The 90,647-nt window shown below is 40.2% G+C and carries 77 protein-coding genes and 1 pseudogene; 21 read left to right on the top strand and 57 right to left on the bottom strand.

What is annotated here, in order from left to right:
• From C9J45_RS04275 to C9J45_RS04260, 4 genes are all read left to right on the top strand, one after another.
• Positions 1–909: glycosyltransferase family 4 protein (locus C9J45_RS04275; RefSeq protein ID WP_146144317.1), on the top strand; the 909-nt coding region annotated here is incomplete at its 5' end.
• Positions 906–2,132, top strand: a complete 1,227-nt coding sequence (locus C9J45_RS04270) for a glycosyltransferase family 4 protein (RefSeq protein WP_107292189.1) — start codon at positions 906–908, stop codon at positions 2,130–2,132. The genes C9J45_RS04275 and C9J45_RS04270, both read left to right, overlap by 4 nt.
• 5 nt (positions 2,133–2,137) lie before the next feature.
• Positions 2,138–3,544 (top strand): mannose-1-phosphate guanylyltransferase/mannose-6-phosphate isomerase, encoded by a 1,407-nt coding sequence (locus C9J45_RS04265; RefSeq protein WP_107292191.1) that lies wholly within the window; start codon positions 2,138–2,140, stop codon positions 3,542–3,544.
• Between the two features lie 7 nt (positions 3,545–3,551).
• Positions 3,552–4,976 (top strand): phosphomannomutase, encoded by a 1,425-nt coding sequence (locus tag C9J45_RS04260; RefSeq protein WP_304593132.1) that lies wholly within the window; start codon positions 3,552–3,554, stop codon positions 4,974–4,976.
• Between the two features lie 66 nt (positions 4,977–5,042).
• Here C9J45_RS04260 and C9J45_RS04255 read toward each other — a convergent pair whose 3' ends face one another.
• From C9J45_RS04255 to C9J45_RS04240, 4 genes are all read right to left on the bottom strand, one after another.
• Positions 5,043–6,038 carry a tyrosine-type recombinase/integrase gene (locus C9J45_RS04255; protein ID WP_233217625.1) on the bottom strand — a complete coding sequence of 332 codons (996 nt, stop codon included), beginning with the start codon at positions 6,036–6,038 and terminating at the stop codon, positions 5,043–5,045.
• Positions 6,039–6,115: 77 nt separating this feature from the next.
• On the bottom strand, positions 6,116–6,649 hold the full coding sequence (locus C9J45_RS04250) for a hypothetical protein (RefSeq protein ID WP_146144316.1): 534 nt from the start codon (positions 6,647–6,649) through the stop codon (positions 6,116–6,118).
• 276 nt (positions 6,650–6,925) lie between these two features.
• Positions 6,926–8,662: a hypothetical protein gene (locus C9J45_RS04245; protein WP_107292185.1), complete on the bottom strand. Its 1,737-nt coding sequence runs from the start codon at positions 8,660–8,662 to the stop codon at positions 6,926–6,928.
• A 14-nt stretch (positions 8,663–8,676) separates the two neighbouring features.
• The gene (locus tag C9J45_RS04240; protein WP_107262061.1) at positions 8,677–8,901 is read right to left on the bottom strand and encodes a hypothetical protein; all 225 of its coding nucleotides are present in this window, start codon (positions 8,899–8,901) and stop codon (positions 8,677–8,679) included.
• A gap of 614 nt (positions 8,902–9,515) precedes the next feature.
• Here C9J45_RS04240 and rfbB point away from each other — a divergent pair.
• Positions 9,516–10,526, top strand: coding sequence for a dTDP-glucose 4,6-dehydratase (gene rfbB / locus C9J45_RS04230; protein ID WP_107262057.1), 1,011 nt, complete (start codon positions 9,516–9,518; stop codon positions 10,524–10,526).
• Positions 10,527–10,760: 234 nt separating this feature from the next.
• On the top strand, positions 10,761–11,951 hold the full coding sequence (gene tsgA / locus C9J45_RS04225; RefSeq protein ID WP_107245837.1) for an MFS transporter TsgA: 1,191 nt from the start codon (positions 10,761–10,763) through the stop codon (positions 11,949–11,951).
• An 80-nt stretch (positions 11,952–12,031) separates the two neighbouring features.
• Here the strand turns inward: tsgA and C9J45_RS04220 are convergent, their stop codons facing one another.
• The 17 genes from C9J45_RS04220 to C9J45_RS04140 form a co-directional block, all read right to left on the bottom strand.
• A complete protein-coding gene (locus tag C9J45_RS04220; protein ID WP_107262055.1) occupies positions 12,032–12,322 on the bottom strand; it encodes a type II toxin-antitoxin system RelE/ParE family toxin in 291 nt (96 codons plus the stop codon).
• Positions 12,315–12,536: a hypothetical protein gene (locus C9J45_RS04215; RefSeq protein ID WP_107262053.1), complete on the bottom strand. Its 222-nt coding sequence runs from the start codon at positions 12,534–12,536 to the stop codon at positions 12,315–12,317. The genes C9J45_RS04220 and C9J45_RS04215 overlap by 8 nt, the downstream gene beginning before the upstream one ends.
• 504 nt (positions 12,537–13,040) lie before the next feature.
• A complete protein-coding gene (locus tag C9J45_RS04210) occupies positions 13,041–14,297 on the bottom strand; it encodes an aromatic amino acid transport family protein (RefSeq protein WP_107292184.1) in 1,257 nt (418 codons plus the stop codon).
• 276 nt (positions 14,298–14,573) lie between these two features.
• Entirely contained in the window at positions 14,574–15,689 is a 1,116-nt protein-coding gene (gene ald / locus C9J45_RS04205) for an alanine dehydrogenase (protein WP_107245843.1), read from the bottom strand.
• A 557-nt stretch (positions 15,690–16,246) separates the two neighbouring features.
• Positions 16,247–17,689 (bottom strand): NADH-quinone oxidoreductase subunit N, encoded by a 1,443-nt coding sequence (locus C9J45_RS04200; protein WP_107292183.1) that lies wholly within the window; start codon positions 17,687–17,689, stop codon positions 16,247–16,249.
• A complete protein-coding gene (locus tag C9J45_RS04195; RefSeq protein WP_107287163.1) occupies positions 17,676–19,178 on the bottom strand; it encodes a NuoM family protein in 1,503 nt (500 codons plus the stop codon). Before C9J45_RS04195 ends, C9J45_RS04200 begins: the two co-directional genes overlap by 14 nt.
• Before the next feature lie 18 nt (positions 19,179–19,196).
• Positions 19,197–21,077: an NADH-quinone oxidoreductase subunit L gene (gene nuoL / locus C9J45_RS04190; protein ID WP_107292182.1), complete on the bottom strand. Its 1,881-nt coding sequence runs from the start codon at positions 21,075–21,077 to the stop codon at positions 19,197–19,199.
• On the bottom strand, positions 21,077–21,400 hold the full coding sequence (gene nuoK / locus C9J45_RS04185; RefSeq protein WP_005368949.1) for an NADH-quinone oxidoreductase subunit NuoK: 324 nt from the start codon (positions 21,398–21,400) through the stop codon (positions 21,077–21,079). The genes nuoL and nuoK overlap by 1 nt, the downstream gene beginning before the upstream one ends.
• Positions 21,397–21,930 carry an NADH-quinone oxidoreductase subunit J gene (locus tag C9J45_RS04180; protein ID WP_107262041.1) on the bottom strand — a complete coding sequence of 178 codons (534 nt, stop codon included), beginning with the start codon at positions 21,928–21,930 and terminating at the stop codon, positions 21,397–21,399. Before C9J45_RS04180 ends, nuoK begins: the two co-directional genes overlap by 4 nt.
• Positions 21,931–21,944: 14 nt before the next feature.
• Positions 21,945–22,481, bottom strand: coding sequence for an NADH-quinone oxidoreductase subunit NuoI (gene nuoI, locus C9J45_RS04175; protein ID WP_369750685.1), 537 nt, complete (start codon positions 22,479–22,481; stop codon positions 21,945–21,947).
• Between the two features lie 22 nt (positions 22,482–22,503).
• A complete protein-coding gene (gene nuoH, locus C9J45_RS04170; RefSeq protein ID WP_045062688.1) occupies positions 22,504–23,481 on the bottom strand; it encodes an NADH-quinone oxidoreductase subunit NuoH in 978 nt (325 codons plus the stop codon).
• Entirely contained in the window at positions 23,481–25,847 is a 2,367-nt protein-coding gene (gene nuoG / locus C9J45_RS04165) for an NADH-quinone oxidoreductase subunit NuoG (RefSeq protein ID WP_107292181.1), read from the bottom strand. Before nuoG ends, nuoH begins: the two co-directional genes overlap by 1 nt.
• A gap of 2 nt (positions 25,848–25,849) precedes the next feature.
• Positions 25,850–27,133: an NADH-quinone oxidoreductase subunit NuoF gene (gene nuoF / locus C9J45_RS04160; protein WP_107292180.1), complete on the bottom strand. Its 1,284-nt coding sequence runs from the start codon at positions 27,131–27,133 to the stop codon at positions 25,850–25,852.
• Positions 27,133–27,699 (bottom strand): NADH-quinone oxidoreductase subunit NuoE, encoded by a 567-nt coding sequence (nuoE, locus tag C9J45_RS04155; protein WP_107262035.1) that lies wholly within the window; start codon positions 27,697–27,699, stop codon positions 27,133–27,135. The genes nuoF and nuoE overlap by 1 nt, the downstream gene beginning before the upstream one ends.
• A gap of 86 nt (positions 27,700–27,785) precedes the next feature.
• The gene (gene nuoD, locus C9J45_RS04150; RefSeq protein WP_107292179.1) at positions 27,786–29,483 is read right to left on the bottom strand and encodes an NADH dehydrogenase (quinone) subunit D; all 1,698 of its coding nucleotides are present in this window, start codon (positions 29,481–29,483) and stop codon (positions 27,786–27,788) included.
• Positions 29,483–30,034 carry an NADH-quinone oxidoreductase subunit B gene (locus tag C9J45_RS04145; protein ID WP_107290479.1) on the bottom strand — a complete coding sequence of 184 codons (552 nt, stop codon included), beginning with the start codon at positions 30,032–30,034 and terminating at the stop codon, positions 29,483–29,485. Before C9J45_RS04145 ends, nuoD begins: the two co-directional genes overlap by 1 nt.
• A complete protein-coding gene (locus C9J45_RS04140) occupies positions 30,031–30,405 on the bottom strand; it encodes an NADH-quinone oxidoreductase subunit A (protein ID WP_006646494.1) in 375 nt (124 codons plus the stop codon). Before C9J45_RS04140 ends, C9J45_RS04145 begins: the two co-directional genes overlap by 4 nt.
• A gap of 1,115 nt (positions 30,406–31,520) precedes the next feature.
• Here C9J45_RS04140 and C9J45_RS04135 point away from each other — a divergent pair.
• The 4 genes from C9J45_RS04135 to mnmH all read left to right on the top strand — a co-directional run bounded on the left by C9J45_RS04135 (position 31,521) and on the right by mnmH (position 36,175).
• Complete coding sequence (locus tag C9J45_RS04135; protein ID WP_107292178.1) at positions 31,521–33,170, top strand: APC family permease; 1,650 nt, start codon at positions 31,521–31,523, stop codon at positions 33,168–33,170.
• A gap of 116 nt (positions 33,171–33,286) precedes the next feature.
• The gene (locus C9J45_RS04130; RefSeq protein ID WP_107292177.1) at positions 33,287–33,835 is read left to right on the top strand and encodes an NAD(P)H nitroreductase; all 549 of its coding nucleotides are present in this window, start codon (positions 33,287–33,289) and stop codon (positions 33,833–33,835) included.
• A 214-nt stretch (positions 33,836–34,049) separates the two neighbouring features.
• The gene (gene selD / locus C9J45_RS04125; protein ID WP_107206122.1) at positions 34,050–35,084 is read left to right on the top strand and encodes a selenide, water dikinase SelD; all 1,035 of its coding nucleotides are present in this window, start codon (positions 34,050–34,052) and stop codon (positions 35,082–35,084) included.
• Positions 35,084–36,175 (top strand): tRNA 2-selenouridine(34) synthase MnmH, encoded by a 1,092-nt coding sequence (gene mnmH, locus C9J45_RS04120; RefSeq protein WP_107292176.1) that lies wholly within the window; start codon positions 35,084–35,086, stop codon positions 36,173–36,175. Before selD ends, mnmH begins: the two co-directional genes overlap by 1 nt.
• A gap of 68 nt (positions 36,176–36,243) precedes the next feature.
• Here the strand turns inward: mnmH and C9J45_RS04115 are convergent, their stop codons facing one another.
• Positions 36,244–37,023 (bottom strand): glucosaminidase domain-containing protein, encoded by a 780-nt coding sequence (locus C9J45_RS04115; protein ID WP_107206124.1) that lies wholly within the window; start codon positions 37,021–37,023, stop codon positions 36,244–36,246.
• Between the two features lie 166 nt (positions 37,024–37,189).
• Here C9J45_RS04115 and C9J45_RS04110 point away from each other — a divergent pair, with 166 nt between their 5' ends.
• Positions 37,190–39,175, top strand: coding sequence for a DNA topoisomerase III (locus tag C9J45_RS04110; RefSeq protein ID WP_107292175.1), 1,986 nt, complete (start codon positions 37,190–37,192; stop codon positions 39,173–39,175).
• Between the two features lie 55 nt (positions 39,176–39,230).
• On the opposite strand, the gene C9J45_RS04105 is transcribed toward C9J45_RS04110, so the two are convergent.
• Positions 39,231–40,850 carry a GGDEF domain-containing protein gene (locus tag C9J45_RS04105; protein ID WP_107292174.1) on the bottom strand — a complete coding sequence of 540 codons (1,620 nt, stop codon included), beginning with the start codon at positions 40,848–40,850 and terminating at the stop codon, positions 39,231–39,233.
• 292 nt (positions 40,851–41,142) lie between these two features.
• On the opposite strand from C9J45_RS04105, the gene C9J45_RS04100 reads away from it, so the two are divergent.
• The gene (locus C9J45_RS04100; protein ID WP_107206127.1) at positions 41,143–41,418 is read left to right on the top strand and encodes a hypothetical protein; all 276 of its coding nucleotides are present in this window, start codon (positions 41,143–41,145) and stop codon (positions 41,416–41,418) included.
• A 58-nt stretch (positions 41,419–41,476) separates the two neighbouring features.
• Here C9J45_RS04100 and C9J45_RS04095 read toward each other — a convergent pair whose 3' ends face one another.
• Together C9J45_RS04095 and C9J45_RS04090 are read right to left on the bottom strand one after the other, a co-directional pair.
• Positions 41,477–43,360: a DUF3413 domain-containing protein gene (locus C9J45_RS04095; RefSeq protein ID WP_107206128.1), complete on the bottom strand. Its 1,884-nt coding sequence runs from the start codon at positions 43,358–43,360 to the stop codon at positions 41,477–41,479.
• 51 nt (positions 43,361–43,411) lie between these two features.
• Entirely contained in the window at positions 43,412–43,630 is a 219-nt protein-coding gene (locus C9J45_RS04090) for a YejL family protein (RefSeq protein ID WP_045083319.1), read from the bottom strand.
• Positions 43,631–43,705: 75 nt separating this feature from the next.
• Here C9J45_RS04090 and yejK point away from each other — a divergent pair, with 75 nt between their 5' ends.
• Together yejK and C9J45_RS04080 are read left to right on the top strand one after the other, a co-directional pair.
• Positions 43,706–44,719, top strand: coding sequence for a nucleoid-associated protein YejK (yejK, locus tag C9J45_RS04085; protein ID WP_107206129.1), 1,014 nt, complete (start codon positions 43,706–43,708; stop codon positions 44,717–44,719).
• Between the two features lie 326 nt (positions 44,720–45,045).
• Positions 45,046–47,046 carry a methyl-accepting chemotaxis protein gene (locus C9J45_RS04080; RefSeq protein ID WP_107292173.1) on the top strand — a complete coding sequence of 667 codons (2,001 nt, stop codon included), beginning with the start codon at positions 45,046–45,048 and terminating at the stop codon, positions 47,044–47,046.
• Positions 47,047–47,097: 51 nt separating this feature from the next.
• Here C9J45_RS04080 and C9J45_RS04075 read toward each other — a convergent pair whose 3' ends face one another.
• Positions 47,098–47,709, bottom strand: coding sequence for an HAD family hydrolase (locus C9J45_RS04075; RefSeq protein WP_107206131.1), 612 nt, complete (start codon positions 47,707–47,709; stop codon positions 47,098–47,100).
• 302 nt (positions 47,710–48,011) lie between these two features.
• Here C9J45_RS04075 and C9J45_RS04070 point away from each other — a divergent pair, with 302 nt between their 5' ends.
• Positions 48,012–48,380, top strand: coding sequence for a nitrous oxide-stimulated promoter family protein (locus tag C9J45_RS04070; protein ID WP_107206467.1), 369 nt, complete (start codon positions 48,012–48,014; stop codon positions 48,378–48,380).
• 113 nt (positions 48,381–48,493) lie between these two features.
• Here C9J45_RS04070 and C9J45_RS04065 read toward each other — a convergent pair whose 3' ends face one another.
• The 3 genes from C9J45_RS04065 to nhaC form a co-directional block, all read right to left on the bottom strand.
• Positions 48,494–49,615: a M20 family metallopeptidase gene (locus C9J45_RS04065; RefSeq protein ID WP_107292172.1), complete on the bottom strand. Its 1,122-nt coding sequence runs from the start codon at positions 49,613–49,615 to the stop codon at positions 48,494–48,496.
• Positions 49,616–49,743: 128 nt separating this feature from the next.
• On the bottom strand, positions 49,744–49,995 hold the full coding sequence (locus C9J45_RS04060) for a hypothetical protein (protein WP_107245871.1): 252 nt from the start codon (positions 49,993–49,995) through the stop codon (positions 49,744–49,746).
• Positions 49,996–50,149: 154 nt separating this feature from the next.
• Positions 50,150–51,601: a Na+/H+ antiporter NhaC gene (nhaC, locus tag C9J45_RS04055; protein WP_107206133.1), complete on the bottom strand. Its 1,452-nt coding sequence runs from the start codon at positions 51,599–51,601 to the stop codon at positions 50,150–50,152.
• Positions 51,602–52,312: 711 nt separating this feature from the next.
• Here nhaC and asd point away from each other — a divergent pair.
• On the top strand, positions 52,313–53,431 hold the full coding sequence (gene asd, locus C9J45_RS04050) for an aspartate-semialdehyde dehydrogenase (RefSeq protein WP_158259666.1): 1,119 nt from the start codon (positions 52,313–52,315) through the stop codon (positions 53,429–53,431).
• A gap of 74 nt (positions 53,432–53,505) precedes the next feature.
• Here asd and C9J45_RS04045 read toward each other — a convergent pair whose 3' ends face one another.
• The 3 genes from C9J45_RS04045 to sodB all read right to left on the bottom strand — a co-directional run bounded on the left by C9J45_RS04045 (position 53,506) and on the right by sodB (position 58,559).
• Complete coding sequence (locus C9J45_RS04045; protein WP_107292171.1) at positions 53,506–56,598, bottom strand: efflux RND transporter permease subunit; 3,093 nt, start codon at positions 56,596–56,598, stop codon at positions 53,506–53,508.
• Positions 56,585–57,742, bottom strand: coding sequence for an efflux RND transporter periplasmic adaptor subunit (locus C9J45_RS04040; protein ID WP_107206135.1), 1,158 nt, complete (start codon positions 57,740–57,742; stop codon positions 56,585–56,587). The genes C9J45_RS04045 and C9J45_RS04040 overlap by 14 nt, the downstream gene beginning before the upstream one ends.
• Positions 57,743–57,974: 232 nt before the next feature.
• Complete coding sequence (gene sodB, locus C9J45_RS04035; RefSeq protein WP_107206136.1) at positions 57,975–58,559, bottom strand: superoxide dismutase [Fe]; 585 nt, start codon at positions 58,557–58,559, stop codon at positions 57,975–57,977.
• 329 nt (positions 58,560–58,888) lie between these two features.
• Between sodB and C9J45_RS04030 the strand changes: the two genes are divergently transcribed.
• Positions 58,889–59,227 carry a Grx4 family monothiol glutaredoxin gene (locus C9J45_RS04030; protein WP_107206138.1) on the top strand — a complete coding sequence of 113 codons (339 nt, stop codon included), beginning with the start codon at positions 58,889–58,891 and terminating at the stop codon, positions 59,225–59,227.
• Positions 59,228–59,333: 106 nt separating this feature from the next.
• On the opposite strand, the gene C9J45_RS04025 is transcribed toward C9J45_RS04030, so the two are convergent.
• The 4 genes from C9J45_RS04025 to rnt form a co-directional block, all read right to left on the bottom strand.
• Positions 59,334–60,656 carry a Na+/H+ antiporter family protein gene (locus C9J45_RS04025; RefSeq protein ID WP_107206139.1) on the bottom strand — a complete coding sequence of 441 codons (1,323 nt, stop codon included), beginning with the start codon at positions 60,654–60,656 and terminating at the stop codon, positions 59,334–59,336.
• 280 nt (positions 60,657–60,936) lie between these two features.
• Positions 60,937–63,342 carry a VolA/Pla-1 family phospholipase gene (locus C9J45_RS04020; protein WP_107292170.1) on the bottom strand — a complete coding sequence of 802 codons (2,406 nt, stop codon included), beginning with the start codon at positions 63,340–63,342 and terminating at the stop codon, positions 60,937–60,939.
• Between the two features lie 37 nt (positions 63,343–63,379).
• Positions 63,380–64,642 (bottom strand): outer membrane protein transport protein, encoded by a 1,263-nt coding sequence (locus C9J45_RS04015; RefSeq protein ID WP_107290488.1) that lies wholly within the window; start codon positions 64,640–64,642, stop codon positions 63,380–63,382.
• A 274-nt stretch (positions 64,643–64,916) separates the two neighbouring features.
• On the bottom strand, positions 64,917–65,582 hold the full coding sequence (gene rnt, locus C9J45_RS04010) for a ribonuclease T (protein WP_107245882.1): 666 nt from the start codon (positions 65,580–65,582) through the stop codon (positions 64,917–64,919).
• 228 nt (positions 65,583–65,810) lie between these two features.
• Between rnt and C9J45_RS04005 the strand changes: the two genes are divergently transcribed.
• On the top strand, positions 65,811–66,704 hold the full coding sequence (locus C9J45_RS04005) for an OmpA family protein (RefSeq protein WP_107206143.1): 894 nt from the start codon (positions 65,811–65,813) through the stop codon (positions 66,702–66,704).
• A 68-nt stretch (positions 66,705–66,772) separates the two neighbouring features.
• On the opposite strand, the gene C9J45_RS04000 is transcribed toward C9J45_RS04005, so the two are convergent.
• Positions 66,773–67,216: a DUF2753 family protein gene (locus tag C9J45_RS04000; protein ID WP_107292169.1), complete on the bottom strand. Its 444-nt coding sequence runs from the start codon at positions 67,214–67,216 to the stop codon at positions 66,773–66,775.
• Between the two features lie 34 nt (positions 67,217–67,250).
• On the bottom strand, positions 67,251–67,865 hold the full coding sequence (locus tag C9J45_RS03995) for a superoxide dismutase (RefSeq protein ID WP_107245884.1): 615 nt from the start codon (positions 67,863–67,865) through the stop codon (positions 67,251–67,253).
• A 180-nt stretch (positions 67,866–68,045) separates the two neighbouring features.
• On the opposite strand from C9J45_RS03995, the gene C9J45_RS03990 reads away from it, so the two are divergent.
• Together C9J45_RS03990 and C9J45_RS21870 are read left to right on the top strand one after the other, a co-directional pair.
• Positions 68,046–68,495: a hypothetical protein gene (locus C9J45_RS03990; protein ID WP_107245886.1), complete on the top strand. Its 450-nt coding sequence runs from the start codon at positions 68,046–68,048 to the stop codon at positions 68,493–68,495.
• A gap of 595 nt (positions 68,496–69,090) precedes the next feature.
• Positions 69,091–69,213, top strand: a pseudogene (locus C9J45_RS21870) (IS110 family transposase); the annotation flags it as partial.
• A 28-nt stretch (positions 69,214–69,241) separates the two neighbouring features.
• Here C9J45_RS21870 and C9J45_RS03985 read toward each other — a convergent pair.
• The 19 genes from C9J45_RS03985 to rsxA form a co-directional block, all read right to left on the bottom strand.
• Positions 69,242–70,837 carry a TIR domain-containing anti-phage reverse transcriptase gene (locus C9J45_RS03985; protein ID WP_107292168.1) on the bottom strand — a complete coding sequence of 532 codons (1,596 nt, stop codon included), beginning with the start codon at positions 70,835–70,837 and terminating at the stop codon, positions 69,242–69,244.
• A gap of 718 nt (positions 70,838–71,555) precedes the next feature.
• Positions 71,556–72,323, bottom strand: a complete 768-nt coding sequence (locus C9J45_RS03975) for a DUF1883 domain-containing protein (RefSeq protein ID WP_107292166.1) — start codon at positions 72,321–72,323, stop codon at positions 71,556–71,558.
• 45 nt (positions 72,324–72,368) lie between these two features.
• On the bottom strand, positions 72,369–73,043 hold the full coding sequence (locus tag C9J45_RS03970; protein WP_107292165.1) for a hypothetical protein: 675 nt from the start codon (positions 73,041–73,043) through the stop codon (positions 72,369–72,371).
• On the bottom strand, positions 73,043–73,645 hold the full coding sequence (locus tag C9J45_RS03965) for a TIR domain-containing protein (protein WP_107292164.1): 603 nt from the start codon (positions 73,643–73,645) through the stop codon (positions 73,043–73,045). Before C9J45_RS03965 ends, C9J45_RS03970 begins: the two co-directional genes overlap by 1 nt.
• 300 nt (positions 73,646–73,945) lie before the next feature.
• On the bottom strand, positions 73,946–74,542 hold the full coding sequence (locus C9J45_RS03960) for a tyrosine-type recombinase/integrase (RefSeq protein ID WP_087845147.1): 597 nt from the start codon (positions 74,540–74,542) through the stop codon (positions 73,946–73,948).
• A gap of 152 nt (positions 74,543–74,694) precedes the next feature.
• Positions 74,695–75,168 carry a hypothetical protein gene (locus C9J45_RS03955; RefSeq protein WP_107292163.1) on the bottom strand — a complete coding sequence of 158 codons (474 nt, stop codon included), beginning with the start codon at positions 75,166–75,168 and terminating at the stop codon, positions 74,695–74,697.
• A 90-nt stretch (positions 75,169–75,258) separates the two neighbouring features.
• The gene (locus C9J45_RS03950; protein ID WP_107292162.1) at positions 75,259–75,873 is read right to left on the bottom strand and encodes a hypothetical protein; all 615 of its coding nucleotides are present in this window, start codon (positions 75,871–75,873) and stop codon (positions 75,259–75,261) included.
• Between the two features lie 117 nt (positions 75,874–75,990).
• Positions 75,991–76,455, bottom strand: a complete 465-nt coding sequence (locus tag C9J45_RS03945) for a hypothetical protein (RefSeq protein ID WP_107292161.1) — start codon at positions 76,453–76,455, stop codon at positions 75,991–75,993.
• A 472-nt stretch (positions 76,456–76,927) separates the two neighbouring features.
• Complete coding sequence (locus tag C9J45_RS03935; RefSeq protein ID WP_107292160.1) at positions 76,928–77,347, bottom strand: hypothetical protein; 420 nt, start codon at positions 77,345–77,347, stop codon at positions 76,928–76,930.
• A 10-nt stretch (positions 77,348–77,357) separates the two neighbouring features.
• A complete protein-coding gene (locus C9J45_RS03930) occupies positions 77,358–79,679 on the bottom strand; it encodes a hypothetical protein (RefSeq protein WP_107292159.1) in 2,322 nt (773 codons plus the stop codon).
• Positions 79,676–81,322: a hypothetical protein gene (locus C9J45_RS21720; protein ID WP_107292158.1), complete on the bottom strand. Its 1,647-nt coding sequence runs from the start codon at positions 81,320–81,322 to the stop codon at positions 79,676–79,678. The genes C9J45_RS03930 and C9J45_RS21720 overlap by 4 nt, the downstream gene beginning before the upstream one ends.
• On the bottom strand, positions 81,312–82,637 hold the full coding sequence (locus tag C9J45_RS03920; protein ID WP_107292157.1) for a site-specific integrase: 1,326 nt from the start codon (positions 82,635–82,637) through the stop codon (positions 81,312–81,314). Before C9J45_RS03920 ends, C9J45_RS21720 begins: the two co-directional genes overlap by 11 nt.
• A gap of 106 nt (positions 82,638–82,743) precedes the next feature.
• On the bottom strand, positions 82,744–83,397 hold the full coding sequence (gene nth / locus C9J45_RS03915; protein ID WP_107292156.1) for an endonuclease III: 654 nt from the start codon (positions 83,395–83,397) through the stop codon (positions 82,744–82,746).
• Between the two features lie 152 nt (positions 83,398–83,549).
• Complete coding sequence (locus tag C9J45_RS03910; protein ID WP_107206148.1) at positions 83,550–84,248, bottom strand: electron transport complex subunit E; 699 nt, start codon at positions 84,246–84,248, stop codon at positions 83,550–83,552.
• Position 84,249: 1 nt separating this feature from the next.
• The gene (gene rsxG, locus C9J45_RS03905) at positions 84,250–84,882 is read right to left on the bottom strand and encodes an electron transport complex subunit RsxG (RefSeq protein ID WP_107206149.1); all 633 of its coding nucleotides are present in this window, start codon (positions 84,880–84,882) and stop codon (positions 84,250–84,252) included.
• 14 nt (positions 84,883–84,896) lie between these two features.
• Positions 84,897–85,943 (bottom strand): electron transport complex subunit RsxD, encoded by a 1,047-nt coding sequence (rsxD, locus tag C9J45_RS03900; protein ID WP_107206150.1) that lies wholly within the window; start codon positions 85,941–85,943, stop codon positions 84,897–84,899.
• Positions 85,944–85,945: 2 nt separating this feature from the next.
• A complete protein-coding gene (gene rsxC / locus C9J45_RS03895; protein WP_107206151.1) occupies positions 85,946–88,276 on the bottom strand; it encodes an electron transport complex subunit RsxC in 2,331 nt (776 codons plus the stop codon).
• Positions 88,277–88,278: 2 nt separating this feature from the next.
• Positions 88,279–88,863, bottom strand: coding sequence for an electron transport complex subunit RsxB (gene rsxB / locus C9J45_RS03890; RefSeq protein WP_105059814.1), 585 nt, complete (start codon positions 88,861–88,863; stop codon positions 88,279–88,281).
• Positions 88,863–89,444: an electron transport complex subunit RsxA gene (gene rsxA, locus C9J45_RS03885; protein WP_045083337.1), complete on the bottom strand. Its 582-nt coding sequence runs from the start codon at positions 89,442–89,444 to the stop codon at positions 88,863–88,865. The genes rsxB and rsxA overlap by 1 nt, the downstream gene beginning before the upstream one ends.
• Positions 89,445–89,839: 395 nt before the next feature.
• On the opposite strand from rsxA, the gene pepE reads away from it, so the two are divergent.
• Complete coding sequence (pepE, locus tag C9J45_RS03880; RefSeq protein ID WP_107206152.1) at positions 89,840–90,577, top strand: dipeptidase PepE; 738 nt, start codon at positions 89,840–89,842, stop codon at positions 90,575–90,577.
• Positions 90,578–90,647: the final 70 nt, after the last annotated feature.

Below are 90,647 nucleotides of genomic sequence, written 5' to 3'. Positions count from 1 at the left end.
ATAATATATTTTCAATATATTATTTATAAAGAGAAACCTGATTTAGTTTATACTTCCTTTCTATCATCTTACGGTATATTAACAAGTTTTCTTAAGTTTAAATGTAAGTCTATTCTTTCAGTATGGGGAACTGATGTAAATGGTAAAGTTCAAAACAATATTATATTACAAGTATTAGCAAAAAAAGCGTTAAAAAGTTTCTATAAAATAAACTCACCGGCAGAACATATTCGTAATAAATTGATTCTGTTAGGTGCTGAACCGGAAAAGATTGATATATTTCAATATGGTATTGAATTTGAAAAATACCAAAAGAAAGATAAGTTTGATATTGATGGAACAGTTAAAATAATTTCAATAAGAAATTGGGATGACTTATATAATATTGAAAATGTGATTCTTGCATTTGACTTATTTACTAAGGAAAATAAATTTGATTGTGAGTTGATTTTAGTGGGAAAGGGAAATCAATATAAAACTTCTAAAATTAAGAAATTATTGGAAAAAATAGATAATGATAGAATAATTCTTAAAGGTTTTTTGCCGCAAAAACAGTTAAGTTATGAGCTAAATACAAGCAATATTGTAATTAGTATACCTTCAATGGATGGTACTCCATTATCATTATTAGAAGCTTTATATGTAGGATTGTGCCCTATATTATCAAATATAGATGCTAATTTAGAGTGGGTTGACAAACAACATGGATTTTATGTTGATCCTAAACAGATAGCATCTATTAAAAGAGCTATTGAAAAATCAGTGTCCAGTATGATTGACGAAGAAAATGATAATCTTTTGATAGCTAATAGACACATTGTTGAAGCAAAAGCATCATATAAACAAAATACTAATCGGTTAGAAAACTTATTTATTGAAGCGATATATGGCGGTCAAAAAAGTTTATGAATATATTATTCTTAACGGATAACTTTCCTCCAGAAGGCAATGCACCTGCTACTCGAACTTATGAGCATGCTTTACGCTGGGTTAAGGCTGGTCATGATGTTACTGTTATTACTTGTGCGCCAAACTTTCCGGAAGGTAAGGTTTATGAAGGGTATTCTAACAGCTTTTATTCAGTCTCTAAACTTGATGGAATTAAAGTTGTTCGTGTTAAAACATATATAACAGCTAATGAAGGCTTTTTAAAACGTATATTAGATTATATGTCATTTATGGTAACAGGTTTTATAGCTGGCATTTTTCAAAAAAAAACGGATGTAGTTGTTGCCACATCACCTCAATTTTTCTGTGCTTGTTCTGGTTGGGCTTTATCAGCAGTAAGAAGGAAACCATTTATCTTTGAATTAAGAGATATTTGGCCAGCTTCTATAACTGCAGTTGGAGCAATGAAAGATAGCTTTATTATTAAATTACTAGAAAAATTAGAGTTGTTTCTTTATCATCGTGCTGATTCAATTGTTTCTGTAACTCATTCATTTAAAAGTGAATTGGTAAAGCGTGGAGTTGATGAGACGAAAATCGAAGTTGTTTTAAATGGTGTTGATTTAACAAAATATCAACCAGTAACATGTAAAGATCCTGAATTTGTTAAGCAATTCAATTTGGAAGACAAGTTTATAGTAGGTTATGTTGGAACACATGGTATGGCGCATGGCCTAGAAAATATAGTTTCTGTTGCAGAATCTTTAAAAGAAAATGACAATATTAGGTTTATATTTGCAGGCGGTGGTGCAGCAAGAAAGAAAGTTGTAGACCTTGTTAACCAAAAGCAATTGAAAAATATTATTTTAATTGATCGTCAACCTAAAGAAATGATGCCGAAACTATGGTCTTTATGTGATTTATCTTTAGTACCGCTTGTAAATAACGAATTATTTAGAACAGTAATACCATCTAAGATCTTCGAATGTATGGGTATGGGAATACCTACAATAATGAGTGTACCAGAAGGAGAAGCAACAGCTATTATTAATGAGACGGCTTCTGGTTTAGTGGTTGAAAGTGAGAATGTAGAAGAGATTAAAAACGCAATTTTAAAGTTATATAATGATATTGATTTGTATAATGAAATAAGGGTGTCGAGCACTAATTCTGCTCAATTATTTAGCCGAGATTTAATGGCTTCGAAGATGCTATCTATATTTTCAAAGGTACTTAATAAGTGAATAGTATGATAACTCCTATTATTATGGCTGGGGGGTCTGGCTCTCGCTTGTGGCCATTGTCTCGCACTCATTATCCAAAACAGTTTATTCCTTTAGTTAATGATAATTCAATGCTTCAAAACACCATTAATCGTCTTGACAAATTATCAAAAAATCACCCGATTGTTATTTGTAATAATGAGCATCGTTTTATGGTAGCGGAACAACTACGAGAATTAGATGTTAAAAATGCAAGTATTATTTTAGAGCCTATTGGTCGTAATACAGCTCCTGCAATTGCCTTAGCTGCATTGCAAGCGATTGGTGATGGTCGAGATCCTTTATTATTAGTACTAGCTGCTGATCATGTTATCACAAACGAAGAAGCTTTTATTGATTCTGTTAATAATGCAGTCGTAGCGGCTGAAAATGGAAAGTTAGTTACGTTTGGTATTATTCCTAAGCATCCAGAAACTGGTTATGGATATATTAAACAAGGTAAAGAAGTAGGATTGGGCTTATACAATGTTGATTCATTTATAGAGAAACCTAATTTAGAAAAAGCTCAAGAATATTTAAAGTCGGGTTTCTACTCATGGAACAGCGGTATGTTTCTATTTAAAGCATCTACTTATTTAGATGAATTAAAAAAATATAATGCTGAAATATATGAAACTTGTAAAAATGCAATGTTCTCCTCTTTTTCTGACTTAGATTTTATTCGTATATCAAAAGAGATATTTGAGAAATGTCCAGATGATTCGATCGATTATGCTGTAATGGAGAAAACTGATAAAGCGGTAGTATTACCAATGGATGCAGGTTGGAATGATATTGGTTCATGGTCGGCATTGTGGGATATTCATCAAAAAGATGATAAGGGTAATGCTTGTCGAGGCGACGTTATTCTTGATTCAACTTCTAATTGTTATATTTATGGTCAAAATAAGTTGGTAGCGACATTAGGTATCGATGATTTAGTTATTGTCGAAACTAAAGATGCTATTTTGGTTGCTAATAAAAACAAAGTTCAAGATGTAAAAAATATTGTTAATCGATTGAAAGTGCAGAACAGAACTGAATACCAAAAGCATCAAGAAATTTTTCGTCCTTGGGGTAAGCATGAGAAGATTGCTGATGGTGAACGCTATCATGTGAAAAAAGTAATTGTTCGTCCCGGTGAAAAAACGGCTACTCAAATTCATTATCATAGAGCAGAGCATTGGGTTGTTGTCTCTGGTACTGCCAAAGTAACTAATGGTGATAGGACTTATTTAATTACTGAAAATCAGTCAACATATATTCCTGTTGGCTCTGCTCATTCATTTGAGAATCCAGGAAAGGTTAACTTAGAGTTAATTGAAGTTAGAACTGGTAGTTATTTAGCAGAGGATGATATTGTTCGCATTGATAAAGATGGTGAAGGATATTAAAGTGAGTATTTTAGTTAGTTCTGAAGTAATTAAAGAATCTGGAATTCAGTTTGGTACTAGCGGTGCTCGAGGATTAGTAGAGCAGTTTTCAATTGATGCTTGTGCTGCTTTTACTCATGCATTTGTTACCTCAATCCAGTTTCATTTTAAGTTTAAACAAGTCGCTATTGCTATTGATAATCGACCAAGTAGTCCGGTAATGGCACAATCCTGTGCTAAAGCTATTGAGCAGTTAGGACTTGAAGTTGTTTATTATGGTGTTGTACCAACACCAGCTTTAGCTTATGTGTCAATGCAAGATAGTATTCCTTGTATTATGGTTACAGGTAGTCATATTCCTTTTGACCGTAATGGCTTAAAGTTTTACCGTCCAGATGGTGAAATTAGTAAAATGGACGAGCAGGCTATTTTGAATTCGTCAGCAGAGTTTGAAGCGTTTACGGAGTTAACTCCATTAACAGCAAATAATAAAGCGGCAAGTCAATACATTGAACGTTACACTTCTTTATTTGATAGTCAAATGCTTCTAGGCAAGCGTATCGGTATTTATGAGCATTCAAGTGCAGGGCGTGATTTATATTCGGCGATGTTTGAAGCATTAGGTGCTGAAGTCGTTTCACTTGAACGCAGTGATGAATTTATACCAATTGATACTGAGGCAGTATCAGACAAAGATAAACAAAAAGCTAAAGCATGGTCGAAAGAATATAACCTTGATTTTATTTTCTCTACTGATGGCGATGGAGATCGACCATTAGTTGCGGATGAAAATGGCGACTGGTTACGAGGTGATATTTTAGGCTTGCTGTGTGCTAACGCGATGAATATCGACGCATTAGTAGTACCTGTTAGTTGTAATACCGCGATTGAGAACTGTGATTGTTTTAGTCATGTTACTCGTACAAAAATAGGCTCGCCTTATGTGATTGCTGAATTTGATTGCCTTGCTGATAATTATCAATCCGTTGCAGGGTTTGAGGCAAATGGTGGTTTCTTATTAGGCTCTGATGCGTTAGTTAATCGAAAAAAAATTAAAGCACTTCCAACTCGTGATGCTGTACTACCTGCGTTAATGCTATTGGCTTTAGCAAAAGAAAAACCGATATATGAATTTGTTAATGCCTTGCCACAACGTTATACACACAGTGATCGCATTCAAAATTTTGCGACAGAAAAAAGTCTAGCAATTTTAAATAAAGCTCAAAAAGATGCTTCTCAGTTTCTGATTCAATTGAAATATGATGAAACTAAAGTTGATTCAATTGATACAACAGACGGATTAAGAATTAATCTCGATAGTGGAGATATTATCCACTTTCGCCCATCGGGTAATGCCCCTGAGCTTCGTTGCTATGCTGAATCTTCTACAGTTGATTATGCCATTTATTTAGTTAATCACGCACTAGAAAATATTCAACAGATATCTTGTTAAATTTTGATTTATAAATAAAACAGTCCGATATTATTAAGTAAGATCGGGCTGTTTTTGTTTTGGGCGCTAGTCAGGTTTAACCACGCCACCTGAGCGGATTAAAGCTGAAAAGGCACTGCCGTCAATGCGTGCAGCGTTAAATACATAGGGGGCGTAAATTTCAAATAGTAAGCGTGTATTACTATGCCCAAGTAGTTGCGACACATAGAGTGGATTTTCATGAGCTGCTAAATGCAGCACTGCTGCGGTATGGCGGGTTTCATAAGGGCGACGTGTCTTTAATCCTGCTCGTTTTAGTGTCGGGTGCCATACTTGTTTGCCAATATAGCGGGTATCCAGTGGCTCGCCAGCATCATTGGTAAAAAGAAAATCGTCAGGTTCAGTTAACGTTGTGGTAATACGTTCAAGAGAGGATGATAAAATATCATTGATGGGTAAATCGCGACGTGATTTCGGGGTTTTCACATCGGTGATTTCACCATTCACCATATTTTGACGGACTTTAATTAAGCGGTGATCAAAATCAAGATGCTTAAGTTGAAGGCCGTGCACTTCACAACTTCTCATTCCCGTCATAAAGCGCAGTAGAAAATAGTCATACCATGCAGGTTCGACATAGTCTAAAAAGCGTTTTACTTCCTGTAATGTCATCTGCGAACTATCGGCTTTTTGCTCTCGCAATGCGCGGTAACGTGAAAAGGGATAATCAAATTTAAATTCTTCTGCCGCCACAATCATGATCGAAATTAATAGCCACAAAATATTATTCACGCGCGCATTCGATAATGTGCGGCTGCCATCTTCTTTTTCCATCTCGGTTAATTGTTGGCGAAATTGATCTAATTGGTTTAGGCAAATTTCATTGATTAAAGTATTACCAAAAAACGGGATCAAATAATGATGCACGTTACGCTCAACGGTTTTACGGTAGCTGTTTTTCCATTTAGGTGCTTGTTGCGCTAACCACAAAGCAAGAAAATGATTATCATCTTTCGGTACTTCAAAACTGTCTTGTTTAAGCGAGACCTGTTTGAGCTGTTTAAATCCTTTTTTCTTTAACAAATAAGGGGTTAAATGAAGTCCACTGAGCTTTAATATTGAAGCAGTTCTCGTCTCTTGAGTGGCTGAGGACAGCGAACCTAAAAAGCGAAAAACATCGGTAGACTGTGGCCCGATGCCAAGTAAATAGCGCAATTCATTGTGTTCAAAACCATGCTCATTGATTGGAAACAGAGGGGGAAGCCTTCAATCCCATGTAAGTAACTCCAGCGAGTGGTGGCATAGTGGCTATGACCGAGTTGTTCGCCGATAACATCAAACAATAATAATCCATCATTTATATGTGAAAAGTCGTGACCTTCAAGCCAGAAATGAAATCGCTCTTGGCACGCTTGCTTTGTCAACATCGCTTGCGTTGCGTTTCCTATACAGAAAGGAGAGTCATCCCAACCCAATGAGAGTAACAGTCCTTGGTACATTAGCCAGTGAGCCCCGCTGTGGTGAAGATGATGAAAACGCACATTGTTGCCCCACAGTACCTTCAGCGCCTTCGTGAAGGGTAAGAGGTAATGTAATTGACGAGAAGTCATCGACTCATTTTCAAAGCCAAGCAAAGGCGTTGTGGGTGGAGCAATGGCGTTTGATATAGCGAACAACACGAACGAGTTTGGCAATAGCACCGGGGTAAACAAAACGTGTTGACTTATTTTTTGTGTTGCCCTCACTCGTATTACAGATTCGCAAAGTAAAACGGCAAGGATTATCAGGATTACAAACAATATCTTGGCAACGAAGCCGTAATACTTCCCTGCGTCGTAATGCGCCATAAAAGCCTAAAATCAAGGTGACAGCACAAAAAAGACGTTGTAGCGCACTGTCATTGGATTGAGATAATAACGCTTCAAGTGTGATGAAACATTGATCGACACTTAAACGAAAAGGATCAACGCTTAAAGAAAAAAAGGGGATGAAAATTGGGTGATATCAAAATGCTCTGTCACCGACAATTGTGGTAGAAAACGTAAAAAGTTATAGATGAGCCAACGATCCCCCTCACTGTCGATACTCTCGTAAAGCGTCGTTGCCCATTGCATTAAGCCATCATGATCACAGGCCTGAATATAGGTCAGTGGGTGGTTGCTGAGTATCGTATAGATATTGGTATATTTACTCAAGCTGCTCACACTCAGTGTGGCTGCTTTCACGCCACCATATTGGATTAAGTCATAAGTGAAGAAATATAAAATTGTCGGAACAATATTGTCGTGATGCCAAGCGGGAGGTGTTGAAAATTGCTCTCTTAACAGCGCTTTCCATTTCGAATAGGGCTGTTTTTTGATGGCGTTAAGTAAGTATCGGTGAGGCCAATGTTGCTGCATAAATTGGCGCATGATTTTGGCATTCAATACTTGGGCTTGATTATCCTTATCTAATAGAAACCATAAATAAGGCGATGTTGTTTTGATATTGAGCTGTGTGAGTAAACCTTTTTGAATTGACAAGTAATAGTGAATGGATTCTTGTAAATAATTACAAAGATAAATAACACGATAGCGACCTTTATCTGAATGTATGGCTTGTTTAATGCCATAACACCGACACTTTTCAAGTGAGAGTGCGTGTGTCGGTCTCACTCCTGTTAAAATCAAAAATTGAAACGCAAGTTGATACGTTGTAGTAATTAATTGATTAATTGTCCAATCTTGGAGGGGTATGCAACCCTTAACATGCTCATCAATCGCATCAAAAAAAAGTCGCAGCTGATCAAGGGGTAATGCTCGGCGTGAACCTATCTCGATAGAAGGTAATTGAATGTATTGATAGCCTTGATTATTCGCATTCTTCCGTCTCTCAAAAGCATCGATTTGCCCTTTTTTGTTCAAATAGGAAGGGAGAGTGAGATTTGCGTCAAATAACAACGCTATCTTGTGATGAGCATTGTTGATTGAAAGATTAATACCATATTGTTTACTGGCTGTGTCTAACCGTTCTAAATACTGATTGTGCGCACGAAATATTTTATAACGGATCTGATTGCTGTTTTCCTTTTGATAAGCTTTAGCGCTGAAATGATGCAGAACATGCTCTGGCAACACAATGGATTTTGCCGTTGTTGATAGATAAGGACAACGTTGAGCCATGATGGTGAAATAGCGGAAAAACACATCTTTTCTCAGGCGGCCATACTGGGCATATTCTTTAGGAGTCTTCCATGGTTTACTAATGAGAATCCAAAGTTGTTGTCTCTGTTGCGCACTCAGTAACGGTGTTACCGCTGTTGTTGAAAGGGTCTGAACATAGTGATAGAAAAAATTATTTAATATGATTGGGAGAGGTTGCCACTGCCAAAAAACGCCCTGTGGCGTAGAATAACATTGAGCATATTCAACCCAAGATTTGCCATCTACATGAATAATACGTAATCGGTGAGCATCGCATGTCTCACTGCCTGTCACACGCGTTAGCGAAGGGATATCGTCAGCGCTTTTTATATTTTCCAACGATTGCGTCAGCCACAAATAAATAAAAGTAATAAGGCATGCTTCTCTGTCTTTGGTGCACGTAAACATCGCTTTAAAACAATGAATGACTATAGACAATGTATTCACCGTATGGAGTGGGTCGGGCGCAATATCGTCACTGTTATTGCTTCGATTCTTTTTAGCTCTTGCTGTTTGAAATCCCATCGAAACCTCTCGACTTAGTGGCGAATTGCAGACGCTGAAGTATTGGCAATGGCAGCCAGTTTTCGTTTAGAAGGTACAGATTTCAGATGTAGATTCGCTAATTGATGACGTTTTGAAAGATTATGTAATGCTTTCGTTTGAAGCCTGTGATGCAGACTTGACGCAATAAAGCTCAATGTTTGGATGATGGATTCAGCTTCATCGAGAGGATAAATGTTCAGTTGGACTTGCTGTGTCATTGCATGAGAGCATTGTTTAAGAAATAAAAAATCAGTGGCAGGTGCGAGCAAATAATACTGAGACGGAAGAGTGGGATGGCAAATCACGGGTAGTGTTATTTACTCAAGTAGGTGTGTGACTTCTACGTTGGACAGATTGGATAATTGTGCTTGGTTGGTAAGCTGAAAATGATCATCCTCAGTGATGCGTGCGAGTAGTGGATGATAGGATACTTGTAATGCTCGAAGGGCGATCATTTTTCTTTTTGCCATGGCGTACCTTAACGTGTTTTTATTGGTCAAAATTTTGACAAGCATAGTTCTGCTTTTTGACCCGTTAATTTCTGATATTTGGTGTCTTTATAGGGTTGACTGTTTTGCGGATAATTCTCAATAGCGACAATGGCTAAATTATGCATCTATATGTATGTTTGTGAATATTGATCTAGAGAACTTATTAGGTGAATGTAATTCTCATATAAAAACGTGAAGTGTAATCAGAAAAGTTTTCATTTTTATTGAAAAGTTTGCTGCTTAATGGAAGTCGAAAGTCTGACAAGAAAGCTATTTAGATATACCATTAAGACGCATAAAGCAGAGGGTTTTATGTCGAAAATGCAGTTAAGGTTGTTGTAGTGAAAATCCTAATAACAGGTGGTGCTGGGTTCATTGGCTCAGCGGTTATTCGCCACTTGATACAAAATACATCTCATCAAGTGATGAATATAGACAAGCTCACTTATGCTGGAAACTTGGCTTCACTGGAATGCGTTAGTGAAGATGACAGATACTGTTTTGAGCAGATAGATATTACGAATCGGATTGAGATGGAACGTATTTTTTCTGAGTATCAGCCAGATGCTGTGATCCATTTGGCAGCCGAAAGCCATGTCGATCGCTCGATTGATGGGCCTGCGGCATTTATTGAAACTAACGTGATTGGAACGTATGTGTTACTGGATGTGGCAAGACACTATTTTTCGGCACTTTCTGATACTTGTCGTAAGCAGTTTCGGTTTATTCATGTATCAACCGATGAAGTTTATGGCGATCTTTCACTACAAGCGAAGCCGTTTACTGAAAGCTCACCGTATCTGCCCTCGAGTCCTTATTCAGCCTCCAAAGCATCAAGCGATCATCTAGTCAGAGCGTGGTACCGTACTTATGGCTTACCTGTCATTGTGACAAATTGTTCAAACAATTATGGCGCGTATCAATACCCTGAAAAGTTAATCCCAGTGGTGATCTTAAATGCATTAGCAGGAAAACCGCTACCAATTTATGGCAATGGTCAGCAAGTGCGTGACTGGCTGTATGTTGATGACCATGCTAAAGCGTTAGTAGCGGTTTTGGAAAAGGGAAAAGTTGGCGAGACGTATAATATTGGTGGTAACAATGAACAAACCAATATTGCTGTTGTTCATGCTATCTGCGATGTATTGGAGATCTTAGTGCCTAATAAACCGCAAGGGGTTAAGGCATACCGTGATTTGATCACTTATGTGGATGATCGTCCTGGTCATGATAAACGCTATGCGATTAATGCATCCAAAATTTCTCAAGAGCTTGGCTGGACGCCGCAAGAGAGTTTTGAAACGGGTTTAAGAAAAACAGTCGAATGGTATTTAGCTAATCCATCATGGTAGCTAGCAATGTAATAGCAGTCAAAGAGTAAGTTTTAACCAGCAAATAGTTTGAGTAGTTAGATTAATACTCACTCTGTTGTGTATTGATGGCTGAATAAAAACTGAAAAAATTGGTGTTTAATCGGAGTAAAACCCATAATAAATATTCTTTGTGAGTATAATCACAATTAAGAGTAATATGAATTGATAGCATTCATCATATTATTATCTATTATAACGTTTTCAGGATTTGCAATGACAAACACAAATCGCAACCTCCTGACATGGATTAGTTTTTTATCATATGCGCTAACAGGCTCATTGATTATCGTCACAGGTATCGTGATGGGGGATATTGCTAAGTACTTCAACTTACCAATATCAAGCATGAGTAACACCTTTACCTTTTTAAATACAGGTATCTTAATCTCCATCTTCCTTAATGTATGGTTGATGGAAATTGTGCCGTTAAAACGCCAGCTCATCTTTGGTTTTTGTCTTATGGTCTTGGCGATATTCGGGCTGATGTTTGGGCATAGTATCGCGATTTTCTCTGGCTGCATGTTTGTATTAGGTGTGGTGAGTGGTATCACCATGTCGATTGGTACCTATTTGATTACCCATATCTATGAAGGTAAGCAACGCGGCTCGCGTCTACTGTTTACAGACTCATTTTTTAGTATGGCAGGGATGATTTTCCCAATAATTTCTGCAGCGGTTCTGGCTCATCATCTTCAGTGGTACTGGGTGTATGTGGCTATCGGTATTATTTATCTAGCGATTTTTGTGCTGACGTTATTTGCTGAATTTCCTGTACTGGGTAAAAAAGACGAAGAAGAATTTGAAGTCATTCCTGAAAAAGAGAAATGGGGCTTAGGCGTTGTGTTCTTAGCGATTGCGGCCTTATGCTACATTCTTGGTCAGCTAGGTTTTGTTTCTTGGATCCCTGAATATGCCACTAAAGATTTGGGCATGTCGATCACCGATGCGGGTCATTTAGTCAGTTACTTCTGGGGCGCATACATGGTTGGTATGTGGATCTTCAGTGCTATTTTGAAAAAGTTCGACTTACAGCGTCTTGTCATGGTGTTATCGGCATTAGCGACAGTATTAATGTATTGGTTTAATAAAGATACTGATGCCAAAACATTACTGTATGTGATCTCTATTCTTGGCTTCTTTAGTAGTGCGATTTACACATCTATTATTACGCTAGGCTCACAGCAGACTAAAGCATCATCACCGAAGTTGGTGAACTTCATTTTACTTTGTGGCACCATCGGTACTATGTTGACCTTTGTGGTAACCAGCCCAATCGTGGAGAACTTTGGCACACATGCGGCACTAGTTACCGCGAACGGTTTGTATGCGGTTGTCTTCTTGATGTGTTTCTTAGTCGGCTTTGTCACTAAACACCGTATCCATGGTCACGCTGACGCTGAATAAAAACGTACAGTAAAAAGAATATTGAAAGCCATCGTATGTAAGTGCGGTGGCTTTTCGTATTTAAATAAAAGCATTCATTACTAATAGATTGTTTTAATATCACGATAAAAGTTCTCATGTGAACCAAGCGTAATTAATTCCAAAGTGACAGTGCCATCTTCGTAACTGTATCCAAGTAATGTTAGTTGTTTAACCATGTTGAATTTATAAACACGTAAAAAAGAAAGATCTCCTTTTTTTTGTTCACCTAAGTAAGGATCTATTAATAGTTGGCGAATAGCATTATCGAGATCCATTTTCTGATTTTTGTGTAATTTCTTAACGACTTTTTTAAAGGTTGGGGTTTGGAGTACATGTGTAATGTTAGTCAAAAGTGTAAACCTCTAACTTACCTGCTTCTTTTTCCGCTTTAGCAATGATCGCCTGTTTTACAAACTCATAAGATAAATCTGGGTTATCTTCCATCATTTCACCAATCTTTGCCCAATGTTCAATTTGCTTAGGCGCTGTGCGGTTGAGTGCTTTTGCAATAATAGTCGCCTTTTCAAAAAGGGCTTGATCGATTCGAACACTTGTCGTTGCCATAATAATTATTCCTATCGGTTAATATTAAATTATTGTAGCAAGTTACTACAATTGCAGCAAGTTGCTACATTTTTTTTTGTATCTGTATATCCTGAAGTGGTTAAATAGAAATCAGCCTTGTTTGTGAAGAAAATACGTATGTATCAGGATATCGAGAGTGGTAGTGAATGATGGGTGGAGGAGCTTAAAGATTGTTTGTTTGTTTGTTTGTTTGTTTGTTTGTTTGGGTAGGGTTGAATATTATCAACGATAATTGTCAGTGTTTATTGATGGTAAGGAATGTTTTTACTGCATTTTTAGACGTTGGGTTATCATCTAATCTGTCTCAATTTTTTAAAATCAAGCCGAAAGCTGTCACCGTAAGATTTTGATTTTATAGTTATTGATTGTTTTTAAAGGGGATGTGGAGGTAGGGGGGACGGGGTAATAGCCTAAGTTATTTTATTGATATATTTATCAGTAAAGAAAACAGCTAACGAATTAGCTGTTTTCTTATCGCACGATTTATACCAAATTATATAAAATCGCAGAGATAGCAATTAAGCCGATAACAGTCACGAAAATATTACTTATCTTTCCGCGATATTTCTTCATTGATTCAACATTTCTAATCGCATACATCGGCAGAATAAATAAAATCAGGGCGATCACAGGGCCTGAAAATGTTTCCATAATACCCAGTACACTTGGATTTTTTACTGCGGCATACCATACAGAGAAAAATAAAATACCAATGGTAAGTTTATTAACAACGTTAGGTTTTAGGTTGGTATGTTTGGCAATGATCCCGCTTAAACTTTCTCGTCCACCAAGGAAGTGACCAAAGAACGATGAGATGATAGCAATACAAGCAATGAAGGGACCAAATGATGCAATCAAGCCGCTTCCAGTCACATTTGCAAGGTAAGACAAAATAGAAATGTTTTGTGCCTTAGCTTCGGCTAATTGAGCGGGGGTTAAGCTGAGCGCACAAGAGAAAACGAAGAATAATACAAAGGTGATTAACATCATCGATGTGTGCTTTAAGATAAAGTCGACACGTTTACCTGCCTGCTCTCCGTAATGTCTTTTTTGGGCAACAGAAAACGTGGAAATCGCAGCGGTGTGGCTGAATGCAAAAATGGTGGTAGGAATAGCGAGCCATAGAGTTTGAGTAAATGTTTTTGCATCTGGCATATCGGTAAAGTTTGGCATTTGCCAATTAGGGATCATATAAACCGAGATCCCAAATAAGATGAAGACTAATGGATAAACAATCACTTCAAAGGCACGTAATACGGTTTTTTCACCGGCTGTCATCACTCCAATTAGGAGGGCAACTAGAACACCAGATAGCAACACCCGCGACGGTGTAGCCATACCCATCTGATTTACCATAAAGCTTTCAACGGTATTGGTTAATCCCACTCCATAAATCATTAAAATCGGAAAAATAGATAAGAAGTAGAGGAGTGAGATCAGAAAACCGAAGCGGTGACCAAAATGTTCTTCGGCCACATCAGTAAACTCAGCTTTCGAGTTATTTGACGATAAAATAAATCGCGCCAAGCCACGGTGGGCCAAAAATGTCATTGGTCCTGCCAGCAAGGCTATAGTGATCAAAGGCCAGAAACCATTTACACCAATATTGATTGGTAAGAATAATATCCCTGCGCCAACGGCTGTGCCAAATAAGCTTATGATCCAAGTTTTATCGTGTTTATTGAGGGTGAGTTTTTGTTCTGCGTGGGTGGATATTTCAATGTTATTGGAAGTCGACATGTGATTGACCTTATTGGTTAATGTATTTGTTATAGGTTTTTTCATATCGAATACAATGTTAACAAATTGGTAATCTTTGCAGTATTCCAAATAGGAATACTTGTTACTTTGATCGCATTAATATTTTGGTTTGTTTAGATTTTTATTTGATTTTATTTTGCTGTGTGTGATTTTAATGGTTTAATATTTTGTGTTGATGGGGTTTTGAGGACGTAAAAACTCCTGCTGGAGGAGTGAATGAGATAACCAGCAGGAGGAGGGGGGGAATGCTATGAATCACGCGATAGCAGAGTCTGCATCAACGTAAGGTAAATCCAATGATGTTGCTACGCTCTCACAAGTGATTTGTCCACGGTAAACATTTAGGCCATTTAATAGGTGCTTATCGTCTTGTAGCGCTTTTTTGTAGCCTTTATTTGCCAGGTTAACAATGTAAGGCAGTGTTACATTGTTTAGTGCCACAGCTGATGTACGAGCAACCGCACCTGGCATGTTTGCAACACAGTAGTGAACCACCTCATCAACAATGTAGGTAGGCTCGCTGTGCGTCGTTGCATGGGATGTTTCTACACAGCCACCTTGGTCGATAGCAACATCGACAATTGCAGCGCCTGGCTTCATCTTCTTGATCATTTCAGCAGTAACCAGTTTCGGAGCCGCAGCACCAACAACTAGCACACCACCGATAACAAGATCTGCTTCAAGCACATGTTTTTCAATTGAGTCATTGGTTGAGTAAACTGTTTTTAGTTTACCGTTGAACTGTGCATCTAGTTGGCGAAGTACATCGATATTACGGTCAATAACTGTGACATCAGCTTGTAGACCTAATGCCATTTGTGCTGCATTTGCACCTACAACACCACCACCAATAATCACAACTTTTGCTGGTTCAACACCCGGTACGCCACCAAGTAGTATGCCACTTCCACCACGTGACTTCTCTAATGCGAATGCGCCAGCTTGAATAGACATGCGACCAGCCACTTCTGACATTGGTGCAAGTAGTGGTAGACGACCGTTTTTATCTGTCACGGTTTCGTAAGCAATACACACGGCTTTGCTATTAATGAGATCATGCGTTTGCTCTGGATCCGGGGCTAGGTGTAGGTAAGTAAATAGAATTTGCCCTTCGCGAAGCATCGCACGCTCAACAGCTTGAGGCTCTTTTACTTTTACAATCATTTCTGCTTTTGCAAAAACATCAGATGCTGTTGCTAGGATTTGTGCACCCGCATCAATGTAGTCTTGATCGCTAAAGCCAATACCTGTGCCTGCGTTGGTTTCGACAAAAACATGATGACCATGAGAGACCACTTCTTTAACTGACGCTGGGATCATACCTACGCGATATTCATGTGTTTTGATTTCTTTAGGGATACCAATGATCATAATTTAAGCCTTAATATCTGTTGTTTTGTTTATTACTTGTTATTGGAATGATTAATAGGTTAAACAAAATAACCTGAAATGTGTCACTGTTTTTTAACTAATAACCAACAAAAGAAACCAGTTTTTCGTTTGTTTTTGGTGTTAAAAACCAAATTAGACATTCGTCACAGTTGATAGTTTGCTTTGGTGGTTATTTCTTGGTTCTAATAACTGGTTTTTATTTGCTATTGTAGCATTTAGGTCTTTTGATTATTTAAATTTTGGTTTTTATGACTTTTTATTTTTATGTTTCTTGTATTTTTGATGTCATTTGTTACTTCTAAAGGAGGTTTTGATTTTTAATATCAAAAATCAACGTTAATTAGTTTTATATTCTGCTTGGTTAGATGAGATTTAATTTTTTGTTGATATAGCAGAGGATTGTACTTTTAGTGATGAGCTTTTTCGCAGGGATTTTGTGAGGGATAGGGCTAATTAAATGAGGAAAGTGTAGCTTGAAAGAAATAAAGAGAAGACATGAAGAACCTCGCTGCTTGTACAGCGAGGTTGCTCATTTGTTAAAACATATAAGTAAGCACTGCTTGAGCAAAGATGCCCAATGCGATAGTGGCAAACGCACCGACACTGATCACCACTGTTGAACCAAACTCTACACTTTCAACATTTGCAGATTGGTTGTGGTGGTGATATTCCTCTTTAGCGAAGAAGGCCAGTAGGATACGAAGGTAGTAAAATACGGAGACTGCAGAAGCTAATGCAGCGAGTACAACCATGCCTAAATATCCGTTGCCAAGTACACTTGCGAACAGGAAGAACTTGGCAAAAAAGCCAGCAGTAGGGGGGACGCCCGCCAATGAAAGCACAGCAATCGCCATTGCAACACCAGCGAGTGGGTAACGTCGACCTAAACCGCGATAACCTTTTAATTCACCCGTTGGGTTATGTTTGTTTAACATTGCAATCACAGCAAACGCGACCAGATTCATCACGGCATAGCTCAGTCCGTAATAAGCGGTAGCATGAACCGCTTCTGATAAAGAGGCGCTACTGTTCGGGATCACACTGGTTAGTGCCATGAGTGCGTAGCCGAAGTGGGCAACGGATGAATAAGCCAGAATACGTTTGATATTGGTTTGGCGGAAAGCCAATAGGTTACCAAACACAATGCTAAATAACACAAAGCCCCAAAGTACAAACGAGATTTGATCCCAAATAGGTTCAATTTGAATCACGAAGTGAATAACAAATGTCAGCATTGCAATTTTGGCGATACTACCAATAAATGCCATCACAGGCGCAGGTGAAGCTTGCAGTGTATCAGCCAGCCAGCTATGAAATGGTGCTAAAGCCAGTTCAAAGCATATGCCTACAAATAGCAACATAAAGCCGATCAATGCGACCATCGGCATCGCGTTAGCACTGGTGAGCGCTTTTGGTATTTCACTAATAACGATAGTGCCCGCACCAAAATAGATCAGTGCAATACCAAACATAAAGAATGCTGCAGCAACAGTGGCTGTGACAGCATACTTAAGCCCTCCTTCGATGGCTCCTTTACGTTGAGGGTTCCATGCGATGAGTGCAAACATTGGAATGGCAATGGTTTCCATTCCTAGGAATGCTGCTAACAAGTTACTTGCTGAGGCCAAGATAAATGTACCGAGTACAGCTATCAGTATCAGGGCGTAAAACTCTTCTGCAACATGCTTGTTGAGGGCTGGGTAGTTTTTAGCCAGTAATATGGTTGCCAGTCCTCCTGCTGCGAATAATTCAAAAGCAACGAGTGTGAAATGATCAATAACCACAAAGTTTTCAATATTCGCACTGTGTCCGAATAAAGAAGCCACTGACAACATGGTCGCTAATAGCACCACAATCGTTCCCATATAAGGGAGTTGTTGGTTGTTCTTACCCGGCAGAACACCTAACAGGAGGACACCTAAAGCACCTAGTCCAAGGATGGCAAAGGGTATTGCACTAATTAACTCATGAGATGACATTGATAACCCCTTCAATCAATGAATATGAACCCGAATGAATGGATGCCAGTGTTTTGGTTGATGACATCATAAGTTGCAGTAAATAGTTCGGATCTAAGCCAACCCAGAATAACCCAATGACAATGATGGATGCTGTTAGCTTTTCTCGTGCTGTCAGATCGATTAATTTACGTTGTTCATTGTCGTCAGAGATTGGCCCTAAGAATGCCAGTCCATAGGCTCTTAAGAAGTAAACCACACCTAACACTATCGAGAATGCAGCCAAGCTTGTCCAAAGAGGTGAGACAGAGAAACTACCTGCGAGGAGTAAGATTTCACCTGCAAAGTTGCCTAATCCTGGAATACCAACACTTGCAGCAACAATAAATAGTAGGAAGACGCCAATACCCGGGAGGACTTTATATAAGCCGCCCATTTCATCAAACTTACCGCTAAACCCGCGCGCTTGAAGCATACGTACAACGGCAAACAGACCTGCTACTGAAAGACCGTGAGCAATTAATTGGATCACTGCACCATTCAATGCTTGAAGTTGCCATGCAAAAATCGCTAAGACCACTAAGTTCATGTGACTGATACTTGAGTAAGCAATCACATTACGGAGATCTTTTTGACGGAAAGCGAGTAGGGCAGCGTATAAGCTACCGATTGCACCCAGTGTCATACCGATATACATCATTTGATGCATCGCTTCAGGGAAGATAGCTAAACAGAAACGCAAGATACCGTATGCGCCGACGTTAGCCATAACACCAGATAGCAGTAGTGATACCGCAGGTGCCCCTTCGCGGTAGGTGTCAGGCGCCCAAAAGTGAAATGGGAAACCTGGGATCTTAATTAAGAAAGCAATTAAGAATCCGCATACAACTGGAATAGCCAATTCCCCCGTAATTGGATGGGAAGCTAAGTAGAAGTAATCAAATGTCCATACACCTGTGTTGTTACCATTAATGATGTAAAGAGCAACAAGCGATACAAGCATTAATAAAGAACCTGTAATGGTCACAAGGACAAATTTTAATGCTGCTTGTTTGGTATCTTTACCGCCCCAGAAACTCAACATGAAGTAAATCGGAATTAACATAAGTTCCCAAAATACGTAGAAGAGCATGAGATCAAGAGCAAGAAATGCCCCCATAATGCCACTGAGTGTTAATAGCATTAGTGGGCCAAAAGCCTGCCAACGATTCACTTGGTGCCAAGCAACAAGCATTGCAACGATGAACAAGGTACAGGTTAAACCAATCAGGCTTAAGCTGATCCCATCCATGCTGACTAAATATTTAATGCCAAAATCAGGGATCCAGTTGAGGCTTTCTGTCATGGAAAAACCATGAACTTGATGGGTGATAAATATCCAAGCTACTAACATTGACTCAATAATGAGTGTGGTTAATGTCATGGAGCGTGCAATAAATGGCAGCTTACGGCAACTTGAGCCGATAAGTAGTGCAGCTACCATGGGTAAGAAAATCAATAAACTAAGCATATATCAAACCTAAATAGCTCAAACCAAGTAAAAAAGCAGAAGAACAGAACCTGCAATCATCATAATGACATAGCGAGAAAGCTGGCTGCTTTGTACATCACTCACGGCTTCGCCTGAGAGAGATAACATTGCCGCGATCCCTTTCACAATGGCCTGATTCAGCACCCATCGTTCAATAACCGTTTCTAGCAGCTTGGAAAGACCGTTGAAGCCACGAATAACCGTTAGTTTTGACAGGTCGTCGATATACCATGCTGAGTTCAGGAATTGACAATTACCGATGCCATGCCCCTGTTTAAGCTCTTGTTTTACTAAGATGTATGCAATCCATATCCCAGCAATAGCCACTAATGATCCCACCACTTGCAGCATCAGACCTGCAGAGGTTGCAATCTCTGGCGCTGTACCTAGTTGACTGTCAATCCACGGGAGGAATAGGTGAGGGCCAAAAGACCATTCGTTAGGAAACTGCATCCAACCAATAGCGATCGAACCAACGGCTAAAATACCCGTTGAAACTTTCATCTGCCAAGGAAGACCATTATTTTTCAGGTAGCGAGGTTCACTAAATGCTGTACGGTTTTCACCATTGAAGACCATAAAGTACATACGGAAGCTGTAAATACTGGTAAATAATGCGCCCGCTAAACCAAGCGCACCCAGTAACCAACCTAAATGGCCCGTTTCCGTTGCTGCTATGATGGCATCTTTTGAGAAGAAGCTTGCAGTGATGACAGGCAGTGCGGCTAAACTTGCAGAGCCTGCTAGGTAAGTCCATTTAAGCCAAGGAAGTCGTTTGCCGAGACCGCCCATTTTGCGAATGTCATGATCGTGATTAAACATATCGATAATGACACCAGAGCTGATAAATAGCAGTGCTTTAAAACACGCATGAACAATGACGTGGAAAATAGCTAAATCATAAGCACCCACACCTAGCGCAGCAAACATATAGCCAATTTGGCTGATGGTTGAGTAGGCGAGAATACGTTTGATGTCGTTCTGCGCCAGCGCACATGTCGCGGCATAAAACGCCGTAAATGCACCCACAAGTGATACCCACCATGTGACATCAGGTACTAAATTAAAGAGCACATGATTACGTGCAATTAAGTACACCCCAGCTGTTACCATGGTTGCTGCGTGGATCAATGCCGATACCGTAGAAGGACCTGCCATTGATTCAGGAAGCCAAACATGGAACGGGAACTGGGCTGATTTGGCCATACCGCCGAACAAGAATAGAAGACAAATCGCGCCAATTAACCATAAGTTCATCGATTGCTGGCTAGCAATAGTATAGATCTCGTTAAGGTTAACGGTTTTGAACACGGTGAATGTCAGTAAGATACCAATCGCAAGTAAGGTATCGCCAATTCGTGTTACGACGAATGCTTTACGTCCTGAGTACACATTCTTTTCTTTGTTGTAGTAATGAGAAATCAGTCCGTATGAACATAGCCCCATGATTTCCCAACCTGTGTATAGCAGGATTAAATTATCCGCCATCACAAAGAACAACATCCCAGCAACAAATAGATTTAAATAGCAAAAGTAGCGTCTTTCACCAAAATCACGGCGCATGAAGGGAACGGAGAACAAGTGGATAAGAAATCCAACCCAGCTTGTCACTGTCATCATTACTAGCGAGAGGCGATCAACCGATAATCCAATGTTGACGTTCCAATCACCAACAGCCATCCAGGTCCATAATTGCTGGTGGAAAGCTGGGTTAAAATCACTGGATAGCCATAGCATGCCTGTGAGTACAGCCGACACTAAGACCGAGAGTGAAGCGAGTATACCGCTTGCACGAGTCGGAAAGTGCTTGCCAAATAAGACAATTAAGGCGGCGCTGAAAAGCGGAGCGGCAGGAATTAACCATAACCATGTATTCATTACAGTTCTCCCTTACTAATTAATGTATTGCTAAGCTGGTTAAGTTTGTCGATACGGGTTGTTTTTAGGTGTTTGTACGACAACATGGCGAGCATCAAGACAACAGAAAGCTCACAGCCTGCTGCAATCATCAAAAAGATAGTAATGATTTGTCCTGTTGGATTTCCCCAATGTTGACCTGCTTCAACCGCGGCTAACGCAACGCCATTAAGCATGACTTCGATACCCATAAGTACGAACAACAGCTGTCGGCGAACAACAACAATGAGGAGGCCAATAATGAACATGGCAAAGGATAAAATTAAGATAGTCAGTGGACTCATGCGTGCTCCTCCACTTTATCATCAGTCTCTGAGTGGCGAACTTTCATTTGTGCCGCGAGATAAATCACAGCGACTAACGCACCAAGTAAGAGCGTTGATAGCGCTTCTATCGCGAGTTTGTAATGATTAAATAAATCCGCACCAACAGCTTTAGGACTGATGGTTTTGATCGTTTCAATTGTATAGAACTGATGACCGTGATGTAGAACGATGAAAGCCTCAACTAACATAACGGTTAGTAAGATCACCGGTAAAATGACAGTGCGATTGGCCGTGAGTGGGAAGGTGCGGCTTGCCGGACTCAACATAATGAAGAAGACAAACAACACCATGATTGCCCCGACGTACAAAATAATTTGTAACGCGGCAATAAACGGCGCACCCAATAAATAGAAAATAACAGCCAGTGCGAGTAGCGATGTGGTTAAATACACCGCACCATGCATCGGCTCTTTGACAAACAGTAAACTGATTGCCGCCAATAGCATGATGGCACTACTGGCATAGAAAATAATATTCCAAGTTAACATGAATGATGATGTCCTTATGGCAGCAGAGAGTACACATCGATTGGTGGTTTTTCATTTTCACCATCGCCGATAGCTTTACCTGTAATTGCTACACCTGCTTGCTTGTAGTAATTAAAGTCTGGGTGTTTACCTGTGCCATCAATGAGTAAGTCTTCTTTTTCATAAAGCAGCTTGTCACGAGAATATTTACCCATTTCAAAATCAGTGGTGCATTGAATCGATAGGGTTGGACATGCTTCTTCACACATCCCACAGAAAATGCAGCGACTGAAATCCAGTTCGAATGTTTTGGCATATCGACGCTCATCTTCTCGCTCAGCACCTTGAATGGTGATTGCATTAGCAGGGCATACTGAAGAGCATAAATAACAAGCAACACAACGTTCATCACCGTCAGGATCGCGCGTTAATACAATGCGACCGCGCCAGCGTTCAGGTAAGTCTGGTTTTACCTCTGGATAACAAACCGTATCGCGTGGTGCCCAAACGTGCTTAATGGTTGCCGCAAAAGCCCCTGTGACCTCTTGTAAAATCTGTATAACTTTCATGATTGTCTCTCTCTAATGTTGGGGGCTACATCCAGAATGTACCGACAAGGGCGGTAACAATGATGTTGACGATGCCGATTGGAAGTAAGAATTTCCAACCGAATGCCATTAGCTGGTCGTAACGCGTTCGCGGTAAGCTGGCACGCATCCATACAAAGAAGAAAACTAACAAGAAGGTCTTCAATACAAACCATAAGACGCCAACAAGCGGATAGGCTTCAGCCCATGGTCCATGCCATCCGCCGAGGTACAAGGTTGTTGCCATTGCACCGACGAGGATCACACCTAGGTATTCACCAAGGAAAAACATCGCAAAAGGCATACCGCCATATTCGGTATTAAAACCGGCATTAAGCTCGTTTTCGGCTTCAGGCATATCGAATGGCAAGCGGTGAGTTTCTGCAATACCTGCGATTAGGAATACAAGGAAGCCAACCGGTTGAAGGAGGATATACGGTGTCGTTTGTGCATCAACAATTTGCGTTAAGCTAAAGCTGCCAGCAAGCATAACCACACCCAATACCGCCATACCCATTGCTAATTCATAACTGATTAACTGAGCAATAGTACGAATTGCGCCAAGCATGGTGTATTTCGAGCTTGATGCCCATCCGCCTAAAAAGACCCCATAAGCGTGAATGGAGCTTAATCCCATTAAAAAGAGCAGACCGATGTTTAAGTCTGCTGCCCATGAGATATTTTTACCGATAGGCAGTAAAGCAAAGCTAACAAGAATCGATACCACGACAAGGATTGGTGCTAAAGCGTAGAGCTTTTTGTCGACAAACCCGGGCATGAAATATTCTTTTGTTAGCAATTTTGCTGCATCACATAGTGCTTGGAATAACCCTAATGGACCTGCTCGGTTAGGGCCGTAACGGTCTTGCAACAGTGCTAGACAGCGACGTTCAAACAGAACGGTATAGCCTGCAACTAAAATCAAACCAAAGATAGTGATAACCATACCGACCAGAATAAAAATCCAGTACTGCAATGAATCCATTAGGCTTCTCCCATCATAATGACCGATGCACTACCAATAATGTTTTTGATTTCCTCCTTTTTATCTGCATCAATAAAAAGCTCAGAGGTGCGCTCAAGACACAATGGTGAAGCAATATCAGCCTGAAGTAGGCGCATATCTGCTTGATTTAAAGCAACTGTGAGATCAGCAACTTGAGAGGAAATCACCGCAGGGCGTACCAACTTCTGATCACCGCAAGTAATCATTAATTGATCACCATTGCTAAGGTTTAGCGAGGCAGCCAGTCTGGGATTTATTGAAGCGGAAGATCCTGGCTTGAGAGAGCGGATTTCAGGCGCATGATCGGCAACATATCCTTCACCAAACCATTTACTCAGTGCAACTTGCGGCTGAGTACTTTGAATTGCTGGTGGATTTGTTTTCTGTTCAAGTGGTAATTGTGTGCACTTAAGCTTGCCTTTTTCGATGATGATCCCGTCATCACCAGCTTGAGGTAGCGTCGGTGCGAGCTCAGTTAACCATTGCTCGATTGTCTCAGGTGATTTCATTAAGGTTTCAATCATGTCATGAGCGTCAATCGTGGCTGTTTTTCTCGCGAAAGCCTTGCTAAAACGCTGTAGTCTACCTTCATAGTTAATCGTCATACCGTCCCTTTCTGGCCATGCTGCGAGTGGCAATAAGGTGTCGCTTAAGTGTGCTGTTTTGGTTAAGACTTTATCGATCACAATCAATTGGTCTAGCTTGTCATGCAATGCATGCCAGTGTGGGTGATTGGTATTCAGCGGATCGCTGCCGACAACAACCAATGTCTTTATTTTGTCACTCTCTATTTGCGCCATCAGCTCAGCACATGAGTTTTCTTGTGCTGTTAATGCTGCATTAACAGAGCCGGCACTCGGTAAAGCAATCGCCATTTTGGCTGTAGGTGCAAGTGACTCTGTAATGGTATTAAGTAGAGAGATATCTGCAGTGTTAAGCAGTTCAGCCACACCAATAATGACGGGTTTTTCCGCCTGTTTTAGTGCATTGGCAACATCTTTAATCCAGAGATCTTCCACAGCACCATCATGAACAGCTGTGTTAATTTGTGTTAAACAGTCTTGCCATTGGCTTGGTGCTAATGCTTTAACATGGCCTCGCTGAAGTTTATTCAAGGCTGTGACGAGGTGAGAAGGTGTTGCATGTAATACATACACATCTTTTTTAGCTTTGATAACTTGGCGTACCGCAAGATCAAGCATAGGCGCATGTTCAGTGAGCTCTCCTAACACGAAAACCGCATCTGATTGCTCTATATCTGATATAGAAGGCGCATTGTGATTCGCTGCTACAGCGGTTTTCGTCAAGGCTTCTTGTTGCGGTGAAATAAATGGTGAGAACGGCGCATTCATCTCTTTTGCAATAGCTTTGAGTGCCAAGTTAGTCGTGAGATCTTCTTCTACGGAACCTAAAATACCCACATGACCTTCAGCTCTAACAAGGGCTATTTTCAGTGCATCTAGAGGTGACGTTTTTACGACTTTACCTTGCTCTGATAGGTATTTAGGTCTTGAGTGCGACTCGGTGCCATGGGACCCATAACGACCACGATCACAGATGAAATAAGGATTTACTTTTGATGCTTCGTTATTAGGTTGAACGCGTCGTAGGGTTCCTTCACGTCCACCGACTTCGATATTACAACCCACACTACAACCTGAGCAGATTGAAGGCGCTTTTTCTAACATCCATGTACGGCTGTATTTACGGCGGTAAACCTTATCGGTAAAAACGCCGGTTGGACATACGCTGACTAAATTGCCTGAGAATGGACTATCGAATGCACCATCTTCTGTACGACGGAAAAGCACGTGATTGCTTGACCCCATTGCACCAAAATCATCACCAAGCGCATAGTCTTGATAAAAGCGTACGCAGCGATAACAGGTCACACAGCGGTTCATAGTTTGGTATACCAAGGGACCGAGGAATTGATCCGGCATGGTACGTTTTTGTCCATCATAACGGCGGTAAGCATGGCCGACACTGATGGTTGTGTCTTGAAGGTGACAGTCACCGCCTTCATCACAAACAGGGCAATCATTGGGGTGGTTGGTCATATAAAATTCAACCACGGCTTTTTGGATTTGTTTTGCTTTTGGCGATTTAAAACGAAATTGCTGGCCATCTTGTGCTGGAATGCTACAAGTCATGACGGTACGCGGTTTTTCACCTTCTTTTTGTGGCACGGTTTCCATGGCACAAATACGACAAGAGCCTGCGGCACCTAATGCTGGGTGGTAGCAAAAATAAGGCGTATCGATCCCCGCTTTACGCGCAGCGTCTAACACATTCTGTCCTGGCTCAAATTCGACAGCTTTGTCATCTATATAGATAGTTCCCATGATCAACATGCCTCCGCAGTTAGCTGGTAGTTGTGAGTACAGCGTTGCCCTTCAATATGGGATTCAAAAACATGTTTGAAGTGTTTTAATCCAGTCATGATTGGCATCAGCGCCCCCGGTGCAAGCGCACAGAAGGTGTTGGGATAGATGGTTTCACAGAGCTCATGAAGCAGATCCAGATCTTTGGAGGTCGCTTCTCCTGTTTCAAATTTTTTCAATACATGTACGACATACGGCAAGCCATCACGGCAAGGTGTGCAGTAGCCACATGATTCTCTTGCGAAAAATTCTGTCAGGTTGATCATGAAGTCTATTGGACAAATCGCATCGTCCATCACAATGATCCCGCCAGTACCTAAACGTGAACCCACAGTCGCTGGGCCGTCCCAATCGAGTGGGATGTCGAGATGTTCAGGGAGCATGAATTGCGTTGAGGCACCACCTGGTAGAAAGCCTACAAGCTCACGATCGTCAAGTAATCCGCCAGCGTGCTCGAAAATAAGCTCTCTAGCTGTAGTCCCTAATGGCAACTCAAAGAAGCCAGGCTTTTTGACCGGGCCAGATACTTGGTAAATATGGCTTCCTGCGGCATCACCTTTACCTTGAGATTTGAACCACTCGGCGCCTTTATGAACGATCCAAGGAATATGACAGATTGATTCCACATTGTTGACTATGGTTGGCTGTCCCCACAGACCTTTTACGATAGGGAAGGGCGGTTTAGAACGCGGGTTACCACGGTAGCCTTCAAGGGCATTGAGTAGGGCGGTTTCTTCACCACAGATATAGCGCCCAGCACTTAAGTGAACGTCAACATCAAGATCCCAGCCAGAGCCCATGACATTTTCACCCACAAGCCCAGCTGCTCGCGCTTCTTGTACTGCTTTCTCAAGACCTTTTGCCCCTTCGCGATATTCTCCACGAATGAAAACAAATGCTTTGTCTGCACCAAGTATGTAACTACTTGCGATAACGCCTTCTAAAATAGTGTGCGGATCGCGATAAAGCACTTGTCTATCTTTAAATGAGCCCGGTTCTGATTCATCTAAATTCACCACCAAGTAAACGGGGTGACTGGCATCCTTTGCAAGGAAACCCCATTTCACGCCGGTTGGGAAACCCCCACCACCACAGCCACGTAGACCAGATGCTTTTAGTTCTGCCAGTAAAGGCTCTCTTGGTTGACCAATAATGGAATTAAGGCTTTGGTAACCACCATTTTCACAGTACTCAGCAAAATTTAATGGTTTTGGGTGATGAAAGTTGCGTGAAAGTACTAAGTCCATTACAGCACCTCCTCATTTGGTTTTGCTGGCGCATCTTGAGGAGTCAGCATCGAAATAATGTTTTGGTAATCAGGCTTTTCTGATAGCTTGATCTCTTCTTCTGCTAATTCAGTTAAGATCATTCTCATGCGTTCAGGTGTTAGTTCACCTTCAACACGATCATCATTGATTAGAGCGGCTGGAGCGCGATCGCATAGTCCAAGACAAATACTGGGTAGAACGGTAATGCTGCCATCATTAGCGATCTCTCCTAATGCTTTACCTGTTGCATTTTCTGCCGCTTCTAGCACTTTTTTCGCACCTCGGGTATGGCAAGAAATGCTGTCACAGACACGCATGATATTGCGACCAACAGGACGTCGGCGCAAAAGCGTATAAAACGTAATAAGTTCATCTAACTGCGTTGTTGATAGGTCTGTAAGTTCACTAACAAGGTTGAGACTTGGTTTGGTGATATAGCCATATTTATCTTGCATAAAATAAAGACAATAGATGGCACCGGCTCTTTTTTCTGGGTAATGAGCAATATGCTCTTCCAGATGAGCTCTTTCTTGATCTGTTAACATGATTTCCTCACATTGCGGACTTTATTTATGACGAGCGACATTCGCTTATTCGTCTCAACATCTACATGGGATGTTGTTTTTATTGTTTAGCGATCAATATCAGCGAGTACGTAATCGATAGAGCCGATTAAACAGATGATATTGCTCAATAAGTCGCCTTTAGAAACGGCTTTAACGGATTGGAAATGTGTAAATGAAGGTGTGCGGATTCGGACACGGTAAGGGCACCCAGTTCCATTACTGATGGTGTGGTAGCTTGTGACCCCTTTAGCGGTTTCCGTTGCGTAAAAGGTTTCAGCAACCGGGAAATTAAAGCCTCTGCCGGTATCAACAAAACTGTGGATCAGGGTTTCGATATCGCGTAATGCATTTTGCTTTCGCGGAAAACTAAAGTTAGGCGCATTGTCAGCAAGGATAGGACCTTCAGGCATACGTGCCGCCGCTTGTCGAATGATCTTCAAACTCTCAACCACTTCTTGCACACGGAGAACGGTACGGGTGTAGGCATCACCATCTTGGCCAACAGGAACGTCAAAGTCGTAATCTTCGTAACCCATATAAGGGAAATCTTTACGCATATCGAAGTTAATGCCTGTCGCACGCAAGTTTGGTCCTGTTAAGCCCCAATCAAGTGCCATTGACTGACTGTAAACCGCAATGTTTTGGGTCCGTACTTTGAAGATCATTGAGTGGGTCATTAACTTTTCAAGATCGGGGACAAGCTGTTCGATACCTTGGCAGGCACGTTCAACTTTTTCTTCCCAGCCATCAGGTAAATCTTGAGAAACACCACCAATTCTGAAGAACGCAGGGTGCATACGACCGCCACAGATTAACTCGATAACATCGAAGATTTTTTCACGCTCGGTGAAAGCATAAAAAGCGGGAGCCATACCCCCTAGGTTATGCGTGATACTGCCAAACCATACAAGATGGCTCGAAATTCGGAATAATTCGCATAACATAATCCGCATGGTCTTGGCACGTTCGGGAACTTCAATCCCAGTCATTGCTTCAAGCCCTAGTAAGTAGGGCAGTTCACCCGCTACACCACCTAAGTAATCGATACGATCGGTATAAGGGATGTAGTTATGAAAAGTATGACGCTCGGCAATTTTCTCTGCCCCGCGATGGTGGAAGCCAATTTCTTGATCCAAGTCTTCAATGAACTCGCCTTTCATTTTAACTTTTAGGCGGATAACGCCATCGGTACCGGGGTGGTTGGGACCGATGTTTAATACCATGCTGCCATCGTCTTGCTTACCTTGAATATCATAGGACTTCATAACATCATCAAAGTCAGGTCCTGCAAGATCGAAAGGTTCATCCATTAAGGTGGCACGACAAGGATAAGACTTACGCAGTGGGTGACCTTTCCAGAAATCAAAAGTTAAGATACGACGTAGATCGGGGTGATCAGTGAATTTAATCCCGAACATGTCATAGACTTCACGCTCATACCAATTCGCGTTAGGCCAAAGTCCAACCACGCTAGGTACTTCAATGGTGTCATTAGCAATGTGTGTGCGAATGGAAATAAATTGCTTATTTTTCACACTCAGCAGGTAATAAAACACACTGAGTCCGCCACCACGTTCACATTCATCAATTGCTGAAAGGTCGAACAGCATTTCAAATTGTGAAGAAGCCGCATTTTTTAGGAAGTGCAAGGTATCGATAAGGTGTTCTTTTTTTATCTCGAAACTTTCACAACCAATGATTTCGTGGTTTGGCGCTTTAGCACCGAAACGCTCAATGAGTATTTGACGATCGTTATTATTCATTATTCGACCCTCAAACCGAGTGGTTTACGGTTTTTACTTAGCACAGAGACTGGGTTAGCTTGAACGTGCTCTTGAAGCATGATCAACCCCTCGAGTAGGGCGTCTGGACGAGGTGGGCAACCAGGGACATAGACGTCAACAGGAAGAATTTTATCGACGCCTTGTACAACACTGTAAATGTCATACATACCACCAGAGTTTGAACAAGACCCCATTGAAATAACCCATTTAGGCTCAAGCATTTGATCATAAATATGTTTCATTAACGGTGCCATTTTCACAAAACAGGTACCAGCTGTGATAAGTACATCGCTTTGGCGTGGCGAGCCACGAAGTACTTCAGAACCAAACCTTGCCATGTCATAGCGAGGCGTCGCTGCTGTCATCATTTCAACGAAACAGCAAGATGTCCCAAAGTTGTAAGGCCAGAGCGAATGCTTCCGGCTGTAGGAAATAAGTTCATCAACTTTACCAACAATATTGGTAATGATGTTGTTGCCTTTTTCATTCGAGGAATTACCGACGTTAACGGTTTGAATTATATCGCTCATGACTCATACACTCCGATTTGAAAGACACCTTTACGTATCATGTAAATGAACCCTAAAAGTAAAATCACCAAAAAGGTGACGCCAGCAATGACACCCGGTATACCGAGTTGCCAATAGTCGACTCCCCATGCAAAAAGGATTGCGGCTTCTAATTCAAAAATGAGAAACGCAACAGCGATGAGGTAATAACTAATAGAAAAGTTATGCTTTGTTGTTCCAGAGGGTAAAAGCCCACACTCGAAAGGCTGTTCTTTATCAAAACGACGACCAAATCCACCTATAGACTTACTAATAAATAAAATGGAAGCGATCACCGCAAAGACGAGAAGGCTGAAGACACCGATCATGATTCCTGGGTTGAAATCACTCATTTGCACTCCTTGTCGAATTTGATGCATTAGCCGTCAAGCACACTTGAAAAGCCAAGGTGCTGACAACGTGAGCTTACATCTCATTCGTACTTCAACATTACTTTCAAAAGAGCTTAATTTAATTGGTCGTTAAACTAGCCCTGTCGTTATTTTTTATAGGTCGCATACTTAGTCACTATTTCTTATTTGGTCATTGTTAAAAATAAACAAATAAATGCAACCAATTGAACCTAACAGTTACTTTCTGAACAAGTACTTAACAAAAAAATGCAAAATCTTTTCATTTTTGAAATGAAAAAAATCGATTTTAATTAATGATTTTTTTATAAAAATATTAAAGTCAATATATTCATTGATTTATATTTAATTAAGTAAAAAATAAAACCTATATAATTACTCCACTTCACTGAATATAAAACATTGTTTGTTTTAAAAAATTAAAGATACATATTGGATGAATGATTTATTTTTATATTGAATAAAAGTAATGGTGATAAATATACCCATCGCTAATTGATATAAAAAACACTTATAAATATTCCATGTTTTTAAATGAAACGTGTAAATATATTTACTTAAAGATGTGGTATAGATCTTAAAAATGCGTAGTGAAATTAATGGTGTTTCAAAGTGAATGATGGAATTTTGCTTTTATCTTTATGTTTTTAAAGTGGATTTTTTTTGATTTTCTTGGTGATGGTAAGAAAAGAAAATTGTTCTATTTTTATGATATTAATCAGATGTAGCGAATAAACATTAAAATAAGATATAAAAAAGTGAAAATATAAATGTGAAATTTACGCCCATTCCCAATATATTCAATACTCAGAGAATAAAATAGAAATTTTTAGTTGGTACTGTCGTGTTAGTAAAAGGCTGTCGTTATTGACCTACGACTTCATGAAATGATAAAAAATATAGGAATCGCTAAAAATATATAAGTAAACGCTTCTGCTTAGTTACCTCTGCTACGGCATTATTAATATTACAACTACAAAACCACTTTTTATTAATGTTAATTTTTTGAATTTTCACTTTGGATAGCATTGTCTGCTTTTAGTTCTAATAAGAGCAGTTTGTAAAGTCGGTATTAATAACAGGAAGGATAACTATAAATGAATAATAATTTAGAGCTAAAGCCTAAAAGGAAGATGGGCTTAGTATCGTTAACCATGACAGGTATTGGCTCGATAATTGGTTCGGGGTGGCTTTTTGGCGCCTATCACGCGGCAAAAATTGCGGGACCTGCCTCACTCGTCTCATGGGTGATAGGCGGTATAGCTGTATTGGTTGTCGCGTTGACATATACCGAGGTCGCAACCTTGTTCCCTAAATCTGGTGGTCCTGTTCGATTTTTAGAGCTGACTCATGGCTCTATTGTTGGCTATATGGCGGCTTGGGCTACTTGGCTTTCAATTGTGACCGTTATTCCTATTGAAGCTGAAGCCTCGGTACAGTACATGCATTCTTGGCAGTGGGAATGGGCTAAACCTATTACATCAACAATATTTAATGCTCAAACCCAAAGTTTGTCGTTCGTTGGGTTACTTATTGCGGCGGGATTAATGCTGATTTACTTTCTACTTAATTACTGGAGTGTCAGTTTATTTAGTAAATCTCAGACCAGTATTACGATCTTTAAAATAGCGATCCCAATTTTCAGTGTCGCTTCGATTGTCGCAGCAGGCTTTCATCCGCAAAACTTTACCGCTGTTAATCATTCCTTTGCGCCCTATGGATGGGCTGGCTCACTAACGGCCGTAGCAACAGCAGGTATCGTCTTTGCTTATAATGGCTTTCAAAGCCCGATGCACTTTGCTGGAGAGTCTAAAAATCCCGGTAAAGATTTACCAAGAGCAATCATTCTGACGCTTATCATCGCTGTATTTTTGTATTTAGGGTTACAAGCCGCTTTCATTGGTGGTGTTGAACCATCGGAGCTTGCTGTAAAAGGTTGGAGTTTGGATTTCTCATCGCCATTTGCTCAATTAGCGATAGCACTAAACCTTAACCTTGTTGTGATGTTGCTTTATGTTGATGCTTTTGTTTCTCCGTCTGGGACAGGTATTACTTATATGGGGACAACAACGCGGATGCTATTTGCGATGAGTGAGTATGGTCACCTACCAAAATCGTGGTCAAAATTACACCCTAAATATCATATTCCCCGTGCAGCATTGTGGGTGAATTTATTTGTCGGCTTTATTTTCTTATACCTATTCCGAGGCTGGGGACAATTAGCAGGGATTATTTCTGCGGCAACGGTTGTCACCTACATTGTAGGTCCGATGGCGGCGATGTCACTGAGAAAGCTTGCTCCAGATGCTGAACGTCCTGTTCGTTTAAAAGCGTTACAAATCATTGCACCATTGGGCTTTGCTATCTCATCTGAAGTGCTTTATTGGTCTCGTTGGCCGTTGACGGGCAAAGTGATCTTTATCTTACTGCTAGGGTTTGTGATTTATGCTTACTTTCAAAATAAACGCGGTTGGAAAAATATTAAACAACACATGAAGTCGAGTGCTTGGTTACTCGGTTATTTTGTCACTATGGTTGTACTTTCGTTTATTGGCAGTGTTCAATTTGGTGGGATCAATATTATTCCATTTGGTTATGATATGGCTGTTGTTGCTGTAGTCAGTTTATTTTTCTTTTACTGGGGAGTTAATTCAGCGTGGTTAACACCAAAATTAGAGCATGAGTTAGAGCAATTGGAAGTGAAATCTGAGCCAGCAAAAGCACTATTAGTTAAGCACTCTATCTGATATTGCTGCGATAGCCCTCTATATTTAGACAGGTTTAAAAATAAAGGGTTAGAACCTTAATCTCTTGTAGTGTCCATGATACATTTAAAAAATAACTATTTTCATTTGAGGTTGTCATGGACGCGTTATCACTGTTACTCAATCGTCGCTCTATTCCTAAACTTGTTGAACCTGCACCTGAAGGGGAAGCATTGGATAATATCTTTCGAGCGGGTCTGCGTGCCCCCGATCACGGTGGTTTAATGCCATGGCGTTTTATTGTTTCTCAAGGTGATGGATTACAACGTCTTGCTGATATTTTAGTTTCAGCGGCTAAAGCTGATGATCTCGAAGAATTTGTAATTGAAAAAGCATCTAAGGCTCCATTTCGTGCGCCAATGGTCATTACGGCTGTCAGTAAGGTAACAGAAGGGCATAAAGTCCCTGTGATTGAGCAACATTTATCAGCAGGTTGTGCGGTACAAGCGATGCAGATGGCGGCGGTAGCACAAGGTTTTTCTGGATTTTGGCGCACGGGTTCTTGGGCTTATCATCCCGTTGTACGTGAAGCATTAGGCGTACAAGGTGAAGATATGATCGTGGGCTTTTTATATTTAGGTTCGGCGAATTGCCGTGAAGCTAAACTGCATGAGCGTGACTTAAACCAGTTCGTTGAATATCTTTAACGCTAAAGCATTTCAAAACTATATTTTAAAGAGGTGATACCTATTCGGTGAACAATACCGTGATGGGTGTCACCTTTTTTAGCTCAGATTGATTGTTTTTAACGCTATTTTTGATTTATATCAATGGAAAAATAGCATGATATTCGCTCTAAAGATGACAGGTGTTAGGGGCAGGAGTAGAATCCCTGACTCTTTCCCTTTTTTGGAGCGTGTCATGGAAAATGTTCGCCTAACTCAATACAGTCACGGTGCCGGATGTGGTTGTAAAATTTCTCCCCAAGTTCTCGACACCATTTTACGCACCCAGTTAGCCCCATTCTCAGATCCTAACCTTTTGGTGGGTAATGAAAGTAAAGATGATGCTGCCGTTTATGACTTAGGTAATGGTACAGCAGTGATAAGTACTACCGACTTCTTCATGCCAATCGTTGATGACCCATTTGATTTCGGTCGTATTGCCGCAACGAATGCGATCAGCGATGTGTACGCGATGGGTGGTAAGCCTATTATGGCGATTGCTATTTTAGGTTGGCCTGTCAATATCTTAGCCCCTGAAATTGCGCAACAAGTCATTGAAGGCGGTCGCTCTGTATGCCGTGAAGCAGGGATCTCACTTGCTGGCGGTCACTCTATTGATGCCCCTGAGCCAATTTTTGGTCTTGCTGTTACAGGTATTGTTGATACTGCTCGTGTGAAGCGTAATGACAGTGCTGAAGCAGGCTGTAAGCTGTATATCACTAAGCCATTGGGTATTGGTGTATTAACAACAGCAGAAAAGAAATCTAAGTTGGCTGATGAGCACCAAGGATTAGCACGCGATTGGATGTGCAAATTAAATAAACCGGGCGCAGATTTTGCTGACGTTGCGGGTGTTAAAGCCCTAACGGATGTCACAGGTTTTGGCTTAATGGGTCACTTAACAGAGATCTGTGAAGGCAGCAATTTAAAAGCAAAGCTGTGGTTTGATAAAGTGCCCACATTGCCTGGTGTGTATGAGTACATTGAGCAAGGTTGTGTACCAGGTGGTACTGAGCGTAACTTTATGAGTTATGGCGATAAACTTGGTGAAATGACCGATCAGCAAAAAGCAGTATTATGCGATCCACAAACATCGGGTGGCTTACTATTAGCAGCAACACCTGATTGTGAAGCTGAATTAATTGAAATTGCGAAAAAATACGACATTTTGCTGGAAGCGATTGGTGAGTTAGAGCCGATGGATGGCGATACCTTAATCGAGGTTTGCTAATGCAACGTCCCAATTGCGAAGATTTTCGCAGTCTGTTTGTTAATGATACACCGTTAATGGATATGCGTGCGCCGGTTGAGTTTACTCAAGGCGCATTTCCTACTTCTGTTAGTCGTCCTTTGATGACGGATGATGAACGTGCAGCAGTAGGTACATGTTATAAAAATCAAGGCCAACAAGCAGCGATTAAACTGGGTCATGAATTAGTCCATGGCGAAGTAAAAGCAGCACGTGTTGCCCAGTGGAAAGCGTTTTGTGAAGCGAATCCTAGCGGGTATTTATATTGTTTTCGTGGTGGATTACGTTCACAAATCACCCAACAGTGGCTTAAAGAAGCGGGGATTGATTTTCCTTTTATTACTGGTGGTTATAAAGCGCTTCGCCGTTTTTTAATCGATACCATTGATGATATCGCACAAAAGCCTACTGTGATTGTGGCGGGTAATACGGGGAATGGTAAAACCATTATGGTCAATGAGCTTACGAATGGTATTGATCTTGAAGGTGCAGCCCATCACCGTGGTTCATCATTTGGTCGGTTTGTTACCCCACAGCGTACGCAAATCGCTTTTGAAAACGATTTAGCGGTACAAATGCTAAAAAAACACGATCGTGGTGTGACACAGTTTATCTATGAAGATGAAAGTAAGAGTATTGGCTGCGTGATGGTGCCATTATCGCTTCAAGCTGCGATGAAACAAGCATCCATCGCCGTTATTGAAGATCCAATAGACGTGCGTTTAGGCCGTTTATTGGATGACTATGTGATCACGATGCAACATGATTATGTTGCCCATTACGGTGAAGAGCAAGGCTGGATCTTGTTTGAAGAATACCTTGAAAAAGGCATGTTTAATATTCGTAAGCGTTTAGGTCTAGAGCGTTATCAAGAAATACTCGATGCGCAGAAACATGCGATTAACGTGATGCAATCAACGGGATCTGTGTCAGATCATGATGGCTGGTTAGTGCCTTTACTTGAACAATATTATGATCCAATGTACACCTATCAGTTAAGTAAAAAGGCAGATCGCATTGTTTTTCGTGGTGATTATCAAGCAGTAAAAGCGTGGTTTGAAGCGCAATCATAATGTGATTGAGAACATGAAATAGAAGCTGATCAGTTAATGCCATCATTAACGATCAGCTTTTTTAATATCTATGAAGAAGACGTGGTTGGAATAAGATCTTTATTTGAGTTTATTAGGTCTAATAAGCGTTGGATGTATTGATGCCCAATTTGCGAATATTCGAGTAAGCCATGAACTAATGCTTGTGCGGTGATCGGTTTATTATCCTGTTGCAGTTTTGCACGAATATTACGCAGTTCACTATAAGCATCATTAGTATTGATGTTATTAAAATAAGATTCTACTGCTGCATGGATAGAAGGAAAACTTTTCACTTCATGATAATGTTCAAGATCAATATCTAATGGCGGAATACCACACCCTTCGGTAAAGCACCATTCGCCAAAATAACTATTTCCTTTTTCAGCAAAGCGTGATGTTCCCCATGATGATTCTAATGCGGCCTGTGCGAGGACTAATTGTGTAGGTATAACATTAACGCGCTTTAATAATTCTGTTAACCATTGCTGGGTAATTGTTTTTTTTGGTAATGGCAGATCATATTGCTGACTAAGCGTTGTAATTAAGTCGTTATCTAAATCTATCTTGGCTGGATCTTTACTCAGGAGTTCTAGTTGTTGACGATCTTCTAAGATCTGGTGATTAGTTTCTTCAACAAACGGATATAGATAGTCAAAGAAGGCTTTCTTTTTTTCGTCAATGTTGAGGAAGGCACCAAAGTTTGGTTTATCGGGATGGCTGAAATCATTATGTTCAATAAAATCATGCAATGAGTCTCTCCCAACCCAGAGCAAGCCAAGTAGCAATACAACAGCGAATACGGGGGTCAATGTTTTTAAATTAAGCATTTATCTCTCTTATGAATCGACTGTTCAGTATTGATTAAGACGCATTTTATCACATCTAAGAAACAAAATTAGGCGTTGCTAACTGGTTTTATATCCAGTATTTCTTGCTGCACTGCGCTGTTTTAGGTACAGTTTCAGCATTATTCACTGTCATATAAAGATTTTGATGAGCCGTTTATATATTGCAGAAAAACCAAGTTTAGGTCGGGCGATTGCCGCAGTGCTTCCTCGACCTCATAAAAATAATAATGGTTATATCGAAGTCGGTAATGGCGATATTGTTACGTGGTGTATTGGACATCTACTTGAACAAGTCGAGCCTGATGCTTATAACGAGCGCTATAAAAAGTGGAATTTAAATGATTTACCCATCATTCCTGAAAAATGGCAGCTTATTCCACGTAAAGCGGCGAAACAGCAATTAGCGGTAATTAAAAAGTTAGCTAAATCGGCTTCAGAAATTGTCCATGCTGGCGATCCTGATCGTGAAGGGCAATTGCTGGTGGATGAGGTGATAGGTTACGCTAAATTACCTACGACAAAGAAAAAGACCGCATTACGGTTACTTATTTCTGATCTTAACCCAGCCGCAGTTAAAAAAGCGTTATCTTCTATGCGCAGTAATCATGATTTTGTACCATTGTCGGTATCAGCCTTAGCTCGCTCTAGGGCTGATTGGCTTTATGGTATGAACATGACTCGAGCTTATACTTTACTTGGGCAAAAAGGGGGGTATCGGGGGGTATTGTCTGTTGGGCGAGTACAAACACCGATTTTAGGTTTAGTGGTGCGTCGTGATGATGAGATCGCTAATTTTATTCCTAAGCCTTTTTATGATGTGTTTGCACTTATTCCTTATGCAGAGCAAGAGATTCAGGCGCGATGGCTACCAAGTAAAGCTTGCGAGCCTTATCAAGATGAAGAGGGAAGAATACTCAGTCGGCAGCTTTGTGAAAATGTGGTGAGTCGTATAAAAGGACAAGCCGCGGAAGTCACCGAATCTGAGCGTAAAGAAACCAAGCAAGCGGCGCCTTTACCTTACTCTTTATCAGCATTACAAATTGATGCTGCTAAACGCTATGGTATGAGTGCGGCAGATGTTTTAAGTATCTGTCAGTCGTTATATGAAAAGCATAAAGTGATCACTTACCCACGTTCTGATAGTCGCTATTTACCTAACGATCATTTCAAGCAAGCTGGTGAGGTTTGTGGTGCTATTGCCAATACAGACAATAGCCTATCGAATGCGGTTTCTGGCGCAAATACAGCATTAAAGTCCAAAGCATGGAATGATAAAAAAGTGGATGCTCACCATGCGATTATCCCTACGCCAAAAGCGGTGAACCCACAAAGCTTAAGTTCCAGTGAAGCGAAGATCTATCAGCTAGTAGCAAGACAATATTTGATGCAATTTTACCCAGCAGCGATTTATGCGGAAGCGAAGTTAGTCTTTACTATCGCTAACGGGCATTTTGTAGCAAAAGGACGTCAACTAATGGATGCGGGCTGGCGGGTATTATTAGGGCGAGATGATAAAGGTGATGATAACGATCTGGCTGATAAAGTGCCGCCGTTGACAAAAGGTACGGTATTAACTTGTCGAGATGGTGTAATAAAAGACAAAATGACGGAGCCACCCAAAGCGTTTACGGAAGCGACCTTATTGCAAGCAATGACGGGGATTGCTCGCTTTGTTTCTGATCCATCGTTAAAGAAAATTTTACGTGATACCGATGGTTTAGGCACTGAAGCGACACGTGCTGGGATTTTAGAAATTTTATTTAAGCGTCAGCTATTACATCGACAAGGTAAAACCATTCATGCAACCGAGGCAGGGAGAGGCTTAATTTATGCCTTGCCGAATGAAGCAACCTATCCTGATATGACAGCGCATTGGGAACATCAACTACAGGATATGGCCGATAAAAAATATGCTTATCAACCTTTTATGGGCGCACTAGAGGTACAGATAACAGCCCTGATGGAAAAAGTAAAAGTCTCCGATATTCCACAAAGCTTACGCGATCTAAAGTCACCCGAATGGAGTAAGGGGGGAGCGAAGCGTCGATACTCAAAGAAAACGACAAGTGCAAAATCTTCATCTAATACTGCAGGTAAAACAACGCGAAAACGAAAGCCAAAAGAAAAATAGAAGATACAGAGGACACAAAGTGGTTACGTTATTGAGTCGCCACTTTGTATTGAAACTAGAGTAAGAGTCTGTAACAGTTTCGCCCTTCATCTTTTGCGCGGTACAAGGCCTTATCAGCAGTATTAAATAGCATTTTATAACTACTGCCTTGAGTCGGTACTATAGAGCTCACACCAATACTGAGGGTGACTATCGGATTTTTTTTCGTTTCTGACTCTTCGTTCTGCGGGAAAGGCAATGCCATTTCATTCATTGTGGTTAAGATCTTTTTCGCAGAAAAAACAGCGGCTTTACTGTCTTGACCTGGAAGTAATAAAACAAACTCTTCACCACCGAAACGAGCAAATAACGCCCCTGCACGTCTTTCAATATCTGCTAGCCCGTGAGCTATTTTCTTTAAGCAGAGGTCACCCGCGTCATGGCCTAAATGATCGTTATATTGCTTGAAGTGGTCAATATCCATGATTAATAAAGAAATAGGCAACTGATGTCTTTCAGCTCGACGCCATTCATCTGCAATCGACTTATCAAATACGCGACGATTAGCGATATTGGTTAATGGATCAAGACGAGAAATTTTTTCCAGCATCTTATTAACGTTATTAAGCTCTTCAGTACGCGTAAGTACGCGCTTTTCGAGATCTCTATTGAGCCGTTTGAGACGATCTTCAGCCTGATGACGAACGAGATGCTGCGAAATGATAAACCCGTATTGTTTTAATAACTGGTGGTGATAAGTACGGAAAGGGCGACCTGTTAACAGATTATCGCAAGCAATCCAACCTATTGGGGTATCTTCATCCCATAAGGCAATATAGGCACTCCAGCCAAAGCCAACCTGCTTTAAATCGTGATAAAGCGGGGTGTTTTCTTGAACCGCGAGGTATTCTTTTTCTTCAAGTGTTCGTGCGGCGTACCATTGTTCTGGGATCACTGACTCAAAATAATATTCATCAATAGTATTGCCAGCAATATCAGTACCATAGGTACCATGCATGCGGTATTCTTTATCAAATAGAAAGACTGCCATACGATCGATTTCGAGTTGTTTTTTTCCTTCATCAACGGCAATAAAGAGCATTTCTTTGATTGATTTTGTTCGCCATAGCATGAAAGAAATACTATGCATAGCTTGGAGTTGCTCAAGTAGTAGATCTTGTTCGTATTGGCTGTTTCTTAATTCTTGCTCTACATGTCGGCGAGAGCTATTTTCAGTTTTAATTGTTTGCGATAAAAGGTTGGCATCAATTTCAGTGGCAAGGAGTGTACACAATTGACTAAATGCCCCAATATCTACTTTCACGGCATGAGGAAAATCTATAATTAGCCAGCCGATACGTTGTTCACGACGTTGTAGTGGCAGCCACACTCGATGAAAATCAGAATTAGAAGTAGTGAAAGGTTGTGTGCTGTTTTGCCCTAAAAGTGATTGGTAAATATCGGCATGTGTTTCTTCTGAAATGACAACAGGTGGAAAACTATACTGGATACCGGCTTCATTCTGTTGCACGAGAGACTGCCAATGTCCTTTATAAGCCACAATAAGCTGGCAATGATGGACGTTAAAAAACTCCATAAGATTACGGCAAGTTAGTTCACATATGGTACGTAAGCTATACGCATTCCCCCATTGCTTTGTAATGTTTTGATAAAAAAGATCAACGTGCTTCTTCATTAAAGGATATATTCCAATTGAGCCTAATTCATTTTTAATATTATTTTTAATATTATTTTTAATATTTATAACAGTTTATATTTTAACGATTCATTGATAAATAGGCGCGATATAACCCACAAAATTGTACTGTTATTGAAATTAAGCGTTAAAAATGCGATCAGATCGAGGCTTAAACTGTCTTTTTATTTAGACATGAAAAAGTGATTTTCACCACTATACTTATGTGAAATGCAATTATATTTATAGTGAATAATTGTGAAGTGTAAACAATATTAGGTGAGTGTTAATAATGAAGTCTTACCCACTTTTCTTTTATGTTTGTTTATATTTTATATTAACGGGATGCACGACAAGTCGTCATCAACAGCTTTCTGAGTTAGGTTTTACACGCCCTTATCTTGATGGTTATCAAGATGGGTGTCACAGCAGAAAGCTTGATGAAATGATGCATAGAGAGGGGTTTAGACGTGATCCTGAACGAATGGCAAAGCAAGGTAAGTATTTTAATGGTTGGCAAGATGGATTTAACCATTGTTATAGTGATGCAAGGGATGATTACCACTGATAAATAAAAAGCAGCGATTAATTAACGCTGCTTTTTATTTTTAGTTTACGATAAATAATTACTTGTCATTATCTTGATTACGGTTCGGTTCATAGAAACGTTTTAATTCATTCATGACCTGCATTAGTGTTGAAAGCTTTGGTTTGCCTTCGTCTTCTAATTGGTAATTTTTATCGTAGACATTGTAATTACCATATTTATCAACCACGGTTGTTTGTTTATTTTGAACAACGACAATATCAGAATCATCTCCAGCTAATAACCAACGACGAGTATTATTGTTATCAAATAAACTCACACCTGAACTGTAATTTGAGCTCGCTGAAGCGACATTAAGTAATGATTCCATCAGTGTCGGTACCAGATCTAAATTACTGGTTAAGCGTGTCACTTCTTGCGCAGAATGATCTGGCCAGTGAATGATAAGCGGTACTTTTATTTGGTATTGGCTGTAGTTACTGCCAGAGCCCCAAGTGTTGTTACCTGTCTCATTAAATTCAGTGCCGTGGTTAGAGGCAATCACCACGATGGTATTTGCCATATCACCTTTTGCTTCTAACTGAGCAAACACTCGTCCGAGCATTTCATCAATATGATACGCCGCATTACGGTAACTATTTTTGAGCAGCAATGTGGAATCGACCCCTTTTTCATTAATGGCATTGCTGCCTAATGACGGAGTGAAGCGAGGTTTATAATGTTCACCTTCTTTAAACTGTTGAACAGAGGTCAATTCAAGGAAGCTAAACCATGGTTGATTTTGTTTTTGTTTATTTAACCAATGATCCCAATCTTTTATTGCATGAGAATCACTTTCAATGTCATGAGAGTGTCGTGAATCTGTTACTGCCAGTTTAGCATTGGCAAAAATAGCTTCACGATAAATCGGTAAATCAAAATTCTCGCCACTGAATAAACCAAAATGATAACCGCGTTCTTGAAGAGTATTGAGTAATACCGGTGATTTTTTCTCAGCGCGAATACTATTGATATAGCCACTTGGTAAGCCATATAGCAGGCCAAATACGCCAGTCGAATTGCTATTACTTGAACTGTAGTTATTGGTGAAATTCAGATTGTTTTGAGCAAATGCCGTTAAGTTAGGCATAACCGTTGATGTCAACATATCACTGCGTAGACTATCAACCATAATGATCAGAAGATTTTGGTCTGTGCCTTGATCATTAAAACTTAACTTACTGATCGGATAGCGAACAAATTCACTGTTTTGCACGCCTTGCTCTGCACGACGTTTAGCATATTCTTGTCGATCTAATAAACCATGCTTTTCCATGAAGGTTTTTGCCGTCATCGGATAAGAAAATGGGAAATTAGAACGTTGCATCGTAACGGGACGGTATAAATTTGCATCCGCCCAGATGTAAATGAGATGGCTACCTAGAAAGCAAACCCCAAAAACAAGTGCGATAGGACCGCCAACATGTTTGCGGGTTAGCTTTCTAAGTTTGCGCCATACCCACTCTGAGCACATTAGCTCAAAGAGGAAGATGACTGGAACAACGACAAATAGATATTGCCAGCTGGCATTTAATTCTGTCTTATCGCCACTTAACAATAAATCCCATACCAATGGGCTTAAATGTAAATCTACTGTTTGATAAGCATAGGTATCAAGCAATAGGGCGGTTAAACCAACGGTGCTGACTAATACCCCAAATAAACGCATTAAACGTTGCGAGGGGATCAAAAAGCTTGCTGGAAATATAATGAGAATATAAATGCCAAAAACAAGAAAACCGAAATGACCAACCCAACTTAATAAAAGGTAAAGTTGCCCGATCAGCGTTGCTGGCCAGTCTGAATGTGTAATATATCGCGTACCCAATAGCATGGCTGCGATGATATTAAAGAAACTGAACCAATGTCCCCAGCTAATTAGCTGTGAGACTTTCTCTTTGTAGGTATTTCCGCTGGCGACCATAAATGTCAATTCTTCTCAGTCTTCAATGCAAGTTTAATATGACTATTAAACTTAGTCTTTTTTAATTGAGGTCTGCAGAGCTTTAGCAAATTTTTCTGCAATCACTGCGCGTTGAGCAGCTGGCACATTCGCGTTAATAATATTGGTTGCAATATCACCAACAACCATCAGTGCTAATTCTGGTGATGTTTTATGTTTTTCAAGTACATCGAACATGTCATCAATGATTTGTTCAACTTGTTTAGTGCTGTATTTTGAAGTAATTGGCATAAGAAATCTTGTTTAATGTTTACATAAGCGACTTATGATAACCTAGAGTTCACTTTTCTTGAAAACCTTTTCATTATGAGCCTAACACTTTCTAATGTCATTCTTCATCAATTGACAAAAAACGACCAAGATGAACTAGAAATACATCTAAGAAATCAGACTCTTGAGAACGATGCATCGACTGAAGATCTCGTGGCTGAACTCCATCGCATTTACAGCAGTAAGGGGGCGAAAGGTTTTGCACTTTTTGCTCAAGACAGTGAGTTTTCTCATTGGCTGAAGCAATTCCGTCAAGGCGAATTAGATTTCTTAACGTTTTCAGATATGGCGGTTAAGCGTTTACAAACAGAATTGGCTAAATATCCTTTTGCTGAAGCAGGTACGGTTGTGATGGCGGAATACCAGTCATTAGCAACAGATTACCTGTTTATTGGTATGTTACCGACCTGTCACAGTATGAAAGTAACTGAGCAATTAAGTATTAGTGCGACTGACTACCTTGATATTGCCAAAATGGATATTGTTGCGCGTATTGATCTGTCTTCATGGGAAACCGACCCTGAATCTAAGCGTTACTTAACGTTCGCGAAAGGGCGTGTGGGGCGAAAAATTGCAGACTTTTTCTTAGACTTTATGCAAGCAGATGTTGGTTTAGATGTGAAAGAGCAAAACCAAGTGCTGATGCAAGCTGTGGAAGATTTCTGTGCTGATTCACGTTTAGATAAAGAAGAAAAACAGCAATACCGTAAGCAGGTTTATGATTACTGTAATAGCCAACTGCAAGCGGGTGATGAAGTCGCGGTAAAAGAACTTGCAGGTGAATTACCGACCTCAGACGACGGTACAAACTTTTATGAATTCACGTCAAAGCAAGGTTATGAGTTAGAAGAAAGCTTTCCTGCCGATCGCACAGCAATGCGTAAACTTACGAAATTTGTTGGCTCTGGCGGTGGTATGACGCTTAATTTCGACAGTATGTTGTTGGGTGAGCGTATTTTCTATGATCCAGAAACAGATACGTTAACCATTAAAGGCACACCGCCGAATTTAAAAGATCAGCTATTACGTCGTTTAAACTCGGATAATTAATCTTTATAAGCGATATCGGCCATACCATTCTCTTTTTCGTTGAAAGTATGGCCGATGTTGAACATGTTACTCTGTTCTCTATTTACTTATCGTAATACTCAAAAACACGTCTTAATCTCTTCTCACGTTTGATTATTTTCTTTAGCCTCAGCATGGTATTGAAGCGTCAAAATTATGGCGTTTTGTTTTTATATAACTCGTTCTATAAAAAAGCAATTTGCAGTAGATCTCTAAATTCGGATAAATGTTAATTATTTTTATTGTTTCATTTAACAATTTGTAAAATTTAGCTATATTTTATTAATATTTTTATCAGGAGTTTATGGATGAAACTTACGATATCAAGGAAGTTACAACTGAGCTTTGCCTTATTGGCATTGCTTTTTATTGTTTCTTCGGTATTTACCTATCGCAATATATCGACGGTTGAACAATATGCATCTTCTTTGCTGACTTCTGATATACCGACCGTCGATACGAGCCGAGGTATACAGCAATCGGTACAAGCATCGCTATCTTCTATCCGTGCTTATATGTTATTGGGAGGTGATGATCAGCATAGCCAACAATTGAATAAGGATGTTCACAAGACGATTGCTTCTATTGATGAGTCTTTGCCAACGCTTCAAACGTTGATTTCAGCACAAAAGTTCAACACCATTCAAGAACAATGGCAATCTGTTAAAAAATCATTGAATCAATTGCTTGTTTTAAGCCATAGCCGTGAAAATTTACCCGCCCATAACCTTTTCATTAATGAAGCGGCACCTATTGCTGAGGTCGCATTAGATCAGATCCAAAGTTTGATTAATGAAGAGTCCAGTAACCCGTTTGGCGGTGAGAGAAAAAGACTCTTTAAGGTTTATGCTGACAGTTATGTATCACTAGCAAATGCATTGGCTTCACTTCGCGATTTTTTGTTATACGGACAACAAGAGTACTTAGATAAGTATCGAGATCTCATTGAGTCACATAAAAAATCAGTGGCTGAAATTGATAAAAAGTTAGATCGATTAACGGAAGAGCATGCATCCTTATGGGCGCTTTTTAAAGAGATGCAGCAACTTTACTTTCCTTTAGCGGAGAATGTAATAGCCCTTCGCCTTTCACCAGAATGGAATAAATCAAATCAACTCATGGCAAATGAGCTGTTACCTTCAGCCGTAGCCCTTGAGCAGAGTTTAGAAACGGTAGTGCAAGCACAGCAACAACGTGCAGATCAAAGCGGGCAAGGAATTAATCAATCAATTCAAAATGTACTAACGACTATGTGTATTGCCATTGTATTAATTGTTAGTTCGGCAATTGCTATCTCAAAGTATATGGGAAATACCATTGGTCGCCGTATTTCATTACTGTCTGAGAGAGCAAAGACGATTGCTTTTGGTGATGTATCTCAACCTCCTCTTAAAGTCGTTGGGAATGATGAGTTGGCCGTTTTAACTGAGTCAATAAATAGAATGAATGCTTCACTGTCAGAAATTGTTTCTGGTGTTACTGATAAAGCTCAACAAGTTGATGTAAGCATGGAAGAGTTGCTGACTTCTGCACATGTCACATCATCGAATGTGGTGCACCAACAAGCGAGCATTGAGCAGATGGGAAGCCAACTAGAAGAAATCGCTTCTGCCACAGACAATACGTTAGAACAGGTTACGTTATCGGTACAAAAGTTGTCAGATTCCAAAGGAGAAATTGAGTTAGGGCGTGATGCACTTGAGCAAAATAAAATTACAATGGAAACCTTGCACAACAATATTGCTACGGCGAGCACTCAGGTAACGCGATTAAGTAAAGAAAGTGAAGCGATTGGCCGGGTGACGGAAGTGATTGAAGGCTTAGCTGAGCAGACGAATTTACTCGCACTTAATGCCGCTATTGAAGCTGCAAGAGCTGGAGATCAAGGCAGAGGTTTTGCTGTGGTAGCAGACGAAGTTCGAATGTTAGCAACCAGAACAACCCAATCGACGACAGAGATTAACGATATCATTAATGCGATTCGACACTCTACACACGCTGTGGTTGAAGAAATTGATAGTAGCCAATCTCTTGCCGATCAAGGCGCGGAACATATTGAAAAAGCAGTGTCACGTTTACTCTCTACGACAACAAAAATTAGCCAATTAAATGGTCAAATGGAAGAGCTTGCCGCAGCCGCAGAGCAGCAATCACATGCAACAAATTCAATTACCGTACTCATGGCAGATATTACTGATTCTGTAAATCAGGTATCCAATCATAGTCAAAGTGCAGCAGAAACGTCTTCTAAGGTAAAAGAACAAGTTACTGAACTTAATCATCAAATGGCAACATTTGTCACCCACTAAGTCGCTGATGATGATAACTGATTTAACAAGACTATCTTTATGATGGTCTTGTTAGTTCTTCTTTACTGATTGAAATTGAACAAGTAAATCGCTTAGCTCATTTAAAGCTAATGACGCTGCATCACTAAACGCTAACGCCTTACCATGATGGACCAAGCAAGACGGCATCCTAGCGTTATAAGCTGCTTGCAAGTCATAAAAATAATCACCAACGTAAAGTATTTCATTACTCATCAGTCCCCAATCCTTTGCTAATGATTCTAAAGAGGCTGGATTGGGTTTCGGTGGAAAACATTCGCGGGTAATTACACGTTCAACACTGATTTGATTCTGAATGAGTTTTCTGTGGGTTGCAGCCAAGCAGTTTCTGGTAATGATTGCTGTTTTAATCTTATTTGTTTGTAAATATATCAGTAGTTCATGGCAGCCAATCATGGGAAAAGAGCTTTCTGCATCAGAAAGCTCATGTTCAAAAACAATATTATTGGCATGCATCTTTTGATCAGCGTTAAGCGTTTCAATATAACTTAATAAATCGATATCTTGAGGACAGCCTAGTTGTTTGCGTAACTGAGAAAAGTTTATGTTTGAAGTAACCAAGGTGTTATCTAAATCAAAAATAACAGCTTTGATTGTTTTTAAATCGAGAGAAAATGGAATCATAGAATCCTCAACAATATTGATTAGCAACAAAGGTGATAAATGATTAAGAGGTATTACTTTAAGCTATGTACTTTTCCGTCAACAGACATAAAAATTGGAGTATAACTCCAGTTTAAGTATTTATGAAAATGCGTAGAAGGTCATTTTCACATTCAGTTCTTTTTTTGAACAATGTATTAAAGTATGTCTTTTAATCAATTTTTTGGCTCGTATTTCGATATTTGCTTATAAATTTACGATTTCTTGAAAAAATTGATCTTTATCATTGGATCTTTATGGCCCCAGTGGATAATAACGCCACTATGATAGTTCAAAACAATCATTCAGTTCGATCGCAACGTGAACTGAACGCAGTGAAAGCGATGATTCGCCTATATTGTAAAACGTTGCACCGTGGGGCAATTATTTGTCCTGAATGTGAAAGTCTTATCGAGTATGTTGAGGAGCGCGTAACAGGTTGTCGACTAGGTGATGATAAGCCAAGTTGTTCGCATTGTATTGGGCATTGCTACCAATCTGCCAAACGATTACAAATGATCCATGTGTTACGTTGGACATTTCCACGTTACTTATGGCGTCATCCAATTAGGGCTATACAATTTAAATTAGACAATTTACATAGTGCCCAGATATCAGCAGGAAAGGCCGAGATATTCACAAAAACGGGCTAAATCAGGAGTGGTTTAGCAAAGAAAACTTGAACGGGTTGTGTTGTTCTCTACGGGTGGAGTTAGCTACATCCAAAGAGAACAAAAGGCTGCATTGATGCAGCCTTTTGTTGTTTTTACGCTGCTAACTTTTCTAAAATACGTTGTAATAAACGGATACGCGGCTCAATTGAAGTGAGATCTAGCCATTCATCAGCACTGTGGAAACCTGCACCAATAGGACCTAGACCATCTAATGTTGGAACACCTAACACTGCAGTTAGGTTTGCATCAGATCCACCACCGACGGCTTGCCATGTAATATCAATACCCAAGTCTTTACCGATCGCTTCAACTTGTGCCATTAATCGCTCTGTTTGTGGGCTTGGCACCATCGATGGTTTATGCGCTTCACGCTCTGCAATAACTGTGATGTTCGGAGTAAAAGGAGTATCACACAGTGCACGAATTTTCTGATCTGCGGCTGCATACTCATCGTTGTCCCAGAAACGTACATCAACAATCGCTTCAGCAAAATCAGCCACAATATTGGCACCAGCTCCCCCTTTAACTACACCCACATTAAAAGTAGTACCAGAAACGAAATTGGTTAGCTCATTGATCGCAATGATCCAGTGTGCCATCTCACTGATTGCACTACGGCCATTTTCAGGTTCATTTCCTGCATGTGCTGCTTTACCATGGAAGCTTAAGCGATAGCGTGCCATACCTTTACAGGCTTTAACTAAAGAGCCGTCAGCGCGAGCCGCTTCAGCGACGAAAACATGCTTTGCATTAACGGCGACACTTTTAAGCCATGCTTCAGAATGTAATGAGCCAATTTCTTCATCTGGGTTCATGCATACACAGATAGAAAGTTTATCTAAGATCTGCTGATCTAAACCACGTAGTGCGTAAACAATATTTAATAACCCTGATTTCATATCAGAAACCCCGGGGCCATAAGCTTTTGTTTCATCGGTTGTCATTGGGCGAGCAGCTGCTGTACCAACAGGAAATACGGTATCCATGTGGCCGATCAGCATGGCATCAATATGGTCGGCTTCAGGTTTGTTACGAATTTCTAGGCCAGTTCCTGCAATACCACAATCGACACGTTTAATGTGCCATCCCAGATCTTGGTATTTTTTTGCCATGGTCTCAGCAATAGCATTAATACCGTCAACGGTTAGCGTACCGCAGTCAATATTGATTAAAGGACGAAGTTCTTCTAAGTAAGCATCAAGAGAAAAAGACATATAAAGCTCCAAATAAGGGCTGTGTAATGATCAAAAGGTGAAGAATAAAAGCAAATATGCAGCGCTATTATGAAAAGTTCATGCTATGAAAAGGCTTGCCGTGAAAGGGCCCACGGCAAGTTAAATATTCACACTAAGATATTCATCACAAACATAGCAGCGAAGGCATTTAGCACCGAAATTGCAATCATAACTGGGATATAACGACCTTCAGTACCAATAGGCCCCATGATACGTCCCATGTATTGAACTTGTGAACCCATGAGGTAGATAGCAGGCGCCATAATGACAAGATCTAAATCCGTTACGTCACGATGCGCTATTAAGGAAAAGGTATGAGTATGTACCTGTTTATGCACGGTTTTAGTGAATAAAGACAATGACTACACGCAGCGAGGGGAACTCGAGGTTATTATTGATTTTTTTGTAACGGAAGGAAGGGTTGAACGACGAAATGAGTAATAGGTATAGAAACAAATAAGCCCCATTATATTGGCTAATATAATGGGGCTTATTCTTTATGCTTAATAAATATTATGAAGTTAACTGTTTAACAGCAAGTGCTTCTTCTTCATCATCTTGTGCTAATTGGGCTTCTGATGCTGGTGGACAGCGATCCACAAACCACCCCATGAATGAACAGACAATGGTTACGATAATACAAACGAAGCTTAACCACATAAATGGTGCGTATGAGAACGTAGCAACACCTAAAATGCTTGCCATATAAATACCGTTATCACTCCACGGCACCATACCTGAGGTCAACGTACCACCAAACTCAGCGTTACGAGAAAGGTTCTTACGTTGGTAGCCTAGACGGTCGTAATTTTTTGCACAAATTTTAGGTGTAAGGATCAGCGAAACATACATCGCAGAACCAAATACGTTACCTAGAAAAGCAGTAGCAATAGTGGAAACGGATAGGCTACCTGCGGAATTTACGCGTTTTTCAAAAAGACGGGCAATAGTTTGCAGTACACCGACCTTATCTAATAGACCACCAAAACCAAGACCGAAGATGATCACGGCGACTGAGCCAAGCATTGACGACATACCACCACGGTTTAGGATCGCATCAATAAACTCAACACCAGAGCTAATAGAAAATGGTGCCCATGCAGTATTAAAGGCAACTAAAGGATCCATACCTTGGATCATCACTGCCCAAATAATACCCAATAGAGAACCTAGTGTAATAACAGGGAATGATGGTAAGCGTAAAGCCAGTAACACCAAGACAATAGCCACAGGAATAAAAGACAATGGTGAGATAACAAATTGCTTATCCATTGCTTGAATCACTGAATCAACTTGCGTCATATCTACATTGCCTGAGTAGTGGTAACCCACAACAGTAAATAGAATGGCCGTGATCACGTAACTGATCAGTGAGATAGGCAGCATACCTTTGATATGTTCCATGATTTCAACGTTAGACATAGAAGATGCCAAGATCACAGAATCTGATAGTGGTGACATTTTATCGCCGAAGTAACAGCCAGAAAGAACAGCACCAGCAGTCATAGGAGCGGGAATACCTAAACCTTGGCCAATCCCCATCATAGCGATACCTGCCGTACCTGCTGCACCCCAAGAAGTACCGGTTGCTAACGCTGTTAATGAACAAATGATCATTGTTGCTAACAAGAAAATGGATGGGTGGATGGCTTTTAGACCGTAGTAAATAATGGTTGGAACAATACCACCTGCAATCCAAGTACCCACAAGCGCACCAACCGCAAGCAGAATTAATACGGCACCGAGACCATTAGCAATACCTTTTGTGGCGGCTTTTTCTAATGATTTGTAATCATGGCCTAGTTTTATACCTAACCCAATGATAATGAACCAGCCGATGTAGAGTGCTAGTTGAATAGGTAAATTTAACTTAGCGGTAAATGAGAATGCTAGTGCAAGGAAAATACCGAGAGCAACAAGAACTTGCATCAACGAGGGTAGTTTCACGACAGTCTGTTTTTCCATACTTCTAACCTTGTTTATCGTACCTGTAAATGAGCTGCTAGCCCAAAGTCAGTAATGAATATTTCTATACTGGTTAATAAATCACATGCATCACAGCTTGTAACAAACTTCGGCTACTGTAGCAGCTAGCCTTAAAACCGCGATAAATAATGTTTCTATATGTGACCTGAGTCTTTTGCTTTAAAAGATGAGCAAAAGTGCTGCTTTTTTTGTGTTTGTTTTGTTAAATAATGGTTTTTATTTTGTGTTTGTATATTGGTTTTATTATTCTGGTTATTTATTTCAAAACATAAAGATAATGTTTAAATTAGTTTAAAAAACCAAAATACACTCAGTTTATAAATAATATATCCAATAAAGTTAGGTTAGAGAGATTATCAGGATAGTCGGGGGTTTTCAAAGATATGTATTTAATTGAATTATATGGTCTTGAATGTTTAATTTCATATTTAGAGTTAAAAACATACATTAAGTACTGGTTTTTAAGCCTTTTTGCTGTTTTATTCTTCTTTGCTGTTGCATTTTTGAACTTATAAAAATAACTAATACCAGTAATAAGAAATTCAAATATCGATAAATTAACAAAGATTGTTACTCTTTTTTGCGATAGTATTTTGAAGTGGATATTAAAATTATGCTTGTTTTTAAGCCTTTAAATCTCTATAGATGGAAACAGCAGCCGTTAAATTACGACAGGGAGTGTAGTAGCAAATGATGAAAGTAGGTTTAGTTGGTTGGCGTGGTATGGTCGGTTCTGTACTGATGCAACGTATGGTCGAAGAGGGTGATTTTAAACTAATTGACCCTGTATTCTATTCAACCTCTCAGATTGGTATTCCAGCGCCTAATTTAGGTAAAGATGCAGGCATGCTGCAAGATGCCTTTGATTTAGAAAGCTTAAAAAAACTTGATGCCATTATTACCTGTCAAGGTGGTGGCTACACTGAAAAAGTGTACCCAGCGTTACGTCAAGCAGGCTGGAAAGGTTACTGGATTGATGCGGCATCAACATTACGTATGAAGCCAGAATCAATTATTACACTTGATCCTGTTAACTTTGATCAAATTCAGCAAGGTATTCACAATGGTACCAATACGTATGTTGGTGGTAACTGTACAGTTAGCTTAATGCTGATGGCTGTCGGTGGCCTATATAAGGCAGGACTTGTTGAGTGGATGACGTCACAAACATATCAAGCAGCTTCTGGTGCGGGTGCTAAGAACATGCGTGAGTTGATCAGCCAAATGGGTGTGATTAACGATTCAGTGACAAGCGAGCTCGCGAATCCATCAACATCGATTCTTGATATTGACCGTAAAGTGGCAGATACCTTACGTTCAAGCGATTTCCCATCACAAGAGTTTGGTGCGCCATTAGCCGGTTCTTTGATCCCTTGGATCGATGTGAAGCGTGAAAATGGTCAAAGCAAAGAAGAATGGAAAGCGTCTGTTGAAACGAACAAAATTCTTGGTTTAGAGGATTCTCCAATCCCAATTGATGGTACTTGTGTACGTATTGGTGCGATGCGCTGTCACAGCCAAGCACTAACATTAAAGCTGAAGAAAAATGTACCGCTAGATGAAATCGAAGAAATGATTGCATCACATAATGATTGGGTAAAAGTTATCCCGAATGATCGTGATGTAACAGTGCAAGAGTTAAGCCCTGCTAAAGTAACGGGTACACTATCGGTACCGGTTGGTCGTCTTCGTAAACTTGCGATGGGTGATGATTACCTGAACGCCTTTACTGTTGGTGATCAGCTACTATGGGGTGCTGCTGAGCCACTTCGTCGTACACTGCGTATTATCCTTTCTGAAAAAGCATAATATTCGTTAGTTGAAAATAAAAAAACGCCTGCAGTGATGCAGGCGTTTTTACTTATAGCAACGTTGATTTAGTGTTATTTTCGTTGACGGAAACCACGGCCACTTAAGATGGTTTTTAGTACGTCTTTTTCTCTTAATCTACTCATCCCGACATAAGCAACTGGAACAAGAAATAGTGAGAAAAATGTGCCGGCGGTTAATCCTCCCACTAAGACCAAACCAATATTTACGCGACCTAATGAGCCAGGACCTGATGCAAATGCCAGGGGTAGAGCACCTAAAATCATGGTTAATGATGTCATTAAAATTGGACGTAAACGTGAGCGAGCACTATGGATTGCCGCCTCAATGGCAGTTTTACCATGCTTACGTTGCTCATTGGCAAATTCAACCAGCAAGATCCCATGTTTAGTGACCAATCCGACTAAGGTTAATAAGCCTATTTGTGAGTAAATATTGAGGCTTTGACCAAAGACCCAGAGGGTCAAAACAGCGCCTACAATACACAAAGGAACGGTAAGAAGGATGATCAGTGGATCAACGAAACTTTCAAATTGCGCAGCTAAGATCAGATAGATGAAAATGAGCGCCATTAAGAATAACGTTTGTGTACCATCTTGTGAGTCCATTAATTCTTTAACCACACCGTCGTAGGCATAGCTCTGTGAGTCATCAAGTAGCTCAGGTACATTTTCATCAATGTAATTACGGACATCACTCGCAGTATAACCTGGCATTAATGTCGCTGTGATCTCAGCACTATTTTGTCCCATATAAGTTTTAAAACTGGACTCAGATGTTACTGCTTTAATTGAAACGAATTCAGACAAAGGGATATTTTGTCCCGATTCTGACGCTACATAAAGCTTATCGATAATATCAAAGTTACCCAGATCTTTACGGTTTACTTGAACGCGAATAGGGTAGGTATAGCCGTCATCAGCCTGTAAGTTTGCCGCTTTCAATGAGCCAAGGAAGGTCGATAGTGCATTGGTTACGTCAGTATAAGCCACGCCTGACAAGATGATTGCGTTACGGTCAATGCGTAAGTCATATCGCAGTTGATCTCGAAGTAATGAGCTTTTAACACGAGTTAAGCCTTTATACTCACTTAACTTTTTAACGATACGGTTAGCGGTGTCATTAAGCTTTGTATTATCTCGATTAACGGTTTTAAGCTGCAGTTTCAAATTGGTTGCTGCATTTAGACCATCAGCAGAGCGCACACTAAATGACATACTGTATGCAGACAGAGTACTTGCTGCTTTTTCAGTTAACTCAGCTACAATCTCATCTGCCGGTTTAGTACGTTTGCCCCAAGGTTCGAGTAAAATATGATTGGATGGTGTTGCTTCGATATAAGATAAATTTGCAGCAATATCTTTGTTATCTTCCATAACCGTATTTAGCTCAGAGTTATGCTTAATATGATAACGACGACCGACACCGGTCGGTGCTTCTGAACTACCATCAATAAAGCCAGTATCTTCTATTGGCAACAATACTTGTGGCATCGACCATACCGCAACACCCGAAAGTGCGATAAGTGCCAGTGCAATACCCCCCATCAATGCTTTACGATCAAACCATTTAGATAATTGTTTCGTGTAACCTAGTGATAGTTTGTGAATATGCTTATCAATTGCAGCAAACCATTTAGGTTGTTGTGCTACCGGTTTAATTAAATACGCACACATCATCGGTGACAGTGTTAATGCAACCATACCTGAGATGATCACTGATGCTGCAAGAGTAAAAGCAAATTGGCGGAACAGATCAGCTGTCATACCTGACATTAAACCAATAGGCAGGTAAACCGCTGCAAGGGTCATTGTCATTGCTATTACTGGGAAGATAATTTCATTACTGCCCTTAATGGCGGCATTAAGCGGTGTTTCACCTTCTTCTATATAGCGATAACAATTTTCAACCACCACGATAGCATCATCAACCACAAGGCCGATCGCAAGAATAATGGCTAAAATAGTCAGCACGTTAATGCTGAAACCAAGAAATGACATTACTGCAAAAACACCAATAATACATACAGGGATAGTGATAATTGGGATTGATGCAATACGCAGTGAACCAAGGAAAAGTACCACAATTACGGATACTAAAACGATAGCTTCAAAGAGGGTATGGAAGCCTTGGTCGATAGATTCTTGAATGAAATCGGCTTGGTTATAGACCATCTTCATTTCTAAGCCATCTGGCAAGTGTTGCTGCATCTTGGTGATTTCAGCTTTTACACGAGCAGCTACATCAACCGGGTTCTCACTTTTCAGTGGTAGCACCTGCAGTGACATTGCAGTTTCACCATTCACTTTAAGTTTGCTTGGTGTCAGGCTATTTTCACCCATTTTGACATCAGCCACATCTTTGATGCGAATGATGTTGCCATCATCGACGCGGATAACGAGATCTTGTACATCTTTAACACTGGTTACTTGAGTCACTGGGTTAATTTGGAAATTACGCGCTTCACCAACGATCTGACCAACTGTGAATGATGAACTGTATGCACTGAGTGTTGTTACAATATCAGCGGGCTTAACATTGAGTGCCATCATACGGTTTGGGTTCAGCCAAACACGGACAGCTTTTGCTGCACCACCATACGGTCCATATACCCCACCAACACCTTGAATATGTCTAAACTGTGGTTTGATTTGCTGGCCAATGAAGTCGTACATCTCTTGCGAACTCATCTTCCCTTTATTGATAAAGGTAATAATGTTACTAGCTGAGCCCTTATCACCGGAATCATCGGTAACCGTCGGTTTATCAACCATACTTGGTGGAAAATCAACGATAGCTTCAATGCTACTACGTAACTTATTCATTAAGTTCGCATATTCAACATCAGTAATACCATCGCTAAATTTTACATTTAATGTACATTTACCTTGGGTACAGTCAGTCGTCATAATATCGACGCTTTCTAACCCTGTTGCGGCATTAATTAAATGTGTTGCGACATTTCGTGACATGAAGTCTGCGCTAGCGCCATCAATACTGGCGGTAACCGTTGCTTTAGGCGTGTTGTGATCAGGGAAATATTGAATTGCAAGTTTTTGGAAAGAAAACAAACCAATAAGAATAATTGCAATACTTAACACTGAAGCAAAAACAGGATGTTTAATACAGACTTCAGGTAGTCTCATTGCTCTGCTCCTTCACTGATTTAGTTTTTTCCTGTCCTGCTTTTGCTGGATCGGTTGTTTTCTTTTTTTGCTCTTGTGCAGGTGCATCAGCTGTTGATGCTTGAGTCTTGATGATATTTACTAAAGTTTCATCATCAATTTTTTGATGACCAGTGACAACAACAATGTCATCTACCTTTAAGCCTTTTTCAACAATTACATAGCCATTATTAAGGTTGTTACCTAAAGTTAGGTAACGCTTAGTAGCAACATTATTTTTATCAACGACCCATACGTAACGATCTTCATTATGAGCAAGAATCGCGTTTTGTGGCGCGACAATTCGATTAGTTCGACCATTCACCATTTGGCTCACTTGAGCAAACATACCGGGTGCTAGAATATGATCTGGGTTTTCGATACGAGCATGAATAGCCACACGTCCCGTGTTTTTATTAACGGCTGGTGCGACGTAATCAACAATACCGTTAAATATCATATCCTTGTATGCTTCAACAGTCACAGTGATGGGCTGGCCTTTTACTGCTTTACCAAGATCGTTTTGGCTAATGGTGTAGGAGACTTCAACAGGGTTGAGGTTATAAATACTTACCAGAGGTGTTGTTGCATCAATCATACTTCCTGCTGATTTAGTGAAGTTGGTCAGTTCACCATCAAAAGGAGCGGTAATGGCATAATCTTTCAAAATGGCTTGTTGCTGGCGGTAATCGGCCGCTGCAAGGTTCGCGGCATCTTGAAGCTCTTCAAAATCTTGCTTAGATAATGCGCCAGGTTGTTTTCTATTTAACTCAGCAACACGTTTTACTTTGTTTCTTGCTGTAGTTAAAGAACTTGCCGCTTTATCTAAATCAGCTTTTGCTTTACTACTATCTAGTTTTGCAATTAGTTGACCTTTTTTAACCACATCACCATCTTTAAAGTTTATGGCAACAAGTTTACCGGGAGTACTGAATGTGAGTTCAGCAAAATCAATCGCATTGATTTTACCTACTTCATTTAATGTAGCGACAAACTCTTTGGTAGAGATAGGCTCGACAGTAACAGGAACTGCTTGTTGTTTCTCGTCATCTTTTGCGTGAGCAAAGTTCGATATTGTTAAAGCCATAAGGGTAAATAGGAGTGGGGATAATTTTTTGTAGTGCACGTCGTATAACTCTCTTATTTCAGGATAAGGGTGTCAATCTTAGTTAATGTATATTAAATAGCCATATGAATTGTCAGTGAATGGTTAGCTTATTATTGCATCTTGGTGCATATCTATTTGGATATCGGTTATATTTCTAATTTAGCTGATAGGAATTCAGATACAAAAAAACCGTAAATAGATGCTTCTATTTACGGCTTTAATTTTGGGTTTGCGCTTATTTTATGAGCAATTATGCTGCTAGGTTTTTAGCAACGAAATCCCAGTTTACTAGTGACCAGAAACCATCCATGTAGCTTGGACGTAGGTTGCGGTAGTCGATGTAGTAAGCGTGTTCCCATAGATCAACAGTTAGTAGCGGTGTTACGCCTTCTTCTGTGATTGGGCAACCAGCGTTAGAAGTGTTAACGATAGCTAGAGAGCCGTCAGCGTTCTTCACTAACCAAGTCCAAGAAGAACCGAAGTTGTTGATTGCTGAATCTGTGAATTTTGCTTTGAACTCAGCGAAAGAACCGAATGCTTTTTCGATTGCTGCTGCTACTTCACCTGTCGGTTCGCCGCCAGCGTTAGGCGCTAAACAGTTCCAGTAGAACGTGTGGTTCCAAACTTGAGCCGCATTGTTAAATACACCGCCAGTTGAAGTTTTAATGATGTCTTCAAGTGACTTTTCAGCAAGCTCTGTACCTTCAACAAGGCCGTTAAGCTTAACAACGTAAGTGTTGTGGTGCTTACCGTAGTGGTACTCTAGAGTTTCTTGAGAAATGTGTGGCTCAAGAGCGTTCATTGCGAAAGGTAGAGCTGGTAATTCAAATGCCATTGCTCAATTCTCCATATTGGTTTGGTGGCGTTTGCCACGACATTATTGCTTCCAGTAAGCATCGAGGCTTACTTAATTTATTTTTTGAATCTGACCGTTTTATTTTAGCAAGTTTTTTCTTTATTAAAAGACTTGGCTATAAAAAAATACCCTATACCTCGCTAGAGGAATCGTCAATAACCTTTTAATTATAAAGGTTAAATGATGCTCTGATTAAAGATTGGATTAAAAGCAGTCGGTTAGGTGCGGGAAAGTATTTTTATTGGTGACGATAACCAAGTAGAATGGTAGGGTTTAAGTAATTACTATTAAAGTTGTACGAGGAAGCTATGGAAACTATCGACAAGATCAAGCAGCAGATCGCTGAAAACCCAATTCTACTTTACATGAAAGGTTCACCTAAGCTACCAAGCTGTGGTTTCTCATCTCAAGCGTCTCAAGCGCTAATGGGCTGTGGCGAAAAGTTTGCATACGTTGATATTCTGCAAAATCCAGATATCCGTGCAGAACTTCCAATTTACGCACAGTGGCCAACATTCCCACAATTATGGATTGAAGGTGAGTTGATCGGTGGTTGTGACATCATTCTTGAGATGTTCCAAAAAGGTGAGCTTCAGCCACTAATTAAAGAAGCAGCAGCACGTCGCGACGCAGCTTCAGCAGAGTAATTCTTCTGTAACGCCAATTGCTTAAGGTGATATGATTTTGAAGTCTTTCACTTTTAGGCAATAAAAAACCGCCAAATTTGGCGGTTTTTTTGTCGCTAAGGAAGGCTTATAGCACCATAGATGCTAACCAACCAAATCCAATTAATGGCAAGTTATAGTGGATGAATGTTGGTACAACCGAATCCCAAATATGATCGTGCTGACCATCCGCATTCAAACCTGATGTTGGACCTAAGGTTGAATCTGATGCTGGAGAGCCCGCATCACCTAATGCCGCTGCAGTACCTACTATCGCAATGGTTGCCATTGGTGAGAAACCAAACGATAGACAAAGCGGTACGTAAATTGTGGCTAGAATTGGAATGGTGGAGAATGAAGAACCGATCCCCATGGTGACTAATAAGCCCACAACCAGCATTAGCAGTGAAGCAAGAGGTTTGTTATTACCAATCACAGCTTCAAGAGAATTCACTAAGGTTTCAACCCCGCCAGTTGCTTTCATGACGGCTGCAAACCCTGCTGCTGCAATCATAATAAAGCCGATCATCGCCATCATATGAACACCTTTGGTAAACACATCATGGGTTTCTTTCCACTTAATGACGCCCGTGAAAGTAAACACCATAAAGCCAACAAGACCACCGATGATCATCGAGCCACTGTATAATTGTGCGCCTAGTGCGGCAAAAATAGCAGCAACTGCGACATAGACATGACGCATGTCGATTTCTTTTTTCTCGGGCTCACTGGCAAGAATTTTCTCAACAGAATATTCGCGAGGTTTACGGTAGCTGACAAAGGTTGCAAGAAGTAAACCAAATAGCATGCCACATGCAGGTAGGATCATTGCGACAGGTACTTGACTTGCTACGACATCTAAACCGTTATCGTGTAGGTTTTTTAATAAGATGTTATTTAAGAAAATACCACCGAAGCCAATAGGTAGCACCATGTATGGCGTAACTAGACCAAATGTCAGTACACAAGCAATTAGACGACGATCTAGCTTCAGTTTGGCAAAGACATGCAGTAGTGGCGGAATAACAATTGGGATGAAAGCAATATGAACCGGAATAACGTTCTGAGAAGAAATGGCAAGTAAGACTAGAATGATAAGAACGCTGTATTTGACGCCCGTTGCAGCCGCGGCGTTATCATGCCCACTGATTTTCTTGATCACTTTTTGTGCTAAGATATCAGTAATACCAGAGCGTGAGATTGCAACGGCAAACGTACCGAGCATGGCATAACTTAGCGCTGTGGTTGCACCGCCACCAAGACCACCTTCAAAGGCTGATACCGCATCAGTGAGAGACATTCCACCAATAAGGCCGCCAACAATGGCACTAAAGGTTAGCGCGACGACCACATTCACTCGCATTAATGCGAGTATCAGCATGATACATACCGCTATAACTACAGGGTTCATAAAGCTTTGATCCATCCGTTTTATTGGGTAATTGTGAACTACACGAGTTTGACTGTTTCAAAGTGAGTACATAATCACAGAAATAGAGGGGTGAAATAACACCGTTTTTATCAGTTTGCTTAATTTTTTGCACATGTCGAGGACAAAATGTGTTTTGCCGCACATTTTATTGAGGTTGTATGATTTTAAATCACTTAAAAGGAGGTTCTAGAATGGATTATCAGGCAATAAAAAGGCTAGCAGAATGCTAGCCTTTGGTTATGAGAGTTACTGCAATTAGTTAGTCAAGCTGGTAAATAAAGCTTGGCTCAGCAATAGGTAATGACCCATTAGATAAAAACGATATTGAATTTGCCTGCATGTCTGCAATTGATGTTGCAAAAGATTCAAAACCTCCTTGTGGGGCGGTTAGCAGTGCTCCATGAAAACTATTGGCTTGTTTATAAAGAACAGCCCGCTTACCAGTAGTTTCTGTTGATTCTCCAGATAGAATATCAAAACCACCATATTGAATCATAGGTATAGTACCTGCGACTTGGGATGCTAATACTTTATCACTGCCAAATGGCCCATTAGGAATAACAGTATCTCCTTGTGCCATGGATAAATAAACTGGAGTAGTTGAAATATCGTTGATTAAGTTAGCTGGATCTGTTGTATCAAGAACGCTTTGAGCAGCATAAGCAAAAGTATTGAAAAATATCTTATTGCATGTGTTCTCATCTAAATTTTCACAGCTACTTGCTTTAAAGGCTGTATAGCCCTCGCTAGATTTTAGACTTGATTGAATCGTACCGCCAAACTCATCTGAGTTGAATAAAAAGTAAGCTATTCCACCACCTGGAACATCAACATGACTACGAGTTACACCAAATAACATCGCTTCTTTTTCAGGATTATCAGGTAATACTGGTTTTTCCATTGTTGCGGTATAAGCAATACCAACGATACCGCCAAGTGAAACACCAAGATACCCAACACCAGACTTTGAGTCATTAGCTAAAGATAATTTTCCTAACTCACCATAAAGGCCATCAATCACAGGTTGAGAAAGCGTTGCTTTAGTTCCGAATAGCAGGCCAAGTGCAGCACGTAAACTCATCAAATCAGAAACTGATTGACGAATATTATCTCTTGCTACAGGAAGTCGTTGAAGGTTCATATAAGCAAGACTTTGAACACTATCATCGCCAAACTTAGTATTCCATCTATCACCATGAAGTGGCAGGTCTATGCTAATTATTGCTTGGCAGTTTGAAGCTAATGTAACTGCTGAGTAATAATCAACACTATCATTGTTGCTGGTAAAGCCATGACCAAAAATGCTCACTGGAATATTTGAGGGATCACTACAGTTAGCAGTTGTTGCTGGCATGTATAAGTTGTAGGGAACATCTGCCACTGACCTTAGTTGTGGGGCTGGACTGAACTTAGTAATTAGACGCTCTGCGTCAAGTTGCTGAGTTTTATCTTGATCCAAATAGAGCTTTGTATTGAGTAGTTTTTGAATTATGGATAATTGCGCAGCGTTATCTTGTGGGTTTTCTGCTAAATATGCTAACTCCTCAGCGGTAATATTAAGTTCAGCAAGTTGGGCTAATAAAATAGCACTGGTTGTGTCTTGTCGACTAATCACATTTAATATTTTAGCGAGACTAGGCGTTGCACTTTTCCATGTCTGTGTGAGGAACTCATCAGGGGTGGTATTAGCACCAAGAAAATAAGGCAGTTTTACAGTACCTGTATATTTTTTCACACCTGAATCAAATGATGTATCGAGGGTTGGCATCGTAAAGCTAAATAGTGAAGTTGTATTGATATCACTTCCCCAGAGTGAAGATGCATTTCCTGGACCAGTAGCACTTGTAGTTGAAGCAACAGCTTCTGCTGATAAAGCGATAGCGGCTTTAGCTGCATATAACCCGTCGCCAACTGATTCTGTTGTAAACCATGTAGAGAAAATTATCTTATCTTTATTTACTCCTGTTGTGGATGTAATTGTATTTTCTGTAGCGTGAGTGATTGTTTGTGCTGGTATTAGCGCTGGAGAGGGAGGTGTCCCACTAGCTTTCAATACCGCATAACTTCCAGATGTTCCAACAGCCATTCCTTTTTCATCTTTAAGAGAGTTTGTTACAGCAAACATATAATTAGATGATGATTTTAGAGGCTTTAAGAGTGAAATAACTAAGGATGAACCCTGAGTTGAAACCACATAGTCAATACCATATTCTAAGGCCGAAGGTGCAGTTGAGTCTGTTGTTGATGTTGGATCAAAAGATTCAATCATCACAAAACTATCTGGAGATGGCTCTGTTGTAAGGTTATTACCAGTGAAGTTAATAGTAATCGGTTCTAATGTCCCCCAACCGTCAATTTTACCTAATGCTACGGATGGGTTACTAATGTCCGTGAGGTATTCACTATTTTGTTCATTATCACTTGTCAGGTTACTACCATCTGTCGCAATAGTGCCATCATAGCTATCCATCGCTAAATAGGTCGGGGTGACAATAACTGGCGAGCTTGGATTTGAGATAATATCAAAGTTGACTTTTGTTTCTGCATTTAGGCTGTCAGCAGTATCGGGATCAATCGTAGGGGCGCCCGTTGTTTTGCTGTCGCCACCACATCCTGTTAGTCCCAAGCTAGCAGCTATAATGATCGATAAAAAATGCTTGTTCATAGTATTCCTTACTTTCAATTCTTAGTTCAGTCTTGGGTTAAAAAGTGTAATTAGCTTGCGCGGCACCGATGAAAGCATCGCTGGTTGCGGTGAAGCTATCACCTGCTTCAGTAAATGTGCCGTCTTTGCCGTAGACATAACTAACGCCTAGATCAAAACTCAATTGGTCGCTGTATTTATAGCTTGCTCCTGCTGAGTACCAGAAGCGGTCAGTATCTGGAATACTCAATGTTGCTTTACCGCCTTGCTCATCGTAAGCAAAGCCGGCACGTAACGTGATTTGTGGATTAAGATTGTATGTACTACCAATAGCCCAGCGGAATGCATCGTCATATTTTTCTTCTTTCAATAAGCAGACACCGGGTAGTTGTCCCCCAAAGTTACATTCACTGCTGGTTGCTTTTAGCTCAGTGAATTTACTCCATTGGGTCCAAAATATACTGTAGTGCAAAGCGAATTGGTTATTGAGTTGGTGAAAGCCTGAAAACTCAGCGGTAGCAGGGAGGGGGGCTGCAAGTTTTGCGTCGATGGTTGAACCACGGCGATTGGCACCGAGAACTTGTCCTGAGTAATCAGTAAAGTCACCGTCAAAATCAAGGTCAACTTGTGAACGGTAAGCTAAGCCAAAACGGTTATTCTCATCAATTTCAAATAGCGTGCCTATATTCCAGCCAAATGCCCATGTCTCTCCTTCCATATTAATGGTTTTGTCGCTGGGTTTTATTGCAGGATAAAACGGTAGTGCATTCTTACCATAATGGCGGTAAAGCTCAGCATGTGCATAAACAGCACTAACACCAACACCGATACTCCATTGGTCATTGAGTTTATAGGCAACACTTGGGTTTAAGTTTATGGTGAGCAGTGAGGTTTTACCTGCGGATGTGCCGTCATAAAAATCATCAGGGTAATCGGTTGTAACCCCGTAATTAGAGAATAAAGACATCCCCCAAGACAAACGATCATTCAGTGGTTGAACAAAGTAAGTTGAAGGTACAAATGCCAGAGGTGCGACATCTTCGGCTGTTTGTTCACCTGCTGGGGCATCATGTGCAGTGACATCAATATTAGGTAAAACAAGACTTCCTTGTGCAGAAATAGCCATTTTATCGAACTTTGTCATGCTTGCAGGGTTACGTGCAAGAACACCAGGGTTATCAGCAATAGCAGCTTCACCTGCAAATGCACGCCCTAAACCCGTTGCAGATTGTTCTGAAACTTGGAAACCAGCCGAGTAAGCCTGCGTTGAAAATAATGCAGTGGTTACGGCAATGGTGAGATAACGTTTTTTTACGGACATTATACTGCCTCTCTATATGTTGTTATTTAGCTTCTTATTCGTCCCTGAAAGGAAAAACAAAGATTAAGTACAAGAGTGAGTATAAGACCGGATTTCATTTATGTTAACTAAATGTTACGTGAAAATTAATGCTAATTTCATGTATTTAACATATTTTTAAATTGAGCGTTTAAAACGTTTAATTTAAAAATCTATAAATAAAAAAAGCATAAAAAAAAAGCTCATAAAAATATGAGCTTAGAGGAGAATTTTGCGGTTTAGATGGGCGATAGATTTAGTTGCTATCCATGTCTTCTGTTTGAGGTGCCATTAAAGGCCAGCCACCTAACTTTTTCCATTTGTTAACTATTTCACAAAATAGCTCAGCGGTACGTTCTGTATCATACAGCGCAGAATGTGCTTCACGATTGTCAAATGGGATATTTGCTGTTTGACATGCTTTCGCTAATACCGTTTGACCAAATGCAAGCCCACTTAATGCGGCGGTATCAAACGTTGCAAACGGGTGGAAAGGATTACGCTTTAATTTTGCACGCTCAGATGCCGCCATAACAAAGCTGTGATCAAACGTTGCATTGTGCGCAACCATAATGGCGCGAGAACAATCAGAGGCTTTTTGTTCTTTACGGATCTGCTTATAGATTTCTTTTAAAGCGTGCTCTTCAGATACTGCACCACGTAATGGACTAAAAGGATCACGGATCCCATTAAAATCCAACGCTTCTTTATGTAAAATCGCGCCTTCAAAAGGAGATACATGGAAGTGGATGGTTGTTGCTGGCTTTAGCCACCCATCTTCATCCATTTGTAATGTAACGGCGCAGATTTCAAGTAATGCATCTGTTTTAGCGTTAAATCCCGCGGTTTCTACATCAATGACGACGGGAAAGTAGCCGCGAAAGCGACTTTTTAATGTATTGAATTCGTTATCTTGGCTCATAACACTGCTGTCAAAATAAAGGAATGGGCTATTATGTCAGATCCATCCCTTGATACCAATTTGATCTGATGTATAAACAAAAATGGTCTGTCTCTTTTTTCTTAATGTGAAACGGGTTCTGAATTGTTAAAGCAATGGATGTTATGGTCGATATAAAGAAAGGTTTAATTAGTATCAATTAAAAGTCAGCCTTTATATTTCGAGACGTTAGATTAAGACATTTGGATAATGACATTTCTTATTTTTAAAATATGGCCTAGGTCATTGTATATATTGATTTTATTGTTTTCATTGCCAAGTTTGGCGGGGAAGCAATATATCGCATCGCCTAATCAGTCACAGTGGAATGTTATTGTTGATACGCCGCTAGAGTGTCGCTTGTCACATCATATACCGGGTTACGGTGACGGTGAGTTCGTAGCACGTTCCAGCAAAAAACAATCTGTTGCCTTTGAATTAAAAATGTATCGTCCGATGGGAGAAACACGAAACGTACGTCTAACTTCTATGCCTGCTCGTTGGATGCCTGGTGATTCAGCCAATACCATGACACGACTTAAATTTTTTAAGCAGTTTGATGGCTATATTCAAGGGAAAACGGTGTGGAATATGCTTGCTGAATTAGAAGATGGGCGAAATCCTACATTTATGTATCAAGATTGGCAGCGACAAAATCGCCCATTAGAGGTTGGATTATCTGCCGTTTCGTTTCAAAAAGGTTATCAATCATTTAGCCAATGTCTGAGTAAGCTATTACCTTATGGATTTGAAGATATCGCATTTTCTGTCCTCCACTATAGTGAAAATAGCGACACATTAAATAAAATATCACAACAACGTCTGGCTCAAATTGCCGACTTTGTTCGCTATTCTGACGATATTGATTTGGTTTTAGTTGCCGCGTTTAATGATTCGATTGCCGGTACTACGGAAAGCCAAGAGATGTCAGAGCGACGAGCTGACAAACTGCGTCAGTATTTTCAATCGTTAGGGTTACCTGCCGAGCGTGTTCAAGTAGAAGCGTACGGAAAGCGGCGTCCTATTGCTGATAACTCAACCCCTATCGGACGAAACTTAAATCGTCGAGTTGTGATTTCATTAGGACAAAGTCCGATTTATTAATCAGTAATGGAAAACTGGATGGGATGGGGCTCGTTATTATCGAATGATGTAACGAGCCTTATTTTTTATTAATGCAGTTTAAAGGAAGCGATGAGCTCACAACTTGAATAGTTGTTAATGGCTTTAACTTGATTCGCAATAGCAGGGTTAGGATGTCGTTTTAAAAAGCTAATCAATGCAGATTGGCAACACCCCAAAGAATTTATATAGCTGTGGCATTGCGTTTGTTTACACTGTGGGATCAATGCAATAACTTGTTCAGAGGCAAGTTGTAAATACTTTAACTCGTAGTCTGGATCGCCATGTTGTCGCCAAAAATTAGCCATGTTATGGCAAGAAACGACTTTCATCGTTAAGAGATCCGTTAGTTGCTCGGTGTCAGTTGAATCTGCCGTGATTTCCTGAGCAATAGATAGCGCGATTTGATAATGAACAATAGACATCAAAGGGTTATTGTTAGTCTTAGCATCATCAGCCATTAAGGTGTGTCTTTCCCACTCTGAAATATCCATGTCATTATCCTTTGTAAGTGGTAGTGTTTTGCGGTTAGAAAGCCTGTAACGCGCTAAGGTAGTTCATCTCAACTTGTTCCCAATCGACTAAGTGCCACCATGCGTCAATGTAATCAGGACGGACGTTTTGGTAACTCAAGTAGTAAGCATGTTCCCATACATCAAGCGCAAGAATTGGAGTCCCTTGTACTGTTACTGTATCCATTAACGGGTTGTCTTGGTTCGGCGTTGCTGAGATCTCGAGTCGTCCATCCACGACAGAGAGCCAAATAAATCCGGCACCAAAATGATTGGCAGCTAATGTTGAAAATGTCTCTTTAAACTTAGCAAAACTTTCAAAATGGGCATTAATTGCTTCTGCAAGCAAACCTGATGGATGGCGAACGCCTTCGGGTGACATACATTGCCAATAGAGGTTGTGATTATAGAAACCACCGCCATTATTACGCACTGCTGCAGGGTATTGAGATATATTGCTTAAAATGGTCTCAATGGGCTGGTCAGTAAGATCTGTATTTTCAATTGCAGCGATAAACTTATCAAAATAACCTCTATGGTGTTTGCTATAGTGGATCTCAACAGTTTTTGCATCAAGATAAGGTTCTAGTGCATTAAAGCCATAGGGTAGTTTTGGGAATAGATGTTTCATAAATTATACCTAGTAAAAAACGTCAACTAGATACTAATGATAACTATTATCATTATCAACCGCTGTTTTGTATGGATATTAATGAATTTTTAGCTGTGAAATTATGAATTTGATGATTAGTTAACAAAGAATTTATGGTTTTTGGTTATGATTTACATTGTTTAGATAAGGATTTTCGTTATGAATAAAGTTGTTTTAATAGCTGTTGTTGTATTAGTTGCAGTAGGTGTGGGGATTTTCAGTGTGGGTAAATTGACTGAAAAAGCAGCGAATGAGACGACAAAAAAAGTATTAAAAGAAGTAGTGAGTGCTGATTTAGCACCTGTCGCAAAAGCGATTGGTAAGCTAGAAGCCTGTGAATCTGGTGCAACTGCAGAGTTAGAAGCCTTAGGCCATACCGCAACACCATTAGGCCGGAGTTTGGCTTATATTGCTTTAGCACAAAATAGTTATTTGATGGATGATAAAGATAAAGCGCGCGTGGAACTGCAACAAGCGATTGATGCGAGTACTGATAAACCCTCAGCCGAAGAGCGTAATGAGATGTTTACCAAGTTGGGTGAAGGCGCAAAACAAATGGCAGAAAAGCGTAAAGCATTCGGTTTTAAAGTAAACTGTGAACCACTTTAATTGCTGATGATAGCAGTGAAAAGGAGCGATTAAGCTCCTTTTTTATTGAATTAAATTTGTTATTAATCAGATGTCTACCTTATCTTTATACGCGTTTTATATGAACTAAAAATCATCTTTACTCGGTGGGTGAGTGAGTGACTATCTAGTTATTGTAAGGGGTGTAGGTGCCATCAACGGTAAAAATACATTACAAATACCCTTCAATTTGTAAAGGTGGTGATTTTATAAGACTAAACTCGACAAAATCATACGCAATATCCTTTACAAAAATAGTAACAAATAAATTGTAGCTGACTTTCCCCAAAGTCTTGGCAAGGCGATGGCCTCACTGCGTGAACCATCACCCTGCTAAAAGGGTATCTAGGGGAATGATGGTAAAGTAAAATAATAAAGCCACTCCTGACGCTCGCACGGCTCGCACGGCTCGCTAGTCGCTAGGCGTTTATGATTTTTCTTGACCATCGGTATCACTCACAAAAGATCTCACAAAAGAGCTTTCGTAACTCGTTTTTGGACAAAAGTAATTTAGAGTGTTTGCTCGATTAACTTGCTGGGATATTAGAAAAAGTACCTTGAAACCTTAAATGAACTGTTACTTGCCGCAGGAAAACCCAAGAAAGTAGCAATAGTTGCCTGTATGAGAAAGATGGTTGTGATACTTAATTCGATTCTAAGAGACGGTGTAATATGGACTGAAGGTGGTGTCAAAATATAGCTATTGACGCCATAGTCTCTTGTTAACACTATGGGCGCCGGAGTAACTTTTCTACTTTATCTGCAATTTCTTCAATATTGTCGTTAAAATTTACAAATAGTTTGTCGGCCAACAATGGGATTTCTTTTAACAGTTCTTCACCGTCATCCACCATTAAAGGCAATAATTTTGTTTCTTCTGAACTAATTTCTGCTGCAAGAACTGTATTTAACTCTTTCATCGGCCATGATTTCTTTACAGATTCATCCGATACAATAGCAATAACATACTTGGACTTTTTTAATGCTGTGTTTATTTTTGATACTAAAGAATCACCCCAATCGATAGCAAAGCAATCGATAAACGCTTTAATATCACGCTTAACTAAAGCCTCATAAAGTGGTAAAGCCACCTCAGATTTGTCTTCACTAGCGTGACAAATAAATACATCATACATATCAAATACACCTTTTAACTTTTTAATGAACTGTGGAGGCTTACTATCTAAAGCAAGGACTTGCTCACATAGTTTCAAGTAAGGGGAGTGTTCTTCCCCTTTAACCATTCGTATAAAACTCAAATGTCCATAGACCGCTCGCTTGAATATAGAACCATCGAGCCCGTCAGTCTTAATTTCACTATCACACAAATGATAACGTTGCTTTAAAAAACGGATCTCGGCTTGAGCGAGTCCTTTACTCCAATCATTTATCATTGCACGAGTTTTTCGAATAAATTTCCTATTTACATTAACACCCTCATTAACCACTAAGCCTGTAACTTCTTGCCTTTGTGACTTATGCTGTAAACGGGTTTTATTATGACTAACTTTAAAACCGCTATCTTTAATCGCTTGTTCGAGCAAACGACCTACTTTATGAACTTCTTTACCATTTTCATCAATTTCCCGTTCAACCAAAATAGTTGGAAAAGGCTTATTGCTAGAAAAAGTCAAATCATCGGCATAACGTGTGTAAGTTAAATGAAATTTTTTGGCTATTTGAACCAATTTTTTATCCAAAGAGGTTGAAGCTAAGTTGGATAATATTGGAGAGGTGCTCGCTCCTTGTGGCAAACGACCATTATGAGTACAAAGTTGAGCTAAAACAGTGGCTGCAGGGACACCCATATTAAATGGGGTATTTCGGAATATGCCTTGTACTCGACCAAAATTTACAGAATGGAAAAAATCTTGAAGATCTATATTAAGTACATAGTTTTTCTTTTTATGTTGTAACGCATTTGTGATTATGCCTTTTCCATCACCAACGAAGCCATGCACAGGTTTTTTTACACGATAATGTGCCTCGATAAGAGGCTTAACTTTATCCTGTAAAATTTTTATCGATGCTTTAGGGCTGTCAATTAGCCGAGTTTTCCCCGACTTTTTCTTTATAGTAAAAGAGTTATAGTTTTGTTTTTGGTAATAAAGAATGTGTAATAATTGACCAACTGGAATTTCTAATATATCGGCAACATCATTATCTGTTTTTAGCCCAACAAAATGAGTTTTTGCAACTTCTAAATCTCTTGTAAGAGTTGGAGATAACTTTGGGTTCTTCCAACTATATGTCTTTTTGTTGGGGATTTTTTTTGGTTCGAAAGACTGGAGGCTGAAGAGTAAGCTGCTTAATGGGGTGCTCATTTTAATTCTCAAGTATGAGTTAATGGTTTCAACCCAATCACCTTGCGCCAGCTGACCAAATCGAGCAAATCGATAACATCAGATAAAGTTGTATCCCGGGGCATATGTTACCCTGAATTCCAAGTCCGAAGCAGTAACAACTTCAGACATTTTGGGTTGAAACCTCGCATATACTACACTATGCACTAAAATTTGGGTACTATATTTTAGATAGTGCTAATGAGCCTGTAGGATTTTTTCCTTACTCGTTCTTAATTCTGATCCTACCTATATTTCATCATGATATAAGCTTGAACGTACTAAAGCCTTGTGAATCAGAAGCAAACCCTAACAAGGAATACTTCTTTAGATAAAAATTCCTCAAGGACTGCAAACTTTACACTTTTTTACCAATTCTGTAAGATAAGCATCTGCTCTAACTAAATCATACCTCATCAGGCTTTTATTTTTTCCACTTAGAGTTACTTCACTGTGTGAGCCTAGTAGGCAGCTTTGACTAGGCTTACAGCTTCCAACACTGATTTTCAACTCTGGCTCTGGAATAAGCTCCCACGAGGAAAACTGTACAACTACGTCGATACCACCAAAATCCTGACTCAACCAAGGCTTTCTAAAGCCTATCATTAGCACCCTTTACCTACTTTCGGTAACGAGGAACCTACGATAAAACTAAAAAATGCCATCAACCGATCTTCTTCTAACTCATAACTACGTATTCCTAACTACCAGAATTAAGTAGTTCTGCAATTTCACTGGCTATCTCATCTATTGTATGGGTTGCAGTACTTCTAGCAACTTTATCAGCCAAGGATGGACTAAAATCTATAACTTGCTGCTTAGTAATATTATGCCAAATTGGTAGTAATATTTGTTCTCCACTGACATTTCTGGATACGATCCCGTCTAATTCATAATTAGTCCAACCCTTTTTTATGAAAGATTCAGATAAAACAACAAGACCAACCCTGCTATTTACAAGACCCTTATCGATCTTTTGTCTTAAACTGTCGCCTATTCGCAGCGTCATTTCATCAAACCAAACATCTAGCCCTTTTGATATCAATGCATTAGCTAGAGGCCTAACGAATTCATCTTTATCTTCAGAGGCATGAGAAATGAAAACATCGTGAGTAGCCCCACCAGTTTCCACTGAAGGAGGGACATTATCTCGAACTAGGCTTGGAACATCAGCTAAAGGGCGCTCTAGATAATCAGGTAAAGCAGATGGTAACACCCTAACACTTGCCCGAGTACTTCCCCTAAGCCCTTGCATATCTATTGCAACATGCCAGCGGCCAGAATTTGGTATCGTTAACCTGATTGGACTTCTCTTAACTAGACCACCAACATAGCGGTGCCTTCTTCCACTTTTGTAAGAATTGAAATTACTGGAGTCCATTAAACGAACATTGGCGGCACTTGTTAAAGTAACTTCAATGATTTCGCCTCGACTTCTATTTCCTAAATCGTTATGGATAAATTGCAAAGTTAATCCCTTCTTGGTAATGGTTTATATCGTACAAAGGTAAAGCTAACCTCGCACTATTTTCTTTAGCTCATTAGCAAAAGCAGCGAGCTTTAAATTTACAGACTCTATGTCAGATACAAGCTCATCATATTGTGGGTACTGTCGCTGCAAATCCTGAGGTGTAAGTTCACTATACTTACCATCACACTGAGCAGCTGTATACCAAGCTCTGTATTTTGCTTGCCATTCAGTAAGGTGGGGACGTAATCCATCATTAAGAACTTTTGTTGATATATCTATGAGTTTCTCGATATCCACCTTCTCCCGGTTACGCAATTTTTCAACAGGTATAGCGCTGATTTGCTCTCGCACACATAGGAATAAAGAGTGCCAACTATCATAAACTTCAACAATAACATCCTTGTCACGCTGGAATGGAATTGCAGCCTTACGAGTAACTAGCTCTGTCCAAATCCTATGAGCCACTTTTTTATCTTCTGTGTTCGCCTTTATTTTTACTTCTGTACCCGTGAATGGCTCTTTTACTGTAATTTCTTCAGTGCAAAAGCCTTTGATTTTTGAACCTGCACGCTTCAATAAAAGGAATAACAATAAAATAACTACAATCAAGCCAACAGACATTGGCAAATTAATGGACAAGGCTGTGTTATAACCATCTAAGGTCAACGAGAGTAAACTGTACTCAGCCACCTGTGCAGAAACCGTTTCAGTTGACATCAATGAGTAACTCCACAAATATTGCAACGACTGTTATATTTCATCATATCGTTTGAATTTTTAATCAAATGTCGTCGAGAAGTTCGAGCCGCAAACGCGTCTTCAATCCAGTTTCTCAACTCGTCTCCAGAAGCAGGGTATCCATAAAAGTGAGCATATGCGTTACCATCAGGAGAAAAGTTGGCTAATAACCTCGGGGGAAGGAATTGAGAGTTTCTGGCTCTATCTAGGTTTATTGCTATCAGGCCATGAGGCATCTGCCCACCAACTCCGCCTTGTTGCAAAGATGCTTTAATCTCCCAATCAACGTATCGACGGCTGTGAGTACAATTTCCAACTAAAACAATAGTGACTGTCGAGTGCCCAAAATATCGCTGTCTAATCTGCTGCATGACGTATTGAGGGTTGGTGCTATTGATTATATCATCAGTAAACCTTTCTCCCTCTGCAAGCATACATGGTGTAAAAACATCCAATTCACGCCCAAAATGCCTAACGAACTCGTTAACCTGTACTTGATCGCCATGATAATAGGAGATAAACACATTTCTTTTGACTTGATGATTATGTGTGACACCAAATATCCCGTTGTATATACTCATAAACTCTCCCGAATGAACCTTTGAACATTTATATTTTCTCGCGCTCTCACATAATAAGCACTCCTATTTTCATGCAGCGTGGCCGCCTAAAAATTTAGGCAATATTACTTTAGGTATGCATATGATGTCACTGGTGTGGTAATACTTTGTTACTTATAAGACAAGGTGACAAAGAATAAGGTTAAAGGTACAAATAAAACTAATTCAAAATCATATTAACGCTATATGAAAGAGTAAAAGCACTAAGTAGAAATGGGGCACAGGCTTTTCAGAGGAAAAGCCTGTAGCAGATCCCGCCTGTCAGCAGTCTGTTTTCTCAGATAGTCTCAGAGCGTCTTCTAGCTCAACGCCAAGGTATCGAATTGTGTTATCTAGCTTCGAATGTCCAAGTAAGATCTGTACAGCCCTGATGTTTTTTGTTCTGGCATAGATTAAAGTGGCTTTAGTGCGGCGCATGGAATGAGTGCCGTAATAGTCAGCATTCAATCCCAGTTTTTCAGCCCAGTTTCTGATAATTGAGCGATAGAATGAGTAGCTGATAGGTTGCCCTTTGCGGCGACAACTTGGAAATAAAAAGCTACTTGTATCTAGGGATGCAGAGTAAACCCACCGACTAATACTCTGTTGTGTTCTCGGAGTAATCTCATAGTGTACATCTGTACCTGTTTTTTGCTGGGTGCATTGAACCCTCTCATAGATCACTCCTTGCGAAGAAACATCATATACATGCAGTTTTAGTAGATCACTCGCCCTCAACTTGCTATCAATGGCTAGGTTCAATAGTGCAAGTTGCATTAGGTCGTTTTCAAGCTCTAGCCTAGTTCTTATTCGCCAAATCTCTTCCAACTTGAATGGTCTTTTTATCCCGCTGCATTTTTCTGATGATGACTTTCTCATGTTGACCTCCTCTTAGGTGTTATTGGTCAACATAAAGTCTGGTTATTGACTAAAACTGTTGTAGCAGTTTCGATTACTGTCGTTCAGGGCGTGCAAGAACGCCCATGGACAGAAGTGATTTGGCGGTCATGTTCACAATCACCTACTTCAGATTAGCTATGTTTAGGAAATATCGCAGGTGTCAGATTTCGAATTCGTTCATTAACTTTATGTAACACATTGGATATTGGTGTGTTACATAAACTGTCATAATTTATTTCGTGTTTATCAATTCTAGAAAAACTTTCGTGGAAATCGCTACTTGTGGAGACAATTACATTGTCTAGATTGTAACCAATGGAGTTAAATTGGTCTGCTGTTATATCAATAATGTAGCCATCGCAGAGCAACCAAGCATGAGATTTTTCTCGATTATTACCTAAGCCCTTACCTGAAATATACATACTGTCTTTTCCATAAGCATTTTTTAGAAATAGACCTAAAAGATTCGATGTATCACCGCAACATCCAGAGGGAAAACCATCTAAGCACATGTAAAAGCTAGTTTTATAATGGAAATCTGACTTATCAAACGATTCAAGGGCATCCCTGATCTTTCTAATGTCCATAACAATTGAATCTTTCAAATTACCTCCATACTAGTATTGCTCTTTAACGCAGTGCTCAAAAAAATCTAAAAACAGGTATTGTATCTTGCCGATCGTTGCTCGGTATCCTTAACAACTTAATAACTGGAATGTGATATCTCCTTTCTTTATTTCCTCACTAACTTTCGGTCGAGATTTAAAATCAATTAAAACTTCATACTCATGCCCAAGCTCAACATTGCTACCAAACGGGGCAACAACGGCTTTAATTGTAGAGTCTGTCTTAATCTCAATTGCATATATTTTTATAGGCTTGGTGTATCCATTTTTCAATGCGTGATAAATAGCTATATAGGGGGATAAAGTTGTAGATACAGGCAGATCCCAATTGTCATTTCTATTTTCCGAGCAAACTCCACGAAATAGAATTTGTCCTTTTGACAAAAATAATCCATTTTCTTGTATTTCCATCCCTAATGCTGTGAAATCATTGTTATTAAAAGTTCTATATTTTTTCTGATATGACTTAAACACAGGATTTTTAACGTTATTAGCCTTACTCTCTTGCCATTTACTCAAAGTGTCAGAAGATTCAAGAAGAGTCTCAAATTCTATACACTGTTCAGGCTTTCTATGTATATTTGGGGCTAGTTGATAGTTAATAAGTTCTAAAAATAATTCTAAAACGCTGTGAAAACTACCATTCCAACCAATTTGTTTAATATCAAACCTATCTAAGACCATCTCTATTCCGAATATATAATGTTAGCATTCCGCACGTTAACTATGCTCAAGATGATTGAAATGGCCAAATAACCATCTCTTAGAAAATTAACGAGAAGCATTCCGTTAATACTCATGTTATCCCCGTGCTGATAGTCTCTCTAAGACAGTTGCATAACAGGATTCAAAGTCACTTTCCAATCCTGGAGATGAGTACTTTTTTAAGTGGATACGATAATCGGCAATACCATCGTCTTGAGTCTCGAAAGTAGACAGAAAGTCATTGTGTTCGGCAATTATTATTGACGGATTCCTATAGCCATATTCGTTGAACTGATCGCTCGTAATGTCAATGTGGACACCATCCAAGTAGAGCCAAACGTGAGACCCTAACTCCTCATTAAACCCACCATTTTCGCCACGAATTAGCTTTGCATTAGAATATCCGTTGTCACTCAAATATGCAGCTAGTAGCTGCGAGCTATCATCACAACAAGCGTCAGGAAACTTACTAACAGAAAGTGATGTCCCATCAAAATCACACGGATTTAGATTCTCCATTGCAGCTCGAAATTGATTTACCAAAAGTGTTAGTCGCTCCATTTAACCTCCGAAATTCATAACAATTTATTTGATCCAAAAGTGGGGCGTCCACACAAAATATCAGCCTGAAACATAAACGTAAACTTATGTTTTAAAGCGGTTAACATCAAAAACACGCTAGTCGATAGAGGAGGAGAGCAACGGAGAGGAATATTTCTACACGCCTCGCATTGAGTATTAGAAAATCTAACGAGAACTCTCGGAGTGAGACTGATATCCTTGGCTTTCGTCAACAAGGAATGGGGCATTAACGAGTTTGAAATTGCTAACTCAACAGTTCTTTCAGGTAGCTATTCCGCTTATGAGAGTGACTAGGTGCCTCGGTGAACTGCCTTATGTCATCACTACTTCCAACGATATGAATTTCACTTTCTGCTCTTGTAATTGCCGTATAGAGCCATGCTCTATCGACTATTCTGCCATTTTAAGCCCTCAATTAGATTTGAAAATACAAAGAGTTGCATTTGGGTCTTTATTTACTTTCTTCTATACTCCGCATCGCCCTTTGAAAAATAGCCATTACATTTGGATCGCTTTGACCGATGTTGGCGATTTTTTGAATAAACGCTTGTAGATAACCGATTTCATCTTTTGCTACTTTTAATTCCGCTTCTAGCTGAATGATTTTTTCTGCTAAATCAATATCTTTTTGTAGATAGATAAGTAGATCAGTATTGTCAGCGGAAACAGGTTGCCCCTTGAGTGAGCGTTTTCTATCTTTGTATTCATTTTTTATATTGAGATATTTATCAAGAGTTTGCCGCGTCGTAGTGATCGCAAGGCTAGACTCAATTTTCGTGACTAATAAATCCCAAGTCAGCTTTCCTTCCCAACTTCTAATTAACGCTTGAATGGAGATTTGTTGATCAGTGTCTAATGATTTAGTTGCCATGTGTATTTCCCTATACTGATCCCAAAAAGCCTAAAAAGTTATCTTTAGCTGAGTCGTTATTTGTTTGGGTTGTTGCAGCAAGAGCCGCTTGAAGAGCTTCTTTCGCATCAGGTAGCGATAGCTTACGTTCTGTTACTGTCTTGGTTTCTAAATCTGTAATTCGCATGACATTTGAACGAGTCAAAAAACGAACAATAGCCCCTTCTTTGATGGAGTCATCTGATAGCACTTCAATAAGACTCTTGAGCATACAAGTATTTTGGTAGTGGGTTTCATACCATTGCTGCATTCCTTCACTGGTTGCAAAGTTAATGGCCTCCTGAACTTGCTTTAGGTTGTGTTTCTGGATTGTTAAATCCTTATTTAGCAGTTCAATCGCATCTTTATCATGCGCAATATGGCATGAGGATGAACAGAGTGTGCATTGTGTTTCAAATTCCGTCATGTAAGTGCAAGGGGTTAACGTTAAATCTTGGGTGCAAAAGCCGACCTCACTGACAAAAGTTGGGCTTAAGTTATCGGTGGCATCATCGTATTGAGCTTTACTCTGTAGGCGTTTGCCAACCTTATCTTGTACTTCTTCCTCGGTTTCTTTTTCATATAGAATATCACTGATCACTAAGGCATTTTGGGCATTAGTCGTGTGGATATAGTCGAGTGTTTGCTCAGGGTTTTTACGGCCAGACAGCATCGTTATGAGTAAGTGGGGCACCCCCTTATTTGCTAGGTAGTTATTTTGCCAATGCCTGAATTGGTGAGGGGTGATTGCGAAACCTGTTGAGAAACTATGCCGCTCAAAGATGGTAGCGTAAGCGTTTTTGCCTTTTTTGATGGTTTTTTCAAAAAAATCACCTAAAGATTCGATGGGAACTAACAGGAAGTGAGAGGCTTGCTTAGTTCTTAATTGTTTTTCTGTATAGGTAAATAAAGCTTGCTCATAATCGACACGCTTGGTCTTAGCGTTATTGTACCCTGACATAGCTTGTTGATTAGTTGTAATGTAATGGTTTTGAAATTCCTCAACCGTCATTTCTGTTTGACCATTGAAATATTTACTCAATTGGGTTTTGCAGCCGACAGTAACGCCAACAAGTAAGGATACATAAGGACAATGCCTTTTAATTTCTAGTTTATCGAGTGGTAACAGCTTGGTGATGTGTTTGATAAATACAGGGGAATTTTTACGTTTTGTCGCATCAATCGCACCCTTGGTATCGCACGTAACACGGGCATAGCCGTCGCTGTCATCATAAAAGCCCAATAAAAAACCAAGCTGGATCAGGTTGGTCGGTTTACTGTCGTTGGGTTTGAGTGCATCTAGGTTTTTGGCACTTGGCTTAAACTCACCTAACACCTTTTTTAAACTTAGGTTTGGGTTTTGATAAAACCTTGCTAATACTCTCGCTGGCTCAGTTACAAGAGCGGTATAGTGTAATGCTCGGTCTAGGCTTTCGGCCATTTCAGCATTGATATGATTCTGATAGTCTTTATATCCTTTGGACCCACGCCAATTAAGGTAGTAGACAGTATTAATGTCGTTATCGACCATTTCATTATGGGCTTTCACGCGTTGCTTGGTTAGTAACACTTGCTCTGCTGCCGCTCGATTGGGGGACGACATCGCAAGTGCTGACATGGTGCAAACATAACTATCGAGTTGACTCGTTGTTGGATGGATGAGAGCAGCCCAAGAATTAGTGTTCTCTTTATTCTTGATGTCGTGATAAGGCGGGATTGCATCATAAAAGATCGCCCCGAGTGCCAATAACGCCTTTTCATCAGGCAGTTTACTATTTTCAGCCTCGATAGCGTCATCACCGCTTTTGGCTCTTATTGAGTTTACCGCCTTGGTTAAGTTCGGAGTCATACTCGCTGGAAGCATCTTATGGGCTTTTAGCCACTCAAAAAATGCAGAAAGATACTGGATATACTTCATTTCATCGATGGTGTTTTGAATCTCATCCAGACTGGAAGAAGCGATATTTTCATTAAGAGCAATAAGAAATTTTCTTGCCGTAGTGACTTTATCTCTCTTCCTCTTGTTAGAAATATTTTCTTTCAGCACATCAAGAGCAAAGGCAAAGAGTAGATGGTGCGTATGTTCATCGAGCCTGTCTTTATCGGAAAAAGTTGAGTTAATCTTGGCGTGGGGTTGATTATTGTTATTGAAAAGGAGGTTAATAGAGATGCCTTTGTTGCTGGTAAAGGTAACAGCAATGTCCTCCCACGTTGCTTGCTGACCTGATGGCGCGGTAAAACCAAGTAATGGCTGTTTTTTCTTTTCGGCGATATAAGCGTGTTGATTGATTATGTAACGGTTGAGCGTGTTCATTTTTCATCTCCAAGCTTAGCCGTTTTTCTCTCTTCACAAATGGCTATAGTCGCCTTGATGTAAAGAATGATTTTCTTGAGGCGTTTGACTGTCGCAGGGTGTGCTGATTGACTATTTATCACCAGTTTTCTTTCCGCTTTATCAAGATATTGTTGATGGTTTGCCGTTTCTAGAGGTCTAAAGTTGTCGCAGGGATAACAGGCCATAGGCGCACCGCCTTTTGACTGACAACTGGAGCAGTTAGCAGGATTGAGTTTATGGCCAATTTCTTCATCAAACCTGCTTTTTACTTTGAAATCATCGTGCGCTTGTAACTCTTTTACCGACAGGCTATCAAATCGCTTGATGATATGGTTCCCAGCATACGCCTCATCAATTTTTATTCGCTCTGAGGTTTTCAAATCAAGATAGGGGATAATCGCATCAATGGTGACACCTGTTATAGCAGCAAGGTGGGCAGGGCTTAACCCATATTTTGCTCCTTGGGTGAGAATGGTGTGTCGCCAGCGGTTGTTACCAAGATTCAAAGAATCGTTTGGACATCTATCGCTGTTTGGCTTGAGTTTGTTTCCGAATAAATAACGTATATTGGCTCCAAGGGTGACCGATTTCATATGATAGGCTTTTGAGGTATCGCTATTGGAGATAAACAGTTCTGCTTTAGATTCAAAACTAGAGCTAAATAAGCTTTGCTCAGGCAATACAGGTAGGCGTCTCATGAGTTCTTTGGTTTCATCTTCACCTAATGTAATGTGTTGTATAGACAGCGAATGTAAAAGGTAGTGTTCATAAACCTGATAGTAACGCAAAAGCAATCGAGAAAAGTCTGACTCTAGGCGGTTTGAGCGTGATTCCGCATCACCTCGAAATTGTCCATCCTTGCCTTTAAAGGTGCGAACGTGCAATTGCTCCACATCTGAGAACAAGTGTTGAGTAACGGGTTTCCAGTTAAGGTTCGGTTCTTTATGAGATAAAAAGGTTTCCCCTACAGGTAAAACATCACACCATTTAAGTTGCACAAGTTGGGTTGGTCGTCTTATCAGGGCGAGAAGTAACTGACTGGCTATGACATTCCGTAGTGCGGTAAACTTTTTTTGCGATAGTATTTCCCCTTCTAATACTTGCTTCGTTTCAATTCTTAAGCTTTCAAGAATATTGTCGTGCTCAACTTCACTGTAAGCACCAGTTTTTGGGTCAAGAATGCCTTTCATTAAACCTTGGCGCTTTAAATTTTCATCTTTAACTGTGTCATATAACGGTTGGAGAGTATGACAGATATAACCATTTCTTGGGTGGCATAGGGCGTATAAGCCATCTCTGACATTTTTCTTGTAAGTATCTAGTGTGAGCCACCACGCCTGAAAATCGTAAATGTCGAGATATTTTACAATGGATTTGAGGATGCTAACGTGGCTGTATAGAGAGCCATGAGCGTAATGCTTTGCGGCATGTGCTATTGCTAATTTTAAGTCCAGATAAGTATTAGTATTTAGTTCATTCATCCAATTTAGATATAAATAGGATTTATAACCAAGCTCCCACGTATCTGAAAGCACATCAAAAGAGTAACCATCTTCTCTTGCATTGAATATGCGCTGACCATCGTACTCCTTTTTTAATGTTGCGATATGGCTATGACTCATGACCACCTCCTAACCTCGGAACAGTTTTAGATTGGGTTCTAGCGGAAATATCAGCCACAGTGACCGCCAGTTGATATTCGTTATAGACGGATGCCATTTTCGAGTCTTCAACCCAGCCCATTGCATATTTGCGTAAATCTTCAATTTTTTCAGGCGTTAACCCATGCTCTCTCGCCTTATCTTCAAAAACTTCATTCCATTTATGACGAAGCTTGTGAGGGTGGAGCTTGATACCTAATGCCTCACCAAATTTATCTACGATTTTGTGAATGGATTTATACGTGAGCGGTTGCCCTGATGTTGTCCCTTTTTCTGAGATAAACACAAAGTCATGTTCACGGGCGGTTGTATTTTCTGCTCGTACAGTTTGTATGTAGAGCTTGATAAGCTTCATTAACTCTGAGGAAATAGAAACCGATAGCGCTTTGGTTTTATTTGATGGGCGTTCTAACCTTGGATCAGTCGGATCATTGGGAGTTCTGGTCAATAGGAAGCGAGGGTTATCCCAATCGTCAATCAAGTCACTGACTTTTAGCTTTAAAACCGCACCAACACGAACCCCTGTGTTAATTAGAATTTGCATGATGAGTTGGTTTCTTAATTTGCTGGATTTAAATGGGTTCTCAGGTGAACTCTCTTTGATGATTTCAAGCAAATAAAAGAACTTATCTGAAGGTATTACCGACTCAAATGCATCTTTAACGATGGTGTTATTTTTACGTGTGCCGCCAATAAACGTGTTGATGTATAACTTAAACTTATTGAATTGGTCGTCCACTCTGGCTTGAGTATTAGTTGGCTCTTGATCATAGTGGTGGCAAACGAACAAGTATTCGATATAAGCCCTCAGTCGAATTAAGCGCTGACGTAATGTGTGTGCGGAAACTTGTGGTTGGCTATGTGAAGTCGCATGGATGGCATCTCTTATGCGCTTGTCAGAAATTGCTACGGTATTACTTTCATCAATAGTGCCTTCATTAGCATAAAGCTTGCACGATCTAACAAAATCATCGACCTCTTGCCTTGAAAGAAATTCACCAGAGCTGACACGCTCAACAAGATCGATACCTTGCTCGATAAAATAACAGTATAAAAATTTCAGCTCATAGGCGTATTTTTTTAGTGTATGAAAAGCTGGAGTTTGAGCGCTTGCTTTATTCTTTCTTGCCGATAGTGGGGAGTTATGGTTTCCGTTAAGATAAGCATTAAGGTACAAGCAAGCGGGAAATACACCAGATCTTACAATGAGGGGAAAGCTGTACCCATCGGCATCTTTATAAATTTTTACTGCAACATTTTCACTTAATTCATTCATTACAAAATCAAAAGTTGGTTACATATTAATCTAACATAGTTACACTTGGTGATTTTGTAAAGTAAAAAAATGGCTCATTAAAGAGCCATCAAGGATTTAAGTGTATTTATTTCTTCTTTTTCTTTACACTTTCTTTTGGTGGAGAGTATTCACAGAGGTCCTCGATTAGGCAGCTGCCACAGCGCGGTTTTCTTGCAATGCAGGTATAGCGTCCGTGTAAAATTAACCAATGGTGAACATCAACTTTAAATTCTTTTGGCACAACCTTTAAGAGTTTCTCTTCAACTTGGTCGACGTTTTTCCCCATGGCAAATTTAGTTCGATTACAAACTCGGAAGATGTGAGTATCTACTGCAATTGTCGGCCATCCAAATGCCGTATTTAAAACAACATTTGCGGTCTTTCGACCAACCCCTGGTAGTGCTTCTAATGCTTCTCGGTTTTCTGGGATCTCGCCATTATGTTTATCTAAGAGAATACGGCAGGTTTTAATGACATTTTCTGCTTTAGAATTAAATAACCCAATGGTTTTTATATATTCTTTAACGCCGTCAACGCCTAAGTCGTAAATAGCTTGAGGGGTATTAGCAACAGGATAAAGCTTGTCGGTTGCTTTATTTACGCTGACATCGGTAGCTTGAGCTGAGAGTAATACCGCAATCAATAACTCGAAAGGCGTGCTCCAATGAAGCTCTGTTTCCGGGTGTGGGTTTTCAGCGCGTAAACGTTCAAGAATTTGGACGCGTTTTTGATTATTCATTTTCTATTCCAAATAAGGCTTATTGCAATATAAGTAGGGAGTGACAGAGTGAGCATCTGTCGTTGCAATTAAGCATTTTACTATTCCATTATTTTGTCGCGATATGTAATAAAAAGAAACCCAATAAGTATGATACTTATTGGGTTTGATCTTTAGTCTACGCTAGTGACGCGAGCACGTTCAACCGTTGGCTTTGATGCTTCTTTAGGCTGTTTTTGTTGACGGCGTTTATCAATCACATTTTTGGCCGCAATCATCAAACCGACACCAAGAAAGGCACCCGGTGGTAACATTGCAAGCAAGAACCCTGAATCAAAATGGAATACTTGGATTCGTAAAACTGATGCCCAGCTACCTAGTAGGCGATCAGCACCATCAAATAAGGTTCCTTTGCTCAATAGTTCTCGCATTGCGCCCAGAATGAATAGCGCAGATGTCATGCCTAACCCCATCCATAAACCATCGAGTACTGCTGGTAATGGTGCATTTTTAGAGGCAAAGGCTTCAGCGCGACCAATGATAATACAGTTGGTTACAATCAAGGCGATGAAGATCCCTAATGATTTGTATAAACCAAAAGTAAAGGCATTCATCAATAACTGTACGCAGGTTACGAGTGAGGCAATGATCATTACAAACACTGGAATACGGATCTCAGAGGGTACCCAGTGACGAATTAAAGACACAATTAAGTTTGAGCCTATCAGTACTAAAGTCGTCGCAAGCCCCAAACCTAAAGCATTTGTCACCGTTGATGAAACGGCAAGTAAAGGGCATAGGCCGAGAAGCTGAACAATGGTCGGGTTATTTAGCCATAAGCCATTTGCCATTAACTCTTTATTAGTTGTCATATCACTCACCTGCACAATCAAGTGGTTGGTTGATGATTTTATCCTGGTTTTGATCCCAGTATAACGAAATATTTTTTACTGCTTTGACGACGGCTCGCGGTGTTATGGTCGCACCTGTGAATTGATCAAATTCACCACCATCTTTACGTACTTTAAATGATGGGTCGTTATCACCATTTACCCGCTTACCATTAAAGCTGTAAATCCAGTTACTAACAGTGGTTTCAATTTTATCACCCAATCCTGGAGTTTCGTTTTGTTGTAATACACGAACGCCAGTGATCACGCCATTCATGTCTAAACCAACAATAATTTTAATTGCGCCGCTATAACCGTCAGGGGCAATCCCTTCAATTGCCACACCAACAGGCTTATTATCTTTTTTAGCGATATAAGCAGGCATCTGAGCCAATGTACCTAAACGCTTATGATCTCTTACTAAAGTACAACTTTTGTAGAGTAAGTTATCGTGGCTTGCTACGGGAATCACTTGGTTTAGAGTATCCAGTAACTGTACCCGCTGCTGCTCTGCTATACGATCTTCTGTTAGGTAGTTCGTCAGGGCTACTAGCGCTGTCGCTAAACACGCAAAAGTGGCAAGAATAGCACCGTTTTTTTTCATTGCATTAAACATGGCTGCTCTCTTAATTAGTGCCCGTAAGTACGAGGACGAGTGTAGTAATCAATAAGTGGTACACATAAGTTACCCAGTAAAACGGCAAAGGCAACGCCATCTGGGAAGCCACCCCATGTGCGGATCAGATAAATCATGACACCGATAAAGCTACCAAAAATTAAACGGCCTTTTACCGTCGTTGATGCTGTTACTGGATCGGTGGCAATAAAGAAAGCACCTAACATGGTTGCACCTGAGAATAGGTGCAACAACGGAGAGCCAGTCGTATCAGGATGAACAATGTAAACAAGGCTACTGATCACAAATAGTGACGTTAGCATAGCAACAGGGATATGCCATTGAATAACACGAAGCTTTAATAAGATTAAACCACCAACAAGGAAGCCCATGTTAATCCACTCCCAGCCAATACCTGCAATCGCGCCGTAAACAGGTTTTGTCATTGTTTCAGCCGTTGTAAACCCTGTGTGTAACGCTGTTTTTAGTGTATCTAGCGGTGTTGCCATCGTGTAACCATCAACTGACATTTTCAGTTGTGGAACACTAAATCCATCTTGAGTAAAGCCAGTAAAGATTGCATAAATACTATCCATAAAGTTAGCTGGTTGTGCACTCAATGATGCTGGTGGTAACCAGGTTGTCATCTGTACTGGGAATGAAATGAGCAGTACGACATAAGCAATCATCGCGGGGTTAAAGAGGTTTTGTCCCATACCGCCATAAAGGTGTTTTGCAATGACTATCGCAAAGAAAACACCAATAACAGTTAACCACCAAGGTGCTAATGGTGGGATTGATAAACCAATTAATACGCCAGTAAGCAGAGCTGTATTATCTCTTAAATAAGGTACAACAGGACGTTTACGCAGTTTTACAATAATCGCTTCAAATATGATTGCAGAAATAGATGCTAATACAATTTGGATCAGAGTACCGAAACCAAAGAAGTAGCATTGAGCAATAACGCCAAATACCGAGCATAATATAACTGTACGCATAATAGCGCTGGTGCTTCGGCGGTTATGGTCATGGGGTGAACTGGCAATATTAAACGCCACGGTTAATCTTCCTCAATGTTTTGTTGTTCTTTGGCGGCTTGTTGTGCCGCTTTTCTTGCTTTAGCGCGAGCGACGGCAGCAGCAACAGCGGCTTTTTTCGGATCAACGTTTTCAGCTTCAACTACAGGTTCAGGTGCTGATTCTGCTTGTGCTTCTGTTTGTTGTGCGGCTTTTCTTGCTTTAGCACGAGCGACGGCAGCAGCAACAGCGGCTTTTTTCGGATCAACGTTTTCAGCTTCAACTATAGATTCTGGTGCTGATTCTGCTTGTGCTTCTGTTTGTTGTGCGGCTTTTCTTGCTTTAGCACGAGCGACGGCAGCAGCAACAGCGGCTTTTTTTGGATCAACGTTTTCAGCTTCAACTACAGGTTCAGGTGCTGATTCTGCTTGTGCCTCTGCTTGTTGTGCGGCTTTTCTTGCTTTAGCACGAGCGACGGCAGCAGCAACAGCGGCTTTTTTCGGATCAACGCTTTCAGCTTCAACTTCATATTCTGGTGTTGATTCCGCTTGTGCTTGTTGTGCGGCTTTTCTTGCTTTAGCGCGGGCGACGGCAGCTGCGACAGCATCTTTTTTACTGTCATTTTCAGTAGCGGTTTGGTTATTTGCTGTAGCTTCTTTTTCAGCCTTACGTTCACGAGCTTGACGCTTACGCTCTTCACGTAATTTCGCCATTTCACTGTTATCTGGCAGGCTTTCTGAAGTTGCACCTTGTGCTGAAGCTGCTTGTTTTGCTTTTGCTTTTGCAATCGCTGCTGCAACAGCCGGTTTCACTTCTGCTGTATCTGCTTTAGCGGCTGCTGCTTGTTTGGCTTTTACGCGGGCAATAGCGGCAGCGACTGCATCATCACCCCCAGTTTTCGCCATTTCATCACGACGAGAATCAGCCGCTTTTTTAAAGCGGTTTTCACGTTCAGCCTTATCACGTTCCATGCGTGCTTGTTTGGCTTCAAAGCGTTGGCGAGCTCGTTCTGCATTCATTTCATCTTGGCTACGTGCCCAGATCTCAGCTTTTGCTTGGCGATAGTACTGAACAAGAGGGATCTCACTTGGACAGACATATGCACAAGCACCGCACTCAATACAATCTTGCAGATTATATTCTTCACACTTGTCGTAATTTTGATCCTTGGCGTACCACTGTAATTGCTGTGGGAGCAATGATGATGGGCAAACATCCGCACAAGCAGAACAACGGATACATGCCATTTCATAGGTATGTAATGGGAGTTCTTTGCGTTTTGGTGCCAAAATACAGTTTGTTATTTTGGTGATCGGTACATTGGAATGTGGGAGTGTAAATCCCATTAACGATCCACCAATGATCACACGAGGATGTTTTTTATCGGCTTTATAGCCAAACTTATCTAATAAGTAGGCAATCGGCGTACCTAACATAGCAAAAACATTACCACGTTTCTTAAAGGCTTCACCGGTTAGCGTAACAACACGCTCAATTAGTGGTTCACCGTCGATAATGGCGCGTTTAATTGCAAAAGCAGTACCTATGTTTTGCATGATAACGCCAACAGAAGTTGAACGTGACTGACTTGGTACTTCTCTGCCTGTTAAAATTTTAACTAACTGCTTTGAGCTACCAGATGGATATTTTGTTGGTACAACACGTATCAGAATGTTGTCTGCTTCGGTGACATGCTGCTCAAGGGCTTTAATCGCTTCAGGTTTGTTATCTTCAATACCGATGATTGTTAGCTTTGGGCTAATAATATGGCGAAGAATACGAACCCCTTCGATCACTTCTTCAGCATAATCGCGCATGAGTCGGTCATCGGCAGTAATATATGGCTCACACTCAGCCGCGTTGATAATTAAAATATCAACATTACCTAAACCGCCTTGAAGTTTTCTTGCGGTAGGGAAACCAGCACCACCTAATCCAGCGATACCACTCAAACGGATTGTTTCGATCAGTTCTGCGGGATCACGATCTTGATAATCGGCATAGGTTTTTTTCTCTCCCCAAGTATCGGTGTGATCTGGGTGAAGAACGATACATAAATCGCTTAAACCTGAAGGGTGAGCAGTCGTACGTTGTTCAATGGCTATTACTGTACCAGATGTAGGCGCATGCACAGGGACACACATTGCAATGTCACCTTGTGTCAGAGCTTGACCTTTTTGTACTTTGTCGCCAACAGCAACAATAATGTCACCTTTAGAACCAATATGCTGCTTAAGTGGTAAAACGAGTTCTTGTGGAATACCAGCACTAACGATAGGTGCTTGATTTGAGATTTTTTTATTTTCAGCGGGATGAATACCGCCGTGGAAATCCCACAACTTACCTTGTTTGATTTGCTCAATGATAGATAGCATAACTACGACTCTACCTTTTCTGTACTCGGTGCATCACTGATATTTACGATTGGAATTTGGTTTAGTTGCCATTTCCAATTATCAGGCGTTTCTTTAACTGGGATCATTTCGATACAGTCAGTAGGGCAGGGAGCAACACAGAGATCGCAACCTGTACATTCGTCTTTGATAACCGTATGCATAGATTTAGTGCCGCCAACAATGGCATCGACAGGGCACGCTTGAATACATTTAGTACAGCCAATGCACATATCTTCATGAATAAATGCGACTTTTTTAATGTTTTCTTCTGTACCTTGGGTTGAATCAGGAACATCAACACCCATCAAGTCAGCTAATTTTTCAATAGTAACTTGACCGCCAGGAGGACACTTATTGATCACATCGCCATTGGCAATCGCTTCTGCGTAAGGGCGACAGCCAGGATAGCCACATTGACCACATTGGGTTTGCGGAAGAATACTGTCGATTTGTTCAACAATAGGATCGGCTTCAACTTTAAATTTAACCGAAGCAAACCCAAGAATTAGTCCGAAAATGGCAGCCAGAATAACGATGGCAATGACTGCGATAAGGATCCCACTCATTACAATTTCACCAATCCAGTAAAGCCCATAAATGCAAGAGACATTAGCCCTGCGGTGATCATCGCAATGGATGCGCCTTTGAATGGCTCAGGTACATCAGCGGCAGCAATGCGTTCACGCATAGAAGCAAATAAAACAAGCACAAGTGAGAAACCCACTGCAGCACCAAAACCATAAATAACGGATTCAATAAAGTTATGACGCTCATTTACGTTTAATAAGGCGACACCTAACACCGCACAGTTAGTGGTGATAAGTGGTAAGAAAATACCTAATAAACGATAAAGCGTTGGGCTTGTTTTATGTACGACCATTTCTGTGAATTGCACAACAACGGCAATGACTAGAATAAAGCTTAGTGTGCGTAGGTACTGAATCCCTAATGGATCCAAAATGTAAGTTTCAACAAGATAAGCACAAACAGAAGCAAGCGTCAGCACAAAAGTGGTTGCTAAGCCCATTCCAATAGCTGTTTCTAATTTTTTAGATACGCCCATAAATGGACATAAGCCTAAAAATTTAACGAGTACAAAGTTGTTAACCAACACAGTACCAATAAGTAATAGGAGGTATTCAGTCATACCGGCTTCATTATTATTAAAAGAGATCTAAACATTATCTGATTTTGTTGCCGTTATAACAACTCCTGTGGTGTAGGGTTTTAGTGATTATTGTGTTTTTCATAAAGATAGATCATGAAATATAAGTTTTTAATTTAGTTACTACGGCTTTGTTTAGCTGTGCGATCAAAAAACACCCACTGCATATGACGCAGAAGTTATCAGTTTTTGGTTTTGTGTTTATTAATTGTTATTTGACTGTATGCCTTAGCCAGAAAGCTTGTGATGATGAGTTAAGTTTTCGCAAAATATGTTTGGATAGCTTGTAAAGCCGTTTTAAACCTCGTTTTATGTAAGGGCACTTGTGATCATCGTGTGAGATGATGGCATCATTGAATGAGCATAGGATAGATGTGATGGATATTTTATTATTGAGTAACGGTAAAATTGCAGGTAATACCCATGTAATGGAATTTGCGGGTGATGCAATTGTTGAGCAAGTTAAGCGAACTGGCGCTAAACATTTTCTTGTTATTCCTTATGCTGTGATTCGATCGAGTCATGATGATCGTGTGGCGATGGTACAAGCGACATTTGATCGTTTAGGTATTGATTGTGTTGCAACAGGTATTCATCAAGCAGCCGATCCAGTTAAAGCCATTGAGGAAGCTGAAGGAATTATTGTAAGTGGTGGTAATACATGGGTTTTAAATAAAAAACTTCATGACTTAGGTTTAGTTGGACCGTTACGTAAGGCGGTATTAGCGAAAGGTATTCCCTATATTGGTTGGAGTGCAGGTACCAATATTGGTTGCCCAACTATTCGTACCACTAACGATATGCCGATTGTCACCAGTGCAGTGCTAAGCTCACTTAACTTTGTTCCTTTCCAAATAAACCCGCATTATCTAGAAGCGTCGGTTGAAGGTCATATGGGAGAAACCCGTGATGAGCGTATTCAAGAGTTTTTAGAAGTGAATAAGCATGAGCCGGTTGTGGGGATTCCAGAAGGAACATGGCTGCAGTTATTAGATGGAGAGTTAAGCTACCACACAGCAAATGGTAAGCCATTAAAGCTATTCCAGTATGACGTTGAGCCTGTTTATTTTGAGGAAGGGCAAGATATTCAATTTATGATGGAATATAGCTGTTAATACATCAGACAATATTCTACTAAAGAAAAGCCAGCGTTATGCTGGTTTTTTTATAGTGGTTATGTGGAAG

Source organism: Photobacterium sp. GB-1 (assembly GCF_003026165.1).
In the GTDB taxonomy this organism is placed as follows: Bacteria; Pseudomonadota; Gammaproteobacteria; order Enterobacterales; family Vibrionaceae; genus Photobacterium.
The sequence above is the reverse complement of the archived record's forward strand: the minus strand, read 5'-3'. Positions and strand labels throughout refer to the sequence as shown.

Bases quoted from the DNA above. Each gene is read 5' to 3' on its own strand.
- C9J45_RS04005 (WP_107206143.1), top strand. From the start codon at position 65,811: ATGACATTTCTTATTTTTAAAATATGGCCTAGGTCATTGTATATATTG.
- nth (WP_107292156.1), bottom strand. From the start codon at position 83,397: ATGAATAATCAAAAACGCGTCCAAATTCTTGAACGTTTACGCGCTGAA.
- C9J45_RS03945 (WP_107292161.1), bottom strand. From the start codon at position 76,455: ATGGAGCGACTAACACTTTTGGTAAATCAATTTCGAGCTGCAATGGAG.
- C9J45_RS03920 (WP_107292157.1), bottom strand. From the start codon at position 82,637: ATGAATGAATTAAGTGAAAATGTTGCAGTAAAAATTTATAAAGATGCC.
- nuoD (WP_107292179.1), bottom strand. From the start codon at position 29,483: ATGAATAATAACGATCGTCAAATACTCATTGAGCGTTTCGGTGCTAAA.
- C9J45_RS04075 (WP_107206131.1), bottom strand. From the start codon at position 47,709: ATGATTCCATTTTCTCTCGATTTAAAAACAATCAAAGCTGTTATTTTT.
- sodB (WP_107206136.1), bottom strand. From the start codon at position 58,559: ATGGCATTTGAATTACCAGCTCTACCTTTCGCAATGAACGCTCTTGAG.
- rsxC (WP_107206151.1), bottom strand. From the start codon at position 88,276: ATGCTATCTATCATTGAGCAAATCAAACAAGGTAAGTTGTGGGATTTC.
- C9J45_RS04115 (WP_107206124.1), bottom strand. From the start codon at position 37,023: ATGCTTAATTTAAAAACATTGACCCCCGTATTCGCTGTTGTATTGCTA.
- rsxG (WP_107206149.1), bottom strand. From the start codon at position 84,882: ATGTTTAATGCAATGAAAAAAAACGGTGCTATTCTTGCCACTTTTGCG.
- C9J45_RS04045 (WP_107292171.1), bottom strand. From the start codon at position 56,598: ATGAGACTACCTGAAGTCTGTATTAAACATCCTGTTTTTGCTTCAGTG.
- C9J45_RS04110 (WP_107292175.1), top strand. From the start codon at position 37,190: ATGAGCCGTTTATATATTGCAGAAAAACCAAGTTTAGGTCGGGCGATT.
- C9J45_RS04095 (WP_107206128.1), bottom strand. From the start codon at position 43,360: ATGGTCGCCAGCGGAAATACCTACAAAGAGAAAGTCTCACAGCTAATT.
- C9J45_RS04105 (WP_107292174.1), bottom strand. From the start codon at position 40,850: ATGAAGAAGCACGTTGATCTTTTTTATCAAAACATTACAAAGCAATGG.
- C9J45_RS04215 (WP_107262053.1), bottom strand. From the start codon at position 12,536: ATGGCAACGACAAGTGTTCGAATCGATCAAGCCCTTTTTGAAAAGGCG.
- C9J45_RS04100 (WP_107206127.1), top strand. From the start codon at position 41,143: ATGAAGTCTTACCCACTTTTCTTTTATGTTTGTTTATATTTTATATTA.
- C9J45_RS04145 (WP_107290479.1), bottom strand. From the start codon at position 30,034: ATGAGCGATATAATTCAAACCGTTAACGTCGGTAATTCCTCGAATGAA.
- nuoF (WP_107292180.1), bottom strand. From the start codon at position 27,133: ATGGACTTAGTACTTTCACGCAACTTTCATCACCCAAAACCATTAAAT.
- C9J45_RS04080 (WP_107292173.1), top strand. From the start codon at position 45,046: ATGAAACTTACGATATCAAGGAAGTTACAACTGAGCTTTGCCTTATTG.
- C9J45_RS04265 (WP_107292191.1), top strand. From the start codon at position 2,138: ATGATAACTCCTATTATTATGGCTGGGGGGTCTGGCTCTCGCTTGTGG.
- nuoG (WP_107292181.1), bottom strand. From the start codon at position 25,847: ATGGGAACTATCTATATAGATGACAAAGCTGTCGAATTTGAGCCAGGA.
- C9J45_RS03990 (WP_107245886.1), top strand. From the start codon at position 68,046: ATGAATAAAGTTGTTTTAATAGCTGTTGTTGTATTAGTTGCAGTAGGT.
- C9J45_RS03970 (WP_107292165.1), bottom strand. From the start codon at position 73,043: ATGTCAACTGAAACGGTTTCTGCACAGGTGGCTGAGTACAGTTTACTC.
- C9J45_RS03930 (WP_107292159.1), bottom strand. From the start codon at position 79,679: ATGAACACGCTCAACCGTTACATAATCAATCAACACGCTTATATCGCC.
- C9J45_RS04240 (WP_107262061.1), bottom strand. From the start codon at position 8,901: ATGACACAGCAAGTCCAACTGAACATTTATCCTCTCGATGAAGCTGAA.
- nuoK (WP_005368949.1), bottom strand. From the start codon at position 21,400: ATGAGTCCACTGACTATCTTAATTTTATCCTTTGCCATGTTCATTATT.
- C9J45_RS03965 (WP_107292164.1), bottom strand. From the start codon at position 73,645: ATGAGTATATACAACGGGATATTTGGTGTCACACATAATCATCAAGTC.
- C9J45_RS04070 (WP_107206467.1), top strand. From the start codon at position 48,012: ATGATAGTTCAAAACAATCATTCAGTTCGATCGCAACGTGAACTGAAC.
- rsxA (WP_045083337.1), bottom strand. From the start codon at position 89,444: ATGACTGAATACCTCCTATTACTTATTGGTACTGTGTTGGTTAACAAC.
- C9J45_RS04090 (WP_045083319.1), bottom strand. From the start codon at position 43,630: ATGCCAATTACTTCAAAATACAGCACTAAACAAGTTGAACAAATCATT.
- nhaC (WP_107206133.1), bottom strand. From the start codon at position 51,601: ATGGAAAAACAGACTGTCGTGAAACTACCCTCGTTGATGCAAGTTCTT.
- nuoE (WP_107262035.1), bottom strand. From the start codon at position 27,699: ATGTTAACAGATCAAGAAAGAGCTCATCTGGAAGAGCATATTGCTCAT.
- ald (WP_107245843.1), bottom strand. From the start codon at position 15,689: ATGATCATTGGTATCCCTAAAGAAATCAAAACACATGAATATCGCGTA.
- C9J45_RS04020 (WP_107292170.1), bottom strand. From the start codon at position 63,342: ATGAACAAGCATTTTTTATCGATCATTATAGCTGCTAGCTTGGGACTA.
- C9J45_RS04180 (WP_107262041.1), bottom strand. From the start codon at position 21,930: ATGTTAACTTGGAATATTATTTTCTATGCCAGTAGTGCCATCATGCTA.
- C9J45_RS04210 (WP_107292184.1), bottom strand. From the start codon at position 14,297: ATGTCGACTTCCAATAACATTGAAATATCCACCCACGCAGAACAAAAA.
- C9J45_RS04030 (WP_107206138.1), top strand. From the start codon at position 58,889: ATGGAAACTATCGACAAGATCAAGCAGCAGATCGCTGAAAACCCAATT.
- C9J45_RS04135 (WP_107292178.1), top strand. From the start codon at position 31,521: ATGAATAATAATTTAGAGCTAAAGCCTAAAAGGAAGATGGGCTTAGTA.
- C9J45_RS04065 (WP_107292172.1), bottom strand. From the start codon at position 49,615: ATGTCTTTTTCTCTTGATGCTTACTTAGAAGAACTTCGTCCTTTAATC.
- C9J45_RS04270 (WP_107292189.1), top strand. From the start codon at position 906: ATGAATATATTATTCTTAACGGATAACTTTCCTCCAGAAGGCAATGCA.
- rnt (WP_107245882.1), bottom strand. From the start codon at position 65,582: ATGAGCCAAGATAACGAATTCAATACATTAAAAAGTCGCTTTCGCGGC.
- C9J45_RS03960 (WP_087845147.1), bottom strand. From the start codon at position 74,542: ATGAGAAAGTCATCATCAGAAAAATGCAGCGGGATAAAAAGACCATTC.
- C9J45_RS03935 (WP_107292160.1), bottom strand. From the start codon at position 77,347: ATGGCAACTAAATCATTAGACACTGATCAACAAATCTCCATTCAAGCG.
- yejK (WP_107206129.1), top strand. From the start codon at position 43,706: ATGAGCCTAACACTTTCTAATGTCATTCTTCATCAATTGACAAAAAAC.
- C9J45_RS04015 (WP_107290488.1), bottom strand. From the start codon at position 64,642: ATGTCCGTAAAAAAACGTTATCTCACCATTGCCGTAACCACTGCATTA.
- C9J45_RS04130 (WP_107292177.1), top strand. From the start codon at position 33,287: ATGGACGCGTTATCACTGTTACTCAATCGTCGCTCTATTCCTAAACTT.
- C9J45_RS04140 (WP_006646494.1), bottom strand. From the start codon at position 30,405: ATGAGTGATTTCAACCCAGGAATCATGATCGGTGTCTTCAGCCTTCTC.
- C9J45_RS03985 (WP_107292168.1), bottom strand. From the start codon at position 70,837: ATGAGCACCCCATTAAGCAGCTTACTCTTCAGCCTCCAGTCTTTCGAA.
- nuoH (WP_045062688.1), bottom strand. From the start codon at position 23,481: ATGGATTCATTGCAGTACTGGATTTTTATTCTGGTCGGTATGGTTATC.
- pepE (WP_107206152.1), top strand. From the start codon at position 89,840: ATGGATATTTTATTATTGAGTAACGGTAAAATTGCAGGTAATACCCAT.
- nuoL (WP_107292182.1), bottom strand. From the start codon at position 21,077: ATGAATACATGGTTATGGTTAATTCCTGCCGCTCCGCTTTTCAGCGCC.
- C9J45_RS04245 (WP_107292185.1), bottom strand. From the start codon at position 8,662: ATGGGATTTCAAACAGCAAGAGCTAAAAAGAATCGAAGCAATAACAGT.
- mnmH (WP_107292176.1), top strand. From the start codon at position 35,084: ATGCAACGTCCCAATTGCGAAGATTTTCGCAGTCTGTTTGTTAATGAT.
- selD (WP_107206122.1), top strand. From the start codon at position 34,050: ATGGAAAATGTTCGCCTAACTCAATACAGTCACGGTGCCGGATGTGGT.
- tsgA (WP_107245837.1), top strand. From the start codon at position 10,761: ATGACAAACACAAATCGCAACCTCCTGACATGGATTAGTTTTTTATCA.
- C9J45_RS03910 (WP_107206148.1), bottom strand. From the start codon at position 84,248: ATGACAACTAATAAAGAGTTAATGGCAAATGGCTTATGGCTAAATAAC.
- C9J45_RS04025 (WP_107206139.1), bottom strand. From the start codon at position 60,656: ATGAACCCTGTAGTTATAGCGGTATGTATCATGCTGATACTCGCATTA.
- asd (WP_158259666.1), top strand. From the start codon at position 52,313: ATGATGAAAGTAGGTTTAGTTGGTTGGCGTGGTATGGTCGGTTCTGTA.
- C9J45_RS04200 (WP_107292183.1), bottom strand. From the start codon at position 17,689: ATGTCATCTCATGAGTTAATTAGTGCAATACCCTTTGCCATCCTTGGA.
- C9J45_RS04195 (WP_107287163.1), bottom strand. From the start codon at position 19,178: ATGCTTAGTTTATTGATTTTCTTACCCATGGTAGCTGCACTACTTATC.
- C9J45_RS21720 (WP_107292158.1), bottom strand. From the start codon at position 81,322: ATGAGTCATAGCCATATCGCAACATTAAAAAAGGAGTACGATGGTCAG.
- C9J45_RS03995 (WP_107245884.1), bottom strand. From the start codon at position 67,865: ATGAAACATCTATTCCCAAAACTACCCTATGGCTTTAATGCACTAGAA.
- C9J45_RS03950 (WP_107292162.1), bottom strand. From the start codon at position 75,873: ATGGTCTTAGATAGGTTTGATATTAAACAAATTGGTTGGAATGGTAGT.
- rsxB (WP_105059814.1), bottom strand. From the start codon at position 88,863: ATGAGTGGGATCCTTATCGCAGTCATTGCCATCGTTATTCTGGCTGCC.
- C9J45_RS04000 (WP_107292169.1), bottom strand. From the start codon at position 67,216: ATGGATATTTCAGAGTGGGAAAGACACACCTTAATGGCTGATGATGCT.